The 113898-nt window shown below is 61.7% G+C and carries 110 protein-coding genes, 3 tRNA genes and 1 pseudogene (2 of these 114 only partly in view); 45 read left to right on the forward strand and 69 right to left on the reverse strand.

Annotated elements, in window-relative coordinates; genetic code table 11:
- Together ACZ41T_RS02725 and lexA are read right to left on the reverse strand one after the other, a co-directional pair.
- Positions 1–137, reverse strand: the 5' portion of a protein-coding gene (locus ACZ41T_RS02725; protein WP_464922949.1) for an ABC transporter ATP-binding protein. 595 nt of this gene lie to the left of the window's left edge; only the first 137 of its 732 coding nucleotides appear in the window; the start codon lies at positions 135–137; its stop codon lies off the left edge, out of view.
- Between the two features lie 514 nt (positions 138–651).
- Positions 652–1254: a transcriptional repressor LexA gene (gene lexA / locus ACZ41T_RS02730; RefSeq protein WP_464922950.1), complete on the reverse strand. Its 603-nt coding sequence runs from the start codon at positions 1252–1254 to the stop codon at positions 652–654.
- A 123-nt stretch (positions 1255–1377) separates the two neighbouring features.
- Between lexA and ACZ41T_RS02735 the strand changes: the two genes are divergently transcribed.
- Positions 1378–1632 carry a hypothetical protein gene (locus ACZ41T_RS02735; protein WP_464922951.1) on the forward strand — a complete coding sequence of 85 codons (255 nt, stop codon included), beginning with the start codon at positions 1378–1380 and terminating at the stop codon, positions 1630–1632.
- A gap of 125 nt (positions 1633–1757) precedes the next feature.
- Positions 1758–3668, forward strand: coding sequence for a hypothetical protein (locus ACZ41T_RS02740; protein WP_464922952.1), 1911 nt, complete (start codon positions 1758–1760; stop codon positions 3666–3668).
- A 118-nt stretch (positions 3669–3786) separates the two neighbouring features.
- Here the strand turns inward: ACZ41T_RS02740 and ACZ41T_RS02745 are convergent, their stop codons facing one another.
- The 20 genes from ACZ41T_RS02745 to ACZ41T_RS02840 form a co-directional block, all read right to left on the reverse strand.
- Positions 3787–4527: a hypothetical protein gene (locus ACZ41T_RS02745; protein ID WP_464922953.1), complete on the reverse strand. Its 741-nt coding sequence runs from the start codon at positions 4525–4527 to the stop codon at positions 3787–3789.
- Positions 4528–4614: 87 nt separating this feature from the next.
- Complete coding sequence (locus tag ACZ41T_RS02750; protein ID WP_464922954.1) at positions 4615–5286, reverse strand: small multi-drug export protein; 672 nt, start codon at positions 5284–5286, stop codon at positions 4615–4617.
- 308 nt (positions 5287–5594) lie between these two features.
- A complete protein-coding gene (locus tag ACZ41T_RS02755; RefSeq protein ID WP_464922955.1) occupies positions 5595–6332 on the reverse strand; it encodes a hypothetical protein in 738 nt (245 codons plus the stop codon).
- Positions 6333–6393: 61 nt separating this feature from the next.
- Positions 6394–7266, reverse strand: a complete 873-nt coding sequence (locus tag ACZ41T_RS02760; RefSeq protein ID WP_464922956.1) for a PIN domain-containing protein — start codon at positions 7264–7266, stop codon at positions 6394–6396.
- A 16-nt stretch (positions 7267–7282) separates the two neighbouring features.
- Positions 7283–8803, reverse strand: a complete 1521-nt coding sequence (locus ACZ41T_RS02765) for a class I SAM-dependent DNA methyltransferase (RefSeq protein WP_464922957.1) — start codon at positions 8801–8803, stop codon at positions 7283–7285.
- Complete coding sequence (locus ACZ41T_RS02770; RefSeq protein WP_464922958.1) at positions 8800–9507, reverse strand: nucleotidyl transferase AbiEii/AbiGii toxin family protein; 708 nt, start codon at positions 9505–9507, stop codon at positions 8800–8802. Before ACZ41T_RS02770 ends, ACZ41T_RS02765 begins: the two co-directional genes overlap by 4 nt.
- Entirely contained in the window at positions 9504–10013 is a 510-nt protein-coding gene (locus ACZ41T_RS02775) for an AsnC family protein (RefSeq protein WP_464922959.1), read from the reverse strand. The genes ACZ41T_RS02770 and ACZ41T_RS02775 overlap by 4 nt, the downstream gene beginning before the upstream one ends.
- A gap of 266 nt (positions 10014–10279) precedes the next feature.
- Positions 10280–10786 carry a DUF6933 domain-containing protein gene (locus ACZ41T_RS02780; RefSeq protein WP_464922960.1) on the reverse strand — a complete coding sequence of 169 codons (507 nt, stop codon included), beginning with the start codon at positions 10784–10786 and terminating at the stop codon, positions 10280–10282.
- Positions 10783–11373, reverse strand: a complete 591-nt coding sequence (locus ACZ41T_RS02785) for a type I restriction-modification system subunit M N-terminal domain-containing protein (protein ID WP_464922961.1) — start codon at positions 11371–11373, stop codon at positions 10783–10785. Before ACZ41T_RS02785 ends, ACZ41T_RS02780 begins: the two co-directional genes overlap by 4 nt.
- A 6-nt stretch (positions 11374–11379) precedes the next feature.
- Positions 11380–12300, reverse strand: a complete 921-nt coding sequence (locus ACZ41T_RS02790) for a nucleotidyl transferase AbiEii/AbiGii toxin family protein (RefSeq protein ID WP_464922962.1) — start codon at positions 12298–12300, stop codon at positions 11380–11382.
- Positions 12284–13135: a type IV toxin-antitoxin system AbiEi family antitoxin domain-containing protein gene (locus ACZ41T_RS02795; RefSeq protein ID WP_464922963.1), complete on the reverse strand. Its 852-nt coding sequence runs from the start codon at positions 13133–13135 to the stop codon at positions 12284–12286. Before ACZ41T_RS02795 ends, ACZ41T_RS02790 begins: the two co-directional genes overlap by 17 nt.
- 78 nt (positions 13136–13213) lie before the next feature.
- A complete protein-coding gene (locus ACZ41T_RS02800; RefSeq protein WP_464922964.1) occupies positions 13214–13357 on the reverse strand; it encodes a hypothetical protein in 144 nt (47 codons plus the stop codon).
- A complete protein-coding gene (locus ACZ41T_RS02805; protein WP_464922965.1) occupies positions 13333–13866 on the reverse strand; it encodes a hypothetical protein in 534 nt (177 codons plus the stop codon). The genes ACZ41T_RS02800 and ACZ41T_RS02805 overlap by 25 nt, the downstream gene beginning before the upstream one ends.
- Before the next feature lie 9 nt (positions 13867–13875).
- Complete coding sequence (locus ACZ41T_RS02810) at positions 13876–15135, reverse strand: BAR domain-containing protein (protein ID WP_464922966.1); 1260 nt, start codon at positions 15133–15135, stop codon at positions 13876–13878.
- Positions 15136–15176: 41 nt separating this feature from the next.
- A complete protein-coding gene (locus ACZ41T_RS02815; RefSeq protein WP_464922967.1) occupies positions 15177–16529 on the reverse strand; it encodes a restriction endonuclease subunit S in 1353 nt (450 codons plus the stop codon).
- Positions 16526–19450 (reverse strand): type I restriction endonuclease subunit R, encoded by a 2925-nt coding sequence (locus ACZ41T_RS02820; protein ID WP_464922968.1) that lies wholly within the window; start codon positions 19448–19450, stop codon positions 16526–16528. Before ACZ41T_RS02820 ends, ACZ41T_RS02815 begins: the two co-directional genes overlap by 4 nt.
- Positions 19451–19529: 79 nt before the next feature.
- On the reverse strand, positions 19530–20210 hold the full coding sequence (locus ACZ41T_RS02825; protein ID WP_464922969.1) for an RES family NAD+ phosphorylase: 681 nt from the start codon (positions 20208–20210) through the stop codon (positions 19530–19532).
- An 11-nt stretch (positions 20211–20221) separates the two neighbouring features.
- Entirely contained in the window at positions 20222–20638 is a 417-nt protein-coding gene (locus ACZ41T_RS02830; protein WP_464922970.1) for an MbcA/ParS/Xre antitoxin family protein, read from the reverse strand.
- A 318-nt stretch (positions 20639–20956) separates the two neighbouring features.
- Positions 20957–21394 carry a type II toxin-antitoxin system VapC family toxin gene (locus ACZ41T_RS02835; protein ID WP_464922971.1) on the reverse strand — a complete coding sequence of 146 codons (438 nt, stop codon included), beginning with the start codon at positions 21392–21394 and terminating at the stop codon, positions 20957–20959.
- Positions 21394–21627, reverse strand: coding sequence for a type II toxin-antitoxin system Phd/YefM family antitoxin (locus ACZ41T_RS02840; RefSeq protein ID WP_464922972.1), 234 nt, complete (start codon positions 21625–21627; stop codon positions 21394–21396). Before ACZ41T_RS02840 ends, ACZ41T_RS02835 begins: the two co-directional genes overlap by 1 nt.
- Positions 21628–21824: 197 nt before the next feature.
- Here ACZ41T_RS02840 and ACZ41T_RS02845 point away from each other — a divergent pair, with 197 nt between their 5' ends.
- Complete coding sequence (locus ACZ41T_RS02845) at positions 21825–22508, forward strand: SDR family NAD(P)-dependent oxidoreductase (RefSeq protein ID WP_464922973.1); 684 nt, start codon at positions 21825–21827, stop codon at positions 22506–22508.
- 123 nt (positions 22509–22631) lie between these two features.
- Here ACZ41T_RS02845 and gdhA read toward each other — a convergent pair.
- The 7 genes and pseudogenes from gdhA to ACZ41T_RS02880 form a co-directional block, all read right to left on the reverse strand.
- Positions 22632–23974, reverse strand: a pseudogene (gene gdhA / locus ACZ41T_RS02850) (NADP-specific glutamate dehydrogenase).
- A 277-nt stretch (positions 23975–24251) separates the two neighbouring features.
- A complete protein-coding gene (locus tag ACZ41T_RS02855; protein ID WP_464922974.1) occupies positions 24252–24716 on the reverse strand; it encodes a hypothetical protein in 465 nt (154 codons plus the stop codon).
- Positions 24717–24803: 87 nt separating this feature from the next.
- Positions 24804–26012 carry an ABC transporter permease gene (locus tag ACZ41T_RS02860; RefSeq protein WP_464922975.1) on the reverse strand — a complete coding sequence of 403 codons (1209 nt, stop codon included), beginning with the start codon at positions 26010–26012 and terminating at the stop codon, positions 24804–24806.
- 2 nt (positions 26013–26014) lie between these two features.
- Entirely contained in the window at positions 26015–26794 is a 780-nt protein-coding gene (locus ACZ41T_RS02865; protein WP_464922976.1) for an ABC transporter ATP-binding protein, read from the reverse strand.
- On the reverse strand, positions 26791–28101 hold the full coding sequence (locus ACZ41T_RS02870; protein ID WP_464922977.1) for an efflux RND transporter periplasmic adaptor subunit: 1311 nt from the start codon (positions 28099–28101) through the stop codon (positions 26791–26793). Before ACZ41T_RS02870 ends, ACZ41T_RS02865 begins: the two co-directional genes overlap by 4 nt.
- Positions 28098–29564 (reverse strand): efflux transporter outer membrane subunit, encoded by a 1467-nt coding sequence (locus tag ACZ41T_RS02875; RefSeq protein ID WP_464922978.1) that lies wholly within the window; start codon positions 29562–29564, stop codon positions 28098–28100. Before ACZ41T_RS02875 ends, ACZ41T_RS02870 begins: the two co-directional genes overlap by 4 nt.
- A gap of 199 nt (positions 29565–29763) precedes the next feature.
- A complete protein-coding gene (locus ACZ41T_RS02880; protein ID WP_464922979.1) occupies positions 29764–30036 on the reverse strand; it encodes a hypothetical protein in 273 nt (90 codons plus the stop codon).
- 323 nt (positions 30037–30359) lie between these two features.
- On the opposite strand from ACZ41T_RS02880, the gene ACZ41T_RS02885 reads away from it, so the two are divergent.
- Both ACZ41T_RS02885 and ACZ41T_RS02890 read left to right on the forward strand, forming a co-directional pair.
- A complete protein-coding gene (locus tag ACZ41T_RS02885; RefSeq protein WP_464922980.1) occupies positions 30360–30851 on the forward strand; it encodes a MarR family winged helix-turn-helix transcriptional regulator in 492 nt (163 codons plus the stop codon).
- A gap of 96 nt (positions 30852–30947) precedes the next feature.
- Complete coding sequence (locus ACZ41T_RS02890; RefSeq protein WP_464922981.1) at positions 30948–31832, forward strand: diguanylate cyclase; 885 nt, start codon at positions 30948–30950, stop codon at positions 31830–31832.
- A 112-nt stretch (positions 31833–31944) separates the two neighbouring features.
- Here ACZ41T_RS02890 and ACZ41T_RS02895 read toward each other — a convergent pair whose 3' ends face one another.
- The 3 genes from ACZ41T_RS02895 to ACZ41T_RS02905 all read right to left on the reverse strand — a co-directional run bounded on the left by ACZ41T_RS02895 (position 31945) and on the right by ACZ41T_RS02905 (position 36001).
- Positions 31945–33240 carry an MFS transporter gene (locus ACZ41T_RS02895; RefSeq protein ID WP_464922982.1) on the reverse strand — a complete coding sequence of 432 codons (1296 nt, stop codon included), beginning with the start codon at positions 33238–33240 and terminating at the stop codon, positions 31945–31947.
- Between the two features lie 82 nt (positions 33241–33322).
- A complete protein-coding gene (locus tag ACZ41T_RS02900) occupies positions 33323–33790 on the reverse strand; it encodes a universal stress protein (protein WP_464922983.1) in 468 nt (155 codons plus the stop codon).
- A 411-nt stretch (positions 33791–34201) separates the two neighbouring features.
- Positions 34202–36001 carry an ABCB family ABC transporter ATP-binding protein/permease gene (locus ACZ41T_RS02905; RefSeq protein ID WP_464922984.1) on the reverse strand — a complete coding sequence of 600 codons (1800 nt, stop codon included), beginning with the start codon at positions 35999–36001 and terminating at the stop codon, positions 34202–34204.
- A gap of 79 nt (positions 36002–36080) precedes the next feature.
- On the opposite strand from ACZ41T_RS02905, the gene ACZ41T_RS02910 reads away from it, so the two are divergent.
- From ACZ41T_RS02910 to ACZ41T_RS02925, 4 genes are all read left to right on the forward strand, one after another.
- On the forward strand, positions 36081–36428 hold the full coding sequence (locus ACZ41T_RS02910) for an ArsC family reductase (protein ID WP_464924015.1): 348 nt from the start codon (positions 36081–36083) through the stop codon (positions 36426–36428).
- Between the two features lie 6 nt (positions 36429–36434).
- A complete protein-coding gene (dapE, locus tag ACZ41T_RS02915) occupies positions 36435–37595 on the forward strand; it encodes a succinyl-diaminopimelate desuccinylase (RefSeq protein ID WP_464922985.1) in 1161 nt (386 codons plus the stop codon).
- A gap of 349 nt (positions 37596–37944) precedes the next feature.
- Entirely contained in the window at positions 37945–38865 is a 921-nt protein-coding gene (gene prmB, locus ACZ41T_RS02920) for a 50S ribosomal protein L3 N(5)-glutamine methyltransferase (RefSeq protein ID WP_464922986.1), read from the forward strand.
- Positions 38866–38991: 126 nt separating this feature from the next.
- Entirely contained in the window at positions 38992–39735 is a 744-nt protein-coding gene (locus tag ACZ41T_RS02925; RefSeq protein WP_464922987.1) for a ferredoxin--NADP reductase, read from the forward strand.
- Positions 39736–39917: 182 nt separating this feature from the next.
- Here ACZ41T_RS02925 and fdxA read toward each other — a convergent pair whose 3' ends face one another.
- The 5 genes from fdxA to ACZ41T_RS02950 form a co-directional block, all read right to left on the reverse strand.
- Positions 39918–40241 carry a ferredoxin FdxA gene (gene fdxA, locus ACZ41T_RS02930; RefSeq protein ID WP_464922988.1) on the reverse strand — a complete coding sequence of 108 codons (324 nt, stop codon included), beginning with the start codon at positions 40239–40241 and terminating at the stop codon, positions 39918–39920.
- Positions 40242–40290: 49 nt separating this feature from the next.
- Positions 40291–40851, reverse strand: coding sequence for a DUF488 domain-containing protein (locus tag ACZ41T_RS02935; protein WP_464922989.1), 561 nt, complete (start codon positions 40849–40851; stop codon positions 40291–40293).
- A 3-nt stretch (positions 40852–40854) separates the two neighbouring features.
- Positions 40855–41067, reverse strand: a complete 213-nt coding sequence (locus ACZ41T_RS02940; RefSeq protein WP_464922990.1) for a hypervirulence associated TUDOR domain-containing protein — start codon at positions 41065–41067, stop codon at positions 40855–40857.
- A gap of 60 nt (positions 41068–41127) precedes the next feature.
- Positions 41128–43176, reverse strand: coding sequence for a transketolase (gene tkt / locus ACZ41T_RS02945; RefSeq protein ID WP_464922991.1), 2049 nt, complete (start codon positions 43174–43176; stop codon positions 41128–41130).
- A gap of 77 nt (positions 43177–43253) precedes the next feature.
- The gene (locus ACZ41T_RS02950; protein WP_464922992.1) at positions 43254–43553 is read right to left on the reverse strand and encodes a hypothetical protein; all 300 of its coding nucleotides are present in this window, start codon (positions 43551–43553) and stop codon (positions 43254–43256) included.
- 382 nt (positions 43554–43935) lie between these two features.
- Between ACZ41T_RS02950 and ACZ41T_RS02955 the strand changes: the two genes are divergently transcribed.
- From ACZ41T_RS02955 to ACZ41T_RS02990, 8 genes are all read left to right on the forward strand, one after another.
- Positions 43936–44340, forward strand: a complete 405-nt coding sequence (locus tag ACZ41T_RS02955) for an FKBP-type peptidyl-prolyl cis-trans isomerase (protein WP_464922993.1) — start codon at positions 43936–43938, stop codon at positions 44338–44340.
- 33 nt (positions 44341–44373) lie between these two features.
- On the forward strand, positions 44374–44613 hold the full coding sequence (locus ACZ41T_RS02960; RefSeq protein WP_464922994.1) for a VF530 family protein: 240 nt from the start codon (positions 44374–44376) through the stop codon (positions 44611–44613).
- Between the two features lie 372 nt (positions 44614–44985).
- Positions 44986–46182 (forward strand): formate-dependent phosphoribosylglycinamide formyltransferase, encoded by a 1197-nt coding sequence (gene purT / locus ACZ41T_RS02965; RefSeq protein ID WP_464922995.1) that lies wholly within the window; start codon positions 44986–44988, stop codon positions 46180–46182.
- 145 nt (positions 46183–46327) lie between these two features.
- Entirely contained in the window at positions 46328–47584 is a 1257-nt protein-coding gene (locus ACZ41T_RS02970) for a hypothetical protein (RefSeq protein ID WP_464922996.1), read from the forward strand.
- A 54-nt stretch (positions 47585–47638) separates the two neighbouring features.
- Positions 47639–49471 carry a translational GTPase TypA gene (gene typA / locus ACZ41T_RS02975; protein ID WP_464922997.1) on the forward strand — a complete coding sequence of 611 codons (1833 nt, stop codon included), beginning with the start codon at positions 47639–47641 and terminating at the stop codon, positions 49469–49471.
- Positions 49472–49561: 90 nt separating this feature from the next.
- On the forward strand, positions 49562–50854 hold the full coding sequence (locus tag ACZ41T_RS02980) for a DNA recombination protein RmuC (protein ID WP_464922998.1): 1293 nt from the start codon (positions 49562–49564) through the stop codon (positions 50852–50854).
- 258 nt (positions 50855–51112) lie between these two features.
- Positions 51113–51895 (forward strand): M90 family metallopeptidase, encoded by a 783-nt coding sequence (locus ACZ41T_RS02985; RefSeq protein ID WP_464922999.1) that lies wholly within the window; start codon positions 51113–51115, stop codon positions 51893–51895.
- On the forward strand, positions 51888–53051 hold the full coding sequence (locus ACZ41T_RS02990; protein WP_464923000.1) for a pyridoxal phosphate-dependent aminotransferase: 1164 nt from the start codon (positions 51888–51890) through the stop codon (positions 53049–53051). The genes ACZ41T_RS02985 and ACZ41T_RS02990 overlap by 8 nt, the downstream gene beginning before the upstream one ends.
- A gap of 43 nt (positions 53052–53094) precedes the next feature.
- On the opposite strand, the gene ACZ41T_RS02995 is transcribed toward ACZ41T_RS02990, so the two are convergent.
- The 4 genes from ACZ41T_RS02995 to ACZ41T_RS03010 all read right to left on the reverse strand — a co-directional run bounded on the left by ACZ41T_RS02995 (position 53095) and on the right by ACZ41T_RS03010 (position 57212).
- A complete protein-coding gene (locus tag ACZ41T_RS02995; RefSeq protein WP_464923001.1) occupies positions 53095–53313 on the reverse strand; it encodes a hypothetical protein in 219 nt (72 codons plus the stop codon).
- A gap of 604 nt (positions 53314–53917) precedes the next feature.
- Entirely contained in the window at positions 53918–54769 is an 852-nt protein-coding gene (hslO, locus tag ACZ41T_RS03000) for an Hsp33 family molecular chaperone HslO (protein WP_464923002.1), read from the reverse strand.
- Positions 54770–54922: 153 nt separating this feature from the next.
- On the reverse strand, positions 54923–56179 hold the full coding sequence (locus ACZ41T_RS03005; protein WP_464923003.1) for a vWA domain-containing protein: 1257 nt from the start codon (positions 56177–56179) through the stop codon (positions 54923–54925).
- Positions 56169–57212 (reverse strand): AAA family ATPase, encoded by a 1044-nt coding sequence (locus tag ACZ41T_RS03010; protein ID WP_464923004.1) that lies wholly within the window; start codon positions 57210–57212, stop codon positions 56169–56171. The genes ACZ41T_RS03005 and ACZ41T_RS03010 overlap by 11 nt, the downstream gene beginning before the upstream one ends.
- Before the next feature lie 184 nt (positions 57213–57396).
- Here ACZ41T_RS03010 and ACZ41T_RS03015 point away from each other — a divergent pair, with 184 nt between their 5' ends.
- Entirely contained in the window at positions 57397–57930 is a 534-nt protein-coding gene (locus ACZ41T_RS03015; protein WP_464923005.1) for an NUDIX hydrolase, read from the forward strand.
- Here ACZ41T_RS03015 and ACZ41T_RS03020 read toward each other — a convergent pair.
- A complete protein-coding gene (locus ACZ41T_RS03020) occupies positions 57892–59457 on the reverse strand; it encodes a hypothetical protein (protein WP_464923006.1) in 1566 nt (521 codons plus the stop codon). The genes ACZ41T_RS03015 and ACZ41T_RS03020 overlap by 39 nt on opposite strands.
- Positions 59458–59701: 244 nt before the next feature.
- Here ACZ41T_RS03020 and ACZ41T_RS03025 point away from each other — a divergent pair.
- The 7 genes from ACZ41T_RS03025 to ACZ41T_RS03055 all read left to right on the forward strand — a co-directional run bounded on the left by ACZ41T_RS03025 (position 59702) and on the right by ACZ41T_RS03055 (position 64903).
- Positions 59702–59789, forward strand: a tRNA-Ser gene (locus ACZ41T_RS03025).
- A 307-nt stretch (positions 59790–60096) separates the two neighbouring features.
- Positions 60097–60954, forward strand: a complete 858-nt coding sequence (locus tag ACZ41T_RS03030; RefSeq protein ID WP_464923007.1) for a radical SAM protein — start codon at positions 60097–60099, stop codon at positions 60952–60954.
- On the forward strand, positions 60951–61355 hold the full coding sequence (acpS, locus tag ACZ41T_RS03035; protein ID WP_464923008.1) for a holo-ACP synthase: 405 nt from the start codon (positions 60951–60953) through the stop codon (positions 61353–61355). Before ACZ41T_RS03030 ends, acpS begins: the two co-directional genes overlap by 4 nt.
- The gene (gene nagZ, locus ACZ41T_RS03040) at positions 61352–62431 is read left to right on the forward strand and encodes a beta-N-acetylhexosaminidase (protein WP_464923009.1); all 1080 of its coding nucleotides are present in this window, start codon (positions 61352–61354) and stop codon (positions 62429–62431) included. The genes acpS and nagZ overlap by 4 nt, the downstream gene beginning before the upstream one ends.
- Positions 62418–63353, forward strand: coding sequence for a cation diffusion facilitator family transporter (locus ACZ41T_RS03045; RefSeq protein WP_464923010.1), 936 nt, complete (start codon positions 62418–62420; stop codon positions 63351–63353). The genes nagZ and ACZ41T_RS03045 overlap by 14 nt, the downstream gene beginning before the upstream one ends.
- A gap of 290 nt (positions 63354–63643) precedes the next feature.
- On the forward strand, positions 63644–64591 hold the full coding sequence (locus tag ACZ41T_RS03050; protein WP_464923011.1) for a DnaJ C-terminal domain-containing protein: 948 nt from the start codon (positions 63644–63646) through the stop codon (positions 64589–64591).
- A 3-nt stretch (positions 64592–64594) separates the two neighbouring features.
- A complete protein-coding gene (locus tag ACZ41T_RS03055; RefSeq protein WP_464923012.1) occupies positions 64595–64903 on the forward strand; it encodes a chaperone modulator CbpM in 309 nt (102 codons plus the stop codon).
- Positions 64904–65098: 195 nt separating this feature from the next.
- Here the strand turns inward: ACZ41T_RS03055 and ACZ41T_RS03060 are convergent, their stop codons facing one another.
- Together ACZ41T_RS03060 and ACZ41T_RS03065 are read right to left on the reverse strand one after the other, a co-directional pair.
- The gene (locus ACZ41T_RS03060; protein WP_464923013.1) at positions 65099–66604 is read right to left on the reverse strand and encodes a methyltransferase domain-containing protein; all 1506 of its coding nucleotides are present in this window, start codon (positions 66602–66604) and stop codon (positions 65099–65101) included.
- 175 nt (positions 66605–66779) lie between these two features.
- The gene (locus ACZ41T_RS03065; RefSeq protein ID WP_464923014.1) at positions 66780–68195 is read right to left on the reverse strand and encodes a DEAD/DEAH box helicase; all 1416 of its coding nucleotides are present in this window, start codon (positions 68193–68195) and stop codon (positions 66780–66782) included.
- Positions 68196–68501: 306 nt separating this feature from the next.
- On the opposite strand from ACZ41T_RS03065, the gene ACZ41T_RS03070 reads away from it, so the two are divergent.
- A protein-coding gene (locus tag ACZ41T_RS03070; protein WP_464923015.1) for an IS3 family transposase occupies positions 68502–69586 on the forward strand; the annotation gives its coding sequence in 2 pieces (ribosomal slippage) (positions 68502–68754 and positions 68754–69586; 1086 coding nt in all).
- A gap of 180 nt (positions 69587–69766) precedes the next feature.
- Here ACZ41T_RS03070 and ACZ41T_RS03075 read toward each other — a convergent pair.
- From ACZ41T_RS03075 to ACZ41T_RS03130, 12 genes are all read right to left on the reverse strand, one after another.
- Complete coding sequence (locus ACZ41T_RS03075) at positions 69767–70663, reverse strand: universal stress protein (RefSeq protein WP_464923016.1); 897 nt, start codon at positions 70661–70663, stop codon at positions 69767–69769.
- A gap of 288 nt (positions 70664–70951) precedes the next feature.
- Positions 70952–71182 (reverse strand): thioredoxin family protein, encoded by a 231-nt coding sequence (locus ACZ41T_RS03080; RefSeq protein WP_464923017.1) that lies wholly within the window; start codon positions 71180–71182, stop codon positions 70952–70954.
- Complete coding sequence (locus tag ACZ41T_RS03085; protein ID WP_464923018.1) at positions 71179–72003, reverse strand: arsenite methyltransferase; 825 nt, start codon at positions 72001–72003, stop codon at positions 71179–71181. Before ACZ41T_RS03085 ends, ACZ41T_RS03080 begins: the two co-directional genes overlap by 4 nt.
- Positions 72004–72031: 28 nt before the next feature.
- A complete protein-coding gene (locus tag ACZ41T_RS03090; RefSeq protein ID WP_464923019.1) occupies positions 72032–72343 on the reverse strand; it encodes a hypothetical protein in 312 nt (103 codons plus the stop codon).
- On the reverse strand, positions 72340–73305 hold the full coding sequence (locus tag ACZ41T_RS03095) for a permease (RefSeq protein ID WP_464923020.1): 966 nt from the start codon (positions 73303–73305) through the stop codon (positions 72340–72342). The genes ACZ41T_RS03090 and ACZ41T_RS03095 overlap by 4 nt, the downstream gene beginning before the upstream one ends.
- A 26-nt stretch (positions 73306–73331) precedes the next feature.
- The gene (locus tag ACZ41T_RS03100; protein ID WP_464923021.1) at positions 73332–74252 is read right to left on the reverse strand and encodes a sulfurtransferase; all 921 of its coding nucleotides are present in this window, start codon (positions 74250–74252) and stop codon (positions 73332–73334) included.
- A gap of 31 nt (positions 74253–74283) precedes the next feature.
- Positions 74284–75369 carry an ACR3 family arsenite efflux transporter gene (gene arsB, locus ACZ41T_RS03105; protein WP_464924016.1) on the reverse strand — a complete coding sequence of 362 codons (1086 nt, stop codon included), beginning with the start codon at positions 75367–75369 and terminating at the stop codon, positions 74284–74286.
- Positions 75370–75549: 180 nt separating this feature from the next.
- On the reverse strand, positions 75550–75969 hold the full coding sequence (locus ACZ41T_RS03110) for an arsenate reductase ArsC (RefSeq protein WP_464923022.1): 420 nt from the start codon (positions 75967–75969) through the stop codon (positions 75550–75552).
- 102 nt (positions 75970–76071) lie between these two features.
- On the reverse strand, positions 76072–76410 hold the full coding sequence (locus tag ACZ41T_RS03115; RefSeq protein ID WP_464923023.1) for an ArsR/SmtB family transcription factor: 339 nt from the start codon (positions 76408–76410) through the stop codon (positions 76072–76074).
- Positions 76411–76715: 305 nt separating this feature from the next.
- Entirely contained in the window at positions 76716–78356 is a 1641-nt protein-coding gene (locus tag ACZ41T_RS03120; protein ID WP_464923024.1) for an NAD(P)/FAD-dependent oxidoreductase, read from the reverse strand.
- A gap of 129 nt (positions 78357–78485) precedes the next feature.
- A complete protein-coding gene (locus tag ACZ41T_RS03125) occupies positions 78486–79718 on the reverse strand; it encodes a TIGR03862 family flavoprotein (RefSeq protein WP_464923025.1) in 1233 nt (410 codons plus the stop codon).
- A gap of 135 nt (positions 79719–79853) precedes the next feature.
- Positions 79854–80186 carry an H-NS histone family protein gene (locus ACZ41T_RS03130; protein WP_464923026.1) on the reverse strand — a complete coding sequence of 111 codons (333 nt, stop codon included), beginning with the start codon at positions 80184–80186 and terminating at the stop codon, positions 79854–79856.
- Between the two features lie 587 nt (positions 80187–80773).
- Here ACZ41T_RS03130 and ACZ41T_RS03135 point away from each other — a divergent pair.
- A complete protein-coding gene (locus ACZ41T_RS03135; protein WP_464923027.1) occupies positions 80774–81319 on the forward strand; it encodes a hypothetical protein in 546 nt (181 codons plus the stop codon).
- Between the two features lie 288 nt (positions 81320–81607).
- On the opposite strand, the gene ACZ41T_RS03140 is transcribed toward ACZ41T_RS03135, so the two are convergent.
- Entirely contained in the window at positions 81608–81889 is a 282-nt protein-coding gene (locus ACZ41T_RS03140; RefSeq protein ID WP_464923028.1) for a hypothetical protein, read from the reverse strand.
- Between ACZ41T_RS03140 and ACZ41T_RS03145 the strand changes: the two genes are divergently transcribed.
- The 12 genes from ACZ41T_RS03145 (at position 81861) to ACZ41T_RS03200 (ending at position 94318) form a co-directional block, all read left to right on the forward strand.
- Complete coding sequence (locus tag ACZ41T_RS03145) at positions 81861–83051, forward strand: efflux RND transporter permease subunit (RefSeq protein ID WP_464923029.1); 1191 nt, start codon at positions 81861–81863, stop codon at positions 83049–83051. The genes ACZ41T_RS03140 and ACZ41T_RS03145 overlap by 29 nt on opposite strands.
- Positions 83052–83115: 64 nt before the next feature.
- A complete protein-coding gene (locus ACZ41T_RS03150) occupies positions 83116–84447 on the forward strand; it encodes a chloride channel protein (RefSeq protein WP_464923030.1) in 1332 nt (443 codons plus the stop codon).
- A gap of 404 nt (positions 84448–84851) precedes the next feature.
- Positions 84852–86123 (forward strand): tyrosine-type recombinase/integrase, encoded by a 1272-nt coding sequence (locus ACZ41T_RS03155; RefSeq protein ID WP_464923031.1) that lies wholly within the window; start codon positions 84852–84854, stop codon positions 86121–86123.
- Entirely contained in the window at positions 86120–86752 is a 633-nt protein-coding gene (locus ACZ41T_RS03160) for a hypothetical protein (RefSeq protein WP_464923032.1), read from the forward strand. Before ACZ41T_RS03155 ends, ACZ41T_RS03160 begins: the two co-directional genes overlap by 4 nt.
- 98 nt (positions 86753–86850) lie before the next feature.
- Positions 86851–87105: a helix-turn-helix transcriptional regulator gene (locus tag ACZ41T_RS03165; RefSeq protein ID WP_464923033.1), complete on the forward strand. Its 255-nt coding sequence runs from the start codon at positions 86851–86853 to the stop codon at positions 87103–87105.
- 392 nt (positions 87106–87497) lie between these two features.
- A complete protein-coding gene (locus ACZ41T_RS03170; protein ID WP_464923034.1) occupies positions 87498–88328 on the forward strand; it encodes a toprim domain-containing protein in 831 nt (276 codons plus the stop codon).
- Complete coding sequence (locus ACZ41T_RS03175; RefSeq protein ID WP_464923035.1) at positions 88325–89923, forward strand: YfjI family protein; 1599 nt, start codon at positions 88325–88327, stop codon at positions 89921–89923. Before ACZ41T_RS03170 ends, ACZ41T_RS03175 begins: the two co-directional genes overlap by 4 nt.
- Complete coding sequence (locus tag ACZ41T_RS03180) at positions 89923–90300, forward strand: hypothetical protein (protein ID WP_464923036.1); 378 nt, start codon at positions 89923–89925, stop codon at positions 90298–90300. Before ACZ41T_RS03175 ends, ACZ41T_RS03180 begins: the two co-directional genes overlap by 1 nt.
- Before the next feature lie 167 nt (positions 90301–90467).
- Positions 90468–91046, forward strand: coding sequence for a hypothetical protein (locus ACZ41T_RS03185; protein ID WP_464923037.1), 579 nt, complete (start codon positions 90468–90470; stop codon positions 91044–91046).
- Between the two features lie 61 nt (positions 91047–91107).
- Positions 91108–91662, forward strand: a complete 555-nt coding sequence (locus ACZ41T_RS03190; RefSeq protein WP_464923038.1) for a hypothetical protein — start codon at positions 91108–91110, stop codon at positions 91660–91662.
- Complete coding sequence (locus ACZ41T_RS03195) at positions 91659–93599, forward strand: head maturation protease, ClpP-related (protein ID WP_464923039.1); 1941 nt, start codon at positions 91659–91661, stop codon at positions 93597–93599. The genes ACZ41T_RS03190 and ACZ41T_RS03195 overlap by 4 nt, the downstream gene beginning before the upstream one ends.
- A gap of 440 nt (positions 93600–94039) precedes the next feature.
- The gene (locus ACZ41T_RS03200; RefSeq protein WP_464923040.1) at positions 94040–94318 is read left to right on the forward strand and encodes a hypothetical protein; all 279 of its coding nucleotides are present in this window, start codon (positions 94040–94042) and stop codon (positions 94316–94318) included.
- Between the two features lie 146 nt (positions 94319–94464).
- Here the strand turns inward: ACZ41T_RS03200 and ACZ41T_RS03205 are convergent.
- Positions 94465–94539 (reverse strand) — tRNA-Val (locus tag ACZ41T_RS03205).
- Between the two features lie 111 nt (positions 94540–94650).
- Here ACZ41T_RS03205 and gltX point away from each other — a divergent pair.
- The 3 genes from gltX (at position 94651) to ACZ41T_RS03220 (ending at position 98068) form a co-directional block, all read left to right on the forward strand.
- Positions 94651–96039: a glutamate--tRNA ligase gene (gene gltX / locus ACZ41T_RS03210; RefSeq protein ID WP_464923041.1), complete on the forward strand. Its 1389-nt coding sequence runs from the start codon at positions 94651–94653 to the stop codon at positions 96037–96039.
- A 46-nt stretch (positions 96040–96085) separates the two neighbouring features.
- Positions 96086–96161, forward strand: a tRNA-Thr gene (locus tag ACZ41T_RS03215).
- 536 nt (positions 96162–96697) lie between these two features.
- Complete coding sequence (locus ACZ41T_RS03220; RefSeq protein WP_464921208.1) at positions 96698–98068, forward strand: IS701 family transposase; 1371 nt, start codon at positions 96698–96700, stop codon at positions 98066–98068.
- Positions 98069–98096: 28 nt separating this feature from the next.
- On the opposite strand, the gene ACZ41T_RS03225 is transcribed toward ACZ41T_RS03220, so the two are convergent.
- Positions 98097–99479 carry an undecaprenyl-phosphate glucose phosphotransferase gene (locus ACZ41T_RS03225; protein ID WP_464924017.1) on the reverse strand — a complete coding sequence of 461 codons (1383 nt, stop codon included), beginning with the start codon at positions 99477–99479 and terminating at the stop codon, positions 98097–98099.
- Between the two features lie 6 nt (positions 99480–99485).
- On the opposite strand from ACZ41T_RS03225, the gene ACZ41T_RS03230 reads away from it, so the two are divergent.
- Complete coding sequence (locus ACZ41T_RS03230) at positions 99486–99644, forward strand: hypothetical protein (protein ID WP_464923042.1); 159 nt, start codon at positions 99486–99488, stop codon at positions 99642–99644.
- Between the two features lie 154 nt (positions 99645–99798).
- On the opposite strand, the gene ACZ41T_RS03235 is transcribed toward ACZ41T_RS03230, so the two are convergent.
- The 4 genes from ACZ41T_RS03235 to ltrA (ACZ41T_RS03250) all read right to left on the reverse strand — a co-directional run bounded on the left by ACZ41T_RS03235 (position 99799) and on the right by ltrA (ACZ41T_RS03250) (position 104521).
- The gene (locus ACZ41T_RS03235; RefSeq protein WP_464923043.1) at positions 99799–100215 is read right to left on the reverse strand and encodes a PIN domain-containing protein; all 417 of its coding nucleotides are present in this window, start codon (positions 100213–100215) and stop codon (positions 99799–99801) included.
- A 5-nt stretch (positions 100216–100220) separates the two neighbouring features.
- Complete coding sequence (locus ACZ41T_RS03240) at positions 100221–100460, reverse strand: antitoxin (RefSeq protein WP_464923044.1); 240 nt, start codon at positions 100458–100460, stop codon at positions 100221–100223.
- A gap of 458 nt (positions 100461–100918) precedes the next feature.
- Positions 100919–102235 carry a group II intron reverse transcriptase/maturase gene (gene ltrA / locus ACZ41T_RS03245; protein WP_464923045.1) on the reverse strand — a complete coding sequence of 439 codons (1317 nt, stop codon included), beginning with the start codon at positions 102233–102235 and terminating at the stop codon, positions 100919–100921.
- Between the two features lie 969 nt (positions 102236–103204).
- The gene (gene ltrA, locus ACZ41T_RS03250) at positions 103205–104521 is read right to left on the reverse strand and encodes a group II intron reverse transcriptase/maturase (RefSeq protein ID WP_464923045.1); all 1317 of its coding nucleotides are present in this window, start codon (positions 104519–104521) and stop codon (positions 103205–103207) included.
- Between the two features lie 1026 nt (positions 104522–105547).
- On the opposite strand from ltrA (ACZ41T_RS03250), the gene ACZ41T_RS03255 reads away from it, so the two are divergent.
- A complete protein-coding gene (locus ACZ41T_RS03255) occupies positions 105548–105841 on the forward strand; it encodes a type II toxin-antitoxin system RelE/ParE family toxin (RefSeq protein WP_464923046.1) in 294 nt (97 codons plus the stop codon).
- A 14-nt stretch (positions 105842–105855) separates the two neighbouring features.
- A complete protein-coding gene (locus ACZ41T_RS03260) occupies positions 105856–106167 on the forward strand; it encodes an addiction module antidote protein (RefSeq protein ID WP_464923047.1) in 312 nt (103 codons plus the stop codon).
- A 307-nt stretch (positions 106168–106474) separates the two neighbouring features.
- Here ACZ41T_RS03260 and ACZ41T_RS03265 read toward each other — a convergent pair whose 3' ends face one another.
- From ACZ41T_RS03265 to ACZ41T_RS03290, 6 genes are all read right to left on the reverse strand, one after another.
- Positions 106475–107575: a DUF1972 domain-containing protein gene (locus ACZ41T_RS03265; RefSeq protein ID WP_464923048.1), complete on the reverse strand. Its 1101-nt coding sequence runs from the start codon at positions 107573–107575 to the stop codon at positions 106475–106477.
- Positions 107572–108450: a sulfotransferase family protein gene (locus ACZ41T_RS03270; RefSeq protein WP_464923049.1), complete on the reverse strand. Its 879-nt coding sequence runs from the start codon at positions 108448–108450 to the stop codon at positions 107572–107574. Before ACZ41T_RS03270 ends, ACZ41T_RS03265 begins: the two co-directional genes overlap by 4 nt.
- 126 nt (positions 108451–108576) lie before the next feature.
- Positions 108577–109836 carry a glycosyltransferase family 4 protein gene (locus ACZ41T_RS03275; RefSeq protein WP_464923050.1) on the reverse strand — a complete coding sequence of 420 codons (1260 nt, stop codon included), beginning with the start codon at positions 109834–109836 and terminating at the stop codon, positions 108577–108579.
- Positions 109837–109891: 55 nt separating this feature from the next.
- A complete protein-coding gene (locus ACZ41T_RS03280; RefSeq protein ID WP_464923051.1) occupies positions 109892–110974 on the reverse strand; it encodes a glycosyltransferase family protein in 1083 nt (360 codons plus the stop codon).
- A 10-nt stretch (positions 110975–110984) separates the two neighbouring features.
- On the reverse strand, positions 110985–112091 hold the full coding sequence (locus tag ACZ41T_RS03285; protein WP_464923052.1) for a glycosyltransferase family 4 protein: 1107 nt from the start codon (positions 112089–112091) through the stop codon (positions 110985–110987).
- A gap of 71 nt (positions 112092–112162) precedes the next feature.
- Positions 112163–113898, reverse strand: the 3' portion of a protein-coding gene (locus ACZ41T_RS03290; RefSeq protein WP_464923053.1) for a right-handed parallel beta-helix repeat-containing protein. The gene runs 541 nt beyond the window's last position; 1736 of the gene's 2277 nt are visible here — the last part of the coding sequence; the start codon falls outside the window, past its right edge; it ends in the stop codon at positions 112163–112165.

Here is a 113898-nt window from a genome sequence, read left to right on the forward strand (position 1 = left end):
ACCAGTTCGCCGCGGTTGAGGGTGAGGTCGATACCGCGCAACGCATGCACCTCGACCTCGCCCATGCGGTAGATTTTGGTGAGGCCGCGGGCGACGAATATGGCGTTGGCTTGATCGGGAAGCATGCGGTTCATCATGCCATGGACGTTGACTCTCTGCACCGTCATTACAAGCAAAGCGAAGCACGCCAGTGTGAGTGCCGCGTGCACTTGCTCCGCTCTTCAGCCTTGCGGTACGACGAAGGCTCTGACTCCTGATACGCGTCACCGTGCGCACAGGTCTCCCCGCTTAGCTCACGCACACTTCCCGACGTTCCGCCTCCAACCACGTGGGTGACCCGGATATCGCTTTGCACGCCAATATCGGCGTATCCGATGCGTTTCAGGCTTCGCCATCTCCCGGCCGGCTCGCCGTCATTCCCCGCCGAATCGAGTTCGTCTCCTGCAGACCGCCAGTTCGCTTCCGGTTGCTCTCCACCCCACCTCACGATGACGCAGTTACCTTCAGCTACGGAGTCTTGGCTTACTTCGATACGGACTCGCACTGTGCTGTGTGAGCGCCTTCACGGGCGCCTGCGGGATGCAGGGACTTCATCGGAGGGGGCACGACATAACTTCAACAGCCAACAGTGACATAGCCTTACTTTATAAGTTATAAGGCCTTGCCGTTGCGGATCACGCCGACGGCGATGCCTTCGATGGCCAGCTCCTGACGCGTGAGGTCGACGACGATGGGCTCGAAGTCGGGGTTTTCCGGCAGGAGCTGCACGGTGTGGCCACGCTGCTGGAAGCGCTTCACCGTGACCTCGTCGCCGATCCGCGCCACCACCACCTGCCCGGCCTTGGCCTCGGCGCTGCGATGCACCGCGAGCAGGTCGCCGTCGAGGATGCCCGCATCCTTCATGCTCATGCCGCGCACCGTGAGCAGATAGTCCGCGCGCGGCGAAAACATCGCGGGGTCGAACTGGTAGTGCCGCTCGATGTTCTCCTGCGCCAGGATCGGACTGCCTGCCGCCACCCGGCCTACGAGCGGCACACCGCCACCGCCCTTCAGCCGGATACCGCGCGACGCCCCCGGCACCAGATCCAGCACGCCCTTTTTCGCCAGCACCTTGAGATGCTGCTCGGCCGCGTTCGGCGAACTGAAGCCGAAGTGCTGCGCGATCTCCGCCCGTGTGGGCGGCAGGCCGGTGGTCTCGATCCACTCCCGGATCAGGCTGAAGATTTCTTCCTGGCGACGCGTCAGGTCTCGCATGGGGCTTCCTCCAAGTACTGTATGCATGTACAGTATAAATACTGAATTCGAAAAACGCCAATGCGCGACGTGCATGCCCAGCCAAACGGCCATGCCCATCGCAACGGCAACCAGGAGTAAACCATGATGAAACTCGGAAAAATCAGCCCCTTGGCCTTCAGCCGCATGAAGCAGCGCGGGATTTCCATTGCCGCCCTGCACCAGTTGATTACCCATGGCCAGGTCGAAAAGCAGTTCGACGGCGCGCGGGTGGTGTATCTCGACAGCCCAGCCCCGAGCCCGACTTGGGGTAGCAGCCCGCAGCCCCGGCTCTATGCGGTGATGGATGCGGCAGGCGACGTGCTCACGGTGGAAAAGCGGGTGCGGCTGAGAGGGTAAGCGCCGCAAGCGTCACCGCCCGCCCCTTCGTGATGCGGCGCGGGTCCATCCGGGTTTGCATCATGGGCGGGTACTATTGGCGCTTTGTTTTGCATCCGTGCGCCGCACGCGCAGTCACCGTTTCGATGAACATCCCGGCAAGCAAGCCCCCCAGCAGGTTTCCGCCCGCCCCCGACGCCGAACCTGAGCCCGACGCCCACGTTTCGAAGGAATCGGCCAGCCCCCACCTGCGGGCGTGCATCGCGCGTTATCAGGCCCGAATTCCCGGGCTGGCCGACGTGGCCGCGCAGCTGCAGCGTGCGGCCAGCCTCGATGCCCTCATCGCGCTTTACGAAGCCTGCTACCCCCTGCTGGAACAGGCGATGTGGTCCGGCGCGGCGGACTTCCATCCGCTGCTGGCGAGCTACCAGTCGCTGTTCCGCGAGCAGGAAGCGCTGATCCGCCAGCGCTGCAAAAATACGCAAGTCAGCGACGAACGCCATCACTTCATCCTCGCCATCCCCGTAGCGGACCGGCCGCCCCATCTGCGCGCCTGCCTGGAAAGCCTCTACCAGGTGTGCACGCTGTTCGACTACGGCGGCCACGCCTCCGGCGTGTGGGAGAAGATCCGGGTCATCGTCAGCGAGGACAGCCGCGACGAAGCCAATGTCCGCCGCCACCAGGAACTCGTGGACGAATACCGCAAGAAAGGCCTGCAGGTCGTCTACTTCGGGCTGGCCGAGCAATACGAGTTGCTGCACGCGCTGCCCCCGCAGCAGCGCGAACGCCTGGGCCATCTGCTCACCACCCAGCCGCGCGACGCCTTCTATCTCAAAGGCCAGGCCGCCAACCGCAACCTCAGCTACCTGAAATTCCTGCAGCTGACCGAAGACCGCGAGCGCACCCTGTACTACCCGATCGACAGCGACCAGAGCCTGTGCGTGAACCGGCAGACCGCGGCCGGCGAAGAGGCGGTTTACGCGCTGAACTACTTCCACGCCATCGACCGGATTTTCCGCAGCACCGACACCCTCATGCTCACCGGCAAGATGGTGGGCGACCCGCCCGTGTCGCCGGCGGTGATGGCGGCGAATTTTCTCGACGACGTGACCGCCTTCTTCACCCAACTCGCCGGCCTGCGCAGCGAAGCGGCCTGCCAGTTCCACGGCGCGGGGCCGGTTGCGGGCGACGCTGCGTATCACGACATGGCCAGGCTGTTCGGCTTCGACCACCAGCCGACGACCTATCCCTACCCCTGCCGGCTGCCAGGCGCGCACGACCACGGCGCGTGCCTGGCCGACTTTTCCCAGCGGCTCAACGCCTTCTTCTTCGGCGAGCACCTCACGCGCAAAACCTGGTTTGCCTACGGCAGCGGGTTTACCCAGCTCACCCCGGCGCGGACGATCTACCCCGGCAACTACATCGTCAACTACGCCGGGCTCAAGTACCTCATCCCCTTCGGTCACCTGCGACTGCGCATGTCCGGCCCCACCGCCGGGCGGCTCATCGCCGCCGAGATCGGGCATCGCTTCGCCTCGTTCAACATGCCCAACCTGCACCGGCGTACCACCGAAGCGGGCCTCGCCGACGACTTCCGCCCTGGCGTGGAAGTGGGCGAAGCAAGCGTCGATTTATCCAACGAATTCGAGCGCCAGTTCTTCGGCGACCTGATGCTGTTTTCCACCGAGGAACTGGTGAAGCACGCCGACGTGAACCAGCCCTTCGCGCGCGACGTGGTCAAGGCAGTGATCGCGCAGAAGGAAGCCGAACTGCTGGCGCTGTACCAGCAAAAGCACGACGCTATCGTCGAGAAAAACCGGCAACTCCACGCGCTCGTGTTCGACGCCGGCCATTGGTGGCTGCGCACGCCCGAGCTGACAGACGCCCTGCGCCACGTCGGTGCCTTCATCGACAACATCGACCGTAACTTCGGCGCGCACGCCGCCGCCTGGTGCCAGATCCAGTCCGCCGGGCATCGCGCCGAACGCAAGCGGCAGATCGTCGAAGCCCTGGTGAACTACCGCGCCGAGCGCGATGCGTGGGACAGCCTGTTCTAGGAAACGCGGAACCATTCACGCTTTGTCATTGCGCGGAGCGAAGCGATCCAGGACGCCAGCGGTATCGCCACACGCTGGATCGCCACCGCCCTGCGGGCCTCGCGATGACGGGCGAAAATCAACGCACCAAGGCCGAATCCGCCGCCCTGGAAATGATCTCCTCGCGGCACGCTCGATACGCCGCCTCCGCCGCCCTCAGTGCATCCTCCGGAATCACCACGTGCGCATAATCGCTCCGCACCCGGTCGATCCGTCCGCTTCGAACCCGCTCCGACGTATCCCCCCGGCGCGCCTTCCCCGTGTGGCTGAACACCTCGTAGCACTCGCTCAACGGCGAATCCAGTTCCAGCCATGCCGTCAGCCTGGGCAGCAGCCTCTCCGGCGCGCGAACAAACAGCTCCGCATCGAAGTAGGTGTAGGGCCAATCGGTCATCCGGCAAAAATCGGCCAGCGCCCGCACCCGCTCGACGTAGTAGTTCGCCGCTTCCACCGGCGAGGCATACAGATCCGGATCCGGCTTCTGCCGAAACAGATGCACGATGCTCCGGATCGTGTGCGCCGGCTCCGCCAGCGCAACCAGAATCTTGATGTCCGCCCGCCCCAGCCGCTCGGGCTTCAGCGCATAGTCGTTGTGCAGCAGCTTGTCGAAAAGGTAGCGGCTCCCCGGCTTCAGCACCTCGTCGTGCCGGAACGCCTCCAGCTGCCGGTCCAGCGCAGCGGCCTCCTCGTAGCCGAGATGCATTTCGTAGTAGCCGTTGATCTGCGGATGCGAGCCGAGAATATGCCCCGCCAGGCTGGTGTAGGCGCGCATGTGGCTCAGCAGGAAGATTCTGGCGAAGGCGTCAGAAGAAGCGCTCATTGCTTCAATCCGTTGTGGTTCCATAGTTTCGGTCGTTATGAACAGTACCGAAACTATGGCACAGCGCGTATCCAGTCATGGTCGCTTTCAGCCGTTCGCGCGGTGCCGGCCCACCCACTGTATCGCGGCAGCGATCAGCACGATCGCAAGGAACAACGCGTAGGGCGCGAACTGGTTGACGGCTAACGCCCAGACATTGAGCTCGTTCAGCAGCAGCGCCCAGATGCCAATCGCGATATAGGTCGACACCAGCACCACGGCCAGATTCACCCACGGGCGCAAGCCGATCAGAAATCCGATGATCGCCCCCACCACCGGGCCGGTCATCCAGAACGGGGCAAACACGAAAACGAACAGGCCGGCGATGCCGAACTTGCGCACCACGCCCCCGCCGGACTCCGCCGCGCGGTGAATGCGCATGATGAACGGCTCCAGGGTGCGCAGCTTGATCAGGTGCCGCGTGCTCTGCACGAACAGCGGGTAGATCACCAGCACCTGGATGGTCTCGATCAGGATGTTGAGGGGCACCACCTGGGCATGGCCGAAACCGCTCGCATAGCCGAAGGACATCCCCGCTTCGCGGCCGATGATCAGGTTCAGCCCCGTCATGATCGCGTAGGGAAGAATGCGGTCCGGATACAGGTGCCACCCGATCCCGAACGCCAGCAGCATCAGGCCGGTGAGCGTCAGGCCGACGCCCAGCATCCGGCCTTCGGTGCTGGCGAAAAGCGTTTCATGCATGCGGGTGCTTTGGTTCATCTGGATGTGACCGGGAGCTTTGCTCTAGGTAAATTTGCTCTGATTCCGTTTTTCAGTAGCGCTTCGCTATAGCCTTCAGGTCTTGGCGTCTTGAGACGAATGTAACGAGCAAGCTGATCATTTATAAGGCCTAAAAGTTAACCAAGCGACATACCGCCCCCACCATCAATATGCTTGAACGCCATACTTGAGCAATAGCCGCGGAAGGTAATCATCCAGGTTTTGCACTTCCTTATCGCAAAGCTCGATCAGATTGAACCCGTACTTTTTATAAATTTCGATCTTCTTCTGCTTCCGGGCAAGATACTTCACATCGTTTTCGTATCCCCAGTACTCCACATACACCTTGCCGGTGGGAATATAAAAATCAGAGTACACATCCTCCTCAATCGGCAGCTTCCTTTCATAGGCATGCACGATCTCTGCCATATAGAGCCAGTTATCAATGAGCATTCGGCCTTCGATCTAACGAAGTGGCCGTCTGCCGACCGATGCTTAGCCTCGAACTTTTCCCGGAAGCTTAATTCCTCGATAGATTTCTCGGTTTCCTCGACCTTCTTCTCCGTAACCTTGCCTGTTACGTGCTGCATAGACTCTCGCAGCACTTTTGAGTTGACGATGGTCTCGGGCCAACGCACAAAGGGTATGCCTGATTTTTTGTCCTCGTCCTGCACGCCGCCTTGTTTGGCACCCTGATCGGTTAGCTCCCACCCCTTCAAGCTTTTCTTGATCCAGCCAAGTTCAGAAAGGATGTAATTTGCCTTGGTTGCGCTCAACTCGAAGTGTTTGCCAATAACCGTAGCGGTTATTAGCGCCTCGCTGATGGTCAAATTCAGGTCGACGTTATTTGGCCACGCTATATAAGGCCCGTACTGCTTGCTGTCTTTAACGATGCCGCCTTTATTTTTGCCAGCTTCGGTCAACTCCCAGCCGTTGTCTTTTTGTTGGATTAGTCCAAGCGTTACCAATTGAGCGAAAAGCTCCTTTGGTTGCAAGCAAAGCTGCTTTGCAAGCTGAGTAGTCGATAGGTGCGCCATTTCTTGCATCGTTTTTCTTCCCTTTAGTTTTGCTCAAAGCCCAACTCTGGCCCCCAGATACCCATCGCACCTACTTCTTACGCTTGGGTATCTTGTACTCAATCTTGCTGTCGTTGAATTTGATAACACCTTCATTTTCCAAGCCGGCAACCAGACCCTGCACCGCCTTGGTGGAAACATTGCCGCCGACCAAAGACGTGATGTGGCTTTCCAAAGTTTTACGCTTTGCAGGCCGGTTCTTCGGATGCAGGCGCAGATGCTCGATGACTTTTTCTTTGTCTGCTGGCCCGAGACTCTGTCGGACGGGCGCCAGGGGCTTCTTTGCCTCTGTGTTTCCCGGTTTTGCCTGAACTGATGCAGTTTTCTTTTGGATTGTGGCTGGCTTGACGGGCGGTGCTTTCGTAACAGGTGCTGCCTTCTTGGTTGCTGGCGGTTTGCCAGATGGCTGCAATACCGCCACGGATGTAGGGTTGGTGAGGGTGTGCGACGCGAGGCCGACGCTGTCAACCGCCATCGGTTGCAGGGCAATACCAGTATCTGAAATCGGCTCGTCCAATCCCAAGGCCTGTCGAATGTTCGCAGCCTTCATTGCCCCATAGCCAAGCGACTGCACGTGGCTCATCAATGCATCAAAGCCACCATCTTTTGAAATCACCACAAATCGTGTGTTCTTGCATGCGGGGGAACCATCCGCCTCCAGCTCTTCGATCAAGCGGCCCATGTAAAACGCGATATGGAAGTCGAGTGCATTCTTGCCCTGTTTATCGCTTTTTATATATTGCACCCTGCTGCCATGTGGCTGAAGGGACTCGGCAATGTCAAAGTCCAGCTTGTTCTGGTGCGGACCGCGAAAGATTCTGAGCTGGTAATGATCTCCGCTTAACAGGCCCATGTCCGGCGGCTGAACATTCTCGAAATCGACAAAGATGTATGTCAGTTCCATTTAAATGGGAGGGGCTTCAAGCACCCTGCACTTCTATTGAGGTGCCATCCATATCGGCCAAAATCTCCCGAAACTGTTCCAATGCCGCCTCCAAATCCTCCACAATCTCCGCCGCGATCACTTCCGGCGCGGGTAGATTGTCGGAATCGGATAGCGATTCATCCCTGAGCCAGAAGATATCCAGGCTGGCCTTGTCGCGGTTGATCAGTTCTTCGTAGCCATACTCACGCCAGCGTCCACCAGGATTCTTATCGGACCACGTCGCCTTGCGGTCATGCCGATTCGCCGGGTTATAGCACTGCACGAACTCGTCCAGGTCTTCCCGCTTCAAGGTGTTGGTCTTGAGCGTGAAGTGCATGTTGGTGCGCAGGTCGTAGATCCACAGCTTCCTGGTCCACGGGGTTTCGGCGGCGGGCTTTTTGTCGAAGAACAGCACGTTCGCTTTCACGCCCTGGGCGTAGAACAGGCCGGTGGGCAGGCGCAGCAGGGTGTGGACGTCGCAGTCGTGCAGCAGTTTGCGGCGGATGGTTTCGCCTGCCCCGCCTTCAAACAGCACGTTGTCCGGCAGCACCAGCGCGGCACGGCCGTTCTGCTTGAGCAGCGTTTTCACGTGCTGAACGAAGTTGAGCTGCTTGTTCGAGGTGGTGGCCCAGAAGTCGTCGCGCTCGACGGTGTCGCGCTCCTTGCTGACCTTGCCCTCCTCGCCCACGATGGTGGTGCTGCTCTTCTTGCCGAAGGGCGGGTTGGTCAGCACCACATCGAAGCGTTCGCCGGGGTCGGCGGACAATGAATCGCGCACCTCAATTGGCTCATACTCCTGCGTGCCGATGCCGTGCAGCAGCATGTTCATCGCGCACAGCCGGGCGGTGGCCTGCACCAGCTCCCAGCCCTTGAAATTTTGCCCGCGCAGTTTCTTCTTCTCCGCCGACGTCATGTTGGGGTAGTGCTTCACCACATAGTCGTGCGCCGCCAGCAGAAAGCCGCCGGTGCCGCAGGCCGGGTCGGAGATGGTTTCCTTGGGCGTGGGTGCCATGGCATCGACAATCGCCTGGATCAGCGGGCGCGGCGTGAAGTACTGGCCCGCGCCGGACTTGGTGTCCTGCGCGTTCTTCTCCAGCAGGCCCTCGTAGGCGTCGCCCTTCACGTCGGCGCTCATCGACACCCAGGTTTCCTTGTCGATCAGGTCCACGATCAACCGCCGCAGCTTGGCCGGGTCCTGAAACTTGTTCTGCGACTTGGTGAAGATCAAGCCGAGCAAGCCCTTCTGCTTGCCCAGTTCCTCCAGGGTGTGACGATAGTGGTCGAACAGTTCGTCGCCGTCCTTCTTCACCAGGCTGGGCCAGTCATAGCCGGCGAGCACCGGACTGGGTTGGTTGCCCCCGTTCGGGGATAAATAGGGCGGCCGGCTGCGCTCGTCGGCCATCTTCAGAAACAGCAGATAAGTGAGCTGCTCGACGTAGTCGCCGTAGCTCATGCCGTCGTCGCGCAGGACGTTGCAGTAGTTCCAGAGTTTCTGGACGATGGTGGCGGTGTTCATGCTTGATCCAATTCCTTGATTTGTTCGAGCCGCAGCGCCAGCAGCTTGACCCGCTCGGCAAACGATTCGTCCGGAAACACCATGCCGGGCAAGGCATTCATGAAGCCGGGCCTCGCCAAAAGCGCCCTGCATTGCGCCGCCAGATATTGCCGCAGCTCGGGTGCGGCCGAGGCGACTTCGGAGACCAGTTCCGGCCGCCCATCCACGACATTGACAATATCCTCCAGGTCGTGGCTACCCAGCACATCGCCTTGGCCCCGATCGAGAAACGCCTCGAATTTTGTGGCCATGAAGGCGGGCGCGCTGATCAGGCGAATGGCCAACGCCGCCGACAGCGCAACCTCCTGGGCCGTTTGCACCGCCAATGGATACCATCGGTTGGCAAAACCAAGAACGCTGGAGTCCATCGGCATCAGGTCCACTTCAAGATTGTTGTAACGCCAGCGGCAAATGGGCGCGTCCTCACTCATATCCCGCTTGAAACCGAGCTGGGCAAATTGCTTTTCCAGTGCGTGATACCCGACCAGCGCTTCCACCCTTGCCACCAGATCCACATCGTAAGTTACCCGGGCCGGCGCTGCGGCTGGGTCGGTCAGCAGCAAATCCACCGCACACCCGCCCACAAATACCAACTGCTCCCGCAGTGGCCCGAGCGCATGCGCAACCAATTCAAGCTTGGCCACATTCGGATGTTGCCGCTTCATTGAAAGAATGGTTCCAGCAACTTCTGCGCGGCCTCACGCTCGCGGGCCTGGCCGCTGCGTATCGCGTCGAATAGCGTGAGCACCGCATACAGGCGCTCATTCTTCAGCGCGGCATCGGGCACCGAAGGATATAGCGGCGCCAGGCTCAGCCCGCGCACCGTTCCCTTTGGATGCGGCCACACCGGCACCGGGTCGCCGGACGGCGCAATGACGCTATTCAACGGCGCAGCGCCATAAGCCGTGGGAACCCCGCGCGTAAGCGTGCCCCACACCGGCGCAAACGCATACTTGGCGCCGTGCAACACAAATTCCCGCAACTGCGGCTTCAGCACCACCGGCCGGCGCTCCTCGAACATCGCAAGCCGCGCCACGGCCGCCCGCTTGAGCGCGCCATGCACAGCCGAGATTGCCAGCCCGGTCTGCTCCGCCAGTTCCGTATAGCCTGCGCTGCCGTCGACACGGCTCAGCAATGCCAGCAGCACATAAAGGTCCTGTGGCTTCAGCACGACCTGCCGATTGCTTACTTTAGGCATATTCTTTATTCATGAAATGAGAAAACATATGTAAATAATAGGATAAACAAATAAATTAAGTCAATATTCTTATTTCATGAATAAAGAAAATTGGGGTAGCCTCATAGGCGTGTTGATCTTGCGGCTGCAGGTTTCTCGAATAGCGAACGGACAATAATTGCCCATGGACTGCGTTCGTAATAATTCACCGATACGCTGAAATAGTACGCACGCCATATACCTGCCGCGCCCAACCTAAGCTAAAGCCCAGCCACTGCCTCCCGCATCGCCCTGTCCGGCCACAGCGCCTTGCCGTAAACCGTTGTCGGCCGCTCGTTGAGCCGGCACGACACCACCAGCGGGTCCAGATCCAGCACGTTGCTTACCTCATACACCCACGCCTCCAGATCCTGCTTCGCTACCCGCAGCGAACCCTGCACCGAACGGTCGGTGGCCGTGTCGAAGCGCACTGGCCCGAGTGCCAGCTCCACCTTCCGGATCTGCGCATCCGGGCAACCGGACATGGCGAGCGTCGCCGTGTAGAGCAGGCGAAACCACTTGCTGCCTAGCTCCGCGAACTGCACCTTGCGCAGCCCGGGCATAAAGAGCACATAGCGCGTCGCATCGTGGCAGAACATCACGCACTGCCGCCGGTCGAGGGTGAACAGATGCCCATGCCAGCTGCCTAAAGGACTGGTTTCCGCAAGCGGCGCCGCTGCGACACCAGGCAGTTTCGCCGCGAGTTTCTTGGAACAGTGAAGGATCACGCCGCAGCCTGGATCAGCGGGCGCGGCATGAAGTACTGGCCCGCGCCGGACTTGGTGTCCATGGTTTTAATCAAAGTGGTGTTCTTCTCCAGCAGGCCCTCGTAGGCGTCGCCCTTAACGTCGGCGCTCATCGACACCCAGGTTTCCTTGTAGCTTCGGCCGGCGCTACGCGCCTTAACGTTCGCGCTGCTCACGTTAGCCTGCGCTGAAACTCCGTTTTCGAGCAGGTCCACGATCAGCCGCCGCAGCTTGGCCGGGTCCTGAAACTTGTTCTGCGACTTGTTGAAGATCAGGCCGAGCAGGCCCTTCTGCTTGCCCAGTTCCTCCAGCGTGTGGCGATAGTGGTCGAACAGCTCGTCGCCGTCCTTCTTCACCAGGCTGGGCCAGTCATAGCCAGCAAGCACCGGGCTGGCTTGATTATACGGCGGCCGGCTGCGCTCGTCGGCCATTTTCAGAAACAGCAGATAGGTGAGCTGCTCAGAGCCTGCCCTGAGCAAAGTCGAAGGGTAGTCGCCGTAGCTCATGCCGTCGTCGCGCAGGACGTTGCAGTAGTTCCAGAGTTTCTGGACGATGCTTGATGTGTTCATGTTGTTCTAAATTTTTCCCAATACACGTTCCAGATTGTCGAGTGCTTCGCGATGTTTCGCCGGCGCCATCTGGGCAAGGTTCTGCAGCTTCCAGCGCACCGCCGGCAAATCTTTCGCATGCGCAACGCCAAGCAAATCCCAACTCGGTTCGCCACGCTTGAAGGACATCAGGAAGGCTTTCTCACGTTCGCCTAACCGCTGATGTAGGGCTGCGATCAAATCGGACCGTGCCTGATCCAATTCATCAACCGTCACGGCCTCCACCGTCATTCCCACAAATTGCCTTTTGAACAAATCGTCCAGCGGCTTGCGCGTCGGGTTCAATACGCGTGCGATGGAACCGTCATGACTGATCAAATACACCAGGAAAGCGCGGAACAGCTCGTCGCTGATCCCTTCCCCAGCCAGGAGCAGCTTCACGTCAAACAGGTCGCGCGGGTGCTGGCGATCCAGTGCTGCCACAATCTTGCCCGCATACAGATCAGAAAACGAGACAACGGGCACCTCGGCAAAACCAAATTCTGATTCAGCACGATCCACGATTCGTCTCATCGACTCCGGATACACCGAGCCGCGCAACACGGGAGACACCTCAATCTTGATTTCCGCCGTGCGATCCGACACCAGCAACCCGTAAGCACTGCCATCCTGGCGCTTGCCCACACTCACGCGATAGCCATACGGCCGGCCAGCGAGTGTTTCGCTTATCCGGCCAAGCGCGGCGTCGATCTCTTCCAGCGCCGACGCGCGGTCGCCAATCGGCACAAAGGCAAGATCGATATCCACCGACAAGCGCGGCATGTCGCGCACAAACAGATTGATCGCCGTCCCGCCCTTGAGGGCGAAACAACGCTCCCTGGCGACGATCGGCAGTACGGCCACCAAAAGCCGGACCTGCGCGAAATAAGGACTATTGAGTGTGATCATCAAGGTCTGCCGGCAGCGTGATCAGATATTTCGGATGCAGTTTTCCGCCCGGTGCCAGCATGCGCTTGCCCTTGCCCAGATCCACCTTGGACAAATCAAGATGTGCCAGCCACTGATGCTGATGGCGCTCGGCCAGCGCCAGAAAAAGCCGCTTCACCTTCACGCTCGCACAGGCCTTGAGAAGCGACATCACCCGAGCCGGGCGAACGTTCACCAGGCCTTGCATCAGCACATCGGCCTCATAAACCGATTCCCGCGTCGGAACATCCTGCAGCAACTCGAACATGGCGCGCTCGTCCGTGGAATACAGCAAGCGCCAATCCCATGCCCCCCAGGTCATCTCCTGCAATCCGTAATCGGCCAGTTGTTTCGATTGAAGCGGCGCGTCGTGAAAATCGACCAGCGCCCCCGACTCGTTCCGCCGTGCTCGCAAACCGCCAAACATGGCATCGTTTCGCACTGCAAACCGTTCCTGCAAACCCAGCTTGTTCACCCAGGCCGGCAACACTTCCGGGCCATACAGATAGATTGTTTCCGGCCCACTCATCTGGACGTAGTGCCCCAACCCACGCTGGACCAGCGCCGTTCGCCCGCCGACATGCAGATAGCTCCTCGCCAGCAGTTGCAGACTGGCCACCACGTGCTGCCACTTGAGCGCAGGCCCCGGCCGGCGATACACCCCGCGTGCAGGTGACACAAGCCAACCACTGTCGACATAGCGCGATATCAGCGCGCGCGAATAGCCCTGCTCTTCCAGCCACCCGGTTGGCGCCAGCAAACCTTCCTCCAGCACATCCTGGAGAAGGTTTATCTTTGTTGATTTTTGCTCACCCATAGTTTGCAAAATAGCACCACTCATAAACCAAAGGCAAGTTTAAATTTCATCAATTATGCAAACTTTGGGTGAGCAAATTCAACCGACATCAAACTGAAGACGAGACAACCTGGCTTTCTGGCCATCCTCATCCCAAATCGCCGCCATGATGGCGATCATCATCATGACGGTGGCGGTAGTGATGACCATGACCATGATCACGCCGGGCATGGTGCCGACCATGATGATGACGGGCGCGGCGTGAAGTACTGGCCCGCGCCGGACTGGGTGTCTATGGTTTTAATCAAAGCGGCGTTCTTCTCCAGCAGGCCCTCGTAGGCGTCGCCCTTCACGTCGGCGCTCATCGACACCCAGGTTTCCTTGTCGATCAGGTCCACGATCAGCCGCCGCAGCTTGGCCGGATACTGAAACTTGTTCTGCGACTTGGTGAAGATCAGCCCGAGCAAGCCTTTCTGCTTGCCCAGTTCCTCCAGCGTGTGGCGGTAGTGGTCGAATAGCTCGTCGCCGTTTTTCTTCACCAGGCTGGGCCAGTCATAGCCGGCGAGCACCGGGCTCTTCTGGTTGTAAGGCGGCCGGCTGCGCTCGTCGGCCATCTTCAGAAACAGCAGATAGGTGAGCTGCTCAGAGCCTGCCCTGAGCGAAGCCGAAGGGTAGTCGCCGTAGCTCATGCCGTCGTCGCGCAGGACGTTGCAGTAGTTCCAGAGTTTTTGGATCAGTGCAGGAGTGTTCATCTACTTTATCTATCTTGCCTTTGTCAGGGTCTTAAGCACTTGAGACAACAGGTCAAACAGCTGATGCCGCGTTACCGGTTCATCTTTTTCGAGGGCATCCGGTTGGCCAAAGAACTTCTCCGTAAGCTTTTCCTTGAGTTCATGCTGCTTTGGCTCTGGCAACTTGACAAGGTAGGCATCAATCGACGCCAACTCCACTTGCAGCTTTCGGTTTTGCTGTTCTCGGCGCCGATGTTTTGAAGACTCCTGTGCTGCGTATATTGCCGGAATCGCGATGACGAATATGGTGCCAAGTCGGAACATGAAGACCTTCCAGTCAACATCGGGATGTTCAAAGCTCTGATAAAAGCTAACGCCTCCGACAACGATCATTGCAGCCATGAGGCCAAGTGCAATCCATCTCAGGAGGTTCGCGGCTTTCGCGTCCTCATCAGCTGTCCTTGCAAAATGACCCGATAATGAGGCGGAGCCGATTGCACCAAAAATTGCGTTTACCTCTCCTTGGCGCTCCTTGAAAAATTCCAAGAATTCATCACTCGTCTTCTTGTTCTCTGACAAGAACTCCGCCCATTCATTGCTGCGCTTTTCGGCATCCTCGCTTGCTTCCAATGCAAGTGCCTTCTTTTGCTCCCCGAAATCGGTTGCGAACCGCTGTGACGCCGTAACGAACTCACTTGCTCGGCCTGACTCTGCTTGCGAAAACTGCCTTTGAAACTCGGCGATTGATTGGTCGAGGCGTGCTTTCTGCTGTTCGATAATGTTCCGCAGTGTGTCAACGTCCGCGCCGGCGACTGCCATCCCTGCCGACAAAGATGATAGCTGCGTTTCCGACTCACTCACCTTTCTTCTGAGGGTTTCCAGTTCATCGACGAGTCGTTGCTGGAATGCTGTTGTTGCATCGGTCAGAGCTTTGAACGACTCCGCCTGCATGGGAACATCGACCGGCTTCAGAACGTTAATAAGCTCGTCCACCGTGTTATTTGCATTTTGGAGTTGAGTTACGTTTGCTGTCTGAGAAAAGTCACGTGTATACGTCAGTAGGTTGGCTAACCAAGGGCCCATATTTGCCCACGTGTTTGGGTGAAATAGATCTGGATCGAGCGATGCCATACGCGCATCCAATATCCTGAGCGCCTTCTGCAATCGTGCAAAATTCTCCAAATCCGCCGTGCCAAGCGACGCCGTATTCACCGTATCCAAATGCCCAAGCGACTCCCGTAAACGCTGTGTCGCTTGCAACGGCTCAAAACTCTGCTTCCAAACGGACATAAATTCTCCTTTGTTCTTCAGGCCAGCATCGCTGGATGTAATCAGAACGCTTTGGCCAAAATGGACCGCCGTAAACTTTCGGCACGGTTCAGATTGGCGACAACCTGGGATTCCATTTCACGAACAAGCGAAACGACACGGTCAACTTCCACGACGATTCGGCGTTGTTCAGCATAGGGAGGGATCGGGACAGTCAAATCACGCAATATTTCTTGGCTGATGTTAGGTTGGGCACCACCTTGCCCGAGACAGATCAGTTCGCGGCGCATAGATTCCAAGAGAATCCAGAGGTAACCCGCGTCAATATCGACCAGCGGAAAAATGCCGCAAACAGCTTGATTGGTTGCCGCATCAATTCCGAGCATGCCCAACTTGCCGACCGTTGCGCCGTACAGGGCGATGCAGAGCGTACCCTTTGGAAATATCTTTGCACTTGAACTATCCAACCCCTGCGTTGAAATCGTTTCCTGGGTGGTGGTTACTATGCTGTCGCCAAGCTCTCCAGACTTCACCCACGGTATGCCGCCGCCAAAGTTCGATGCCATATCACGCCGAGGTGTCCCACCGCTTGCTGTCTTCGCGACGGCATTCAGTGTGGCGACCGCCCACCCCTCCGGCAATTCGAGTAAGTCGGTGGTGTCGGGGACGGTGGATTCTTTGTATTTGCCCTTGCCTTTCCACTGGCTGCGACGGGTTTCTAGGACACGTTGCAGGAGTTGCTCGCCGGTTTCGTAGCTGCGGCCTTCGCGGCGGGCGTGTTCGGCTTCGATTTCGACGAGGCGGCCTTCGACGGCGGCTTTGAGGACGGCGGCTTTGTAGCGCTTGAGGTTGGCCTTGACGCGCTTGAGGTTGGCGACGGCTTCGTCGAGGCGGGAGAATTGTTTTTCAATTTCCGCGACGATGCGTTTTTGTTGGTCGGGTGGCAGCAGCGGTATTTTCAGATCGCGCACAATTCCTTGGCTGATATTTGGTTGCGCCCCACCCACAGCTTGCGCAATGAGTTCGCTTCGCTTGAAGCGTAAAAACCAAAACAAGAATTTTGTGTCGATATCAGACGGCGGAAAAATTGCGCAGACAGCCTGGTTGGTCGCTGCTGGCCTTGTGAGAACGCCCAGTTTTCCAACTGTTGCGCCGTAGAGGGCCATGAGCAGAGTGCCTGCTGGAAACAGTTTCGCGCTGGATTGTCGTAGCGCTTCCTCACTGATTGATTCTTCAATTTCAACGACTGGGCCGTCTGGCAGTTCGCCAGACTTCACCCAAGGAATTGGGCCACTGAAGTAGTCCGGGTTTTTACGGCTCGGTGTTCCGCCGCTCGTTGTCTTACAAACTTCACCAAGAGGCACAAGCAAATTGGCCTGCACGGCATAAGGCGCGATTCCTTCTTCGACCCTCACGCTGCCAAACTCTCATTCAATTGCTCAATGAGCGTGTTCAGTTCATCGCCGAAGAGCTGATACACCTTGCCCAAGCCGCCTTCCTGGGCGAAGGGTGCGTATTCGAAGTCGTCCGGCTCGATGCCGAGGTTGGCGGCGATGTGGTCGCGGATCATTTCGAGCCATTTCATTTGTTCGGAGGTAAAGCGTGATGTTGGTCGTTGCCCTTCGACAGGCTCAGGACGAACGGCTGGTTGTTGTGATGCCAGCCATGCCTTGAAGTTGGCGTTGACCCGCTCGGGGAACGGCACAAGTTCGTTGTCCTGATGGATGGCGAATCGCACCAGCGAGACCAGGTCGGTGAGGATGCGGCGGCCGCTAGCGCCTTTGACCTTGCTGGCTTCCAGCGCGGCGTAGGCTTGCCAGAGCTGGGATTCGTTCCACAGATAGGGCGGTTTTTCGATGGCGTCGGCGAGTTCTTTCACTGCCTCGAAGGTGAGGCGCTGTTTGTAGGGCTTGCTGTAGAGGATTTGCAGGGCGGTAATTTCGTCTTTGTTGTCGGCGATGAATTTTTCGAACGACTGCACGAGGCCCTTTGCGCGGTCGTGGGCGGCTTGGCTGAAGGCGGCTTCGATGACTTGGTCTTGGCTGACGTGGTCGATGGTCAGTTCGTTTTTGGCTTTGATGTCGAGGATGAGTTGGCGCAGGGCGGGGTCGCACAACGGCTTGGACGCATTGATGCGGGCTTGGTTGGCTTGGCCTTCGACGGGGCTAACGGTATCAATGGGCAGCCCTTCGACAGGCTCAGGGCGAACGGTGGTTAGGTCACGAATGGCTCCTAGGTCAGGGTCGAGGGACTGAACTAGTTGGTGGGCTAGGTCTTTTAGGCCGAGGCCGCCGCTTATTGATCGAATCCTGGCGTCGTCTTCGGCGCTGATGCGGTGTTCCATTCGGGCCAGGCGGCCGGCAATGCTGGTGATGACGTCGTCTTCGGTGTTGCCGAAGGCGACGGCTTGCAGCAGGCGCTCGAAGCTGACGCTGGGCTTTTTCTCCATGGGGCGGGCGTCGGTTTTGTCCTGCTCGCACACGCCGACGGCGTCGATAATGACGAAGTGGTCCTTGGCCGTGGCGTCGGGGGTGACGGCCTTGAGGTCGTCGGGATTGATGACGCGCACACCGCGGCCTTTCATCTGCTCGAAGAAGCCGCGCGATTTGACGGCGCGCATGAAGAAGACGATTTCCACCGGTTTGATGTCGGTACCGGTGGCGATCATGTCGACGGTGACGGCGACGCGGGGGTGGTAGCTGTTGCGGAAGGCCTTGATGAGTTCCTTGGGCGTGGCGCCGGTGGTGCGGTAGGTGATTTTCTGGGCGAATTCGTTGCCCTTGCCGAATTCCTCGCGCAGGATTTCGACGATGTTTTCGGCGTGGTTGTCGTCCTTGGCGAAGATGAGGGTCTTGGGCACTTCGGTGCGGCCGGGAAAGATTTCGCTGAACAGTTTGTCGCGGAAGGTGCGCACGATGGTGCGGATCTGGTCGGGGGTGACGACATCGCGGTCGAGCTGGTTGGGGTCGTAGGCGAAGTCGTCGTCGAGCTCTTCCCAACGGGTTTTGCGGGTGTCGCGTTCCTGCTTTTCCACGTAGTAGCCGGCTTCGACCTTGGAGCCGCCTTCGGTGATGGCGGTCTTGATGCGGTAGACGTCGTAGTTGACGTTGACGCCGTCGGCCACGGCCATCTCGTGGTTGTATTCCATCACCAGGTTCTGGTGGAAGAAGCCGAAGGTCTGCTTGCCCGGCGTGGCGGTGAGGCCGACGAGGTAGGCGTCGAAGTATTCCAACACCTGCGCCCACAGGTTGTAGATGGAGCGGTGGGCTTCGTCGGTGACGATGATGTCGAACATCTCAATCGGGATGGCGGGGTTGTATTCGATGGGCTCGGGTTCCTTGAACAGCTTGCCGAGCTGGTCAACGGATTCTTCTTCCAGGTCGGCCGGCAGGTCGCGGCCCTTGAGCATGGAGAACATGCGCTGAATGGTGCAGATGCAGACGCGGGCGGTGGTGTCGATCTGGTTGCCCTGCAGGCGCTGGACGATGTATTCCTCGCTGAACTTGAAGTTGTTGTAGGGCGAGACGTATTGCTGGAATTCCTTGAGGGTCTGGTCGGCGAGGTTGCCACGATCGACCAGGAACAGGATGCGCCGCGCGCCGGCGAACTTGATCAGGCGGTAAATGAACGAGATCGAGGTGAAGGTTTTGCCCGAGCCGGTGGCCATCTGGATCAGGGCGCGCGGGCGGTTTTCCTTCAGGGATTGTTCCAGGTTGTGGATGGCCGTGATCTGGGCGGGCCAGAGGCCTTCTTCCTTGAGCGGCGGCATGTGTTGCAGGCGGGCGAGGAAGGTGGCAGGAATTACGCTATAGGTGCCTGGAACCTCGGCGACATTCAAAGGTTCGCCCTGGTGCGCTGAGCGCACCCTACTTTGATCCGTTCGTCCTTCGACAAGCTCAGGGCGAACGGTATTGGTGTCGGCAAGCCAATCAGCCAGCGTTTCGGGTTTGTGGAAGGCGAACACCGGGCGCGAGCGCGGCACAGGGTCGAGGCCGTTGGTGAAGCGGGTTTCGATGCCGGTGGACTGGTAGGCAAACGGCAGCGGGTTGCTCCAGCGCGGCAGCCCGGCGGGCAGGCCCTTAGTGTATTTGTCAGATTGGGTTTCGACGCCGGTGAGGGTTACGCCCTCCTTCTTGGCCTCGATCACCCCGGCAGCTTTGCCATCTACATATAAGAGATAGTCGGCGAAGCCGTAGCCGGGCAGCGGGAATTCACGGATGGCGACGCCACGCGCGGCATGGATGTTGGCAGCGGACGCATCGCAGACGTGCCAGCCTGCCGCCACCAGCAGCCGATCGATATTCCCCCTCGCTTGTTGTTCCGGCTGTGGTGCCAAAACGCCCCCTGTTTTTGTTATCTGCCGAATCTTCGCACATCCGGCTTGATGGGCGAACCTGTTTGCCTCGTCCCACCCCTCACAGCACCTGATTCACCTCGAACACCGCATCGATGGACCGGCCGTTCCAGTTGTATTCGAGATAGGCAGCATGCAGGCAGTTTTTCAACAATGCCGTGCTGAAGGCAGCCAGGCATTCGCCGGAGGGGTGCCGCACCGAGGGGTAAAGAATGCCGTGCACCCCGTCGAACCTGAGTTTTCGCCCGATGCTTTGGGCATGGCCGTAGTCGTCGGGATCGACGATGCGCGGGTCGGCACGGCTTGCCTCACGCAAGTCGGCCACCTCGCCCTTCGCTTTCACTTTGTAGAGCCGCATTTGCAGTCGCATGGGCGGCTCGCGGGTGGCCGCCATGAAAAGGGCCGCGTGATAGCGGGTTTCGGCGATGGCGGTGTCGGGCTTGCGTGCGCAATAGAACACGCCATAGGTGCCGTCGCTGAAGCGGCTGCCCTGCGGGTTCAGATGGGTGAAGGCGGCCATGATGCAGGTGCTGCCGGGGCCGAACAGCCGCTCTTCGGGGGGGACCAGGCTGATCTCGCCGACTTCGTCGCGGATGCGGTCGTTGGTCATGGCCTCCAGCGCATAGAGGGCGTCAAAATCCTCCGGGCTGGCCACGCGCTCGAACAGGCCGATTGAAGGAAAGCGACTGGGGATGACGCGGTAGGCCGGGTTCCAGCTCAGGCGCGTGATGGGAGTGGTCAAGCCAACCGCGCCTAGGCCCAACCACCGCGGCGGGCGTCCAGATACTGGCGGACGGCCACCAGGTCGGCGACGTTGCCGCCAAGCATGCGCTCGAGCGCGCTCTTGCCGCCGAACAGGGGGGCGGTATTGGGCTTTTTCACCCAGGCATCGGCCGCTGCCGTTGAAGGCAGCAGGACCTGCAGCGCCGTGTAGATGCCCAGGAGGTAAGACAAGCGCTCGAGGGTATCGCGCTTGAGGTCGGCGCTTTCGGGGGCGGATTTCCACTTGAAGAAGGTCGAGCGGCCGGGGGTGCCCAGCAGCACCATCTGCTCGTCGGTGTTGAGCCCCCAGTCGCGCGCGATGTTGAAGAACGCGCGCAGGCCTGCGGCGGAAACCTCGCGGCTGGTCGGCTTGTTCTGGGCCTTGACGGCTTGTGCTGTGTTTTGCATTTCAGACTCCATGCCAGTATTGGAATGTACTGATAACGGTAAATTAGTCTATTTATGGACTTTTTGCAATGGAGCGTGAGCCAGATTGAGCGATACGGCTCAAACCCATTCTGAACGTGCATCAACAATTACATGAGCTTGGGATGATCGACACGTCAATGGAATGTGTCGATGAAAATGCATTTCATCGACATATCGTTGGCCTGCCACTTCATTCATGCCCATATTGGGCATGCTCATACCCTAATAGGGTATCCGGCGGGATTCTCGACTGGAAGACCTGCACACCGGCAGAATGACGAACGAAGGCAGTCGCCTTCAGCCAGGTTTGATGCCGCGGCTGGCGTGGACCTTCATCAGCTTGGCCGCATTCAAGAGACCCTCGTCCAGGGTGTAGAGGGTCTTTGCGCCGTTATTGCTGGCGATGGCCAGGTGTAGCGCATCGCCGGCACGAAGCTTGGTAGCGAAGTGCTGGATGTACGCTTTGGCGAGCTCGTAGTCTGCAACGCCTGGCGCCAAAACCTGGAATGACTCGGTCACCATTTCATCGAACTGGGCGATGGCCAGCAGCGCGTCGGACTCCACAAGGCCGCCCATCCTGACTTCGCGGGCGATGAGGCTGACGAACTCGATGCGGGTCCAGTGGCTAACGTACAGCGCCCCCACCGGGAGCTTGGCGACAAAGACCTCGATTTCCGCGCTGGTGGTTTCTTCGAGGATAAGCGGCGCCAGAAAGCTGGTGTCGAAGTACAGCATCAAAGCCCTTCGTCGCGCATCTCGCGCAGAAGCTCGGCGCTGGATTTGCGCCAGCGGGGCATGCGGCTGCGAAATTCGGCGAGGGATTTAACGGCGTGCTTGGGCTTCTCGACCGGCGTGATGCGGGCAATCGGCAGACCACGACGGGTGATGACCACTTCCTCTCCCGCTTCGACCTGATCAAGAAGATGGCTGAGATGGGCTTTGGCTTCTGCTAGCGTAACGGTGCTCATACGTGCCTCCAGTTGGTCATCCTGTTGGTCACATGATAGCCTAACGCCGTTCCGTGGCAAATCCACCAGTCGGCCGTACACGCAGCGCGCGAGACGGCGCATTGCACCCGGTTTTCCCCGCTGGCCGGTTTGGCCGGTCTGCTTCAGGTATGCGGCAGGCGGGCTATGCTGTCCGTTGGATAGCCTTGGAGAACACCATGCAACTGGACAAACTACGCGTTGCAATAACCGGCGGCTTCGGCAGCCTGGGCAAGACCACTGTACAGGCCGCACTCGACGCCGGCGCCCGCGTCGCAGCGATCGGCCGCGGCGACCCGCCGACTGAGGGCATGCTGCGGGCGACATGCATCGGCGGAGTCGACCTGGCCGACGCGCAACAGGCGAAGAAGGCGCTTGCCGCCGCCGCCGAGGCGCTCGGCGGCCTCGACGCGCTGGTCAACATCGCCGGCACGTTCCGCTACGAGACGTTGGCCGGGGGCAGCCTGGATACGTGGGATCTGCTGTACCGGATCAACCTGCGCACCGCGGTGGCGGCCAGTCAGGCCGCACTGGAACACCTGCCAGCAGGGGGGCGCATCATCAACATCGGCGCCGCCTCCGCCCTGAAGGGCGGTGCGGGCGTCGGCGCGTACACCGCGTCCAAGTCCGGCGTGATGCGCTTCACCGAGGCCCTGGCCGAGGAGCTCAAGGATCGCGACATCACTGTCAACGCGCTGCTGCCCAGCATCCTCGACACGCCGCCCAACCGGGCCGACATGCCCAACGCCGACTTCACCCAATGGGTCAAGCCGCAACAGCTCGCCGACGTGATCGTGTTCCTGTTGTCGAAGCATTCCTCGGCGATCACGGGTGCACTGATACCGGTGATGGGGCGCGTCTGACCCGACGACGAAATCCACAAAAACAAAACCCCGCCTTGGTGAAAAGCGGGGTTTGTCAGTCGTCCGAGGCCACCAAAACGGTCTTTTTTAGCCCATGGTGGTCCGCTACGGAGCCGTGTCTGCTCAGATCACGCCCTGCGCCAGCATGGCGTCAGCCACTTTGATGAAGCCGGCCAGGTTGGCGCCGTCGACGTAGTTGATGCTGCCATCTTCGCGCTGCCCATGCTCCAGGCAGGCCTGGTGTATGCCCTGCATGATACCGAGCAGGCGGGCGTCCACTTCTTCGCGCGGCCACGACAGGCGCATGGCATTCTGACTCATCTCCAGGCCCGATGTGGCCACGCCGCCGGCATTGCTGGCCTTGCTGGGGGCATACAGGATGCGGTGCTTGTCGAAGAGTCGGGCGGCATCGGCGGTCGCGGGCATGTTGGCGCCCTCGGCCACGGCAACCAGACCGTTCTTGATCAGAATTGCCGCATCGTCGCCGTTGAGTTCGTTCTGGGTGGCGCAAGGCAGCGCCACCTCCATCGGGACACTCCAGGGGCGCATGCCGGCATGGAATTCGGCGCCGACGTGCGTCGCGTACTCGCCGACGCGGCCGTGGAGGTGGTTCTTGACCTCCATCAATTCGGCGAGCTTGTCCGGGGTGAAGCCGGCGTCGTCCACCACGGTGCCGCTCGAGTCCGATACCGTGACGACCTTCGCGCCCAGGGCCATGGCTTTTTCAATCACGAACTGCGCCACGTTGCCCGCGCCGGAGACGCCGACCCGCAGATTCTCGATCGAACGACCGGCATGCTTGAGCATTTCGTCGGCGAAGTAGACCGCGCCGTACCCCGTGGCTTCCGGGCGAACGAGCGAGCCGCCGTAGCTCAGGCCCTTGCCGGTGAAGACGCAATCGGCGCGGTTGGTCAGTTTCTTCACCATGCCGGCCATGAAACCGACCTCGCGCGCGCCAACACCGATGTCACCGGCCGGCACGTCAGTCTGGGAACCGATGTGGCGATACAGCTCGGTGATGAAGGCCTGGCAAAAACGCATCACCTCGCCGGGGCTCTTGCCTTTGGGGTCGAAATCCGCACCGCCCTTGCCGCCGCCCATGGGCAGCGTGGTCAAGGCGTTCTTCAGGGTCTGTTCGAAGGCCAGGAATTTGAGGATGGACAGGTTGACCGAGGGGGGAAAGCGCAGCCCGCCCTTGTAGGGGCCGATGGCCATGCTGTGCAGGATGCGGTAGCCGCGGTTGACCTGGACTTCGCCGTGGTCGTCGACCCATGAGACCCGGAAGATGAGGATCCGCTCCGGTTCGATCAAGCGGTCCAGCAGGCCGTGCGCGGCGTACTTGGGGTGCTGGGACACGAACGCCACAGGCCTTCGATGACTTCGGCAACGGCCTGCAGATACTCCGGTTGCCCGGGGTTGCGCTCGGTGGCGCGGCGGATGAATTCGTCCGGATGCTGATATTTCATGTTGCGTTGATTCTGTGATTTGGAAAGGGAAAAGCGAGGCTGTATCACCCCTTGCCGGGCGGAGAGCAGCCGCTGCGCACACTGCGCCGCGAGGGAGGCTGGCGGGTGGTTTCAGGGGCGGCTTGCGTCCTGGACGATGCGAACACGATATTCGAAGAAAATGTATCTAACTTTAGACCTGATTTCCAGGGGCTGGCGTGAGTGCCTGACGATCACCAATGGGAAATTTGATGCCGGGCTTGGCGCCAAAAGGGGGCGCGTGGCCCGTGGCAAACCCTCAACGGCCTTTGCCTACGGCGCCTCCAAACAGGCTGAAATTCAGGACCACACTCGCCGCACCGACTTGCGGATCCACTTCCAGTTTTTTTGTTGCATAGACGGTCATGGTCTGGTTTTCTTCGTCGTAGATGGCCATCGGTACACAGCCGGCATCCATGACCTGTTGCGTTATTTTCCTGACTTCCTGGTGCAAGGCTTCGTCATTTTCCGGCATGGCCAATTCTTTCTTGTCCAGCAAGCCCATGTGCAGGAAATCCGGTATGCAATTTTTGAGCTTGACTGCGGCGATGGCCGTTATGCAGCGTTTGGCGCCCCATTCTTCCGGCGTGTCGTAGTAGTGAAAAACTGCATGGGCAAATTTTGTTGCGTCAGCTTCTTCCGGACAGCTTATATAGAAAATGTGCTGCATCTTTTCCGTTGAAAAACCCACTTCATAGGTTTTACTGTTCTGTTCCGTTGTCATTGCGCTCTACCTTTAGCCGTTCGTTGAAATACCCGAACATTTTGATGCTGCTTTCCTGAATCCGCAAAAAAAACCACGGCCACATGCTCATTCGTGCCGCAAGGCGTCGATCGGATTGAGGCCGGCCGCGCGGCGCGCCGGGAAGAAACCAAAGATGACGCCGATGGCTGCCGAGAACATGAAAGACAACAGGTTGATGGTCGGGTCGAACAGGTAGGGGATGCCCATCAGGCTGGACAGGGCGATGGACGCGCCGGTGGCCAGGGCAATGCCGGTCAGCCCGCCCAGGCTGGACAGCATGACGGCTTCGATCAGGAACTGCAGCAACACTTCGCGTTCCAGCGCGCCGATGGCCAGGCGCAGGCCGATCTCGCGCGTGCGCTCGGTCACGCTGACCAGCATGATGTTCATGATGCCGATGCCGCCCACCAGCAGGCTCACTGCGGCCACGGCACCGAGCAGCGTCGTCATTACCTTGGTGGTGCCCGAGAGCGTGTCGGCCAGCTGCTTGGTGTCGAGCACGTTGAAGTTGTCCTCGTCGGTGTCGGCCAGGTTTCGGCGCTCGCGCAGCAGCTGCGTCAGGCTGGCCTTGACGCGCGTGCTGTCGCTGCCGTCGGCCATGGAAACGAGCAAGTCGTTGACCTGGGTGTTGCCGGTGATGCGGCGCTGCAGCGTCTTGATCGGCACGAGGACCAGGTCGTCCTGGTCGTTGCCGAACGATCCCGGACCCTTGGCACCGAGCACGCCGATGACCTCGCAGCTGATCTGCTTGACGCGCAGCGACTCGCCCAGCGCCGGGCTGCTGCCGAAGAGCTCGCGCCGCACGGTCTCGCCGATCATGCAGACTGACGCGCCGGCGCGCAGCTCGGCGTCGGAGAACTCGCGGCCCTGGGCCAGGGTCCAGTTGCCGATGGTGAGCCACGCGTTCGTGCTGCCCGTGATGATGCTGGCCCAGTTGCGGCCGTTGGCCACCAGCGTGCCGCCAGTACGCGATTGCGGTGCGGCGGCCGCGACGCCACCGATCTGGGTGGCGATCGCCTCGGCGTCGCCCTCCTTGAACAGGGGCGCGATGGAACTGCCGCTGCCCGGCCCCATGCGCTGGCCCGGGCGAATCTGCAACAGGTTGGTGCCCAAGCCTGAAATCTGGTTCTGTACCGCCAGGGTGGCGCCATTACCCACCGTGACCATGGTGATGACGGCGCTGACGCCGATCACGATGCCCAGGATGGTGAGGAAGGAACGCATCAGGTTGCGCCGGATCGAGCGCAAGGCGAGCAGGAGGGTGTTGAGCCACATGGTCAGCCTGCGCCCATGGCCGTGGCAACGTGTCCCGCCTGGAGCCCGACCGGGTCCGGGTTGCGCTCGTCGCTGGACACCACGCCGTCGACGAAGTGCACGATGCGCCGCGCGTAGGCAGCCATCTCGGCCTCGTGCGTGACCATCAGCACGGTGATGCCCTGGTCGGCGTTCAGGCGCCACAGCAGGTCCATGATTTCCTTGCTGCGGGCGGTGTCGAGGTTGCCGGTGGGCTCATCCGCCAACAGCACGGCCGGCTCGGTGACGATGGCGCGTGCGATCGCCACGCGCTGCTGCTGGCCGCCCGAGAGCTCGCTTGGTGTGTGGTGTCCCCAGCCCTTGAGGCCAACCTGTTCGAGCGCGCGCGCGGCCATCGCATGGCGCATCGCGGAGGGCTCGCCGCGGTAGATCAGCGGCAGCTCGACGTTTTCCTGCGCCGACGTGCGCGCCAGCAGGTTGAACCCCTGGAACACGAAGCCCAGGTAGCGCCGACGCAAGCGGGCGCGCTCGTCACGGCTGAGCGATTGCACCTGCACGCCCTCGAACTCGTAGGTGCCGGTGGTGGGGGTGTCCAGGCAGCCCAGCATGTTCATGGCAGTGGACTTGCCCGAACCGCTGGGGCCCATGATGGCTACGAAGTCACCCTTCTCGATGTCAAGATTCACGCCTTTTAGCGCCTGGAACGCCGTGCCACCCGTGCCGTAGACCTTGGTGATGCCGCGCAGTCGGATCAGCGGCGCGGGTCCCGATTGCTCCGTGGGGGGAACGGCCGCCGGACTCATGACGCGGCGCCCGCGCTGCGCTGGTCGGTGATGACGGCCATGCCGGGTTCGAGCTTGTCGCCGCTGACCTCGGTCATGCGGCCGTCGCTGATACCTGTCTGCACCTGCATGGCCACCGGCTGGCCTTGCTGCAGCACCCAGATCTGGCGCGTGCCCGGGGCCTTGCTCTCGTCGCCGGCCACTTTGGTGCTGCTGCTGCGCGGCGGGCGCGGCATCATCTTGGACAGGATGCTGCTGCTCCCGGAGGACTTGCTCGCCACGGCTGCTGCGGTGGGCGAGAAGCGCAACGCCGTGTTGGGCACCAGCAGCACGCCATCGCGCTCGGTGGCAATGATGGTAGCCACGGCCGTCATCCCGGGGCGCAGGCTGAGGTCGCTGTTGTCGACGTCGAGCGTGGCCACGTAGGTCACCACGTTGTTGGTGGTGGTCGAGCCATAGGCCACGCGGCGGGTCGTGGCCGGGAAGCTGCGCGAGGGATAGGCGCTGACGGTGAAGCTGGCTTTCTGCCCCACCTTCACGGCGCCCACGTCGGCCTCGTCCACGCTGGCTTCGAGCTGCAGCTGGGCCAGGTTCTCGGCCACGGCGAACAGGGTGACGGCCTGCAGCGAGGCGGCCACCGCGTTGCCCGGGTCCACCGAGCGGCTGAGCACCACGCCGTCGATGGGCGAGCGGATCGAGGCTTTGGAGAGATTGGTTTCATCCGTCGAGAGCGTGGCCTGGGCCACGCCCACGTTGGCGGCAGCGCTCGATTCGGTGGCCACGGCGCGGGCCAGGGCGGCGCGTGCGCTGTCGAGCTCGGTGGCCGAAGGCACCTTGCCGCCCGAGAGCTTGAAGACTTCCTCCAGGCGCGCAAGGCTGGCTCGGGATTCGGTGACGGTGGCCTTGCTCTGCGCGAGTTGGGCCTGGGCGGCGGCGACCGACGCGTGCGAGCGGGTCACCTGGTCGCTGAACTTCGAAGTGTCCAGCTCCACCATCACCTGGCCAGCCTTGACGCGGTCGTTCACGTCTACCAGCACGCGCTTGACCGTGCCCGACAGTTCGCTGCCGATGTTGACCGAGCGCGTGGGCTGCAACGTGCCGTTGGCCGACACGCTGAGCGTGATACTTCCCTTGCGCAGTTCGGTGGTCACGTAGGCGGGCGCGGCCTTGCCGGCGTTTTGCGCCTGCCAGTAATAGACAGCGCCGGCCACGATCAGCAGGGCGACGAGACCGGACCATAACGAGCCGCGCTGCCACCAGCGCGGCGGATGGTCTTCGCCCAGTAGGGTCTGCAGGTCGGCGGGGGGGGCGGTGTTCTTGTCGTTCATGGCGTGTCGGTGTGTTGTGTGGTGGTGATGGGGGCGCCGGATGCGCTGTCGGGCGCCCAGCCGCCGCCCAGCGCCTTGTACAAACGGATGAGCGCCAGCACATCGTCGCCGCGGGTGCTAGCAAGGCTGTCTTCGATGGACAGCACGCTGCGTTCGGTGTCGAGCACCGACTGGAAGTCGATGAGGCCCGAACTATAGCGCTGCTGCGCCATCTGTACCGCGTTACGCGCTGCCTCGGCGGCACGCGTCAGGGCCTGCTCGCGTTCGCGGTTGCGGACAAGCGAGACCAGCGCGTCTTCCACATCCTGCAGCGCGGTGAGGATAGCCTGCTCGTACGCCACCTGCGCCTGCTCGCGCACCGCATCCTGGATCTCCACCTGGGCGCGCAGGCGTCCGGCGTTGAAGATGGGACCGGTGATCCCTGCGAACAGCGATGAAGTAGCGGCGCCGCTGTTGCCGAGCGCATCGATGGTCAGCGCCTCGAGGCCGATCGAGCCGGAGAGATCGAATGACGGGTAGCGCGCCGCCGCGGCCACGCCCACGCGGGCGGTTTCCGCCGCCAGCCTGCGCTCGGCCGCGCGCACATCGGGGCGCTGGCGCAGGGTGTCGGCTGGAATGCCGACGGCGATCCGCTCGGGTATGGCCGGCAGGCCATTGACCGCGGTGAGGCGCCCGTGCAGCGTGCCCGGCGCACGCCCCAGCAGGATGTCGAGACCATGCTCGGATTCGGCAAGGCTGATTTCAAGTGCGGGGATCAGCGCCCGGGTCTGCTCGCGGTTGCTACGCGCCTGCTCGACGTCCTGGCTGCTGACCAGTCCGGCCTGCGCACGCCAGTCGGTGAGCTGCAGCGTCTCCGACTGGCTGGCGAGGTTGCTGCGGGCGATGTCGAGACGGTTCTGCAGGACACGCACATCGACGTAGCTCAGCGCCACCTCTGCCACCAGCGACACCCGTGTGTTTTCCAGGCTTGCCTCGGTCGATGCGAGGTCGGCTTCGGCGGCCTCGACGCTACGGCGCACGCCGCCAAACACATCGAGCTCCCAGCTGGCGTCGAAGCTGGTGCTGAAGAAATTGCGCGTGGCGCCGCTGCCCGCCTCCTCGCTCGACCGGCTGCGGCTGGCGCTGCCCGATGCGGTCACGCTGGGATATTGCCCGGCAGCGGCTACCGTGCGATATGCACGGGCCTCGCGCAATTTCGCCTGCGCGCTGCGCAGGTCGGGGCTGGCCTGCAGGGCTTCATCGATCAACCGGGACAGCAGCGGATCATTCAGGCTTTGCCACCACTGGCCAAGGTCTCCGGACGCCGCGGCATGCATCGCCGGCTGGGCTGCCGGATCAAGCCCGGCCCAGCCTGCGGGCACCTCGGTCGTCGGCGGCACATAATCCGGACCGACCGCGACGCACCCCGAGAGGCCGAGTCCGGCGAGCATAAGCAGCAATTGTGCGTGTTGAGATATTTTCATTTACATGCGCTTCAAAATAACGGGAACCGCTTGTTCACTCTGCCGGCAAGACGCCCTGAACCAGCGCATGGCCGATGAATTGACGCTCGCCCTGGCCGTAAGTTTCCGGGAATCCGGGAATCATACTGGGCGGCCAGGCTTATTGTGATCTTCGGCAAAGCAACATAATCGATTTACGCCCCGGGCGGAGCCGGTCATGTCATTTCGGATCGGTAAACAGCAATCCAAGTATTTGCACCTGCCGGCGTAGATCCGGGCCGGCCAGCTCACTCAGGCTTTGCTCGCCGGACACGGGCTGAAGGCCGGCCTCGGTCAGGCGCTCCCGCAGCGCTTCGGGGCGGAGTTGCGCAACTTCGGCCAGGGTCGCCAGCGGCGCTGCCGACAGGGCGCGAATGAGCGGTGCAAACGGCGGCTCGCTGTTTGCCCCGCCGATTCGCGCTGGATGGTCATCGTCAAATCCTTGGAAAGACACGTTGAAAGATACGTTGACGGGAATGCTATGGGAAAATTATCTTTCCAGCAAGATAAGTTACACTTGGTTACAATCCATGCGGATTTCCAGAAGGCTTTTTCATCGTTATTTATTGGCATTGGCCGGCGCCGTAGGGTGCACTTTGTGCACCGATTGACACACCGAAGGTGCACGGAGTGCACCCTACCCAAAACATCTCGCTCTAATGAACAATCCGGGTTTATTGGTATTGGTCAGCGCCGTGGGAGCGGCTTTAGCCGCATCTACAAGAGCTGGCCACTACCAACAAATAACGATGAAAGAGCCTTCCAGAAGGTCAAGACATGACGCTCTCCAAGAAAATGCCACGCCACAAATGGTCGGAAAGCCACGCCCCGGAGGCGATGCCCTTGATGCTGCATCTGCACCGGGCACAGGGGCTGGCCTTCGCTCGGGCGCGCGCGCTATGGGCTCGTCATGATTTGACGCCAGCGGAATTCGACGTTCTGGCGACGCTGCGCAATGCGCCGCCCCCCCATGAGCTGACGCCGTCGCAGTTGCAGGATTCGGTCATGATCACGTCAGGCGGATTGACCAAGGTCATGCAGCAACTCGAAGCCAGGAATCTGGCAACCCGGTCGCGGCGACAGCTGGATCTGCGCATCAAGCCCATCAAGCTCACACACTCCGGAAAACGACTGGTGGAGCGCGCGATGGCCGAACTGGCGGAAACGTCCGGCGCCTGGGTGCGGGGTGTTCTGGACGCCAAGGAGATTGGCATGCTGACGAAGCTGCTGGGGAAGCTCGCCGAGGCGGGCGACGCTTCGACAGCATGAAGCGGGCACGGACCAAAACGAAGCAGGCATAATCGGGACTTATGCAGCACCCGATTTCCCCAGTGCAACGTCAAAACGACAGGATGCGAACACACATTGCCCGACCTCCCCACTGAAGCCGAAACCTTCATCGCCGAGCTTGATGCTGCGGTCGAGGCGCATATGGAGTGGACCCACCGGATTCTCCGCTGCGCCGTGCTGCGCACGGCGCCCGACAAGGATGTGCTCGACCCGCTGGCGCATAACCTTTGCCGTTTCGGCGTCTGGTTCATGGCGAACCATGGCTATTTCGAGGCACTGGATGCGCCGGCCACACTGCGCGTGGAAGCGGCGCACCGGACCATGCATGACGCCATTCGATCCATTTGTGCCCGTGTCATGAGCGGGCAGCCGGGGCGCAACACCGACCTGGAGGCTTTCGAGCAGTCGCAGTCCGAGCTGATCGGCCTGCTGGCCAACTTCAAGACCCTGATCCTCTTCAGCGCGGTACGAAGCGATCCGCTGACCGGGCTGCCCCTGCGCTACGGTATCGAAAACGATTTCGCCCTGTACCAGAAGGAGGCTCGGCGCAACCGCACCCAGCTGTATGTCGTGATGATCGATGTGGATTGTTTCAAGCGGGTCAACGATACCTATGGGCATCCCGTGGGCGACAAGGTTTTATGTCATCTGGTCGGCACCCTGAAAGGCAGCCTGCGAAGCAATGAGCCGCTGTATCGATTTGGCGGGGAAGAATTTCTCTGGCTGCTGCAATGCAAATCGGCCGACGAGGCCGAACAATCGGCGCGCCGGGTTCTGACCACGATCGGCACGACCCCGGTGCCGATCACCGACAACAAGTCCCTGACGCTAACCGTCACCCTCGGCCTGGCCCGGGTCCACGAGTCGGAGAACCTGGCCAGCGCCATCAGTCGTGCCGATCTTGCACTTTACGAAGGCAAAAAAGGCGGGCGCAACTGTTTCGTCATCGCCCCGTCCTGATGGGGTTTGCGGATGTCCGGGGTGCCCGACTCGGCCCGGATCAGCGCCTGCCCCAGCCGCACGCCGCTTCCCCACGCCCGCTCGACCCCCATGCCGGCTATACCGTCACCAATCAGGCTTCTTCAGCCTGCAGGGTAAAGCGATATGCCGCGCGGCGGCCGCGATCGGCCCGGATTCCGCGCAGCACCCACAGGCCGGCGACGAACCAGACGCCGGTGATCAGCAGCGCCTGGCGATGGTTGCCGGCGGTCAGCCAGCTGGCGACGCCATAGGTCAGCGGCCCGACGATCGAGGCGCACTTCACCGCCAGCCCCCACAGGCCGAAAAACTCGGCCTGGTGCGCGGGCGGCGCCAGCAGGCCGACCATCGCCCGCCCCGCCGATTGCGACGCGCCCATGCACAGCCCGGCGATGTTCGCCGCCAGCCAGAACAGTCCCTCGCCCGGCGCGGCCCAGGCGGTCAGCACCATTACGATCCAGCCGGAAAGCGTCAGGGCGATCGCCCGCACATGGCCGATGCGATCCTGCACATAGCCGAAGGCAAATGCACCGATGGCGGCGGTGATGTTGACTACCAGCACCAGCAGAATGGTCCGCTGCGTATCGAAGTGAAACACCTGGCTGGCATAGATCGCCGCCAGCGTGATGACCGCCTGGATCCCCGCCTGGTACAGCACGGTACAGAGAAGAAAGCGCCTGAGATCGGGCAACTGGCGCAGATGGCCGAGGGTGTAGCGCACCTGCTGCCAGGCGCTGCGCGGCGCGTGGACAGGCTGCGGGACGGCACGCTCGCGCAGCATCAAGAGCGTGGGCAGGCTCGCCAGCGCAAAGATCGCGGCGGTGATCAGCATCGCCACCGGGACGAAATCGGCCGCGCCCTGCCCGTGCCCCTGCGCCCAACCGATGTACGCCAGGCTTGCGCCGAGCGACACCAGCCCGCCAACGTAGCCCAATGACCAGCCCCAGCCCGAGACCCGACCGAGCGCGCGCGGCCGCGCCAGTTCGGGCAGGAACGCAGCGATGAGATTTTCGCCGGTACCGAAAAAATAATTGGACAGCACCAGCGCCGCGGTCGCCAGCCCCAGCGCACCCGGCGCCGCGAAATACAGCGCCGCGGTAAACCCGACGCAGCCGAGCGTAGTCAGCCACAGCAGCTTTTTCTTGCTGGCGTGAGCGTCGGCCCAGGCGCCGACCAGCGGCGCGGTCAGCATGATCAGCGCATAGGAAACAGACAGCGCGAGGGTCCAGGCGAACGTCGCCCACGGCGCATTGCCGGCAACGACGGCAACAAAGTACGCGCCGAACACCGCGGTGATGACGACCGTGGTGTAGCCCGAATTGGCGAAGTCGTACATCGCCCAGGCCCACACCTCGCGACGCCGCACACCGGGTTGAAGCAAGACATTCATTTATCGAGTGGTATCCGGAATTGGGTATTGAAAATCGAGGCCGCAGGCTTCATGGCACTGTAGGGACCACGCTTTCTTCGTATCAGGCCGATGGAGAGACCTTGGGCGAAGGAACGAGCAATACGGGCGCTTGAGATAGCCGGGCCATTTGCTCCGCCACGCTGCCAAGCACAAGATGCTGGAAACCGCGACGGCCGTGGGTCCCCAGCACCACCAGGTCTGCGCCCCAGTGCGAGGCCTCTTCGGCAATCGCTTCCGCAACGCGCTGCAAAGGCGTTTCGGTTTCGATCAGGCCGGATTCTGCCTCGAACCCGGCCTGCCGGACGGCATCGCGAGCAGCCGCGATGATTTTTTCTCCCGCGCCACGCCGCGCCGCACTCAGCGCCCCGGTATCGATTGCAAATTCCGGGCCGATCGGTAGCCAGCTCATGTCGACGACATGAACCATGCGCACGCTGGCCGACAGCTTTTTGGCCAGTTCGATCGCCTGCTGCAGTGCATGCTTGGACGTTTCGCTGCCATCCACTGCCACCAGTATTCTCGAATACATGTCATTTCTCCTTGTTACATCAGCAAAGCGCGCAACGCATCGACAAAGTGCTGGTTATCTTCGGGCAGCGCCGTGGTGATGCGCATGAAACCCGGGGCGAGCGCCGCATCGTTCAATCTAGCAGCCTGTCAAACTTGAAGAATCGAAGCGGAAATTCGGCTGGGCCGAGGACAGATTTTGACGGTTTTGAAGGGTAATAGTCGTTCTATTGCCCGAAAAAACGGCGAAATATGGACCGGCCAGGCGGATTTGCAGCCGATTTACTTCAAGTCCGACAGGCTGCCAGGCTAGAAACCGCAGTTGGACGCGCCCAATGGTGCGTCTGATCGGATGCCTGCCGCGAAGCAACAACGCCGCGGGCCAAGGCCCGCAAGGCGGCACGAGAGCGGAATCGTTGCAGAAAAGTCTGCTTCATTTGTCCTCCTCCTCCTCGGCCTGCTGCTGCAGCGCCCACATGTGGGCGTACACGCCGTCCTTCGCCAGCAGTTCGGGATGGCGGCCGCGTTCGACGATGCGGCCGTTTTCCATCACCAGGATCTCGTCGGCTTCGTCCACGGTCGACAGACGGTGGGCGATGATGAGGGTGGTGCGGTCGCGGGCGATTTCCAGCAGCTCGGCCTGGATCGCTTTTTCGGTCCGGGTGTCGAGTGCTGAAGTGGCCTCGTCCAGTATCAGGATCACCGGGTTTTTCAGCAGGGTGCGCGCGATGGCCACGCGCTGTTTCTCGCCACCCGAGAGTTTGAGTCCGCGCTCGCCCACCACGCTATCCCAGCCCTGCGGCAGGCTTTCGATGAAGTCCAGGATGTGCGCGGCACGGGCAGCTTCGATCACCTCGTCGCGGCCGGCGCCGGGGCGGCCGTAGGCGATGTTGTAGTAGATGCTGTCGTTGAACAGCACGGTGTCCTGCGGCACCACACCGATGGCGGCGCGCAGGCTGTCCTGCGTGACCTGGCGGATGTCCTGGCCGTCGATGGCGATGCTGCCGGCGCCGACGTCGTAGAAGCGGAACAGCAGGCGGGCCAGGGTCGACTTGCCGGCGCCGCTCGACCCCACCACCGCCAGCGTCTTGCCGGCCGGGATGGTGAAGTCGACATCGTTCAGAATCGGACGGTCGGGGTTGTAGGAAAAGCTCACGTGCTCGAATTTCACCGTGCCGGTGGTCACCTCGAGCGCGCGCGCATCCTTCGCATCTGCGACCTCGCGCGGCCGTTTCAGCAGGGCAAACATGCGTTCGACGTCGGTGATCGACTCCTTGATCTGGCGGTACATCACGCCGAGAAAATTCAGCGGCTGGAACATCTGCAGCAGGAAGGCGTTGACCATCACCAGATCGCCCAGGGTCAGCGAGCCATCGACCACGCCGGCGGCGGCGCGCAGCACCATCAGGGTGACGCCGATGGCGATGACGCCAGCCTGGGCGGCATTGAGCATCCCCAGCGAACGCTGCGATTTCAGCGCCATCCGCTCCCACTCGACGAGGCTGTTGTCATAGCGCTCGGCTTCGTATTTCTCATTGCCGAAATATTTGACCGTCTCGTAGTTCAGGAGGCTGTCGATGGCGCGGCCATAGGCTTCGGAATCGAGCGTGTTGGCGCGGCGCACGAACTGGGTGCGCCATTCGGTGATGGTGATGGTGAAGCCGATGTAGGCAGCCAGGGTGATCAGCGTGATCAGCCCGAACACCCAGTCGAGCTTGACGAACAGAATGCCCGCAACCATCAGGATTTCCAGAATGGTCGGCGTGATGCGAAACAGCAAAAAACCGACCAGGCTAGACACCGCTCTGGCGCCGCGCTCGATGTCGCGGGTGATGCCGCCGGTATGGCGCTCCAGATGGAAACGCAGCGACAGCGCGTGCAGATGCTGCAACACTGCCATGCTGATGCGCCGCATCGCGCGTTGCGTGACCTTGGCGAAGATCACGTCGCGCAGGTCGGAAAAAGTGGCGCTGGCAAAACGCAACAGGCCGTAGCCGAGAATAAGCGCCAGCGGCAGCACCAGTTCCGGGCGCGGCCGGTCGAGCGCATCGATGATTTCCTTCAGCACCAGCGGCACCGCCACCGAGGCCAGCTTGGCACCGACCAGCAGTGCCAGCGACAGCAGCACACGGCCGCGGAATTCCCACAGGTAAGGAAACAGATGGCTGATGGAGCGCAGGCTGGGTTCGCCGGGCGGCGGTGGCGCGGAGTGGGAATGAACGGCGTGGGGCATCAGGTCGGTTAGAATCGCGGCTTGTTTTCCTGATTTTACGTCCATGCGCAGCAGATCCAGGCGCGGACGACTGAACGGCATGAAGCTCTACGGCATTCCCAACTGCACCACGGTGAAGAAAGCGCGCGCCTGGCTCGCCGGGCACACGCTTGAAGTCGCCTTCCACGACTTCAAAAAACAGGGCGTCGACGCCGCGTGGCTGCGCAAGGTCGCGGCGCAAACCGGCTGGCAGGCGCTGCTCAACACGCGCGGCACCACCTGGCGCAAGCTGCCGGATGCGGAAAAGGCCGCCGTCACCGACGAAGCCAGCGCGATTGCATTCATGATTTCGCAGCCCAGCGTGATCAAACGGCCGGTGCTGGAGCGCGACGGCCGTTATCATCTCGGCTTTACCGAAGACCATTATCAAGCCATTTTTGGAGTATGACCCGACATGGCCAATAAAACGCCAGAGGACGCAACCCTCGCCAAAGAGACCTTAGCGCTGGCAATCGAGCTGCTCAAGCGCCGCTCGCTAACGCCCGACGATGCCGGTTGCCAGAATCTGATCGCCGCGCGCCTGCAAAAGCTCGGTTTTCACATCGAGCGCCATCGTCACAACGACGTCGACAACCTGTGGGCGCGCAAGGGCACGGCTTCCCCGGCGGTCTGTTTCGCCGGCCACACCGACGTGGTGTCGACTGGCCCGCTCGACCAGTGGCTGTCCGATCCGTTCGAACCGACCCTGCGCGACGGCCAGCTCTATGCGCGCGGCGCCGCCGACATGAAGACCTCGAATGCGGCCTTCATCACTGCCACCGAACACTTCATCGCCGCGCATCCCGATCATCCCGGTTCGATCGCGTTTCTCATCACCTCGGATGAGGAAGGCCCCGCCACCGACGGCACGGTGAAAGTGGTGGAAACCCTGAAGGCGCGCGGCGAGACACTCGACTACTGCATCGTCGGCGAACCCACCAGCGCCGCCGAATTCGGCGATGCCATCAAGAACGGGCGGCGCGGTTCGCTGTCCGGCACCTTACGCGTCAAGGGCGTGCAGGGCCATATCGCCTATCCGCATCTGGCCAAAAACCCGATTCACCTCGCTGCGCCGGCGATTGCCGAGCTCGCCGATACCATGTGGGACGAGGGCAACACCCACTTCCCGCCCACCACCTGGCAGATATCCAATATCCATGGCGGCACCGGCGCCAGCAACGTCATTCCCGACATGGTCGAGATCCAGTTCAACTTCCGTTTTTCCACCGCCAGCACCGCGGAAGGCCTGATGGACGCGATGAACGAAATCCTCGACAGTCACAGCCTCGATTACGAAATCGACTGGCACCTCTCGGGCAAGCCCTTCCTCACCCCGCGCGGCCCTCTGTGCGATACGCTTTCCGAAGCGATCCGCGAAGTCACCGGCCTCACCCCCGAGCTGTCGACCTCCGGCGGCACCTCGGACGGTCGCTTCATCGCCGACATCTGCCGCGAGGTGGTCGAATTCGGCCCGCTCAACACCAGCATCCACAAGATCAACGAACACATCGCGGTGGAGAACATCGGACAGCTGGCGGCGATTTACCGGAAGACGCTGGAAAAGCTGCTGGGCTGAAATCCGACAAATGGTTTTTTTAGGCTCTTTCACCGTTATTTGTTGGTGTTGGCCAGTCCCGTGGAAGCGGCTTCAGTCGCGATGCGCCGCAAGGAGCAAGGAGCAAATGCTCGCCAGGGTCTTGCCGCGCCACCTTTGCGGGCTACCGCCCGCATCGCGGCTGAAGCCGCTCCCACGGGGCCGCCTTCGGGGTGCCGCAGGGTGGAGGCTTGATCAGAGGGGGCAAGACATGACTTCAACAGCCAACAGTGACATAGCCTTAGTGAAACTCGACGCCAGCTTTAGTTTAATGCTGGTTTTCCTTCGCGTATTTTCGCGTCCTTCGCGGATCGATTTTTAGAAAATTTCAATGAAACATTTCGACGACACCGAATCTCTCATCACCGTCCGCGACTGGCTTCGTTTCGCGGTGTCGCGCTTCAACGAGTCCAAGCTGTTTTTCGGCCACGGTTCGGACAACGCCTTCGACGAGGCCGCTTATCTGATCCTGCATACCCTGCATCTACCGCTCGACCGGCTGGAGCCCTTCCTCGACGCCAGCCTGACGCATGGCGAATCGGAGGAGGTTCAGGCGGTAATCGAGCGCCGGGTGCGTGAGCGCCTGCCGGCGGCGTATCTCACGCACGAAGCCTGGCTGGGGGAACACCGGTTCTATGTCGACGAGCGCGTGATCGTGCCGCGCTCCTTCATCGCCGAACTGCTGCACGGGCAGCTGGCGCCGTGGATCGAGAAGCCGGATGAAGTGAGCAGCGTACTCGACCTGTACAGCGGCTCGGGCTGCCTCGCCATCCTGGCTGCGCTGGCCTTCCCCAATTCCCGCATCGATGCAGTCGATTTATCCAGGGATGCGCTGGCTGTCGCCACGCGCAACGTCGCCGATTACGAGCTCGCGGGCCACATCACACTGATCGAGTCCGATCTGTTCGCAGCGCTGGAGGGGCGAACCTACGACGTCATCCTCAGCAATCCCCCCTACGTGAACGCCGCATCGGTCGCCGCACTGCCGCCGGAGTACCAGGCAGAACCGGCGCTGGGTTCGGGTGAGGACGGCCTGGACGCCACGCGGCAGATTCTGGCCCAGGCCAAGGCCCACCTCAATCCCGGTGGCCTGCTGCTGGTCGAAATCGGCCATAACCGCGATGTGCTGAAAGCCGCCTATCCCACGCTGCCCTTCACCTGGATCGATACCGAGAACGGTGACCAGTTCGTGTTCATACTACGGCGGGAAGACCTGCCCGACCGCCAGGCCCCTATCAGCCCGCCTGCTTGAATTCGCTGCCTCTGGCCGCAGATGGCGTAGTGTGGGCTCCGTTCATTGTTCGATCAGGCCCGACAACGTTGCTTGCAGATTGGACTGCGGGCTGTGTAATTCAATCGTTATCAGATTGGGGACGTCATGGCGCAATGGGTACAAGGTCGAGTCGTCGGCAAGACTGTGTGGACAGAGCGGCTCGTTTCGCTGCAGGTCGATGCCGAAATCGCACCGTTCAAAGCCGGTCAGTTCCTCAAGCTCGGGCTGGAGATTGGCGCCGAAACCTTCGGTCGACCCTATTCCCTCGTTAATGCACCGGGTGAACACCCGCTCGAATTCTGTTTTTCCATCGTCCCGGACGGCCCATTAAGCGGGCAACTGGCCGCCCTGAACGCGGGAGACCCTGTGCTTGTCGCACCGCACGCCAGCGGTTTTCTGGTCCTGGACGAGATAACAAGCGGCCGTGACCTCTGGCTACTCGCCACCGGCACCGGCATCGGCCCATTCCTGTCCATTCTGAAAACAGAAGCACCCTGGCGGCGCTTCGAACGAATTGTTCTGGTGCAGGCAGCGCGCCTGACGAGTGAGCTCATGTATCGGGACACGATCGATGAATTCACGAAATCGTATGCGAACCAGTTTAGCTTTGTCCCGCTCGTCAGTCGGGAATCCACCGAATTCGCTCTCCCCGGCCACATTCCCGACGCGATCGAAAATGGACGTCTGGAAGCCCGCGCCGGCACCGAACTCAGCGCCGCTCACAGCCAGATCATGCTGTGCGGCAACCCGCAGATGCTGAAAGAGGTGCAGCACGTGCTGAGCGGGCGCGGCCTTAAGAGAAATCGCCGCAGCGATCCCGGAAACATCAGCGTCGAGAGTTACTGGTAAGCGGAATACGACTGCGTGGCCTAGTGTTGCGAACCGGAAATAGCGGAACAAATGAAATAGATGGATTTTTTCGCTAGGCTAGGCGCAGACCCGCAGCCGTATGGGGTATACGGCAAGGGGCTGCAACGACGCATGGCGGAAAAAGACGCTGTTTCATGTTTCGTTATTTCCGGTTCGTGACACTAGTGCTCCAGCAGATCGAATTTGTCTTTCACCTTGCCCCATTCGTCCGCCTCGGGAAGAGGGTCTTTTTTCTCGACGATCGGCTGCCAGTTTTTTGCCAGCTCCACATTGAGCGCGATGAATCGTGTCTGGTCCTTCGGCACATCATCTTCAGCAAAAATCGCATCCACCGGACATTCCGCGACACACAGCGTGCAGTCGATGCAGTCGTCCGGGTCGATGGCCAGAAAGTTGGGGCCTTCGCGAAACGCGTCGGTCGGGCACACATCGACGCAGTCGGTGTACTTGCACTTGATACAGCTCTCGGTCACCACGTAGGTCATATCGTCCTCCTGCCCCTGCCCGGAATCGCATCCATTCCCGGCAAGCCTATCAAGATGATTGTTCGGATGCCAGCGCATAGGTCAGCCGGCCGTCGACGATGCGGGCCGGCGACGTATACGGATGCACCATGCTGTGCGTGGCATCGATAATGTGGACCACTTCGATCCCCCGCACGCGCAATACGTCGGCGATCAGCGCGCGATGACACCGCCACCATACCGCTTCGGCGCACATCATCGCGGTGCGCCGCTGCCGGGCCAGGGCAAGTAGCGCGTCCAGGCCCTCGGCAAACTCCGCACTCGCAAGATAGTCTGCATAGCCGCGAAACGAAACATTGCGCCAGGCATCGTTCGGCGAATCGGGCTGCACCGGCCGCCGGCCACCGAGCTTGGGCAACCACTGATACGCGATACCGTGCGACAGCAGCGTTTCGCTCAGCGCATCCCGCGCAAAGTGCGGATAACGGCGCGAACCGGGAAAGCGCCGGACATCGGCGACTGCCTCGATGCGGTATTCGACCAGCACGTCGAGAAACGCCGCCAGCGTACGGGTTGAGTGACCGATCGTCCAGATCGTTCCGACATCCGTGACGCCGCGATCGAGCGGCATGGCTCAGGATATCCGGTGCAACACTGCGCCCTTGTGCATGGCGATATGATCGGTCTTGTCGCTCTGGATCGCGTATTGCGGGTCTTCCGGCGTGCAGTGCCGCGTGTATCCTTTATAGACCGTGTCGCGCGTATGCACCTTTATGATCTTGCCGCTCACCAGGCCGGCCTCTGAGTTCCAGCGTACGTGGTCACCGACTTTGAATGGATGGCTCATGGGCATGCTCTCCGTTGATGGCAGAACGTGGGCCGCACCGCCCCGACTATCGACCGTCAATCATCGCGCCAGCAGCGCCCTGGCACGCGTGACCACATTCTCTACCGTGAAGCCGTATTCGCGCAGCAGGACACCGGCCGGGGCCGAGGCACCGAAGCGCTCGACGCCGAGCATGTCGCCATCGGCGCCGACATAGCGGAACCAGCCCTGGGACACCCCCAACTCGACCGCCAGTCGTGCCCTCACGTCCGGCGGCAACACCTGATCGCGATAAGCCTGTGGCTGGGCGTCGAATAATTCCTCGCTCGGCATCGACACACAGCGCACGGCGATATTTTCGCTTTGCAGGCGCTCGGCAGCGGCGAGAATCAGGCTGACCTCGGAACCGCTGGCAATCAGGATCAGCGCCGGCTTGTGATCTTTCGCATCGCTCAACACATACGCGCCACGGCGCAGGCCATCGGCACCGGCATAACGGCCACGGTCGAGCGTGGGGACATTCTGCCGGGTCAGCACCAGCAGCACCGGGCGGCCGCGGGTTTCCACGGCCACCTTCCACGCCACCGCGGTTTCGTTGGCGTCGGCGGGACGGATCACGGTGAGGTTGGGAATCGCGCGCAGGCTGGCCAGCTGCTCCACCGGCTGGTGGGTCGGGCCGTCTTCACCAAGCGCGATGCTGTCGTGGGTGAAAACGTGCACCACGTGCACGCCCATCAACGCGGCGAGGCGGATCGCCGGGCGCATGTAGTCGGAGAAAATCAGGAAGGTGGCGCCGTACGGGATGAAGCCGCCGTGCGCAGCGAGACCGTTGACGATGGCGCCCATCGCATGTTCGCGCACGCCGAAGTGCAGGTTACGCCCGGCATGACTCCAGCCGCCGCCGTCGGATCCTTCAGTGTCCTCGCCGGATGCCATTGCCGGGTTGAAATCGCCCAGCCCCTTCAGTGCGGTATGGGTGGAGGGATCCAGATCGGCCGAACCGCCGAAAAGTGCAGGCAGTTTCGTGGCGAATGCGTTCATGATCTTGCCGCTGGCGACGCGGGTGGCCATGCCCTTGCCATCGGAGGGAAACACCGGGATATCGGCATCCCAACCCGATGGCAGTTCGCCGTGCAGTCGGCCTTGCAGTTCCTTTGCCAGTTCTGGAAATGCCCTGGCATAGGTTTCCATTCGGCCATTCCATTCGGCTTCTGCCCTGGCACCCCGGCCCAGAGCCTCGCGAAAATGTGCCAGCGCCGGCTCCGGCACGAAAAACGGTGGGTCGAGAGGCCAGCCAAGCGTCTCCCTGGTTTTTTTCATATCCTCGGCGCCGAGCGGCGAGCCGTGCGCCCGGTAGCTGTCCTGCTCGGGCGAGCCGAAGCCGATGTGCGTGCGCACCAGAACCAGCGACGGCCGGGAAGTGTCGGCGCGGGCGGCATCCAGCGCGGCGCCGATCGCGGCCACGTCGTTGCCCTCGGCCACGCTGATAGTCTGCCAGCCATAGGCTTCGAAGCGTTTGGCGCGGTCTTCAGAAAATGTGATGTCGGTCCCGCCCGACAGCGTGACGCTGTTGTCGTCGTAGAGGCAGATCAGCTTGCCAAGTTTCAGGTGCCCGGCCAGCGACGCGGCCTCGGAGGCGACGCCTTCCATCAGGTCGCCGTCGCTGACGATGGCCCATGTATGGTGGTCGATCACCGTGTGACCGTCGCGGTTGTAGCGCGCCGCCAGATTCGCTTCGCCGATCGCCATGCCGACCGCATTCGCCAGCCCTTGCCCGAGCGGACCGGTGGTCACTTCGACGCCGGGGGTGTGACCGCGCTCGGGGTGCCCTGGCGTTTTGCTTCCCCATTGGCGAAACTGCCGGATGTCGTCCAGCGACAGGTCGTAGCCAGTCAGATGCAGCAGGCTGTAGAGAAGCGCGGATCCGTGTCCGGGCGACAAGACGAAGCGGTCACGATCAACCCAGTGCGGGTTGGCCGGATGATGCTTGAGCTGGCGCATCCACAACGCGTAAGCCATCGCCGCCGCACCGAGCGGCATGCCGGGATGGCCGCTGTTGGCGCGCTGAATCATGTCCAGTGACAGAAAGCGCAGTGTATTGATGCATAGTTGGTCGCGTTGGTCGGGCATGCAGATTCCTTCATTCAGCCAAGGAGGGCATCGTCGCCGCGACAATACCATTCACTTGTTCAGTGCTTTACAGATTCTCACTTCACGCAAGCGTGCCGCCCGGCTCTGATGAACGTTTGGCTGGATGCGGTTATTCGCGCGATGATCCGGCTCGCTATCCGGATTTCATCCGACTGGCATCCGGCATACAAGGTGGCCCAAAGCGACAGGACAGCGACCCGGGTTCCATCGAAGAACACGAACCAGAAATTAAAAAGGCGCGCGATGGCAGTCGACCATTGAAGTATCCCGAACAAGAGCAGAAGCACGCCCAGCACGATGGTTGTGGTCGAGAACCACCTCATCGCATCGTGGCGGCGCGACCACAGGGCCCGCATGACGGCGGCCACGGATACCATACGCGGCCTTCAGTCAATGTCAGATGTAGCACGAAAAAAAAGATAAACCAGTGCAAGTTCGATAATGGCATTAAGGGCACTTCTATAAATTCTCTGTTCCTGAATGCTTCTCCGTACCGAACCATCTTTCATCCTTATCCTCCCAAGTCCTGGATCATATCGGGGCGACAACTATTCTGACGCGGGGGGTGGCTTTTTTGTGTCCCAGCGGGGCTGTATGGGGGGCGGACCGATATAGGGCCATGGAAGTGCGATATTTGGGGTAAGGAACGTGGCCGGGTGTGTTAAGCGATCCAGGATAGATGGCTGCTGAGCTAACATACAGGGCGTTACCTGACCCCCTATTTATATTGGATTTTCAATGCGCACACTTCAAACTCTCATAGCAATTGCAGCAGTCAGCGTCAGCGCCCAGGGACTGGCCGCGAGTACGGAAACACTGCCTTCTGGTGTAGTGGTGACCCACATCAAGCCAAGTCAGGGTGCTTCGCCCACCGCAGATAGCGCGGTCCGCGTGCATTACCGCGGAACACTGCCAAACGGAACCGAGTTCGACAGCTCGTATAAACGCAACGAGCCCGCTTCCTTCCCGCTACGGGGAGTCATCCCTTGCTGGACCCAGGGTGTGCAGAAAATGAACGTGGGTGGCAGAGCCAGACTCACCTGTCCGGCGGCTACTGCTTATGGCACTCGTGGTGTTCCCGGCGTCATTCCACCCAATACCGAATTGACCTTTGAAATCGAGTTGCTGGGCATCGAGCGTTGAACAGCGTCATCCGTTAGGCCAAGTTTTAGAACCATGCATGAGACTCAGCCCAACAATCCACTCCACGGTGTCACACTTGAACAGTTATTGAACGAACTGGTTTCATTCTATGGCTGGGATGCATTGGGGCGGAAAATCGAGATCCGCTGCTTCATCCATGACCCGAGTATCACGTCGAGCCTCAAGTTTCTTCGCCGGACTCCATGGGCACGGGAGCGTGTGGAATCGCTGTATATCGAAATGGTTCGAGGCATTGGTGCCAGACAACTGTAATCCGCAGGCCCCTAGGGAAGCATTGATTAATTCGATATGGCCGTCATTGCGAGCGCAGCGAAGCAATCCAGCGTATCGATTAAGCGGGCATTTCTGGATTGCCCTAAAGGACTCCGATCCACTATGGGCTGAAGCCCATGTGGAATCGTATGCCACGTCGCTGCGCTCCTCGCAATGAAATTAATCAATGAGCGGCTAAAGATGCCTGCATATTGCGCAAACACCGCCCCTGTTGGGGAAATCGCCGTCGTGCGGAGTTCAAGTCCGACAGGCTGCTAGCCGCCGGGCTACCCCAGGCCACCGATCCGCAGTCCGGCGAAACACTCTCCACCCACGGTAAAATCCCACCCACCTCTTTCAGGACATCCCCCCATGCGTCTAGGCACCCCGCTCTCGCCTTCTGCCACCCGCGTCATGCTGCTGGGCGTGGGCGAGCTCGGCAAGGAAGTCGCCATCGCGCTGCAGCGGCTGGGCGTCGAAGTCATCGCGGTGGATCGCTACGCCAACGCACCCGGTCACCAGGTCGCACACCGCGCACATGTGATCGACATGTGCGACGGCGCAGCCCTGCGCGCATTGATCGAAGAAGAACAGCCGCATCTGGTGGTGCCGGAAATCGAGGCCATCGCCACCGAAACCCTGCTGGAAATCGAGGCCGCCGGGCTTGCCGAAGTCATCCCCACCGCGCGCGCCGCCAATCTGACCATGAACCGCGAGGGCATCCGCCGGCTGGCTGCCGAAACGCTGGGCCTGCCCACCTCGCCCTTTATATTTGCCGACAGCCTGGCCGAAATGACGGCCGCATCCGAAAAACTGGGCTACCCGGTGATCGTCAAGCCGGTGATGTCGTCGTCCGGCAAAGGCCAGTCGCGGGTGGATGACGCCAGCCGGTTGCAGGCGGCGTGGGATGATGCCGCCCGCGGCGGGCGGGTGGACAAGGGACGCGTCATCGTCGAAGGCGTGATCGATTTCGATTACGAAATCACGCTGCTGACCGTGCGCGCGCTGGGCCGCTCAGGCGAAATCGAAACGCATTTCTGCGCGCCCATCGGCCACCTGCAGGTGAAAGGCGATTACGTCGAATCGTGGCAGCCGCAGGCGATGTCGGCCGCAGCGCGGCAACGCGCGCAGGAGATCGCCGCCGCCGTCACCGGCAACCTCGGCGGACGCGGCCTGTTCGGCGTGGAGCTGTTCGTCAAGGGCGACAGCGTGTGGTTTTCCGAAGTCAGCCCGCGCCCGCACGACACCGGCATGGTGACGATGACCACGCAGCGGCAGAACGAGTTCGAGCTGCACGCGCGCGCCATCCTCGGCCTGCCGGTCGACGTGAGCCTGCGCGAACCCGGCGCCTCGGCGGTAATTTACGGCGGCATGGACGCAACCGGCATCGCCTACGATGGCGTCGCTGAAGCCTTGAACACACCCGGCGTCGATCTGCGGCTGTTCGGCAAGCCCGAAGCCTTTCCCCGCCGCCGCATGGGGGTGGCGCTCGCCACCGCCGCCGGCACGGACGAGGCGCGTCAGCGCGCCAAGGCTGCGGCAGCGGCCATCAAACCGGTCAGGGTCTGAGCGATGCGAATCCATTACGAACGCTTTGGCCGTGATGAAGTCATACGTCGGTCAGTCGACCGCTTTTACGGCCTGATGGGCGAAAACTCTCGATGACTACGGCATCCGATGGACCACGGCCAATCACACGGCCAACCGCAACAAGATGAAGCGCTTCATCATTTGGTGCGCGCTGTTCACGATGCTGGCCGGGCTCACCGTGCTGCCCTGGCTGATGCTGGACGATGCGCCGGCGATCGAGCCCCTTGCCGAATTTCGCCGTACCGACCTGGCCTGGGTCAGATCGCAATTCCAGAAGCACGACCCGCGCCGGCAGACGCCCAATGTAATTCAAAGCATCCAGCTCGACGAGGCCGAACTCAACCGCCTGCTCAATTATGCGGTCGAGCTGCGCCAGGTCAGCGGCATCGCCGCCGAGCTCACGCCCGGTCTGGCCACCCTCACCGCCACCATGACGGTTCCGCGCAACCCGTTTGGCCGCTATCTCAATCTCACCGCCGAGGTGGCGGATGTCCCCGGCGGCATCCGCATCCGGAGCCTGCGGCTGGGCAGCCTGCCGCTGCCGGGCGCGCTGGCCGACGGGATCGCGCGCCTGGCACACCGCTGGCTGCGCCGCGACAAAACCTACGCTTCACTGGCCGATGCGTTTTCCCGGGTGAGTTTCGACGAAAACCAGGCCACCCTGGACTACCGCTGGCATCCCATCCTGCTGACCCGGATGGAACGAAAAAGCGCGGAACTCCTGATCGCGCCGGAAGACCAGGCACGCATGCTGGTCTATGCCGAGCTATTGAATACCCTGCTGAAACCTTACCCGCATGGCGGCACCGTATCGCTGGTGCAGATTGTCGCGCCGCTGTTTGCCCACGCGCACGCGCGCGGCGGCAACGCGGACGAGGAAAATAGTGCGGCGCTCACTGCGCTCGCTGCGTATCTGGCCGGCATCAGCCTGCCCAGGCTGCTGGAAGGCGACAGCCAGTCGATCCGGCGGGCGCCGCAGGTGCTGTTATCGCTGTACGGGCGGCGCGACTTTGCCGAACACTTTGCGATTTCAGCCGCGCTCACCGTCAATACCGGCAGCCGGCTGACCAATGCCATCGGCCTGATCAAGGAAGAGGAAGACGCCGACAAGGGATCGGGCTTCAGCTTCACCGATCTGGCCGCCAACCGCGCCGGGGTCAAACTGGGCGAACTCGCCACCGGCGACGGCGCCGCGCGCGTGCAGCAACGGCTGGCCTCCGCCCGCAGCGATAACGACTTGCTGCCGGATTTTCGCGATTTGCCGGAATTCATGTCGCAGGCTGAGTTCGACCGCCGCTTCGGCCCCATCGGCAGCCCCCGCTATCAGAAGATCATCGACCGCATCGACGCCCGGCTGGCCGCGCAGCCGCCTGCACAATAAACAGTCAATAAATCCTGTTATAATGCTGGGTTTCCCGCGTTACGACCCCACATTATGTCCCGCAAGCTCCGCAACATCGCCATCATCGCGCACGTCGACCATGGCAAAACTACGCTGGTCGACCAGCTTCTCAAGCAGTCCGGTACCTTCCGTGACAACCAGGCGGTTGACGAACGGGTGATGGACTCCAACGACATCGAAAAAGAACGCGGGATCACCATCCTGGCGAAGAACACCGCCATCATGTATGGCGACACCCACATCAACATCGTCGACACTCCCGGCCACGCCGACTTCGGTGGCGAAGTCGAACGCGTGCTCGGCATGGTCAACGGCGTGGTGCTGCTGGTCGACGCCGTCGAAGGCCCGATGCCGCAGACGCGCTTCGTCACCAAGAAGGCACTGGCGCTGGGCCTCAAGCCCATCGTCGTGATCAACAAGGTCGACCGCCCCGGCGCGCGTCCGAACTGGGTCGTCGACCAGACTTTCGACCTGTTCGACAAGCTCGGCGCAACCGACGAGCAGCTCGACTTCCCGATCATCTACGCTTCCGGCCTCAACGGCTGGGCGTGCATGGACATGAAGGACGCGCCATCGCATGGTGGAACCGCTGCCGACATGGTGCCGCTGTTCGACACCGTGCTGACCCACGTCCCCACCCCGCCCGGCTCGCCCGACGCGCCGCTGCAACTGCAGATCGCTGCGCTCGATTATTCGACCTACACCGGCCGTCTCGGCGTGGGCCGCGTGCTCAATGGCCGCATCAAACCCGGCATGCCGGTGGTGGTGATGAATCACGAAGAGCAGGTTTCCACCGGTCGCATCAACCAGGTGTTCGGCTTCAAGGGCCTGGACCGGGTGCTGGTGGAAGAAGCCCAGGCCGGCGACATCATCATCATTTCCGGGCTGGACACCATCGGCATCGGCGTCACCATCTGCGACCGCGAAAACCCGGTCGGCCTGCCGGTGCTGCCGGTGGACGAGCCGACGCTGAACATGGACTTCATGGTCAATGCATCGCCGCTGGCCGGCACCGAAGGCAAGTTCGTCACCAGCCGCCAGATCCGCGAGCGTCTGAAGAAAGAACTGCTGGTCAACGTCGCCTTGCGCGTCGACGAGACCGGCGATGCCGACATCTTCCGCGTCTCCGGCCGCGGCGAGCTGCATCTCACCATCCTGCTGGAAAACATGCGCCGCGAAGGCTTCGAGCTGGCCGTCGGCAAGCCGCGCGTGGTGTACAAGGAAATCAACGGCGAGAAATGCGAGCCGTATGAAAACCTCACTATCGATCTGGAAGACGATCACCAGGGCGGCGTAATGGAAGAAATCGGCCGCCGCCGCGGCGAGCTGACCAACATGGAGTCCGACGGCAAGGGCCGCACCCGGCTGGAATACCACATTCCCGCGCGCGGCCTGATCGGCTTCCAGTCCGACTTCATGACGATGACGCGCGGCACCGGCCTGATGAGCCACGTGTTCGACGACTACGGTCCGGTGAAAGCCGACCTGCCCGGCCGCCACAACGGCGTGCTGGTCAGCCAGGACAACGGCGAGGCCGTGGCCTATGCGCTGTGGAAACTGGAAGACCGCGGCCGCATGTTCGTCAGCCCCGGCGACAAGTTGTACGAAGGCATGATCATCGGCATCCACAGCCGCGACAACGACCTGGTGGTCAACCCGATCAAGGGCAAGCAGCTCACCAACGTCCGTTCGTCCGGCACCGATGAAGCGGTGCGCCTGACCACGCCGATCAAGCTGACGCTGGAATCGGCAGTCGAATTCATCGATGACGACGAACTGGTCGAAATCACGCCGAAGTCGATCCGTATCCGCAAGCGCTACCTGCAGGAGCATGAGCGCAAAAAAGCATCGCGCGCAGCGGCGTAAACCCAACCCGGCTTTGTGCCGGGGCTGCGCGACTAAAAGCCCGGCGCGCAGCCGGGCTTTTTTACATGGGCCGCGGGTAAAATCGATGCCATGCGCCCAATAGAAATCAGCCTCCTCGTCGGCCTTGCCGCCCTCATCCTCGTGACTGTTTTCCTGCTGCTACGCATCCATGCGCTGCGACGGGAACAAACCGGGCTGCCCGCATTGCTTACGCAGGACATGGAAGCCCGTCACCGCGCGGTGCTGACCGATCTCCACGCGGGTCTCGCGCAGCAGTCCGACCGCATGCAGGGCCAGCTGCAGGCCCTACAGATCGCGCAGACCGAGCGGCTTGCGGAAACACGGGAAACCGTCACCAGCCAGTTCAGCCAGTTCCAGGCCGCGATGCTGGAAAAGTTGATCGAGCAGGGACGCGTCGAGCAAGGCATGCTGCAGGACACGCTGAAAGGTATGACCGCACAGTTCAACGAGCGCGTACAGCAGCTGTCGCAGACGGTCGACGGTCGGCTCAGTGAAATTTCCGGCAAGGTGGCCGAGCGACTCGATGAAGGCTTCAAGAAAACCAACGAGACCTTCACCTCGGTGATGTCGCGGCTGGCGGTGATCGACGAGGCGCAGAAGAAGATCGAGGGCCTGGCGTCCAACGTCGTGTCGCTACAGGAGATACTGGGCGACAAGCGCTCGCGCGGCGCCTTCGGCGAAGTCCAGCTGGAAGCGCTGGTGCGGAACTGCCTGCCGCCCGACGCCTATGCATTCCAGCACACCCTGAAAAGCGGCGCGCGTGTCGATTGCGTCCTGATCCTGCCCGAGCCGACCGGCACGGTGTGCGTCGATTCCAAGTTCCCGCTGGAAAACTACAGCCGCATGTTCGACGACAGCCTGCCGGCGGCCGAGCGCGATGCAGCCAAGCGGCAGTTCAAGACGGATGTCAAAAAACACGTCGACGACATCGCTGCCAAATACATCGTCGAAGGCGAAACCTCGGACGGCGCGGTGATGTTCCTGCCGGCCGAAGCGGTATTTGCCGAAATCCACGCCTACCATCCGGATCTGGTCGAGCACGCGCAGAAAAAGCGCGTGTGGCTGACCTCTCCGACCACGCTGATGGCGGTGCTGAACACCGCACGGGCAGTGATCCGCGATTCGGAAACCCGGCGCATGGCGCACGTGATCAAGGACGAGCTCTCCAAGCTGGCAAAGGATTTCGCGCGCTTCGACGAGCGCATGAAAAAACTCGCCTCCCACATCGAGCAGGCCAACAAGGATGTGGGCGAGGTGCGCATCTCCAGCGACAAGATCAGCCGCCGCTTCCAGCAGATCGAGCGGGTCGAGCTCGACCACCCGGACGCGGACGCCGCGCGCCTGCTCGACGCCGACGAGTGAGCCGATGAACCAGAGCCTGTACACACTCATTTTGAGCCTGCGTTGCCGCGAGAAAGCAATGGATGCAAGGCGCGGTGCGCAGGCAAGGGCCATCCCTTGCCAAGCGGCGCAACGCCGCAGACGTGCTTTCTCGCGTCAACCCGGAGGGGCGGGCCGATTCGGGCGCATCCCTTTGTCGCAGGTCGCTTGCTGTGCTCGCACAGCGGCGCGTCCCGCTCCGCGGGCTGCATCCCGACTCGGCCTCGCCGCAGGCTCAAAATGAGTGTGTACAGGCTCTTTGGCCGCTGGCGGCGCGCCCGCCTTCTCGAACGACATGCCATCCCGTCCGCTGCCTTCGATACAACGGTCGCCGCCCTGCCGATCCTGCGCGGGTTCGATGCCCCGGAACGAACACGCCTGCGCGAAGCCGCCAGTCTGTTCATCCACGACAAGACGTTTTCCGCCGCCGGCGGGGCAAACGTCGACGATGCCACCCAATACATCATCGCCCTGCAGGCCTGCCTGTTGACGCTCAACCTCGGCGAAGACAGCTACCGCGGCTGGAGCGAAATCATTCTCTATCCCAATGAATTCCTGCGTGACCTTGTGGAAATCGACGAGGCTGGGGTGGTGCATCGCTCGCGCGATATCCTGGCGGGCGAGTCCTGGCACGGCGGGCCGCTGGTGCTGTCGATTGCCGACGTTGAAACCAGCGGCCTGGCCGATGGCGTCAACGTGGTGCTGCACGAGTTCGCGCACAAGCTCGACATGCTGAACGGCTCCGCCAACGGCTTCCCGCCGCTGCATCGCGGCATGGATGCCGCCGCCTGGGCGCGCGACTTCAGCGCGGCCTTTGAGGATTTGTGCGCGCGCGTCGACGCCGGCGAAGACACCGCAATCGACCCCTACGCCACCGTCAGCCCCGCCGAGTTCTTTGCGGTGCTGACCGAGGTGTTCTTCGAGACGCCGCGCCTGCTCGACGCCGAATACCCGGCGATTTACCGGCAGTTGCAGCAGTTCTACCGCCAGCATCCGCTGGCGCGACTGGAAGCCCATGCCTGAGTCCCGCACCGCCGCCCGCATGGCCGGTATCGCGCCGTTCCACGTCATGGACATCCTGGCGCGGGCGCAGGCACTGGAAGCCGCCGGGCATGACATCATTCATCTCGAAATCGGCGAGCCCGACTTCGCCACCCCCGCCCCCATCGTCGAGGCCGGAGTCGCCGCGCTGCGCGCCGGCCACACGCACTACACCGGCGCCCTGGGTCTGCCGGCACTGCGCGAAGCCATTGCCGGATTTTATGCAAGCCGCTGGCAGGCCGCGGTCGACCCCGCGCGCATCGTCGTCACCCCGGGTGCATCGGGTGCGCTGCTGCTGGCGCTGGGCTTGCTGGCCGGCCCCGGCGACGAGGTGCTGATGGCCGATCCCGGTTATCCCTGCAACCGTCATTTCGCCCGCTTTTGCGATGCGCGCGCCGTGACCGTTGCGGTCGATGCCGCCAGCGGCTTTCAGCTCACGCTCGAATCCATCCAGCGTCACGCCACCGCGGCCACCCGCGCCGTGCTGATCGCCAGCCCCTCCAATCCGACCGGCACCGCCATTCCGTCCGGCGAACTCGAACGCATCCACGACTGGTGCGCCGTCCACAGCGTGGCGCTGATCGTCGACGAAATCTATCTGGCGCTGACCTACGACGGCGCCGAGCACAGCGCCGCGCGCTGGGACGACGTCTTCGTCATCAACAGTTTCTCGAAATATTTCCTGATGACCGGCTGGCGGCTCGGCTGGCTGGTGACGCCCGCCTGGGCCATGGCGGCGCTGGAGCGGCTGGCGCAGAACCTGTTCCTGGCGGCCTCCACCCCAGCGCAACATGCTGCACTGGCGGCATTCGACCCCGCCACCCTGGACGAACTCGAAGCCTGCAAGGCCGAACTGCACACGCGCCGCGATTTCATGCTGCCCGCGCTGCTCGAACGCGGCTTTCTCATTCCCACCCAGCCGCAGGGTGCGTTTTATCTGTATGCCGACTGCAGCGGCCATACCGACGACAGCGTCCAGTTTGCGCAAGCCTTGCTGGAACAGGTTGGGGTGGCGGTGACTCCGGGCCTCGACTTTGGCCAGCACCAGCCGCAACGCTTTCTTCGCATCGCCTATACCCAGCCGCTGCCGCGCCTGGTGGAAGCGGCCGCGCGCATCGACAGCTTTTTACGGACGTAAAAAAACCGGCCAAAAGGCCGGCTTTTCGTTCCTTGACCCGGAATTACTGGGCAGCGGGAGCGGGAGCAGCTTCGCCTTCGGCAGGAGCGGCTTCGCCTTCGGCAGGAGCAGCTTCAACAGGAGCAGCTTCAACAGGAGCGGGCGCTTCGGCAGCAGGCGCTTCAACAGCAGGTGCTTCGACAGGCGCAGCAGCTTCTTCTTTTTGGCCGCAAGCGGTCATGGAAACAGCCAGCAGAGCGGCCAGGAGGACGGAATATTTCATTTGATTTCCCTTATATTACAATATATTAAAATCTAAAACCCACACCAGAGATCGGCCCGGGACGTGTAATCCAGCCGACGCGCGGATTCTAACAAATCGGCAAAAGAAAACCACAATCTATTAAATTTCTTCTATTGCAGGAAAAATGTGTTGCCGGATAACAACAAGTCCGGCGAGAAGCGAAGACATGCGAAGATCTCATGGCGCGGACAAGCCGCTGCGCTCGCGCAAAAGCCGGATGACTTCCGGCCTGACTTCCCCTCATTCCAGCGCGTTCCGATAGGGGGATCAACTCATTGGCCCTGCTGTTCGATCATTTCGCCCGGCTGGCTGCCGGGGCGCAGCTTGCCCTGCTAGATAAAGCCAGCGTGGTGACAAGTTCGTTTTCGCCCAGATCCAGACGTGGCCGTCGCGGGTGTCGAGGATGAGGCCCGCTCGCCGCCCTTGCCGCCTTCGGTGCCGGCCGATACGGCCGGCAGGCCCAACAGCATCCATCCTGTCCGCATCATGCATCCTTCATGTAAGCCGAATTACCCACCCGCACCAACCGCGCCTATGCATCTGGCTTCCTGAGTGGGCATTTCAATGGACATCCGGGATCATGTCATTTGAAAAGCGCTGCCACGGCCTCCGCATCCAGCACATATTCGTGATTGCAGACATCGTCGTGCACCCGGATTTCGCCATGCTCGGCGAGGATGGACTCGCATTCCGTGCGTCCCACGCTGCGCAGCATGGAATAGATCTTGGCCGGATCATACGGGCAGTGGTAGCTGACCGGGCGCGGGCCGTACACGCGCACGTCCTCTTCCGGAAACAGCCGCTCGATCAGCTTGATCGAGCCCAGACCGAGCAGCTCCTCCGCCCGCACGGTCCCGGCCAGGATCTGCACCCGGTTCCAGCCGTCGGCGTCGCGCCCATCCGCACCCGGCAATGCCTGCAGGAACAGGCCCGCAGCGGTCTCGTGGCTGCCCGCCAGCCACAGACGGGTAGGCGTCTGCTCGGACTGCGTCAGGTAATGCTCGAACACTGCCGCCACGTTATCACCCTGCAGTGGCACATGGCTCTGGTAGGGCTGGCGCATGCCTGCAGTGTCGAGGGAGAGGGTCAACGCGCCGTCGCCCAGCAGGGCCGGCAGGCTGCCCGCGGAGACTTCCGGCGCGCTGCGTGCCATGCCGCGCAGACGCAGCTGCTCGTCGCAGTCCATCACCAGCAACGACACCGCGCCTTCGCCGCGCAACTGAAAGGTCAGCCGTCCGGCTTGCTTGAGGTTGGCGGTGATCAGCGTGGCCACCGCCGCCAGCTGGCCGAGGAGTTCGACAACGGGTTCGGGATAATCGCGCCCCGCAATCATCTCGCGCCAGGCGGGACCAAGCTGCACCCAAGCGCCGCGGATGTCGAGCTGTTCGAACAGGAAACCGCGCACGCGGCTGGACTGGGCGTCGGCCGGGTTCAAACCAAACCCCTTGCCACAGAGGCACAGAGGCACAGAGAAAACAAAAGAAAAAAGGGCTTGCCGGGGTGAGGCTTCAGCATTCTGCGATCCATTGGTTTTTCTCTGTGCTCTCTGTGTTCTCTATGCCTCTGTGGTTCAAAGCTGTTTTTGGGTTCAATTGAGTTGCACCCGCTCGCCCCAGGGCACCGCACCCTTGCCCTTGACCAGCCAGATGACCGGGTAATTCGGCGGCGTTTTGGGAAAGTCGCCTTCGGCATCGGTGAAATACACCAGCATGTTGGGATTGCGGTTTTCGTGCTCGACCCAGTCGAATACCGGACGAAAATCGGTGCCGCCGCCGCCTTCGATGCCGGCGGGAAGCTGCATGGTGTCCCACGGTTCGAACTCCCACGGCGCGGCTTCGGCGACGTGATTGTCGCACGCCAGCAGGGTGACGTGCGCGCGCACCTGGCCTTTCAGCGCATCGAGCTCGGTGACGAATTCGCGTAGTTCGTCGTCGCCGATAGAACCGCTGGTGTCGATCGCCGCCACCACCTCGATGCCGTCGCTCGACAGGCGCGGCAGCAGCGCATCGCCTTCTCGTCTGGACGGGCGCCGCCATGAATAATCGTCACGCTGGTTGATCGCGAAAAAACGCGCCAGCAGGGCGCGCCACGGCAGGCTGGGCGCCAGCAGGCCGTCGACCCAGCGCATCATCGACTGCGACAGCTTGCCGGCCTGGCGCGCAGCCTGGGCGGCGGCGGTGAGGCGATTCTTCCACTGCTCGGCGAGTTCCTCGCGCTCGGACGGCGACAGTTCATTGGGTTTTTGCGAGGCCTGGCTGCCGCTACCCTCTTTTTCCTCGACTTCGCTCTGGCCTTCCAAACCCCGCCCGCCCGAATCGCCGGCGTCTGGATTGTCCTGGCGCTCGCTCTCGTCGGGACTGGCACCTTGTTCGTTGTCGTTATCGAACATGTGCTGGTCGAAGGACTCTTCCGGCGTGTCCTCGGGAATCAACGGGTAGATTTCCTCCGCCGACAGTGTCATGAAATTCTGGTCAGCGAGGATGCCGTGCAGCGGCGGCTTCAGTCCTTCCTCGATCAGGATGAGGTTGACCGCATGATCGCAGGCGACGTCCCAGCGCCGCTTCATCCGGTGGTTGCGGCGGTGAGGGTGGCCCATCGCGCAGTGCATCGCCTCGTGCGCCAGCACGAACTGAGTCTGCGCGAGATTCAGGTTTTCGATGAACGCGGGATTGAAATAAAAAGCCTGCGCGTCAGTGCCGGTGGTGGTACACCAGTCGCCGCCGGGTTTCAGCGGCAGATGCATCACCAGCGCGCCGAGAAAGGGGCGCTCCATGATGAGACGGGTGCGCGCAGCCGCGAGCTTGGTAAGGATCGGCTGCAGCGTATCGGGCTGCTTAGTGCTCATACAGGACCAGATCGGTGATGCTGTTGGCCCACTCGGCAAACGCCGGTACGGCAAACAGCGGCCGCCCGACGGCACGGTGCAGGTCGGACACCAGCATCACGCCCATTTCGCGCTGCGAAAAGCGCTGTGCGTATTTGAGGATATTGCCGTATACCTCCGCAGCGTTGGCGCTGTCGGCGGCCTGCAGCGCACGGCGCACCAGCGCGGCGGCAACCCCGTACTGCAGGTCGATACCATGGGGTACTTCCGCCTCATCGCCGGCGACGATGGCGTCGATATCCGGCATCTGCGCCATGTTGTCGACAAAGGTTTTCAGCTCCAGCCCGGCCGACTGGCCGACGCATGCCATCAACGCGTCGGCGAGCAAGTCGGTGCGGTCGAATTTCTGCAGCGCGCGGTGAGCAAATTCCCACGAACGTGGACTGGGAAAGGCGATCGGTGTGTGCGCCGGGTCGAAGCTGAACAGCAGATCGGGGCGGAAGCGCAGGAAGGCGATCACGCGTGGATCGATACCCTCGTTGTGCGCCCAGTCCACCCAGTCGTCCAGATTCACCTCGACTTCATAATGGGTGAAGCGGTTGGCCAGCGGCGCCGGCATCGCGTAGGTCACGCCGCGGTCGCCCTGGCGGTTTCCGGCGGCGAAGATCACCCAGCCGTCGGGCACCTGGTATTCGCCCAGCCGGCGGTCGAGAATCAACTGATAGGCCGCGGCCGATACGGTGGGCGGCGCCGAGGTGATTTCATCCAGGAACAGGATGCCTGCCGGGCCGTGGCGCCCGGCATCGGGCAGCACCGAGGGAATCGACCACTCGACCAGCTGGCCGTTGCGGAAGGGAATGCCGCGCAGATCGGTCGGCTCCATCTGGGAGAGGCGGATGTCGATCAGCGGCACACTGTGCCGCAGGGCGATCTTGGCAACGATCTGCGACTTGCCGACACCCGGCGGGCCCCACAGCATCACCGGCGTGTGATAGCCGTCGGCGGCGCTTTCAAATTCGCGGTCGAGGATAGTTTCGATGTGGGAGGGTCGCATGAATAATCAGTACAGCAGTAAATGGTCTTGAATGATAATCGCTCGCGCCACTCACTTCCACCCGTAAAGGGTAGGCCGTGGTTGTAAAGCCGCTAAAGCGTCAACAACCACGCACCAATTTCGCCTTGCTCGATATGGGGGGATTTTGTTACCGTGGCGCGCAACCCGGCAGATTGGAAGCAGTATGAATTTTTGCAGTGAATGTGGCAGTGCCGTGGCGCTGCGCGTGCCAGAAGGCGATCATCTGCCGCGCCATGTGTGTCCCGATTGCGGCACCATCCATTACCAGAACCCCAAGATGGTGGTCGGCTGCATCCCGGAATGGGAAGACAAGGTGCTGCTGTGCCGCCGCGCCATCGAACCCAGGTACGGGCTGTGGACGCTGCCGGCCGGCTTTATGGAGAACGGCGAAACCACGCTCGAGGGCGCGACGCGCGAGACCTGGGAAGAGGCCGGGGCACGCATCGAGGCCGGCGGCCTCTATGCCCTGTACAACCTGCCGCACATCAATCAGGTTTATTTCATATTCCGCGCTCGGCTACTCGATCTGAATTTCCAGCCCGGTGTCGAGTCGCTGGAAACCAGGCTGTTCACCGAAGCCGAAATTCCCTGGGACGAAATCGCCTTCCGCACCGTGCGCGCCACGCTGGAACAGTACTTCGGCGACCGCCGCACAGGCTTATTCGACTTTCATTTCGGCGACATCCGCACGTGCTGAGTTTACGCCCCATGCCACCTCAGGCAGCGACGGCGAATGCTCCCGCCCGACCACATCCATGCTCACACGCAGCCAGTCTTCGTGGGCTTCCTGCACTTCACCCAGCCGCAGGCGATAAACCATGTCGCCGTCGCGCAGCATCAGTGGCGCACCCAGCCGGTAATGCGTCCTGGGGATCAGCAGGTTGCTGGCGCCCTGGTCGAGATGGGTCATCGGCATGAATACGGCCCAGGTCTTGTCCTGCACCCCACCCTGCCCATCCGGCTCGAAATAGATTTCCACCCGCTTGGGGTGGCGTGACAGGCGCTGGGTGCCGACCAAATACTGGCCGTCTTCCTCACGGTTCCAGCGAAGCGCCAGCAATTGCCAGACGTTCTCGGACGGATCCCAACTCACCGCCACCAGGTGGCCATGAGGCAGCGCCGGCGCCTCGGGCAGCGCAAAGCCCATGCCCTCCGTACTCTCGTCACGCAACATCCACGGCTCCAGGGCAGGCTGGGTCCTGGCCGCATCGGGGTGGACCAGGGCTGCCAGGATACTGTCAATTCCCACCGCCACCCATACCCGGCCAAAGCGGTGCGTGCGCTGACGGTTGCGGCGGATGCCGCCGCGTTCGATCAGACTCGCCACCTGCTGGGTGAGCCCGTTATTCCCCTCTACAGCCGGGGTTTGGTCGAGCATTTTCAGATGATCGATCAACGGGCGCAAGGCCAGGTAGCGCAGGCGACGGCCCCGTACCCAGTCATGGTCCAGCATACAGGCGCCGTCGCTTCGCGACAGGTCCACCATGTGCGTGTGCACCTCGCTCTGCGGTACGATTGCCGGCAGGGGCAAGGGCTCGTAGCCCTCAAAAATCTGCGCAACGGACTCGATTTCCTGGGCGCGGTAGCCCAGTGGATGCACCAGCCCCATCAGCACCACCAGCATGTATTCGCGTGCGCAGTGGGTGGGCCGCGCGTCGAACTGCACCGTCTGCGTCGCAAAACCGTCGCGCTCGACCAGGCGATAGATCTTGTGCATGCGGCGCCAGGCCGATGCGGACGGCGTGCGCGCCTGGTGATAGTTCCAGCGCATGACCAGGCCGGCGTAGCGCAGCACACGGGTGGCAATCTCGGCGGCGAAGGGCTTCAGTTCCGCACTGGCCGGTGCACGGTAAGCCTGCTTCAGCATCGTAAGCCAGGCTTCCGCCAGCAGCGACCAGAACACCCACGATTCGCGCCACAAGGCCTGGCGCGCCATCCGGAACGAGGACTGGTTGCGCACATACTGTTCGACGACGCGCCGTTGCAGGGGCAGGCCCGCCTCTTCCAGCCTCATCAATGATTTCATGCGGCTGAGCGAAGCCGCTTCATTTTCCGCATTGAAACGCTCCAGCCCCTCGACCAGCACATGATGCGCGTCGTAATCGGAGCCGGCAGGCAAGGCCTTCAGCCATTTATCGGTGGCCTTCGCGGAAGCAAACGGCGAGCCTTCTCCGACTTTTCTGCGACGGGCGATCGCGCTCAACATATCGAAAAAATCGGTCATGACTGTGTCAGCTTGTTGCGGATGCCTGCTGACAAGCACCATTTATGCCAAACCCATGGCCGTAGCGCATTCATTTCAACGTATTGGTTATGTTCGGGTTTGCAATATTCGCGCGCGACAGCTTTCCGGCGGATTAACGAAAACCCGACACCCGCTGTTGAAGCCGCGTCGATCCGGCCCGACGCGCGGATTGCCATCGGGTTCGCCTCACAAAGCGGGACGAACCCGCTACAATGCGCGCCGGGGAAGCGTGGCAGAGTGGTCGATTGCACCGGTCTTGAAAACCGGCAACGGGCAACCGTTCGTGAGTTCGAATCTCACCGCTTCCGCCAGAATGATTAAACCCAGATTTTTCATTAGGGAAGCGCTGATTAATTCGATATGGCCGTCATTGCGAGCGCAGCGAAGCAATCCAGCGTATCGATCAAGCGGGCATTTCTGGATTGCCGCGTCGCTGCGCGCCTCGCAATGACAAATTAATCAGCGGTTCCTTAGGGCGAGATGTTTTGGGTAGGGTGCACTCCGTGCACCTTCGGGCGTCAATCGGTGCACGAAATGCACCCTACGCACCATAAATCGTCTAATGAACAATCTGGATTAAATTGTTGTGCCGCCCACACTTGATGAGAAAATCTGTGGATGGCACAGCCCTCCCCACTCACCCCTATCAACCACGATCGCGACAGCGCGGGGATGACTTATGTCTATCCCGTCGTCTCGCGCCGCGCGGGCGGGGTGTCGGTGGGCGTCAACCTCAACCCGAACAACGCCTGCAACTGGGCGTGCGTGTATTGCCAGGTGCCGGGTCTGACACGCGGCACGGCGCCCGAGATCGATCTGGCGCAGCTGGAAGCCGAGCTGCGCACGATGCTCGCCGACATCCTCCACGGCGACTTCATGCAAACGCGCGTGCCCGAGGGTGCACGGCGGCTGAACGACATCGCGCTGTCGGGCAACGGCGAGCCGACCAGCGCCAGGGCTTTTCCGCAGGTCATCGAACTGATCGGCCGGGTGATGAATGACTTCGACCTGGTGGGAAAAATAAAACTGGTGCTGATCACGAACGGCAGCCTGGCCGACCGGCCGCGGGTGCAGGAGGGCATCGGGAAAATGGCGGCGCTGAACGGCGAGGTCTGGTTCAAGTTCGACAGCGCGACCGCCGCCGGCATGCGCCACGTCAACCAGACGCGGGTTTCACCCGACAGGCAGTTCGAGCGGCTGGCCATAGCCGCGCGGCTGTGTCCGACCTGGCTGCAAACCTGCGTGTTCGCGCTCGACGGCAAGCCGCTATCGGAAGCGGAACAGGCGGCCTATCTGGCCGCGGTGGCGCGCATCCGGCAGCAATCGATCCCGGTGCGGGGCGTGCTGCTGTATGGCCTGGCACGGCCTTCGATGCAGCCGCAGGCCGGCCGGCTGTCGGCGCTGCCTGCCGGATGGCTCGAAGCCTTCGCCGAAAAAATCCGCGCGGCTGGCTTGCAGGTTCTGGTTTCGCCATGATCCACGGCATCGGTACCGACCTGCTGGACGCCGGGCGGATTCGCAGCGGCCTCGCGCGCTTTGGCGAGCCCTACGCAAACCGCATCCTCGCCCCGGCCGAATATGCAGGGTATGAAGCCAGCCGCGACCCAGCGCGCTTCCTCGCCAAATGCTTCGCCGCCAAGGAGGCGTTCGCCAAGGCTGCGGGAACCGGGCTGCGCGCGCCGGTGTCGCTGCGCAACATCGCCGTGCTGCGCGATCCGCGCGGCAAGCCCTTCCTGCAATGCGCGCCCGAGCTCGCCGCCTGGCTGGCCACGCGCGGCGTCACGGCGCATCATGTTTCGCTGTCGGACGAGAGCGACCTGGTGCTGGCGTTTGTCGTGCTCGAGCAGTCCAATTCTTCTTCGGAGAACGCTACATGACCCTTGGCCCCTTGATGCTCGACGTGGCGGGCACCGAACTCACCGACGACGATCGCCGCCGCCTCGCCCATCCGCTGGTCGGGGGGGTGATCCTGTTTTCCCGCAACTACCGCGATCCGGCGCAGCTGGCCGCGCTGACCGCCGAGATTCACGCGCTCAAGCCCGCGCCGCTGCTGATCGGTGCCGACCAAGAGGGTGGCCGGGTGCAGCGCTTTCGCGAGGGTTTCACCCGCCTGCCGCCGATGCGCGCCTTCGGCGAAATCTGGAACGACCACCCACAACACGCCCGCGAACTGGCGCGCGAAACCGGTTTCGTACTGGCAAGCGAGCTGCGCGCGCACGGCGTCGACTTCAGCTTTGCGCCGGTGCTCGATCTGGATTACGGCGCCTCCTCGGTGATCGGCGACCGTGCCTTCCATGCCGACCCGAACGCCGTGTTCCAACTGGGGCAGGCGGCGATGCTGGGAATGAAGGACGCCGGCATGGCCGCCTGCGGCAAGCACTTTCCCGGTCACGGCTTCGTCAAGGCGGACTCGCACGTGGCGATCCCGGTGGATGAGCGCACCCTGGCCGACATGGCGATTACCGACCTGGTGCCGTTCCGGCTGATGATCGAGGCGGGGCTGGCCGCGGTCATGCCGGCGCATGTGATCTATCCCCAGGTCGACGACCGGCCCGCAGGATTTTCAAAAGTGTGGCTGCAAAAGCTGCTGCGCCGCCAACTCGGTTTCGATGGCGCAATTTTCAGCGACGACCTCTGCATGGAAGGCGCCGCTGTGGCGGGCGGCGTGGTCGAGCGGGTAGCCGCGGCGCTCGACGCCGGCTGCGATATGGCGCTGGTGTGCAACCGGCCCGATCTGGCCGACGAGGTACTGGCCAATCTGAAAGTGGACTGGCCCGCCCCCGCCCGCGCGCGACTGGCGCGCATGCACGGCCACCCCCACCCGCCGACGCTGGTCCAGCTGCGCGAATCGGCACGTTATGCCAATGCGCGGCACCACATCGCCGGACTGGGGCAGGATTCCGCCGACCTCAACCTGCAGACCGATCCAACCGATTACTGTGGCCGCGCATAAACACGACCACGGCGCAGGCCACAGCCACACTCACACGGCGCAAAGCGGCACCCTGATCGTCGCCCTGCTGCTGACGCTGTCGTTCGCCGGGGTCGAGGCTGCGGCGGGCTGGTGGTCGGGCTCGCTCGCGCTGCTGGCCGATGCCGCCCACATGGTCACCGACAGCTCCGCGCTGGGGCTGGCGGCGGCGGCGGCCTGGCTGGCGCAGCGCCCGCCCAGCACGCGGCATTCCTACGGCCTGATGCGCGCCGAAGTGCTGGCGGCGCTGTTCAACAGCCTTTTGATGCTGGTGCTGATCGGTTTCATCGTGCGCGAAGCCCTCGAGCGCATCGGCGCCCCGCGCGACATTGCCGGCGGCACTGTCATCACCGTCGCGGTCATCGGTCTCGCGATCAATCTCGCCGTCGCCTGGGTGCTGAGCCGCGGCGAACACACGCTCAACAGCCGTGCCGCGCTGCTGCATGTGCTGGGTGACGCGCTCGGCTCGGTGGCGGCGATTGCGGCCGGCATCGTCATCGTCGCCACCGGCTGGACCCCGATCGACCCGCTGCTGTCCCTGCTGGTGGCGGCGCTGATTCTGGTTTCGGCGCTGCGCCTGCTGCGCGAGGTCGTGCACGTGCTGATGGAGGGCGTGCCGCTCAATCTCCGGCTCGACACCATCGGCCAGGATCTGGCCAGGCTCGACGGCGTGCTGCGGGTGCATGACCTGCACGTGTGGACCCTTTCGTCCGACACCATCGCACTGTCGGCCCACCTGGAAATCCGCAACCTGGCCGACTGGCCGGGCATCCTCGCCGCCGCACGCCAGCTGATGGACACGCAGCACGGCATTCACCACGTCACGCTGCAACCCGAGGCGCTGGCGGCACAACCGCTCCTGCGCGGGGATTGGCCCCCACGCGCAGACGGCTCGCAAGGCTAAAGCGCAGAACCAGACACGGATCGTTAGCCCGACAGCCGCTTCATCGCGGTAACGGTACCCAAGCAAGCATTCATGGGGAATTCCCGAGGGCGATAAGCGGTCAACTGCGGTTTTCAGGATGATGAGTTGCTGCCTCTGAAAACCATATCACCATAAATCATGCTGCTCTTGGGGTGATGCGGCTGGGCGCCTACAATGGAAACGTTGAAGGCGTGTTTTCAATCTTTTGGTGCGACTCGCGCCAGCCGCCAGCCGATCAAGCAACACGATTCGCACAGTCAGGAAGGTACATGCAGTTCAAGGACTACTACCAGATCCTCGGGGTGCCCCGGGAGGCCACGGCGGACGAGATCAAGAAAGCGTTCCGCAAACTGGCGCGCAAGTACCACCCCGACGTCTCCAAGGAGCCCGAGGCCGAACTGCGCATGCGGGAGGTCAACGAGGCCTACGCGGTGCTCTCCGACGTGGAGAAACGTGCCGCGTACGATCAGCTGGGGCAGGGCTATCAACCGGGCCAGCCGTTCAATCCGCCGCCCGACTGGGATGCCGGCTTCGAGTTCTCCAGCCATGGCGCCCCGCCCCGCGGGGCAGCGGATTTCTCCGACTTTTTCGCCGAAATGTTCGGCGGCATGGGCGGCGCGCGAGGCGACTTTCGCGCGTCGGGCACGGCTTTTCGCGACCAAGGCGAAGACCACCACGCCAAGGTGCTGCTGGACCTGGACGATGCCTTCACCGGTGCCACCCGGCAGATCAGCCTGCGCGTGCCGAAGATGGATGCCCACGGCCGGGTGACACTGGAAACCCGCACCCTGAACGTGAAAATACCCAAGGGCGTGCACGAGGGCCAGATCATCCGGCTGGCCGGCCAAGGGGCGCCGGGCATGGGCGGCGGCCCTGCCGGCGACCTGCTGCTGGCGGTGCACTTCAAGCCCCACCCCCATTTCCGGGTGGATGGGCGCGACCTGCACCTGTCCTTGCCGGTAACGCCATGGGAGGCGGCGCTGGGGGCGGTCATTCCGGTCGACCTGCCGGGTGGGTCGGTGAAGGTGCGCATCCCGCAAGGGACGCAGAGCGGCAGACGGCTTCGGGTGCGCGGCAAGGGCATCCCAGGCGAGCCGCCGGGAGACCTGCTGCTTACCGTGCAGATCGCGGTGCCGCCCGCCGATACCCCGCGGGCGCGGGAAATCTATGAAACCATGGCGCGGGAACTGGCATTCGATCCGCGCGGAGGGCGTTAAGCGATGCGCGACGATGAGGTTTTGACGGGCAGCTTCATGGAAGAGACCTGGCTCACCCTGGAACAGGTGGCTGCCGCCTGTGCCGTCGAGCCGCAATGGCTGCTGGCCCACATCGAGATGGGCCAGTTCTCCCACGCCGCGAGCGTGGCCGGCGTGTGGCGCTTCTCCTCTGCAAGCCTGCTGCGGGCCCGGCGCATGTACCAGATCGAGCGAGATTTCGACGCCGTGCCGGAGCTGGCCGCCCTGGTGGCCGACATGCTGGAAGAAATGGATGCACTGCGCGCACGGCTGCGCCGTGCCGGCGATGTTTGAAGTCACAAAACATTTTCACGGCATCCTGCTTTGATTGGTTCGCTGAGCCGTCTCAATAGAGCGCTGTTCTTAATGCTTATTGATTCGGCCTTCCTCGCTATCGCACACAGCCCGAGCAAGCTGAACCTTAACGTCACTTCAAACTTCATCTGGCCGAATCAATAACTCCAGTGCCCCATCGCCGGCACTCCTGATTTACGCCAGCAGCAGGCCCTGGCGCGCAAACAGCCACAGTTGCTGCCGCGTCAGTTCGCCGACGGTTTCCAGCGGCAGCGCCAACCCCTGTGCGGCCAGCGTCTGCCGCATGGCGACCGCGAGTTCATCGACGGTGCGGCGGCCGTCCAGCATGCCGAGCAGGATGCGCCCCGGCGCGTCCAGTTCCATCGCCACCTGGCGCGCGCCGCTCACCACCCAGTTCGGTGCGTTCGCCTGCTGCCGCGCCAGCGCATGCGCGCAGGGACGCTCGCCCGGCGCGTTCGCATACGTAACGGCCGTCACGGTGGGCATCACGCAGTGGGCCATGACCAGCGGGAACAGGGCGTCGCGGAAGGCAGCCTCATCGACCTCCCCGCCCACCCCGTATTCGGCCAGCATCTGCCTGGCGGCTGCCAGCACGTCCGAATACGCGAGCGAGCCGGGATAGGCGGCCGACAGGGCCACGGCGGCAGCCTTCATCACGGGTTGCGCGATGGGAAAGGCGTTGCCCGCGGGGCTGATGAAGCGCTGCTCGCCCGCTGTTTCCAGATCGATTTCCTCGTCGCAGCGCAGGTCGGCATAAAACGCCAGCGCGCTCAGGGCATCGGCCTGCGGCGGCTGCGCGCAGGGGGTGTCGGCGCGCGCAATCAGTGCGCGGCGGAAGCGGACGGCGAGCGCGTCGTCGAGTGCCGCTTCGGCATCCAGCCAGCGCCCGGCCATGCCTTCCGAAACCAGGCCCCAGGCATCTTCGAGCTCGACTACGGCGCTGCGCGGGCCGGCCTCGCCGACGTAGCGCAGACCGTGCGCACCCAGCTGCGCGGCAAATTCGCCGAAGCGCATCGGCGCGTTGAATTCGGCGAGGTATTCGTGGAACAGGTAGGACGGCGCGGCGGATTTGAGATAGGCGATTTCCTTCAGCAGGACCGGATCGCTCCATTCGGCTTGCAGTTCGTCCAGCACGCGCAATGCCTGCTTAAAGCGCGCCGGCGCCGGCAGCCCGGCCGCGGTGCGCCCGGTCAGTGCAGCGCGCAGCGGCTGGAGTTTTTCCCAGCCGGCCGTGACGTTGAAGCTGACGTAGGCGATGCCGTGCGGCGACAAATGGCGCCGGCAGACATCGAGCAGCGCCTGTTGCACCGATGGCGGCACCCAGGAAAACACGCCGTGCGCGACGATGGTGTCGAACTCGCCCAGATCCTGCGGCAGCGCGGCAAGGTCGCCGTGCAGGACGCGAACGTTGGGCAGCCCCAGCGCCTCGACGAAAGCGGCGCCCGCCTCCGCCTGCATGCGCGACAATTCCACCCCCACCCAGTCGGCCCCGGGCCAGCGCCACGCCAGCGGAATCAGGTTGCCGCCCTGCGCGCAGCCGAGTTCGAGGATGCGCGAACGGCTGGGCTCGGGCGCACCGAAGCCGTGCAGCCTGGCCACCGCCGCCAGAAAATCCGGCTGGGTTTCGGGCAGCGGCAGGCTGTCGTAGGGGAGTTCGTCGTAGCTTGCGAGGGTGTTCATGGTGGCAATTGTATCGCCGCCATGAAGGGCAAATAGTGGAAGATTAGTGCCCGCTGTGGATCACGTCTCGCCTCGTCATTGCGAGGCGAAGCCGAAGCAATCCAGCCTGCGGGCACACGCTATGGATTGCTTCGCGTTGCTCGCAATAACAGCGAGGGGGCGGGATACAGCGGGATCAGTGCCCGCGCGAACCCGGCTTGCCCGCAAACAAGGCGGCCGGCGGACGCGGCTTGCGCGCCTGGGTCGACTGACCCGGTGCGCCGCTGCGGCCACCTGCCGGCTTGGCACCGGCACTAGCGGGTTTGGCCTGCGACGAACGGCCGGAGCCACTGCGACCACCGGGTTGCCCGCCACGTCCCGCGCCCTGCCCCTGGCGCGGGCCGCCACGGCCTTGCGGCGGGCGCGGTGGGCGCTCGTCGGACATCAGATCGGACTTGGCCGGCGGCACGAAGCCGGGTTCGATTTCGACCCGCACGATCGCGCGCTTGATCAGCTTCTCGATGTCGCGCAGATAGCTCATCTCCTCGTCGTCCACCAGCGACAGCGCCGAGCCGGTAGTGCCGGCGCGGCCGGTGCGGCCGATGCGGTGCACGTAGTCTTCCGGCACGTTGGGCAGTTCGAAGTTGACCACCTGCGGCAACTGGTCGATGTCGATACCGCGCGCGGCGATGTCGGTGGCCACCAGCACGCGCACGCTGCCGTCCTTGAAGCTGGCCAGCGCCTTGGTGCGCGCCGGCTGGCTCTTGTTGCCGTGGATCGCGGCGGCCGTGATGCCGTCCTTGATGAGCTTTTCGGTCAGTTTGTTGGCGCCGTGCTTGGTGCGGGTGAACACCAGCACCTGCTGCCAGTCGTGGTGCTTGATCAGATGCGCCAGCAGATCGCGCTTGTGAGCCTGCGGCACCCGGTGCATCGACTGCTCGATGACTTCCACCGTGGTGTTGCGGCGCGCGACTTCGACGCTCTTCGGGTTGTGCAGGAGGCCGTTGGCCAGGGCGCGGATCTCGTCGGAAAAGGTCGCCGAGAACAGCAGAGTCTGGCGCTGCTTCGGCACCACGGCGAGCACTTTCTTGATGTCGCGGATGAAACCCATGTCGAGCATGCGGTCGGCTTCGTCAAGCACCAGGATTTCGACGCCGGACAGGTCCACCGTCTTCTGCCCCATGTGGTCGAGCAGGCGGCCCGGCGTCGCCACCAGGATGTCGACGCGCGACTTCAGCGCCTTGAACTGCGGGTTGATGTTGACGCCGCCGAACATCACCATCGAGGTGAGCGACAGGTGCTTGCCGTAGGTCTTGACCGATTCCTCGACCTGCGCGGCGAGTTCGCGCGTCGGCACCAGGATCAGGCAGCGCGGGCGGCCCGGCTTGGGCGCCTGCGCGGCGCGCGTCGACAGGTGGTGCAGGATCGGCAGGACGAAGCCGGCGGTCTTGCCGGTACCGGTCTGCGCCGCGGCGAGCAGGTCGCCGCCTGCCAGCACCTGCGGAATCGCCTGCGCCTGGATCGGGGTGGGCGTGGTGTAGCCGGCATCGGCAATCGCACGCATGATGGGTTCGGCCAGCGCAAGGCTGGCAAAGGTGGTTTCAGTAGTCATGTAGGTTTTCCTGCGACGGCCTGTTGCGCTTGTGGCAACACCAATCGAGGCAGACGAATAGGGGATCGCGAGATCGGGGTAAGAGAACCACGCACCGATTGGCAGGGTGCGGGAGGCCGCACTATACCGGCTGCGGCCTGACGCGGCAATGCTTGCTTTTTGCCCCAAATTCCGCGATTGAAATCTCCGCATTCCGAATTTTGCGGATTTTTGAGTCATTCTGCGATGCAAACCGGAATGACCTTCCCCCGAAATTTCGTCTTCCAGGGGTGACGTAGTATTGACGTTAATTTGGGAAGAGGGAAGATGAAGAAGATACCGAAACAAGAGTACACCGCCGAGTTCAAAGCGCTGGCGGTCAAGCGGGTAAAAGACGGGTTGACAGTAGGCGCTGCAGCTCGTGAATTGGGGTTGATTGACCAGACCTTGCGTAACCGGGTCAAGGCCACTGACGCGGGCAAGCTCAACGGGGCGGGCACCAAGCCGGTCACGCCTGAACAGATGGAGTTGACCCGTGCGCGTGCCGAGGTCATCCGGCTCCGGCGCGAGGTCGAAATCTTAAAAAAAGCGACGGCATACTTTGCAAAGGATGCGCTGTGAAGTATGCCTGGATCGACACCCGGCGCCCGTACTACGCCTTGACTGAAATGTGCCCCGTGCTGGCGGTCAGCGTCAGCGGCTACCGTGCCTGGAAACGCGGCGGCAAGGCTGATCGGTGTCGTCTGACCGACGCCCAGATGCTGGCGCTGATCCGCGCCATCCACGACGAACTCAAGGGGGCTTATGGCAGCCCCAGAATGGTCCTGGAACTGCGCGCACGCGGCTTCTCTGCCAGCAAGGGCCGCGTCGAGCGGCTGATGCGCGAGCACGGCATCCGGGCGCGTCACAAACGCAAATTCAAGGTAACGACGGACTCGAAACATAAGCTGCCGATTGCGCCCAACCTGCCGGATCGCAACTTCGCACCGGCTGCGCCGAATCAGGTTTGGACATCCGACATCACCTATCCGTGGACGGACGAAGGCTGGCTGTATCTGGCGGTTGTTCTTGATCTGTTCAACCGCGAGGGGGTGGGCTGGTCGCTGAAACCGCGCATGACGGCGGACATCGTGACGGATGTGCTGACGATGGCGTGGTTCAGGAGGAAGCCAGCGCCGGGTGTGCTTCACCACTCCGACCGGGGCAGCCAGGGCGGATTCAACAGCTTCAAGAACGAGCGGGTGCATGGCTGGCGCTTCGCGACGCGCGAGGGCATGACGGCCACGGCCTTCGGGTACATCGAGGTGTTTTACAATCGGAAGCGGCTGCATTCGACGCTCGGTTACAAATCTCCGACACTGTTCTTGCAGGACTGGCTGACCGCTCAGCAGATGGAAAAACGGGTAGCATGAACACCGCTCGTTGGAAGACGAAAAACCGAGGGAAGGTCAATCCAGAAATGCCTGGTTGATCGATACGCTGGATTGCTTCGCTGCGCTCGCAATGACGGTCATATCAAATTAATCAGCGCTTCCTTAGAGCGGGTTGACGATCACCACCACCATGTTGGCGCGCAGGGCGCCGAAATCCCGCTACCGCCCGCCCATTCCGATCAGCAGCACGTCGCACGTCGCGGCAAAGGCCACGTCCTTGCTTACGCTGCCCAGCAGCCAGTCCTGCAAGCCGCCGCCATAGCCGTGCCGTCCCAGAACGACCAGATCGACCTGGCCGTCTTCGATGCACTGGCAGATGACTGCGGGGGGAAATCCCGGCTGGACCAGACGCCTGGCTGCCGCGCCCTTTTCGACCGGCGCCAGCAGGGCATCAAGCTGCTCCTCGGCATCCGCGCGCTGGCGCGTGAGCCAGTCGGTGAGGTCCAGCCGGACGAACTTCGCCTTGCGCAAACGCTGTTCGACCTCGCTGCCCAGCACGTGCAGCGTTTCCACCCGCGCGCCGTCGGCGAGGTCGAAAGCATGGCCCAGCACCGCCGCCGACACCGGCGAGAAGTCCATCGCCGCCAGCACCTTGCGGTAGGGTTCATCTACCGGTTTCTTGACGATGAGCACCGGGCACTCGGCCACCCTCAGTAAACGCGACGCGGTGGACCCGAGGAACAAATCCTTCAGCGTGCTCTCGCCGCGCGCCCCGGCCGCCACCAGGTCGGCCGCCACCTCCTGCGCGTAGCCGGCGATTTCGGTATGCGCCCGGCCGATGCGGGTGACGGGGAGGACGCGAATCCCGAACTGACCGGACAGTGCCGTCGCCATGGCCTCCACCCGGGTCTGCTCCGCTTGCTGCAACTCCTGGTCGCTATGGCCGAATTCGTCCGGAGTCTGCGTCAGGCTGGGGTAGAGATCGAGCGGGCGCACTACATGCAGTAGATGCAGCTGGGCATTATGCTGTTGGGCAATGCGCGCGGCGCGGCGCACGGCACGTTCCGAAAATTCGGAAAAATCGGTGGCGGCAACGATACAGCGGATGCTGGGCATGATGGGTTCCTGGGAAAACGCGTAACACTATTATTCATAGCCCACGCGCGAGCATCCCGGGTATTGCTCAGGTGCCGCATTCGGCGCGGCCCCTGTGGGAGGGGCTTTAGCCCCGATGGCCCCCCTGATCGCGGGTAAACCCGCTCCCACAAAACGCCCGCCGCCGTTACATGGCGGGGCGTCCTCGCCGCGATTTTCGGGCGGGGCGGAACACCGCGCATTCGGGCCGGGGGCGGCCTCCCACACACCCCGCGGGCTCTGCGGGAGCCTCCGCAAATAAATGGCAGGTCAGAGCCAGCTTTCCACTTTCTTGCGATCCGGCACGCCGCCGGCGTGCACCACCTTGCCGTCGATCACCACGCCGGGCGTGGACATGACGCCGTAGCCGAGGATAGCCGCCATGTCGTCGACCTTTTCCAGATCGACCGTCACGCCGCGCGCCTGCGCAACCTCTTCGATCAGCTTCAACGTGGTCTTGCAGTTGGCACAGCCGCTGCCGAGTACTTTGATGTTCTTCATCCTGCGTTCTCCATTGAATTTTTCGGCTTGATGGCCTCGATGCTGGCCGAGGCGATGAAATCCTCGACCCCGCGGCCGGGCGCCCAGTGGCGGATGAACTCGCGGCTGGCGTCCTTGGGGGCAATGCGGATGTCGGCGAAGCCCGCCGCCGCGAGCATGGCCGTGAGCGCATCGACGCTGGCCGCGCCGGCCACACAACCAGTGTAGAGCGCAACTTCCTGCTGCATGGCCGCCGGCAACGGGGAGGTGGTGACGATGTCGGAAATGGCGAGACGGCCGCCGGGTTTCAGCACCCGCCAGGTCTCGCGGAACACCTGCGCCTTGTCCGGCGACAGGTTGATGACGCAGTTGGAGATGATGGCGTCGACCGTGGCGTCGGCCAGTGGCAGATGCTCGATCTCGCCGAGGCGGAAGTCCACGTTGGCGTAGCCGCCCTTGACCGCGTTGGCGCGGGCCTTGGAAACCATGTCGGAGGTCATGTCGACGCCGATGACAGCGCCACCCGCGCCTACCTGGCGCGCGGCCAGGAAGGCGTCGAAGCCGGCGCCGCTACCGAGGTCGAGCACGGTTTCACCCGACTTCAGCGCGGCAATGGCCTGCGGGTTGCCGCAGCCGAGGCCGAGGTTGGCGCCTTGCGGCACTGCGGCCGTCTCCTCGGCGCTGTAGCCGATGCCGCGCGACAGTAGTTCGGCGACGTCCTGGTCCGACGGTGCACAACACCCGGTGCTCGGCGCGCAGCAGCCGCCGGATTCGGCGCGCGCCACCGCGCCGTAGGCGGCGCGCACCTGCTGGCGGATCTGGTCGTGTTCGTGGATGGTCATGATCGGTCTCTCCTAAAAATATCGGGCTTCAGCAGCAGGATTTGCCGGAGGGCGTCGGGGTGCAGCAGGCCGCGTCCGACTCCACCACGGCGATCTTGGCAAACGGGTCGGCGGGTTTGGCGCTGGCGGCGTAGGCTTCGTCGAAGCTGGTATCGAGGCTTTGCGCGGCCTCGTCGCGAATATGCCGGGCGATTTCGATCACCGCGTCGATCTGCTCGCGGGACACGCCGTAGCCCTTCAGCCGGTCGACCTGGCACAAGCCCTGTTTGGGATGGTTGGCGGCAATGTTGGCCGCCAGCGAAACCAGGGCGACGATGGACGGATGCAGTTCGGTACTCATGCGATGACACTCCTCAAGGCGTTGAACAGGATGCCGACCAGGACGAAGGCGGCGGCGAGATAAGCGGCGAAGATGCCGAGCAGCGGCCATTTGACGACCTTGCGCAAGATCAGCATCTCCGGCAGCGACAGCGCGATCACCGCCATCATGAAGGCCAGCACGGTGCCGAGCGGCACGCCCTTGCCGAGCAGCGCCTCCGCCACCGGGATGATGCCGACCGCGTCGGAATACATCGGCACGCCAGCCAGCACCGCGACGACTACCGACAGCACGCTGCCGTCGCCGGCGATTTTCGCCACGAAATCCGCCGGCACATAGCCGTGGATGAAGGCGCCGATGCCGACACCGACGATCACGTATTTCCAGATGCGGCCGACGATCTGCCGCACCTCGTTCCAGGCGTAGTCATGGCGGGCGCGCAGGCCAGTGTCCCGTTCCTCCTGCAGCGCCGCCTCGCCCATGTGAATCTTCCAGACGTAGTCCTCGACCCAGCGTTCCAGTTTGAAGGCCTGCAGCACGTAGCCGCCGACGAAGGCGACGGTGAGGCCGGTCGCTACATAGATCAGCGTCATCTGCCAGCCGATGACGCCGGCCAGCACCACCACCGCGACCTGGTTGACCATCGGGCTGGCGATCAAAAACGACAGCGTCACGCCGAGCGGGATGCCGGCCTCGACGAAGCCGATGAACAGCGGAATCGACGAGCACGAGCAGAACGGCGTCACCGCGCCCAGACCCACCGCCAGCAGGCGTGCGCCGGGTCCGGAGCGGCCGCGCATCATCGCCCGCACCCGCTCCGGAGTGAGCAGCGCGCGCAGCCAGCCCATCAGGTAGATCACCGAGGTCAGCAGCACCAGGATCTTCGCCACATCCATGACGAAGAAGTGCAGCGCCGCGCCCAGCGGCGTGTCCTGCAGGCCCAGCCATTGGTAGGCGACCAGATTGCCCAATGCGTCAAACATTCGATCCGCTCCGGCGATGGCGCGACTTACAGCGCAAACTCATCGTCATACGGCGCGTCCCCCTGCACCACCGGCAGGGTGAAGGCGCGGTCCCAGACGCCCCAGCCGCCGTCCAGCACGCGCACGTCCTTGTAGCCCAGCGATTTCATCTGCAGCCAGCCGAGGCTCATGCGGAAACCGTCGTGGCAATACACGTACACGGTCTTGTCCTTGGGCACGTCCTTGTAGAATGCGGCCAATTCTTCCTCGCCGAACCACTTCTGGCTGTTGCCGTCGGTGGCGTCCAGGCTCACCACATTGAGCGCGCCGGGAATATGGCCGCCCTGCACCGCATGGCGGACGACCTTGCCCGTGTACATGTCCGCAGGGCGCGCATCGACCAGCACCACGTTCGGATCGCGCCGCGACAGCACATCCTCGTAGACCTGCGGCCACTCGACAAACATGCTGGCATCGGCGGGCTTGAGCGTGACCTTCCCGTGTTTGACCTGCGGCACTTCGCGAGTCAGTTCGTTGAAGCCCATCCATTCCTGCGTGCCGCCGTCGAGAATCTTGACCCGGCTCATGTCGAACCCGTAAAGCGCCAGCAGATAGGCCACGCGGGCGGTCAGCGCCGAGCGCGAATCGTCATACAGAACGATGGTGGAGTCATTGTTTATCCCCCATTTGCGCAGCGTCGCCTGAAACGTGTCCCTGTCCGGAAACAGCATGATGGAACGCCCGTTGTTGTCGCCCAGATCCTTGAAGCGCTGCACCTGGACTGCGCCGGGGATATGCCCGACCGTGTGATAGCGATGCGGGTGATAGCGCACTTCCAGCACCACCAGTTTGGGATTTCTCATCTCGGCGGCAAGCCAGTCGGCATCCACCATGAAAGCGCGGTCGGCGAATGCCGGCGCGGACAGGACCGCCAGCCAGACAAGAACGGCACGAAACAGATTCAACATCGATATTCTCCAAGTTATCCAGATTTCAATTTCAATTGTGCGCGGGCAACGCGCCCTTCTCGTACCAGCCCTTGCTGCGGTTGACGATCTTCACCACCCCCAGCATCACCGGCACCTCGATCAGCACGCCGACCACGGTGGCGAGCGCCGCGCCCGACTGGAAGCCGAACAGCGCGATCGCCGCCGCCACCGCCAGCTCGAAAAAGTTGGACGCGCCGATCAGCGCCGACGGGCCGGCCACGCTGTGTGTCTCGCCCACCTTGCGGTTGAGCCAGTAGGCGAGACCCGAGTTGAAGAACACCTGGATCAGGATCGGCACGGCCAATAGCGCAATGATCAGCGGCTGCGCGACGATCGCCTCGCCCTGGAAGGCGAACAGCAGCACCAGGGTGACGAGCAGTGCCAGGATGGAGGCGTGGCCGAGCCGCGCCATCGCCGCATCGAACGCCGCCTGCCCGCGTTTCAGCAGCAGCGTGCGCCAGACCTGCGCCAGGATTATCGGGATGACGATGTACAGCACCACCGAGGTGAACAGCGTGTCCCACGGCACCACGATCGCCGACAGCCCGAGCAGCAGGCCAACGATGGGCGCGAAGGCGAAAACCATGATGGCATCGTTGAGCGCCACCTGGGTGAGCGTGAAATAGGGATCGCCGCCGGTCAGCCGGCTCCACACGAACACCATCGCGGTGCAGGGTGCAGCGGCCAGCAGGATAAGGCCGGCGACGTAGCTGTCGAGCTGCTCCGCCGGCAGGTAGGGCGCGAACCAGTGACGGATGAAGAGCCACGCCAGCAGCGCCATCGAAAACGGCTTCACCGCCCAGTTGACGAACAGGGTGACGCCGATTCCCTTCCAGTGCGACTTCACCTGGTGCAGCGCGGAAAAGTCGATCTTCATCAGCATGGGGATGATCATCACCCAGATCAGCAGGCCGACCGGAATGTTCACCTGCGCGACTTCCATCCGCCCCAGCGCGTGGAACGGTGCCGGAAACAGCTGGCCCAACAGCACGCCGACGACGATGCACAGCGCCACCCACAAGGTGAGCCAGCGCTCGAACACGCTCAACTGCACGCCGGCGGCGCGCCTGGCGGTGACTTCGCACTGCACGCTCATCGGGCGCGTTCCATTAAATTCGGCGCGCGCATAGCGCACTCCCGGTCGAGACATTCATCACGGATGATCCATTCGCCGATTTAAAGCTTGTAGGGTGCGCCGTGCGCACCATGGAGAGCATGGATCGGTGCGCATGGCGCACCCTACTGAACACCTCGCATGCCCAATGGACAATCGGGTTCATGCCAGTTGCAAAGCCTGCTTCACAGCGGCCACCAGGCGGGTGCGGATATCGTCGCGCACCGCGATGAAGCGCTCCAGCGGCTCGCCGTGCGGGTCGTGGAACGGCAGGTGGATGGCCGGGATCGGGCGCGGGAAGATCGGGCAGGCCTCCTTCGCGTTGTCGCATACCGTCACCACCAGATCGATGTCCTCGTTCATCACCGCGTCGATGTCTTTCGGGTGCAGGCCGTCGGTATTCAGGCCTGCCTCCTTCAGCGCCGCGATCGCGCCGTCGGCCACCTTCGGCTGCGGCCGGGTGCCGGCGGACAGCGCGCGTACCCGGCCGGCGAGATCATGATTCAACAGCACCTCGGCCATCTGCGAGCGACAGGAATTGCCGGTGCACAGCACCAGCACGGTGTAGGTTTTTTCAGCCACGATGGATCCTTGAATAAGCGTGAACGGATAAAGGGGAGAACTTTTTTACGATGCACCCCGAATATGGGAACGCTGTCGAGCGTGCGGGAGCTTCCAGGCGTTTCATGCTGACGCCTTCGAGGGAGAACAGGCCGGCGAACAGACCGGCGAGCAGGGATTGCCGCCGCAGCAGTTTTCGGTGAGGAAGGCGAGCAGGTTATTCATCGCCTCGAACTCCGCACGGTAAATGACAAAACGCCCCGCCTGCTGCGACGAAGCCAGGCCGGCGTGAGACAGCTCTTTCAGGTGGAAGGACAGCGAAGACGGCGGAATGCCGGTGAGTTCGCTGATTCTCCCCGCCGCCAGACCGGCCGGACCGGCCTGGACCAGCGCACGGAAAACCGCCAGACGGGAATCCTGGGCAAGAGCAGCAAGGGCGGTGACGGCAGCTTTCGTTTCCATGTTTCAATGATAATCGAACTATTGGATTCGAAGCAAATGAAATCTTGATGGATTCGGAGGAGTCCAATTTCGGGCCGGGGGCGACCCTCCCACACACCCCACCTGTAGAGGCGGGCTTGCTGGCGGTAGGCCGCGGTTCGCGACGACATGTTATCGGGCAAGCCCGCTCCTACGGGGGTTGCGACAGCACGGGCTTGCATCCACCTGTGGAGCACCCGCAAGGAGTAGATCGGTCGCCGGGTGGGTGGCGCTTGGCGCGCTGGCCTTGCATCCACCTGTGGAGCACCCGCAAGGAGTAGATCCTCCTACGAACCCCGCTCTCCGTTCACATCTGCCGCCAGCATCTGCTTCGCCACCGCCTCGGCCACCCGGATGCCGTCCACCCCCGCCGACAGAATCCCGCCTGCGTAGCCCGCACCCTCGCCCGCCGGATACAGGCCCTTGACGTTCACGCTCTGGCAATCGTCGTCGCGGGCGATGCGCAGCGGCGACGAGGTGCGCGTCTCGACGCCGGTCAACACTGCATCCTTCATCGCGAAGCCCTTGATCTGCCGGTCGAACGCGGGCAGCGCCTCGCGGATCGCCTCGATCGCGTAGTCCGGCAGGCAGGACGCGAGGTCGGTGAGATGCACGCCGGGCTGGTACGAGGGTTCGACGCTGCCGAGCCGGGTGGACGGCTTGCCCTCGATAAAATCGCCGACCAGTTGAGCCGGCGCATCGTAATTGCCGCCGCCGAGTTCGAACGCGTGCGCTTCCAGCCGGCGTTGCAGCGCGATGCCGGCGAGCGGATCGTCTCCGGGAAAATCCTCGGGCGTGACGCCTACCACGATGCCGGCGTTGGCGTTGCGCTCGTTGCGCGAATACTGGCTCATGCCGTTGGTCACCACGCACCCCGGCTCGGAGGCGGCCGCCACCACCGTGCCGCCGGGACACATGCAGAAGCTGTAGACCGTGCGGCCGTTCTTCGCATGGTGCACCAGCTTGTAGTCCGCCGCGCCCAACTGCGGGTTGCCGGCGTTCGGCCCCAGCCTTGCCTTGTCGATCAGCGACTGCGGATGCTCGATGCGGAAGCCGACGGAAAACGGTTTCGCTTCCATATACACGCCGCGCGCGTGCAGCATCTCGAAAGTGTCGCGCGCGCTGTGCCCGAGCGCGAAGATGACGTGCCGGCTCTTCAATGTTTCACCGCTGGCCAGTATCACCCCGCCGATCCGTTTGCCATCAGGCCCGTCCTCGATCAGCACGTCGGTAACGCGCTGCTGGAAGCGGATCTCGCCGCCCAGCGACTCGATCTCGTGGCGCATCGCCTCGACCATTCCGATCAGGCGAAAGGTGCCGATATGCGGTTTCGACACGTACAAAATCTCCTCCGGCGCGCCTGCCTTGACGAATTCGGTCAGCACCTTGCGGCCCAGATACTTTGGGTCCTTGATCTGACTGTAGAGCTTGCCGTCGGAAAACGTACCCGCCCCGCCCTCGCCGAACTGCACGTTGGATTCCGGATTCAGTACATTCTTGCGCCACAGCCCCCAGGTATCCTGCGTGCGTTCGCGCACCGCCTTGCCACGCTCCAGCACGATGGGTTTGAAGCCCATCTGCGCCAGCACTAGCGCGGCGAAGATGCCACAGGGGCCGAAGCCGACCACGAGCGGACGTTCCACCAGGTTCTCCGGCGCGCGGCCGACGAACCGGTAGGCCATGTCCGGCGTCGGCGCAAGGTGGCGGTCGTCGCGGAATTTCTTCAGCAGCGCCGCCTCGTTCCTGACCTCGACGTCGACCGCATAGACCATCAGCAGCGCATGTTTTTTGCGTGCATCGTAGCTGCGCTTGAAAATACTGAAGCCGACGAGGTCGTCGTCGGCCAGTTCCAGACGCTGCAGGATCGCCGCGCGCAGGGCCTCGGGCGGATGGTCGAGCGGGAGTTTGAGTTCAGTCAGTCGCAGCATATTTGATATTTAAGACGCTTCGTCATTGCGGGGTTCGCAGAGCCATCGCGATCCAGCGCCTGTCGATACAGCATGATTCTGGATTGCTTCCCGCCGCGCTTCGCTCGCGGTCGCAATGACGGAAGACCGTCATTCATTGGTGTTCAGGTAATTCAATGCGCCCCGCCCCGCGGCGCGCCCGCTGGCGAAGCTGGCCGTCAGCAGATAACCGCCGGTGGGCGCTTCCCAGTCGAGCATTTCGCCGGCGCAGAACACGCCGGGCAGGTCGCGCAGCATCAGGTTTTCGTCCAGCGCCTCGAAGCGCACACCGCCGGCGCTGCTGATCGCCTCGTCGAGCGGGCGCGGGGCGACAAGCGTGAGCGGCAGCGATTTTATCGCGTTGGCGAGCTTCAGCGGATCGTTCAATCGATCGGGCGACAGGATTTCGCGCAGCAGCGCCATTTTCACGCCCCTGATTCCGGCGCGGCTTTGCAGGTGGCTGGACAGCGAGCGAGCACCGCGCGGATGGACGACCTCGGCAATGACCCGCTCCAGTGTCTTGTCGGGCGCCAGGTCGAGTTGCAGCGTCACCGCCCCCAGCGCCGCAATGGTGTCGCGCAGCAGCGCCGACAGGGCATACACCAGGCTGCCCTCGATGCCGCTGTCGGACAGCATCAACTCGCCACGGCGCGCGTGCAAATTTCCGGTGGCATCGGTGAAGCGCAGCGCCACGGTTTTCAGCGGCTGCCCGGCAAAGCGGCTCTTCAGATGCTCGCTCCAGCCGCCCGCTACGTCGAAGCCGCAGTTCGACGGCAGCAAGGGCGCGACCCCGATCCCGCGCTGCGCCAGCAGCGGCACCCACGCGCCGTCCGACCCCAGCTTCGCCCAGCTGCCGCCGCCGAGCGACAGCACCGCGGCGTCGACTTTCACCGCCAATTCACCCCCCGGCGCGGTAAAGCGCAGCGCACCCGCTGCGTCCCACCCCAGCCAGCGATGCCGCACATGAAATCGCACCCCGGCTTCGCGCAGCCGATGCAGCCACGCGCGCAGCAGCGGCGCCGCCTTCATCTCCCTGGGAAATACCCGCCCCGACGAGCCGGTGAAAGTCTCGACCCCCAGCCCGTGAATCCACGCCCGCAGCGCATCAGGGGGGAAGGCTTCGAGCAGCGGCTTGATTGCAGCAGTGCGCGCGCCGTAGCGCGACAGAAAAATATCGAACGGCTCGGAATGGGTGATGTTCATGCCGCCCACGCCGGCGAGCAGGAACTTGCGTCCCGGCGACGACATGGCGTCATAAAGATCAACCTGAACACCGCCCTGCGCCAGCACCTCGGCAGCCATCAGACCTGCAGGACCGCCTCCGATTACAGCAACTGTACGCATGGGCAAGTAGAGGGAATGGGCAGCGCATAATATGTCTACACTCACGCACCGGCGCCATCGCCGCGATTTTCGGGTGCAAACACCACGGCATCGGGCCGGGGGCGACCCTCCCTCAGATATCCGCTCTCTGCCCCCTCACCCAATCAAAAACTCATCCTTCGTCCGCCCCTTGGCCAACGCATCCGCCAGCCACCTGGGCGCACGACCGCGGCCCGACCATGACTCGCCGGTGGCCGGATTGCGGTACTTGGCCGCCACCGCCCCACGTGCCTTGGCCTTTTTCGTCCCGCCCTTCAGGTCTGCCAGGGTGATCCCAAATTCCTTCATCCTCGCCTGAATATCCGCCACCACCGCGGCGATTTCAGCGCGACGCGCTGTCTCGGCCTGTTGCAACAATGCTTCCGCCTGGGCCTTCAATTCCTTGTATGTCGCCATCGTATTTCTCCTATCAAGTGAGTAAATCAACATCAGCAATAATCCAGATTAATCTGAATACACCATAAAAACCCATTACCTTCGCGAAGGCCAGGATAACAAACCACGAAGCCATTGAAGATAAAGGGTGCGGTTAATCGCCGCCATCGCCAACCCCGGGCGCGGCGGGCGCGGGCAGAGAGATATTTCTCGGGGATGAATTATGACTGAAACAGCGCGCGGACAGAGAAGGGCAAGCATCAGCCGATCCCTCGTCGGGTGCCCAAGACGCTGGCTCTTTGGCTACCCTGGCATCAAACGGTCCAGCTTTAAGTTCAAGAAGCACCGAATCCTTAACCAAGGCAACGATTATGTACCAAGTTCCGGAGGGAAGGTCAATGCCGATACTAGGGAACCGCTGATTAATTTGTTCATTGCGAGGCGCGCAGCGACGCGGCAATCCAGAAATTCCCGCTTAATCGATACGCTGGATTGCTTCGCTGCGCTCGCAATAACGGCCATATCGAATTAATCAGTGCTTCCTTAGCGAATTGCCTCAAGATAAAAGTTTCCGAACGTAGTCATTTGAAGGAATCGTTGCCTCAAGTTAAAGGTTACCGAAAGACCAAAAGTAATCTGCCATGGGCACACAAGAGCGACGCGCTTATCTGGAAGCGATACAGACACGCTACCGGCGTGCCCGGAAAACCGGCAAGACAATCTTTCTGGACGAGTTTTGCGCAGTCTGCGGCTATCCGCAAATATGCGCTGCGCGTGCTGCGCATCGCAGGCTGCCGCAGCAAATCGGCCATACCCAAGCCCGGCCCGACCTCACCGAGCTGGTTGAAGCCCTGCGCACGATCTGGGGGGCCTCAGACCAGTTATGCAGCAAACGCCTCAAGGCGGCGCTGCCGTTATGGCTGCGGCACTACGAGACGGGCTTCGAGCCGCTGTCCGCTGAAACACGTGCCTTGCTGGACGCCATCTCGGCGGCAACTATCGACCGTTTGCTCAAGCCGGTTCGTGCTCAGCCGGGACGGCGAGGCTTGTCCGGCACCAAGCCTGGCACCTTGCTGAAGAAGCACATTTCCATCCAGACCGGTATATGGAATGTGACCCAGCCCGGCTTCATCGAGGCCGACACAGTGGCGCATTACGGCGACAGCCTGGCGGGAGATTTCGTGTGAAGCCTGACCATGGCCGACCTCTGCACCGGCGGGACGGAGTGCCGGGCGACCTGGAACAAGGATTCAGCGGGGGGGATGACGCAAATCAAGGCGATCCAGCAAGCCTTGCCTTTCCAGATCAGGGGATTCGATTGTGACAACGGCTCTGAATTCCTCAACTGGCATCTGCTGCGGTATTTCCAGAACCCGTCACAGCCCGTCAAATTCACGCGCTCACGGCTTTATCACTCGAACGATAATGCTCATATCGAGCAAAAGAACCAAAAGAACTGGTCGTGCGTGCGGCAGTTATTCGGCTATGAGCGCTTGGGGCAGGCCACGATGGTGGCGCCGATGAATGACTTGTATGCCAACGAATTCAGCGCGCGAACCGACGTGGCGCGGGGGCGGGTCGGACTGGCCGAGGCCGGGATGCAGGTGGTGCGCCAGAGCGTGCTGCGGCAAACCGCGCAGACGTGGATCCAGCGCCATGCCGCCGAGGCGCAACTGCGGCACATCGCCGCGCTCTACGATGAAAACCGCCTGTTCGACGCTGGTGCCGGTGCTGGCCAACATCTGGGTGCCGCTCATCCGCAACCGCATCGACATGCTCGCCACCGGCATCAAGAGCCCGATCGGGGTGAAAATCGCCAGCGCCAGACTGGCCGACATCGACCGCGTCGCGCAGCAGGTCGAACGCATCGCCAGAACGGTGCCCGGGGTGTCGTCCGCGCTCGCCGAGCGCCTCACCGGCGGACGCTACGTCGACATCGACCGCGCCGCCGCCGCGCGCTACGGCCTCAACGTCGCCGACGTGCAATCGGTGGTGGCGAGCCTGATCGGCGGCGAAAACATCGGCGAGACCGTCGAGGGGCTGGCGCGCTACCCGATCAACGTGCGCTATCCGCGCGAATGGCGCGACACCCCGGAAAAGCTCACCGCGCTGCCCATCCTCACTCCCGGCGGCAGCCAGATCACCCTCGGCATGGTGGCCACGGTCAGGCTCAGCGAGGGGCCGCCGATGCTGAAAAGCGAGAATGCGCGGCTGTCGGGCTGGGTCTATGTCGATGTGCGCGGGCGCGATCTTGCGTCCACCGTGGCCGATCTGCAGCAGGCCGTGGCCGCCGGGGTCAAGCTCGAACCCGGCATGAGCATCGCCTACGCCGGCCAGTTCGAATTCATGCAGCGCGCCAACGCGCGGCTGAAAGCCGTGGTGCCGGCCACCCTGGCGATCATCTTCGTACTGCTCTATCTAACCTTCCGCCGCTTCGACGAGGCGCTGCTCATCATGGCCACCCTGCCGTTCGCGCTGACCGGCGGCGTGTGGTTCCTCTACGCGATGGGCTATAACCTGTCGATCGCGACCGGGGTCGGTTTCATCGCGCTGGCCGGCGTCGCCGCCGAATTCGGCGTCATCATGCTGCTGTATCTGAAGAACGCCTGGACCGCGCAGCAGGCCGCCGGGCAGGCCGGCGAAGCGGGCCTGCAGGACGCCATCCGCGAAGGCGCGGTGCAGCGCGTGCGGCCAAAAGCCATGACCGTGGCGGTGATCGTCGCCGGCCTGCTGCCGATCATGGTTGGCAGCGGCACCGGCAGCGAGGTGATGAGCCGCATCGCCGCCCCGATGATCGGCGGCATGGTGAGCGCGCCGCTGCTGTCGCTGTTCGTCGTCCCGGCGGCCTACTGGCTGATGCGCCGGCGCGCCGCGCGCGCGGTCCTCAACGGCAAGGCAGCCGTCGGCCAGACCGAATGACGCGCAGACGCCATGCACGACGATCGGGACAAGACACGGAGCGTACGGTTAACATCGGGCCATCATGAAATGGCCCCGCCCCCGCATCCCCTACATCCAAAAGCGCCATCGCGTCAGCCTGCTCACAGGCCGACTGTGGCTGCGCCACATGCTGTTCTGGAGTGGTGCAGTCGCCGTGGGGCTGGCCGCCACGGTCTTTGCACTGAGCAGCAACCAAGCCCAAGCGCTGTTCCGCAAACTGCTTGTGATCTCCCCATGGCTGCCCCTGCTGGTCACGCCGCTGACCCTCGCCGGCGTGGCCGCCCTGACGCAACGTTATTTCAAGGGCGCGGAAGGCAGCGGCATCCCCCAGACGATCGCTGCCATCCGCATGCCGGAAGGCAGCGATCGCGACGCCGTGCTGTCCCTGCGCGTGGCAGTGGCCAAGATGCTGCTGACCTGCATCGGCCTGGCGGGTGGCGCCAGTGTGGGGCGTGAGGGTCCTACCGTGCAGGTCGGCGCGGCGCTGCTCTACAATCTGCGCTGGCTGATCCGCTTTCCCCGCCATCTCATGGAGCGGGGCCTGATCATTGCCGGCGGCGGCGCCGGGGTGGCAGCGGCGTTCAACACACCGCTCGCAGGCATCGTGTTCGCCATCGAAGAAATGGCGCGCTCCTTCGAGGAACGCTCCAGCGGCACCCTGCTGACGGCCGTGATCATCGCGGGTCTGGCCGCAATCTACGTGCAGGGCGATTACGCCTATTTCGGCGCCACCGACGCTGCCCTCAGCGGTGCGTCGGGCTGGTTGGGCGTGCTGTTGTGCGGTTTGGCGGGCGGCCTGCTGGGCGGCGGCTTCAGCCGCTTGCTGCTGGCGTTTTCGGCGCGCGGCCTGCCCGCTCGGGCGGGCGCCTTCAGGCGCACCTACCCAGTGTACTTCGCCGCAGTATGCGGCCTGCTGCTGGCCCTGATCGGCCTGGCCTCGGGGAGCGCCGTCTACGGCAGCGGCTACGACGAGGCCAAACACCTGCTCGAGGGCTCCGGCGAGGTATCGGCGGCCTACGGTTTGTGGAAGATACTGGCGACCTTCGTGTCCTTCATCAGCGGCATCCCCGGCGGGCTATTCGCCCCCAGCCTGTCGGCCGGTGCCGGCATCGGTCAGGCGGTGGCCAGCCTGCTGAACCAGGGGGATGGCAGCGCCCTCATCATAATCGGCATGGCCGCCTATTTCGCCGGCGTGGTGCAGGCCCCCATCACCGCCTTCGTCATCGTCATGGAAATGACCGCCAACCACGACATGGTGGTGCCATTGATGCTGGCCACGCTCCTGGCCACCGCCGTATCCCGCGTGATCTGCCCGAAGCCGCTATACAAGGCGCTGGCGAACGCCTACCTGGCTCGCGTGCGGCCTTCGGCCTGAGCAGACAGGGCGAAACGGGAATTGCAAAATGGGTTTTCCGGCGATGGCCTGTCACATTTGCCGTGAACCGGCACACCCTGGGGCGGCAATGCCAGGGGAAATGAAAAAGGACCGGCGCATGCCGATCCTTTTCCGATGTTCGGGCTGGTGGGCAGTACAGGGCTTGAACCTGTGACCCCCGCCGTGTGAATGCAAAAAGCGGGGTATTTCCCTTGCTTACTGATTTTTACCAAAACGCGCTTTTCCCTTGATACGCCTTCGTTTCCGGCTTACTATTAGTGCAGTGGTCAAACTGTTTTTGACTGTTTTTTACTGCTTACTGCTTACTATGTGTTTACTTTTTTGACCGCTGCACTTCAAAAAACGGCACCAGAAAAAGTAAGCAGGCCGAAAAAGGATCCGTCATGCCGAAGGTCAACAAGTCATTCGTGGAGTCTGTCAGCACGCCTGAAAAAGATGCGTTTTTCTGGGATGACGAAATCAAGGGTTTCGGCCTGAAGGTTTCCCCTTCCGGGTCAAAGGCGTTTGTTTTCCAGTACCGGACAAAGCAGGGCCGAAGCCGTCGATTCACCATCGGGCGCTATAGCGATACGCTCACCGCCGACCAGGCCAGAAAACGTGCGAAGGATTTACGCCGCGCCGTCGAGGATGGCGGCGACCCGATGGATGAAAAGCAGGTCAATCGGCAGGCCGAGACATTGGAGGAAGTGTTCGACCGTTATCTGGCGTCTGCCAAGTTTGCCGAAAAAGCAGACAGCACAAAGGCGACTGACCGAGGCCGAATCAATCGCCACCTTAAGAAAACCATCGGGCGCTTGTACGCCGACGATTTAACAGCGGAGGACGTGCGCAAGGCTTTCAACCATATCCGCGACGGCAAGACCGCCACGAATCAGAAAACGGGCTTCAGGGGCCGCGCAATCGTTCGGGGCGGCGAAGGTGCGGCCCGTATGTCAGTAAGGCTGCTACGGGCTGTTCTGACGTGGGAGGGATACACCGGCGAGAGGAACCCGGCCAACAATGTGAACGTCGGCAGCGATGGCGAACGCGACACCGTTCTGGAAACCGGCGAGGAATACGCCCGCCTGTTTGAAACCCTGACCACGATGGAGAACGAGAAACGAATCAGGCCAGCCCATGCCGACGCCATCCGCATCATTGCACTGACCGGGGCTAGGCGCGGAGAAATTGCGTCATTGCAATGGCGGCACGTCGATCAAAAGAAGGCACTGATTACCCTGCCACCAAGCCAGCACAAGACCGGCAAAAAGACCGGCAAGCCGCGCATTATTGGTCTGCCCACGGCTGCCGTTGAAATCATCGCCCGACAACCTGCCGGCGATCCTGACGACTTCGTTTTTATTCCGAGCAAGGGCAGCGGCGGGGCCGTCACCCTATCGGCCACGTGGCGCAAGGTGCGCGTAGAAGCCAAATTACCCGACGGCATAGGCTTGCACGGTCTGAGGCATTCACTTGCCAGCCACATGGCGATCAATGGCGCGCAAGCTGCCGAGATCATGACCGCACTGGGACACCGGCAGTTATCGACCGCACAGAGATACATTCACTGGGCTGAGGATGCGCGCAAAGGCTTGGCTGAACGGTCTGCCGCGCATATCACCACCGCCATGAACACGGCACCGAAGGCCAAGCCCAAGCTGGAGGTGGTGAAATGATGACCCGCGACGAAGCCGAACAGGATCGCATCGCCCGCATCGATGCCGAAAACGAAGCTGCCATCCGGGCATGGCGCGCCGAACGCGAGGCCCTTAGGTCTGTTGAATATTCCACCAATGACGAGTACGCGCGCATCGATGATGAATTCGATATGGCGCACGACACGGTTAACGCGTTTTTAACCAATATCGAAATGGCGGGCGAAGTGGTCGAAATGACGGACGAAGTAGAGGAGGCCGCCGACAAGATGTTCGATATTGCGATTCGGCTTGGCGACCGCCTCATGCTGGCATTCTGCTTCGCCCGCTACGATGACTTCGTAAAGGCGCGCCGTGCGCCACCCTGGGCGATGCTTGAGCATATCGGTGACGCATTCACGCGTTATCGTTCGCACGGCAGCACTACGCTGGATGCCGCGTTCGGCCTGGCAAAAATCGGCAAAGGCCGGCCGCCTAGCTGGAGTGAACGCCTTTCGAATAGGACGGCTTCGAGCTTCATTGCACACCTGGTGATGGAAAAAAAAGTCCCGAGCGAAAGCAAGGCCATTGCACAGGCTGAAGACTTTTTCAAACGGGGCGACCTGCGCGACGTGTGGAAAAAGTTTAGACGAATTGTCAAGGGTGAATAATGCGATTTTCGTCTGCTGACTGACGCACGACCGGCGAATAAATTGCCACTCCATACCGCAAGCCACTTCGGCAAGCGGTGTTTATATGGAGAGGTAAAATGGATTCCACACGCTTTCTTGACCGCATCGAAGCAGCCGAATATCTGACCGCAAAAGGCTTGCGTGTCAGCAAGAACACCCTTCAAAAATTGGTAACAGTCGGAGGCGGCCCGCTGTATCGCCGCTTCGGGCACCGCGCCGTTTATCTGGCATCCGATCTTGACGCCTGGGCAGAGCGCAAGATGGGCGCACCAGCGATGACCTACGCCCGGCCCGCCAAGTTCGACCGCGATGATTGCGAGGTCGCGCAATGAACGCGCCCATAAAAAAAGCCCGCTGGCAGGCGGGCTTGGTACAACACTTCGATTCACATATTACACGTCTTGCCGGTTTGCTGGTAGTGGCCAGCGCCACGTCTGGCGCCGCCGTTGCGATGGTCTGTCTGCTGGCCTTGCGTCTACTCGGAGGTGCATCGTGAGCTGCCCAAACGATGCCCCTCAAGCCCGCATTGCGATTCTGTGCCCTTGCTGTTCTGCCGAGGTAACTCATCGGAGGTACGGCTTCGACGTCATCGCCTGTGCGCCGCACTTGACCCTGACAACGTGGTTCGTGTGTGACACCTGCGAGACCGCCCTGACCGGCGACGATGCCGCCGCACGGGACGCGACTGTTCGTGCGTTCGAAGCCCACTTGGAGGGCAGCGAACATGACACACGCCATTGAACACCGCTTCCTCGATTTCATGCGCGCGACCGGCCTGGCGCCACTGAAGGACACCCCGACCGCCGATGGGCGCTTGCACCGCTACCGCGTCGACGGTGACAAGCCGGGCAGCATGAACGGATGGTATGCACTACACCTCGACCCGATCCCGCACGGCGCTGTAGGTTCGTGGAAAACCGGAGATACGCACCCCTGGCGCGATGCCGAAGCCGGCAAGATCAACCGGCAGGAATGGCAGGAATTGCAGCGCCGCATGGCCAAGGTTAAAGCGGATCGTTTTGAGGAACAGAAAGAGGTTTGGCGGGAAGCCCGAGAGCGTGCGGCGAAGATGTGGGCGGCGTCGCGGCCTGCCGATGCGCAGCACGCCTACCTGCAGCGCAAGCAAGTAAAGGCCTGGGGAATACGGCAGTTGCGCGACAACCTGCTGATCCCGGTGCGGCGCGACGGAGTGACGCACTCACTGCAGCTTGTCAGCCCGGACGGTGTGAAAAAATTCCTGACAGGCGGCATGGTGCGCGAATGCTACTTCTCCATTGGCGTGCCAGCGGGCACGATCTGTATTGCCGAGGGCTACGCCACCGCCGCCAGCGTCTACGAGGCAACCGGGCACGCCACCGCTGTGGCATTTAATGCCGGCAACCTGACGCCGGTTGCACGCAAACTTCGTCGCATCTTTCCGTTCGAGAAGATCATCGTAGTAGCCGATGACGATGCGGCCACCCCCGGCAACCCCGGCCTGACCGCCGCCACCCGCGCCGCCGCGTCGGTGTGCGGGCTGGTCGCACGCCCTGACTTCAGCGAGGTGCAATCATGACCGCGGCCTTGACGGACATGAACGACCTGGCCATCGCTGCCGGCCCCGAGGCGGTGCGCAAGTCGCTGGAGGCGGCGACACCGACCGCGCCTTTACCTGCGGACGATGGCGGACGCTGGAATGAGTACCTTCCGTTCAACCGGATCGAGACCCCGGAGCTTTCCGCCGATCTTCTGCCTGGCATTTTTGGCGAGTATGCGCAGGCGCTGTCGGATGGGCTTCAGACGCCCCCGACGATGGCGACGCTGCTCACCGTGTCGGTGCTGTCCCTGGCGCTGCAGCGCAAGTTCAAGGTATCGCCGTTCGGTGATGACTACAGCGAGCCTGTATGTGTGTGGACGGCGATCCTGGCCGACTCCGGCGAGCGCAAGTCGGCAGTGTTTATACGGCTGCTCAAGCCAGTGCTGTTGATGGAAGCGAAGCTGGCCGACCGGATGCGCACCGAAATTATCGAGCGCGACACCCTGCGCAAAATTAGCCGGCTCCGGGCGGAAAAGCTGCAAGGGGATGCGGCGAAGGCGGACAGCGCGGTGCGGCGCGGCGAGATCGTGCGCGAGATTACCGAACTGTCCGAGCAAACTCTGGACGAATTGCGGCCACCGCGATTCTTTACCGGCGACGTGACGCCGGAACGGCTGCAGGCGATGCTGGCGGAACACGACGGCCGCATGGCGGTGATGAGTGACGAAGGCGGCATATTCGCCGTGCTGGCTGGCCTGTACTCTGGCGGCGAGGCCGTGGTGGACGTGGCGCTGCAGGCCTACAGCGGCTCATCCGTGCGCGTTGACCGTGGCAGCCGAACGGCGATTATCAACCGGCCGACACTGACCTTCGGACTCGGGATACAGCCCGGACTGCTGCAGGACATGGCCCCGGCCGCCAAACGCAAGTTTCGCAGCTCGGGCATGTTCGCCCGATTCTTTTTCGGACTACCGGCAACCCGCATCGGCAAGCGCGACATGGGCCGGCGCGTCACCATCCCGGTCGATCTTGAAGCGAGGTATCGCGGCGAGGTGCTGCGCCTGCTGGAACTGGAGGCGCGCACCGATGTGGCAGCCGGTGAAGACGACGAGCATGTACTGCTGCTGTCCGATGCCGCGCGTGAATTGTGGGTGAAGTTCGCGCAGAAGATCGAGAACGAACAGGCCGAAGGCGGGCCGCTAGAATCCATGCGCGACTGGTGCGCAAAGCTGCCAGGCGGCGCGCTGCGGGTGGCTGGCCTGTTCCACGTCGCAGGGGGCGGCAAGGCGGCGGAAACAATCAGCGAGGAAACCATGAAGCGGGCTGTTGGGCTGTGCTTGCGGCTGATCCGCCACGCGCAGGCGGTGTTCGACCTGATTGGTGCCGATGCCACTACAGACGATGCGCGGTTGTGCTGGCGGTGGATTGAGCGGCATGGTGAGGCTGAGTTCCTGCGCTCCGAACTGCACCGCGCCCACCACACCCGGTTCGACAAGATCGACCGCCTGATCGCCGCGCTGGAAGCACTCAAGACGCGGAACCTGATCGCCGGCCCATACAAGGGAACGGGCACGGGCGGGCGCCCACCGATCTATTACGCGGTCAACCCCCTTGCCATGAAAGGGGGTGTGTGATGCCGACTTTCGCACCTTTTTTAGCTGATTCCCTAGAAGGTTTTAATAAGGTTTTTCTTTCTTTCCTTGTGAATAAAGGCCTTCAAGACCAGTGGCACACCAAGGCAGTAATAAAGGGCGGAAAGGTGCGAAAGCCACTTTCAGCACTTTTAACCCTTTATTCCTGTCAGGTGTGCGGATGGGGGATTGCGGGCCTGACCCGTGCCACCACTGCCGAGTCCACGTCCACCACCGCCTGCGTCATGGGTAGTATCGACCCGACACCTCAAAGGTTCTCTGGAGCTTCAACTCAGGCGGGTGATTCGACGCTGGTTTTATTTCTAGGGTGTGAATTGTGGACAAAGGCAACACCGTTGCCCAAGGGGGTGACGCTGTGACCACCACGCCGAATCCCCCCGATCTGCTGCCCGGAAACGCTCAGCAGTCACTCTGCGGCCTTCCCGATGCGCCAGAATTGTTGAAGGTGCGGATACAGCCGGCGCAGTTCGCACGTGCCCTGGGCTGTTCTAAACAGTCTGTCAGTCGTTGGGTGCGCGACGGTTGGGTGTCCCTGGGTGCTGACGGCCGATTAGATCCCACCGTCGCCATCGGCCAGCTACTGCGCCGCTGTGACCCTGGCCGCCTGCGCGCCCGCTGGCTGAGGCAAGCCGTTGGTGAAGTCCAGGACTTGCGCGAGGTGGCGGCACGCGCAGAGGATCGCGCCGATGCCGCCGCCGCCAAACTGGTCGAGGCTGAAAAACAGATTGCCCACCTCGAGCGATGGGCGGCCGATGGTGATGCTCATGCCGACGCCTTCCGCGCGCTGCTGATCGAACACGCTGATGCGTTGCGCGCAGCCCCACCCGAGGCATGGGAAGAAATCTTTGCTGGCCTGTCGGATCGCGCATGGGACACCGTAGACCCGGACTCCGTCGACGCGCCGGCCGATCTGGATATGTCCGTCGACCTGTCCGCCGAACTGGCCTCGCTGGAAGCCGAGCTGTCCACCCCGGACGATCTGGATATTGATGCCGCCGACGTCGCCGAACTGGCCTCGCTGGAAGCCGATCTGGATACGCTGGATGCCGAGGCGGCAACGGCTTGGCGCGAATTGTCGAGCACGGACGGGGAGCGGGGCGAATGACCGCGCCGATCCTGATGGCCGAGCGCCGCGCCGCCGGTCTGCCTGCCGGGAGGGTGCATTGATGGACGCCGATCTCTTGCATGACCAGATACCGCCGACGCCAGTTGCACGGCTCGCCAGCCTGTTGGACAGTCTGTTCCGTAGCCAGCCCATTACTCCGGACACGAAGGAATGGATGGTGAATGCACTCCTACACTATCTCAGCCATGGCGGCGAATACCCGCTAGACCGCTTCCTTGGACTCGCCCCGATAGAGGCAGGCCGAAGCAGCTTATCGACTCGCCTGGGCTTGCTCAAGCGCAACCTGCACTTGACGGATGCGCTGCAGCAAATTGGCTTGAACGAGTCGGTTTCCCGCTGGGGCCGATGCCAGAGACTCGCTCGGGAAAACAGCAAGTTTGAAGGCCGGACGTGGAAACTCTACCGGCATCTGAAAGACCCGCCCGCAAGCTGGCCTGATTGGCAGCAATCGCTGTTCTTGGCGCACAAAACTGGCGTGCCGGTTCCACAAACAGAGCACGGGCTGTACGGCATTCTTAAGCAAGTTGACGGGGTTTCATTTAACGCACCAGGCGTCAGACTACTTGCAACACTCACCCGGATTAAAAACTCATGAAAAAATCGTGGTACGACATCAAGGCGCGGGCCGACAACGGCGCGGCCATTTCGATATTTGATGAAATCGGCGCTTTCGGCGTGAGCGCCAAGACGTTTATTCAAGACATTGCAGCCCTGGGCGGCACTCAGAATTTGACGATCCAAATCAACTCACCGGGCGGTAGCGTACAAGACGGAACCGCCATTCACAACGCGATTAAAAAACACCCCGGCCACGTCACAGTTGAAATCAATGGATGGGCGCTTTCTATCGCCTCATACATCGCGATGGCTGGCAACACCATCCGCATGGCCAGCAACGGGCTGTTGATGATCCATAACCCCTGGGTGAATACATCGGGCGATGCCGACGAGCTGCGCAAGGCCGCTGATGTTCTGGACAAGACCCGCGAAGCCCTTATTGCCGGATATGCACGTTCCGGAAACAGCCGCGCAAAAATTATCGCCTGGCTTGACAGCGAGACTTGGTTCACCGCCGCCGAAGCTTTGGCCGCCGGATTTATTGACGAAGTGCAACAAAATGATTTACCCATCGCTGCCAGCTTTGACAGCACAAAATTCACCATCCCCGCACGTTTTTTACATAAAGGAAATGACGCCATGAGCACGAAAACCGAACCCCTGAACGTTGATGAAATTCGCTCTGCAGCAGTTGCCGCCGAGCGCCAGCGCTGCAGCGACATCCGCGCAGAATTCAAACACTTCAAGAATCATGACGGCATGGATGAAGTCCTCGCTGCCTGCCTGAATGACGGCGACTGCACCGCCCGCGATGCCGGTCAGCGTATTCTCGCGAGAATGGGGAGGGACGCCTTCCCCGTCGGCGCCACCCATATTGAATCCGTGGTTGGCACTTCACAAGACAGCCGTGGGAAAGACTTCCAGGAAGCCTGCTCGCAATCGCTGCTTATCCGTGCTGGCGTTCGCGTGTCGAACCCCTCCCCGATGGTTCGCGATGTTGAACGACTCAATATTACCGCGATGGCGGAAAACATCCTGAGCATGAATGGCAAACGCACCCACGGCTTCGGGCGTGCCGACATCATCAAGGCGGCCATGGGCACCAGCGATTTCCCGGCGCTGCTGGCAAACACCGCGGGCAAGGCGCTACAGCAGGGCTACGAAAACGAACCCACCACCCACCAAATCTGGACGGGCGAAAAAGAAGTTGCCGACTTCAAGGAGCAATCTTTTGCCGCGCTGAGTGAAGCGCCTGGCCTGCTCGAAGTGGCTGAGCTGGGCGAGTACATTCACGGCATCTTTGGCGAAGGCGTGGAAAAATTCTCAATCAAAACCTTTGGCCGGGTGCTGCAAATTTCCCGTCAGGCACTGATAAATGACGACTTGCAAGCGTTTACTGCCATGCCTGCAGCATTCGGATCATCCGCCCGCCGCAAGGAAGCCGATATTGTTTACGCGAAGCTGACGGGCGCACCGGTCATGGCTGACGGCGATACACTGTTCCACGCCAACCACGGCAACCTTGCCTCAGTGGGCGCTGCGCTGAGCTTGAGTTCACTGGGCGAAGCCCGTGCCGCCATGCGCCGTCAAAAGGGCATCGCTGGAACCAGCCACATCGATCCGCAACCGCGCTTCCTGATTGTGCCTGTCGCACTGGAAAGCACGGCTGAGGCGATGCTGAACAGCTTGGTGCTGTACGGAGCCACGAACGACACCAACAACCTGCAGTGGATTCGCAACCTGACTTTGGTGGCTGATCCTCGTCTGGACGATGTGAGCGAAACCGCTTGGTATTTGGCGGCAAGCCCTAACCAGATTGACACCATCGTTCGCGCCTATCTGGCAGGACAAGCCCGGCCATACTACGAAGAAAATCTTGAGTTCCTCGTGGATGCCATGTCGATCAAATCCCGGCTCGACTTTGGCTGTGGCGTGATTGATTTCCGTGGTCTTTACAAGAACACCGGCGCTTAACGCGCCAGCGTGACAAGAACACCGGCGCTTAGCGCCAGCGTGATACCACTCGGGCGAGAGAGTCGAGCCCATACCCCGAGTGGTAAGTAGCCTCCTCAATGTCATGGGAACGGCAGGTCATGCTCGGCTGAGCATGAGAGGTGCATCCGCCCCGCGTGAAAAACGGGCCAACTGCACACCACACCCGAGACCCGCCACGGCGGGTTTTTTTATGCGCGGATAGGCGCGAGGATATAGGCCGGCCCGAGAAAACGCCGTGGCGGCGATTCTGGCGGGTCTTGACTGTCAACGTGCGCCAGCGGGGGGGCGCGAACGTTGCAATTGGCGAAAAAATAGGCGTATGCTGGAGATGTCCAACACCCTGTTGGATAAAAAGCGGGGCGACCAAGCGTTGAAGCGCGAGGCCACCCCTACCACAACCGTTTACAAAGGAAACGATCATGGGTGCATCAATTATCCCTCAATCCCCGGCACTTCGATTCACGGCGACGCTTGGCGTCTATCAGTTCGCGCCGGCCGTTACCGTGCTCGAGCTGGAGGACCAGTTAAGCGCGAAGCAGTCGCAGCTAAATGCGATGCTATCCGTCGCGGGTGAGTCCAGGCTGGACTGTGTCTCTGACTCCCTGGCAAATTACTTTTGGGCCTGCAAGGCAACTGCTGAAGAAATCGCCGACCTGACGGCGGAATTGCTCCGCCGGAATAGTCCGCAGCAGTCCTGAAAACACGCGCCCACCAAAAACAGCCCGGCACGAAGGCCGGGCTTTTTGTTGGCCCGCTGCTTACTATCTGTTTACTTTTTTCTGGACACAAAAAATCCAGCACTAGGCTGGACTCTTGTAAGTGATTGATTTCACTATGTTCGGGCTGGTGGGCAGTACAGGGCTTGAACCTGTGACCCCCGCCGTGTGAAGGCGATGCTCTACCGCTGAGCTAACTGCCCCGAAGCGGCGCGAATTAAACCACATCCGACCCGACGCGGTCAATTTCGGTACGGCCGGCCGGATTAAACACAGCCGGGTAAAATGGCCCCTTTTTCCCGCCCGGCCCTGCCATGATCCGCACCCGCTTCGCCCCCTCCCCCACCGGCTACCTTCATATCGGCGGTGCGCGCACCGCGCTGTTCTCGTGGGCGTTCGCGCGTCATCACGGCGGCCAGTTCATCCTGCGCATCGAGGACACCGACATCGCGCGCTCAACCCCCGAGGCGGTGCAGGGGATCCTCGACGGCATGGCGTGGCTGGTTCTGAACCACGACGAAGGCCCGTTCTACCAGACCAAGCGCCTGTACCGCTACAAGGAAGTGATCGAGCAGATGCTGGCCAGCGGCCAGGCCTACCACTGCTATTGCAGCACCGAGGAGCTCGACGAAATGCGCGAGGCGCAGCGCGCGCGGGGCGAGAAGCCGCGCTACGATGGCCGCTGGCGCCCCGAGCCCGGCAAGACACTACCGGTGCCGCCTTCCGGCGTACAGCCAGTGGTGCGCTTCAGGAATCCAGCCGACGGCACGGTGGCATGGAAGGACCTGGTCAAGGGCATCATCGAGTTTTCCAATGCCGAGCTCGACGACCTCATTATCGCGCGCGGCGATGGCACACCCACCTACAACTTCTGCGTGGTGGTGGACGACTGGGACATGCAGATCAGCCACGTCATCCGCGGCGACGACCACGTCAACAACACGCCGCGCCAGATCAATATCCTGAAGGCGCTGGGCGCGACGGTGCCGCAGTACGCGCATCTGTCGATGATCCTCGGCGACGACGGCACCAAGCTGTCCAAGCGCCACGGCGCGGTGTCGGTAATGCAGTATTTCGAGGAAGGCTACCTGCCGGAAGCGGTCATCAACTACCTGGCGCGGCTCGGCTGGTCGCACGGCGACGCCGAAATCTTTAGCCGCGAGCAGTTCGTGCAGTGGTTCGACCTCGACCACATCACGCCGTCGGCAGCGCAGTTCAACACCGAAAAGCTGCGCTGGCTCAACCAGCAGTACATCAAGGCGGCCGACGACGCGCGACTGGCTGGGCTCGTGCGTCCCTTCCTGGTGCGCAACGGCGGCAATCCGGACGATGGCCCCGACCTCGCCGCGGTGTGCGCGCTGGTGAAGGAACGCGCCGCCACCATCGTCGAACTGGCCGACGCCGCCACCCTGTTCTACCGCACCCTGCACCCCACGCCCGAACTCCTGGCGCAGCATGTCACGCCCGAGGTGCTGCCGGCGCTGGCCGACCTCGCCGCGCGACTCGAAACGTTGACCTGGGAGCGCAGCGCCATCAGCGCCGCATTCAAGGAAACCCTCGCCGCGCACGGCCTCAAGATGCCCAAGCTGGCGATGCCGGTGCGCGTGCTGGTGACCGGCGAAGCGCAGACCCCGGCGATCGACGCCACGCTGGAACTGATCGGCCGCGACAGGGTGGTCAGCCGCCTCAAAGCCGCACTGTAGGCGGCCACACGCACGAGCGAATCCGCTATAATGCGCGCTGTTTTTCGCCGGCGTAGCTCAGTTGGTAGAGCAGCGCATTCGTAATGCGAAGGTCGCCAGTTCGATTCCGGCCGCCGGCACCAGTTGTAAAAAAAACGCCGCTCATTGAGCGGCGTTTTTGTTGGGCGCGGAGCAATACCAACCTACGGCTATCAGCCATCACCGGCAGCGCAGGGAAATGCGTTACTGAGCGGCAAAGGCCAGTAAGCGGCCAGTCGATAAATTCGGCGCACACTTCCCCCCCGCGTCAGAATAATTGTCGCCCCGATATGCGCACCAGGAGCGGGCTTCCCCGCTCCTGCGGGGGACGTCGCGTGAAATCGTGGGCAGGCCGTGCGGGAATGAAGTTGCGGGGGAGGGTTGGGCTTGGTAACCGACGCGGGGATACGTCGGCAAGGGGGTGCGGCTTATTTAACCTGGGAACCGCTGATTAATTTGTCATTGCGGGGCGCGCAGCGACGCGGCAATCCAGAAATTCCCGCTTAATCGATACGCTGGATTGCTTCGCTGCGCAATGACGGCCATATCGAATTAATCAGCGGTTCCCTAGTCTGACTGTGTCACTAAATTCTGAAACTTGCCTATATTTCAGAACATCTTCCTTACTGAGGGCGATGTCATGGAAGTCGAAGACGAACTGGAACGGTATCTTGATCGCCTGGCGGGTGTGCTTGGCCATGCGGATCGAAGGACGGGGTTGATGGACTACTGTCGGGGATTGATGTTGCCGATCAAACGCAAGAGCGTGGAGCCGCTGGCAGCGCATGTCGATCCGCTGCACGTTCAGGCCAAGCACCAGTCGCTGCACCACTTTGTGGCCAAGTCGGCGTGGTCGGACGAAGCGGTGTTGAGGGAAGTGCGAGCCGTTGTGGAACCGGCGCTGAATTTCGATCGCGGTTGCTACTGGATCATTGACGACACAGGCATCCCGAAGCAGGGCACTCACTCGGTCGGCGTCACCCGGCAATACTGTGGTCAACTGGGCAAGACCGAGAACTGCCAGGTTGCTGTCAGTTTGTCGCTGGCCAGCGACACGGGCAGTTTGCCCATCCAGTGGCGCCTGTATCTGCCCAAGGAATGGACGGGTGACCTGCCGCGCTGCCATGCAGCGGGTGTTCCGGAGGACATCAAGTTCTCGACCAAGATTGACATTGCCTTGGCCCAAGTGAAGCAAGCTCAAGACGATGGAGTGCCTGCCGGAATTGTTCTGGCTGACCCGGCGTATGGCGATAGCGCCTCGTTTCGCGACAAACTGGCCGCGATGGGTTTGCGCTACGCGGTCGGCATCAGATCGGCTACCAGCGTGTGGGCGCCAGGCGTGGCGCCCTTGCCGCCCGAGCCCACGGCAGGCCGGGGACGCCCCAGCAAGAACCTGCGCCGTGCGCCCGGCCACACGCCGGTGTCGGTCAAGGCGCTGGCGCTGGCCTTGCCGGGCGAAGCCTACCAAACTGTGGCCTGGCGCGAAGGCACGAACGAAACACTAAGCTCGCGTTTTGCCGCAGTGCGCATCCGTACCGCCTACCGCGACTATTGGCAAAGCACCCAGCGTCCCGAGGAGTGGTTGCCGATCGAGTGGCCGGAAGGCGATGCGGAACCGCTGAAGTACTTCCTCTCGACCTTGTCTGCGGATACGCAGATTGAGCAACTGGTGTTCGTTACCAAGATGCGCTGGCGCATCGAGCGTGACTATCGGGAATTGAAGCAGGAGTTTGGCCTGGGCCAGTATGAAGGGCGAAATTGGCGAGGGCTGCATCATCACGCCACCCTGTGCATTGCTGCCTACGCCTTCTTGCTGCATCAGCGCCTCGCGCTGGGCAGTAAAAAAAACGCTGCTCGACCAAAAGCGCCTACCCTACCCAAAAATTACCAGCCTCGCGGCAGCGGGGCGAGCACAACGACACGTACCCGATTCGATCGCCACGCTTCGCTTTCTCATCGCCGCTCGTATCGTACTTTGCCTGCAGCGATGTCCGTGTTGCGGATCGGTTAAACGCAATTTGTGACACAGTAAAACTAGGCTAATAGGCGTTCTGGTCACGCCAGACGACGACCAGGGTTTTGGCGATGATTATGAGGTCGAAGGCGAGCGACCAGTTGCGCATGTAATCGATGTCGTACTGGACGCGGGCGCGCATTTTGTCGAGAGTTTCGGTTTCGCCGCGCAGGCCGTTGACCTGCGCCAAACCGGTGATGCCGGGCTTGACCTTGTGGCGCAGCATGTAGCCTTTGATGAGCTTGCGGTATTGCTCGTTGTGGGCAACGGTGTGGGGGCGCGGGCCAACGACGCTCATGTGGCCCTGCAGGACATTGATGAACTGGGGCAGTTCGTCAAGCGAGGTGCGGCGGATGAATGCACCGAAGCGGGTGATGCGGGGGTCGCAGCGGACGGCCTGTTTGACGGTGGCACCGTCTTCGCAGACGCTCATGGAGCGGAATTTGTAGACGAGGATTTCGTTACCGTCGAGGCCGTAGCGGCGCTGTTTGAAAATGGCAGGGCCGGGGGACGACAGTTTGACGCCGGCGGCCAGCACCAGCAGCAACGGCCAGATCAGCAACAGGATGAGGCTGGCGATGACGAGGTCGCTGATGCGCTTGCCGATACCGCTGACGCCAAGGGTGGGCGATTCGGTCAGCGCCACGACGGGCATGCCGTGGATGTGATCGACCCGCGCCTGGATCAGGTCGGAGACGAAGATGTCCGGCACGATATAGACCGAGACGGTAGTGTCGCGCAGGGCGTCGAGCAGAGCCAGGGTGCGCGGCTGCGAGGCCATGGGCAGGGTGATGTAGACGAGGTCGATGCTGTTTTGGTTAACGTATTCGGGAATTTCAGTCATCCGCCCAAGCAGCTTTTGCGGGTCGGTGAGTTCGGTGCGGTCAAGGGCGCGATCATCAAAAAATCCGGCTACGTCCACCCCCAGCGCGCTGTCATTGACAAAGCGCCCGCACAATTCGGTGCCCAGATGCCCGGCGCCGACGATGACGGCACGGCGGCGCCCGCCTTCGAGCAGCAGCAGACGCGGCAGCAGCTTGCGGACGGCGCGGTGCGCCAGCCACATGGGGACGGGGGTGATGAGCATCCACGCCATGACCAGATGGGGCGGGAAAAAGTCGAGGTAGCCGGTGAAATAGCCGAACAGCAGGATCAGCCCGGAGAGGAAGAACCAGGGCATGGCGACCTCGTTCCAGAAGGCGCGCAGGCTGACTTCGGGCCACTTGCCGGGAAAGGTGAGGGTGAATACGATGAGGGCGAGAATAGGATACGGCCCGCGGAAGGGCTCGTCGAAATACAGCGTGCAACCGATCAGCACCAGGACCGCCACTAAGGGGTCGAGCAGGTTCTTGGTCAGGGATATGACGGAAAGCGGCTGCCGAAACAGCCACTGATTGTGGTTTATCATCACGCCATGAGCATTGTGTCGATGCGGGTTTCCTGGTGGCCTGTGGCAGGCGCGTTATCGATCGATCAAATCCGGCAGCCTGCTCCCATACGCCGGAACATTATCCAACAAAAGGACCAGATTGAGATTGCCAGGATAAAGATTGAATTCACCCAGAACCCGTAAGCGCCCCGCCGCGCCTTGATCTTCGATAGAGTGCCGTTATCGTTATTGATACGCTCACCTATTTGGAGAGAAAGGAAGGCAGGGCGATGGGGGCTTTGACATGCGGACACAGGCGCTCACTGTCGTAAAAACGGCAATTGCTGATTATGCCGGTTCATCCTCCTGGAAGGGATTCAAACCAGTTTTCAACCCTAAGCCTGGGTACCCGGGAAAACTCACTCGTATTTGCCGTCACCAGAGTGGATTCAGTGGCCAGGGCGTGCGCGGCAATCAGCATATCGTTCGGCCCAATCGGCGTACCGGCTTGTTCCAGGTGAAGACGCAGCTTCGCGTATTCGTGATCTGCAGGGGTATCGAACGAGCAGACGTCCATCACGGCAAGGATTGTTTCGACCTGTGCGGTGAGCTTGAAGGCATTTCGTTTGGCTGCCCCGAAGCGCAATTCGCTTGCCACGATCATGGACGTGCAAACGGCCGCCTCCCCCACTTGCGCGATACATGCTGCAATCCTGCCCTGCGGGTGGCACACCAGATCCGACAGGATATTGGTGTCAAGCAAATATCGGGGCATTCGGGTCAAAACTTGACGTCGTCCAATGGCGGCATTCCCTTGTCGATATCAGGAAAGTCCTCATCCAGGGCACACAGCGTAGCGAGCGTAGCCAGCAGCCCCTTTTTCCGGATCGGCTCGATCACCAGACGATCGTCTTCCCGGCGAATGATCGCCTCTTCCGCATCCAGCTCGAACTCGCGCGGAATGCGGATCGCCTGATTCCGCCCATTGCGAAAAAAACGGACAAGTCTCTCTGCATTCATGGATGGCCCCTTTAGACATGGCATATGTCGCAGCCTATGCCATGCATGTCGATGCGTCAATCTTGTCACACGCAACAACAGCGATGTATTGGCTTCACTTCATTCAGTCCAGCCCACGAACGCTATCTATCTAGACCTGACCCCTGAGTCTGTGCGCTATCTATCTAGACCTGACCCCTGAGTCTGTGAGTCTGGACCCCTGAGTCTGGACCCCTGAGTCTGGACCCCTGAGTCTGGACCCCTGAGTCTGGACCCCTGGGTCTGGACCCCTGAGTCTGGACCCCGGAGTCTGGACCCCGGAGTCTGGACCCCGGAGTTCCTTCCCGGAGTTCCGTTGAAACCGTAGACAGGTCACAAGGGGATGAAGTTGATAGGGGTAGAGAAAGGCTCTCGCCCTCCCCTCCCTCCGAACCGTGCGTGCGGTTCTCCCGCACACGGCTCTCCAGTCAGTGGTTTCCTCATCGGGATTGGCTCGCCGACATTCGGGCTTCTGTCATGGTGAATAGCCCCAATGCAGCGAAGTAGGCATTTGGCCAGCGCTGGTGATCGGCGTGACATTTCCCAAATCCGGGGCGCTTTTCCTGTTTGCGCAGGATCGCCCGAAGTCTTCGACGGATGAATCCATCCAGCCGGGGAAACTCCCAGTGGCAGGCGTGCTTGAAGTAGCCATACCAACCCCTGATCATCGGGCTGAGGTCGGCAATGATCCGCGTCAGGCTGTCGCCTCGGGTGCGACGTGTCTTTTCCCGTATCTTGTCCTTGAACCCTTGCAGGCTCTTTTTCCTCACCCAGCGCTTGCCCGCTTCAAACCGGTAGCCAAGAAACTCGAAGCCTTGTCCCTCTATCCGGCAATCCCCAATGTGGGTCTTGTCGGGGTGCAGGGTCAGGCCGTTTTCTACGACCCACGCTTTGACTTCTTCCAATGCTGCGTGCGCTTGTTCCGCGCTCCGGCACAGGATGACGAAGTCGTCGGCGTAGCGCACCATGCGATAGCCAAGCTTTGACATTCTTTCGTCCAGGGGGTGCAGGTAGAGGTTCGCCAGCAAGGGGCTGATGACCGCCCCTTGCGGGGTGCCCCCCGTCGGCGTCCATCGCTCCAGTCCTTTGACGATGTCCTGTCGCAGCCAACCCGCCAGGAGTTCAAGCAGACGCCCATCGCTGATGCGTTCTTCGATTCTTGCCTTGAGCAGGCGGTGCGGGATGCTGTCGAAGTAGCCTTTGAGGTCGGCATCAACCACGTGGGTGTGGCCTTCTCTGAGGTATCCATCAACTTCCCGCAGCGCGTCTTTGCAGCCTTTTCCCGGTCGGAATCCATAACTCATGGGCAGAAATTCTTTCTCGAAGATGGGCTCGATCACCCGCTTTACCGCTGTCTGGACGATTCTGTCCTTGACGGTGGGGATGCCCAGGGGGCGCGTCTTGCCGCCCGCTTTGGGGATTTCCACGCGGCGTACGGCTTGGGGCTGATACCGCCCTTGTTCGAGGTCTTCCGCCAGTTCGTTCAGGTGTCGTTCGGCGTTGGCCGCAAATCCTTCGATGCTTTGCCGGTCTATCCCCGCTGCCCCCCGGTTGGCCTTGACTTGTTCCCAGGCCATCCGCAGGGTGCTCGGCCGATAGACTTTGTCAATCAGGCTGAACCATTTGTTTCCTTTGACGCCGTTGCCCAGCGCCGCCAACATGCGTTCCGTCCAGACGGTGCGATCTACCCAGTCCCAGTGGGTTGGGGCAGTTTCGGCTTGTATAGCCATTGCGGGCACTTCCGCCGATTCGCTCATGCTCTCGCTCCTTCTGTCTTTCTCGCTTCCACTTTCCTGCCTCCCTTCCCTCGGCGCGACTTTGCTTTCCGCGCTTTTCCGGCTGCCTCTGCGGAGTTTAGGCTCCAGGGTGCGCCCCCCAGCCCGACGCCGGTTTCCCGGCTGTTTGGCCTTGTTCCGCTCTTCAGCCTTGCGGTACTACGAAGGCTCTGACTCCTGACACGCGTCACCACGCGCGCAGGTCTCCCCGCTTATCTCACACACACTTCCCAGCGTTCCGCCTCCAACCACGTGGGTGACCCGGATATCGCTTTGCACGCCAATGTCAGCGTATCCGATGCGTTTCAGGCTTCGCCATCTCCTAGCCGGCTCGCCGTCACTCCCCGCCGAATCGAGTTCGTCTCCTGCGGACCGCCAGTTCGCTTCCGGTTGCTCTCCACCCCATCTCACGATGACGCAGTTACCTTCAGCTACGGAGTCTTGGCTTACTCCGACACGGACTCGCACCGTGCTGTGTGCGCGCCTTCACGGGCGCACTGGGAGCGGGTTTACCCGCGAATGCCGGCGCGGCGTAATTACCGGCATTTGGGCCGGGGGCGGCCGTGCGTGTTTGTTGCCGACTTGTCGGCTTTTAACCCACGGCCTACCCCCCTGCAGGTACTCACACAGTGCATAGGTTGGGCTGCAAAGCCCAACAAAACAGGCTGCGTTCCGTGCCGGAAATGAGTGACATGCGTGCGTGTTGGGCTTCATTTCATTCAGCCCAAGCTACGAACGCTATCTATCTAGACCTGACCCCGGAGTTCGTAGACCTGACCCCGGAGTTCCGGAGTTCACGAACTATCGGAGTTGACCCCGGAGTTCCGTTGAAACCGTAGACAGGTCACAAGGGGATGAAGTTGATAGGGGTAGAGAAAGGCTCTCGCCCTCCCCTCCCTCCGAACCGTGCGTGCGGTTCTCCCGCACACGGCTCTCCAGTCAGTGGTTTCCTCATCGGGATTGGCTCGCCGACATTCGGGCTTCTGTCATGGTGAATAGCCCCAATGCAGCGAAGTAGGCATTTGGCCAGCGCTGGTGATCGGCGTGACATTTCCCAAATCCGGGGCGCTTTTCCTGTTTGCGCAGGATCGCCCGAAGTCTTCGACGGATGAATCCATCCAGCCGGGGAAACTCCCAGTGGCAGGCGTGCTTGAAGTAGCCATACCAACCCCTGATCATCGGGCTGAGGTCGGCAATGATCCGCGTCAGGCTGTCGCCTCGGGTGCGACGTGTCTTTTCCCGTATCTTGTCCTTGAACCCTTGCAGGCTCTTTTTCCTCACCCAGCGCTTGCCCGCTTCAAACCGGTAGCCAAGAAACTCGAAGCCTTGTCCCTCTATCCGGCAATCCCCAATGTGGGTCTTGTCGGGGTGCAGGGTCAGGCCGTTTTCTACGACCCACGCTTTGACTTCTTCCAATGCTGCGTGCGCTTGTTCCGCGCTCCGGCACAGGATGACGAAGTCGTCGGCGTAGCGCACCATGCGATAGCCAAGCTTTGACATTCTTTCGTCCAGGGGGTGCAGGTAGAGGTTCGCCAGCAAGGGGCTGATGACCGCCCCTTGCGGGGTGCCCCCCGTCGGCGTCCATCGCTCCAGTCCTTTGACGATGTCCTGTCGCAGCCAACCCGCCAGGAGTTCAAGCAGACGCCCATCGCTGATGCGTTCTTCGATTCTTGCCTTGAGCAGGCGGTGCGGGATGCTGTCGAAGTAGCCTTTGAGGTCGGCATCAACCACGTGGGTGTGGCCTTCTCTGAGGTATCCATCAACTTCCCGCAGCGCGTCTTTGCAGCCTTTTCCCGGTCGGAATCCATAACTCATGGGCAGAAATTCTTTCTCGAAGATGGGCTCGATCACCCGCTTTACCGCTGTCTGGACGATTCTGTCCTTGACGGTGGGGATGCCCAGGGGGCGCGTCTTGCCGCCCGCTTTGGGGATTTCCACGCGGCGTACGGCCTGGGGCTGATACCGCCCTTGTTCGAGGTCTTCCGCCAGTTCGTTCAGGTGTCGTTCGGCGTTGGCCGCAAATCCTTCGATGCTTTGCCGGTCTATCCCCGCTGCCCCCCGGTTGGCCTTGACTTGTTCCCAGGCCATCCGCAGGGTGCTCGGCCGATAGACTTTGTCAATCAGACTGAACCATTTGTTTCCTTTGACGCCGTTGCCCAGCGCCGCCAACATGCGTTCCGTCCAGACGGTGCGATCTACCCAGTCCCAGTGGGTTGGGGCAGTTTCGGCTTGTATAGCCATTGCGGGCACTTCCGCCGATTCGCTCATGCTCTCGCTCCTTCTGTCTTTCTCGCTTCCACTTTCCTGCCTCCCTTCCCTCGGCGCGACTTTGCTTTCCGCGCTTTTCCGGCTGCCTCTGCGGAGTTTAGGCTCCAGGGTGCGCCCCCCAGCCCGACGCCGGTTTCCCGGCTGTTTGGCCTTGTTCCGCTCTTCAGCCTTGCGGTACTACGAAGGCTCTGACTCCTGACACGCGTCACCACGCGCGCAGGTCTCCCCGCTTATCTCACACACACTTCCCAGCGTTCCGCCTCCAACCACGTGGGTGACCCGGATATCGCTTTGCACGCCAATGTCAGCGTATCCGATGCGTTTCAGGCTTCGCCATCTCCTAGCCGGCTCGCCGTCACTCCCCGCCGAATCGAGTTCGTCTCCTGCGGACCGCCAGTTCGCTTCCGGTTGCTCTCCACCCCATCTCACGATGACGCAGTTACCTTCAGCTACGGAGTCTTGGCTTACTCCGACACGGACTCGCACCGTGCTGTGTGCGCGCCTTCACGGGCGCACTGGGAGCGGGTTTACCCGCGAATGCCGGCGCGGCGTAATTACCGGCATTTGGGCCGGGGGCGGCCGTGCGTGTTTGTTGCCGACTTGTCGGCTTTTAACCCACGGCCTACCCCCCTGCAGGTACTCACACAGTGCATATAGGTTGGGCTGCAAAGCCCAACAAAACAGGCTGCGTTCCGTGCCGGAAATGAGTGACATGCGTGCGTGTTGGGCTTCATTTCATTCAGCCCAAGCTACGAACGCTATCTATCTAGACCTGACCCCGGAGTCTGCTATATCTAGACCTGACCCCGGAGTCTGCTATGACCCCGGAGTCTGACCCTAGACCTGACCCCAGAGTCCGTGTGACCCTGGAGTCCGGAGTTTGTGGACCTGACCCCGGAGTTCCTCGTAGACCTGACCTGACCCCGGAGTTCCTCGTAGACCTGACCTGACCCCGGAGTTCCTCGTAGACCTGACCCCGGAGTTCCCTCGCTTGACGCACAGTAATCGTTCGATTACATTTCACTCATGTTCTTGATCAAACCACTGCCCGAATTCACTACCTGGCTCGATGACCTTGTCGATGCACAGGTGCGCGGCGTGGTTGTGGCCAGGATCAAGCGATTAGAGCGTGGACTCATGGGTGACGTTGAGCCGGTTGGCGAAAACCTTTCGGAGCTGCGCATACACGTTGGCTCAGGCTGGCGCGTGTACTTCACACAGCGCGGCGGGCAGCTCATTGTGTTGCTTGCCGGGGGCTCCAAGCGAACGCAGAAGAGCGACATAAAACGCGCCAAAGCGCTGGCTGCATTGCTGGATTGACAGGAGAAACCAACATGAATAAACGTATTAAAGTAGCCGATCTTCCCGAGTTCGACGCGGCACCTTACCTCGACAGTGAGACATCCATCGCCGCCTACTTGACCGACATTCTGGAAGCAAACGATGCGGGCTTACTGGCGGCAGCACTGGGCGACATTGCCCGCGCTCGCGGGATGACCGAGATAGCCAAATCGGCCGGGATCACTCGCGAAGCCCTCTACAAAGCATTACGCCCCGGTAGTGCCCCGCGCTTTGACACAGTTAGCCGTGTATGTGCAGCACTCGGCGTGCGTCTGGTAGCGCAGCCCGTGCATAGTGCGCAATAAGCGACGCTGTGCGTGGTTGTTGCCGATGCATCGGCTTTAGTGCATGAATGTTGCTGCTTTAGCTGCTTTAGCAGCTTTACATTCACGGCCTCCTCCTTGCGGGGACAACCACGGCCTCCCCCTTGCGGGGACAAACCACGCTCTACCCCCTGCGGGTAACTCCCACTGGGGTTGGAGCCAGCTTGCTGGAGATGGGACGGTGGCGTGCGGGGGTGCGTTTCGCGGGCAAGCCCGCTCCCACAACGACAACGCGGTTTTGCGGGCAATAACCTTATGAATTTACTGGCCGACTTACTGGACCACAGCGTTACGCCCAACCCAGCAACAACTTCTCATAATCCCCCAACACCTTCTCCCAGGTGAACCCCACCGCATGGCGCGCCCAGCTGGCGGCCTGGAGTTGCGCCAGTTGGGCGGCATCTCCCAGTAGCATTTCAATCTGCTGCGCACAGCCATTCTCATCACGGAAATACACCCCACCATCTCCCGCCACCCAGCGGTTGTAGGGATTATCGTGCGCCAACACTGCGTTCCCCGCGCCCAGCGCCTCCACCAGTGAAGGGTTCGTCCCGCCCACCTGATGCCCATGCACATAAAATCGGGCATGAAACCGCAGAGCCTGCACCACCGCCTTATCGTAAATCGCACCAGGAAAAACCACTTCGTCGGACGCAGCTTCTTTAACCGCGCGCCGATAGGCATGATCCGGCTCGTATTTCCCCAGCACCACCAACTTGCAGCCGCGCGGCTTGCGCGACCACGCCCGCACCACTTCCAGAATCGAATTCTCCGGCTCGGCCCGCGCAATCAAAATGGCGTAAGCACCTGACTCCAGTCCGTAAGGTTCGATCAACCCGGCATCTGCGTCATCCACCCGGTCCGAACCATAGGGAATCATGGTGATCTTGCTTTGTGACACTCGCGTCGCCAGATGCTTCTTGATCTCCGGATGGTCGGCAACCAGATGATTGCCCAACAAGCAGCCCGCCCAGTCGTTCAGCCAAAACCAGGTCTTCGCCACCTTGCCCCACTTCTGCCGCCGCCACTCCACGCCATCCATGTTGATGACGTTCTTCAGCCCACGCAGGCGATACAGCACACAGAACACCGCCGTGCTGTAACCTAGCGTCAGTACCAGACCCTTTTCGCCCGCCGCATGCAGCGCCGATTTCCAGTCGAACACAACCGTCCCCGCCGCACCGCCCGTTTCCACCGGCATACGCACCCGCCGCACCCCGCGCCACTCATCCTCGAACACCGGGCCGGTGCCGTCTTCCTGGCAATACACCGTCACCCGCCAGCCGCGTTCCACCAGATAGGGGGCCAGATGCTCGGCAAAAGTCTCGAAGCCGCCATGCGCGGCGGGCACCCCGCGGGTGCCGAGAATGCGGATATGTCTTGTCGTCACGGCGTGTCGTACCCAAGTCTTGCCATCGTGTCGCGGAACAATGCATCCACTGCTGGATGCAGTTCCGGCCAGCCCTTGGCTGGATTGTCGTAAAGTCGCTTTTTCGCGTAGTCTGCCACCGCCGGGTCCGGCTCCAGTCCACATTGCTGCTGCAATCGCACCAACTCACCTACCGGATCAGCAAGCAAGGTTTCGTAGGCAATTCTAATCACTGCATCCGGGTAATGCAGTTCCTGCGCCAAGCCCTCGCGCATGGTCACGATCCACTCCAGCGCCGCCCGGTTAATGTCATCCAGATCAGCGTTTGCCACAGACCACACCGACTCATAAGCTGGATTCTGCAAAATCAGTTGCTCACGCAGGTAATGCCATTTCTGATCGTTCTGGCCCCACCAATCCTTGTTATGCGCACCCGACTGGCTGCCAAAACGCTCAGACCACTTCACCACGGAAATCACTGCATCCGACCCGCCACGCGTGATGAAAATAAACTTTGCATCAGGGAAAATAGCACGCAGATAACCCACGCGAAAAACCATCTCAGGATATTTGTCCACGACCCGGCTTGCCGCGGCACACCTCAGGTAACGTGCATAAAGCCGCCGTGCACGTAGCGCGATATCTGGCGTCACATCCTCGGCATCCAGCCTGAAACGTGCCCCCGTCGTGGAGTAGTTCGTATTGATATCCTGGCGCGGATCAATGACATGCCAAAGCGCTTTGGGCTCACTCAAATGCCCCACATTTCTGTGCAATGAAAGTAGAACACCCAGAATGGTTGTTCCGGACCGCCCCAATCCAGTAATAAAGATGGGTGCATTTACCTGTGGATCTCCAGGCAAATTTGCCAGAGATTTAAGCCAGGCAAAGATCATGGGATTAAGCCAGCGCGCCCTCGCTGTAATAGAGCGGCCTTCAAAAAGGAAATAGCTTTCCCAACGCCGAAGCACTGGGCCTGGACCATGCCGCATATATTCAAGATCAATCGACCCAATCACATCTCAAACTCCTTTATTGATTTTTCTGGACTCACTTGCTATTTGTACGCCAAGACTGGCATACAGCCCCAACATCTCCCTCAGGTAACGATCAGCCGTAAAGGTGCTCGCCACGTATCTCCGTGCCGCTTCGCCCATGGCAGATACTTGCGCATCCGGCATAACGGAGAAGCGTGTTAGCAAAGCGGTCAGTTCCTCCACATTGCCACTCTCGAACAACGCCCCCGTCTCCCCTTCCCTCACCATTTCCGGAATCCCACCAATACGCGCTCCGATCACCGGCTTACCGCAAGCGTAAGCCTCCAGCACACTCATTGGTGCGTTCTCGTACCACTCTGACGGCAACACGATCGCGCGTGCCTCACGCACCCATGTCCACAACGGATCGCCACTCACAAAGCCAAGAAACTCGATGTCGCCACCCATCTCAGCCGCAAGTGCTTTCAGCGCATCGCCTTCCGGTCCGATGCCTGCAATGCGCAGCTTCACGCCCGCCTGTGCTGCCGCACGGATTAAGGTGGCCACCCCTTTTTCCATCGCCAGACGGCCAAAATAGAAAAAGTAATCGCCTGACTCGTAGCGGGGCGCGTAGGCAGTGGCATCCACATAGTTTGGGATGTAGGCCAGTTGCTGTTCCGGCCAGCCCCATTCCATCAGCTTCTGCTTGTAGAAGAGACTTGGCGCCACCACCCGGTCCAGATTGCGCCGGTAAAGTCCTAGCGACTTGTGCACGGCGGACTCCAACATGATCAATGCACTCACTGTCAGCGAATCACGGATGCAGCGGTTGGCAATCAAATGCAGCAAATTACCGGAGCGGCATTTCTCGCACACGCCCCCCCAGTTCAGCATCTTGTAGGCCGGGCAGGCCAGCTTCAGATCATGTGCCGTCATCACCGTGGGAATGCCGCGCTGCTTCAGCTCGTCCAACACCGAGGGCGAAAGGTGATGGTAGATGCAGTGGGCATGCGCTACATCAGTGGGGAATTTATCGAGCAATGCGGAAATCTTGCGCTTGGCTTCGCCGGAATAAATCACCTTGCCCGCCATCGCCAGTTTGTCCAACGCCCCGTACTTATGGCCGAACTCAATCTCGTCAGCAAAGAACTGGCTCCATGGCGAAGGATCATTTTTCGGATGATGCATGGCCATCACCGCCGTATCCCAACCTTGGGCACGGAACATGGCATCGTGTTCAAGGAACACCACATCCGAACCACCACGGCGGTAATTGTAGGTATTGAGAGAAAGCAAGCGAGCCATATTCAAAGACCTGCTTGCGACTTCACGAAATTGCTTCCCGGATCGATTGTCATGTTCATACGTTTTTCGCTGACAAAGGTGGGCTGCCTTCACCATTCATCAAAACAATGCGCAACTGCTCCGCGAAAGAACGGTAGATCGTCTTTTCGTCATTGTGCTCAAGAAAAAATTTGCGCGCCCGCTCCCCGCTTGCAGCCAGTTCAGCATCGGTAATCGTACGGAGAATATGTGTCAACTGTTCCAGGCTCTCATACTCGTACAGGAAGCCAGCGGCCCGATCCCTCCCCACCCAATCATCGATAAAATCGTTACGGGTGATGAATACCGCTTTGCCTGCCTGCATTGCTGCCAACACGACCATCTGACCTGAAGTAACCATCGGGTCAGCCAAAGGAATAATTACCGCTCTCGACCTTAAAACCAGATCTTCAAACGCATCGCCATACACATCGATATGCAGTTTTACATTTGGCGGGCATGGTTTGAAAACGCTGTGTACCGCAGGAAGGCCTGCCACACTGAATTGGCTGTCCGGCATCAACTCGGCCAACTGCCTGATCTGGGAATAATTCCGATTGCTGGCGCCACCGGAAAAATAGAATTGACCAACTGTGCCAATGAGAGCTGAGTTACGTTCGATGTAATCCGAATTGAAGGGACAATAAACCAGCAACTTCCTCTTGCTCGGATCGGTTTCCTCGTAGAGATAGTCACTGCGTGACATGAAATAAACCACCGCCATATGCCGGGAATTGACCATCGCGCGCATGACTTGGTGTTTGGCCCAGTTCACCAGTTTATTCGAGGATTTTTTGTAAATAATGTAGTAGAGAATGATGGGCGTTGATCTCGCACCTGGGATCAAAGTTCTCAACAAGCAGTAATACAGCGCCACGAATTGCTGCCATATCAAGATGCCATCAAATTGCTTGCGATGCCTAACCGCAAAGAGCGCGAGCCGGAAATACCCGAGGTGGCGCCCGAGCACCCCGAGACTCAGAGACAGAGGGTGAACGTGCGGTATGACCCGCATATCGTCATCGACAAGGCATTCTGCCAAGGCAGCAGGCTCCCCGCCATCACCGATGAACAGAACTTTTTTCCCCACTTTTGATAATTTTTGATTGCGCACCCCCACACCGGCCCCCCTATACCAACGATCTAGCCGGGTTAAGAAAGGATGCGTATTTCGAACTTATTTCTTTCCAGCCGAAACGCTCTCTTGCCGCATTGCACGCAGTCTCGTAGTTCGGCAGATTGCGGCGCACCTCCCGCACTGCCTCTACGAAATCCGCGGCCGAACAGCCGGAGGGCAGAAGCACTCCCACACCTGCCCGCAAGGTCTCGCCAACATCCCCCACATCGGTAGCGATAACAGGCTTGCCGAAGGCCAGGGCTAGTTTCAATACCCCGCTGGTGGTTCCTTCCTGATAAGGCATGACCACTACATCGGCCAAAGCAAAGTAATCCTGAATTTCAGCGAAAGGAATGTTGTAGTCATGAACAATGCAATCCTCTGCATTCCGTGCTTCATCCAGGCGCCTGATCAGTTCAGTCTGCTCAGGAGGAAGTCCTTTCCTCCCAGCAACAACAAAACGGCAACCCTCGGCCGCCAGCGCGTGACGCAAATCCAAAAAAGCGCCAATACCTTTCCGAACATCAATTTTGCCAAAAAAGAGCAGCACAAAATGCTCGTCTGAAAACGGGGTCAACCGTCGTCGTGCCGCTTCGCGCTGCGGTTGACGCGTGATGAAAATATCGTAAACCCCATGTGGAACAACCAGCACTGGACGCTTTACCCCCAGAGCAAGCAGATCACGGCGGCTGCGCTCACTGTGGACGATCAAGCGATTAAAGGAGCGATACAAAAACACATGGGTCCATCTGCTCCAGGGCTTGGGGTAGTGGGGCAACACATCATGGATTGTCATGGCCGTCTGGATGCCCAATAAGCGGATGAGCCGAACCAATATTGCCTCCACACCGGCCGACTTGAGTACCGACTGAAACAACACGGTGGCTGGACGTTGGGTGGCGATAAGCCAGAACAGTTTCACGACGTCCAGCGGATACCAACGGCTGCGCCGGAACATGGGCACAACATGGAAATTTTCCGGAGGGTAGTCCTGATCGTGATAAATGCGTGCGGTCACAAATGTCACATCAGCCGATGCGGCCAGCTCCCGCGCCAGGGAGATCGAATAATGGGTGATCCCGGAGTCCCCGGTAAAACACACAATGAAAATTTTGCGCATATCAGGCATTGGGATGGCCGATCAGCTGTTCGTTTTGTGTCATGTACATAATTCCAACAAGGGGCAGCCAACTAGCGGCAGCGTAAGCTGGCCCGGCCCAGCTGCACCGGACGCCCGTCCGTGGCCTTCAACTCGATCTGGCTGTGGCCTTGCCAATCCTTGCTGGTGGTAAATCTGAAAATCAGGTCATTCCAGACATTCGTGACCATTGACTGGGCAAACAATCCGGCCGACGAGAAGGGCGGCTTGTTGCGACGCAGGCGAACCTGAACCGGGTTGTCCACGGCATCCGTCCTCGCCCTGATGCGGAGCTCGCAACGCCTGCCAGGCCCGGTTTGAACCCGTTTGCCGATCGCCAGCAAGACACCGGATTTCGGATCCATTTCCAGGCAGCCCTGTTGGGTGCCGGGGCAGGCTGGACGCCAAAGGAGCGTGCCCGCCCCGTCCGGTGACCAGGCGTTCCAGCCCTGGACGTCGTGGCTGAAATCCGAATCAAGCAGGGTCGCCGGATACGCTGCGCTGCTTGTGTCTTGCAGGGCCGTAAACGCACCGTGCATTTCCTGCTGCCTTTCGCTACGCCATCTCTCCAGACTGTAAATCCTGGGCAACTGCTTGCTCTCCCCCCCCGGTCGCGGCGCTTCGAACGCGATCCCGCGCGAACCCTTGGCCATATAGCGGTTGTTGTCGAACTCGGCGTGGCGCACCCCCGGATAGTCGGTCTGAGTCTGCACCCCGATACTGATGGCATCAAACTGGAAGGTATTCTCCGAGAACCTGTTGTTCGTGAGCCGCTCCCCCGGGACGCGGATATGCCCCATGCTCAGGTAGACTTGGTTGCGGCGATTGTTCTTGAGTGCGTTGGATTCCACATCCAGGTTGAAGCCATTGTGTATGTGCACCCCGCTATCGGCGTTGGTCACGGTATTGCCCGTAACCTTCACGCCGTTAGTCAGGTCGTCCAGATAGATGCCGGAGGAATAGGACGGATAAGGTGTATCGGCATCGCTGGGGCGCGTCCCGTCGACCAGATTGCCCACCACCTCGCTCATCAGGTCCGGGACGGGATCATCGTCGGCCCACACATAAATCGCTCCGCAATCGTCCAATACCTGGCAGCTGTCAACAATGGTGTTGTTCAATATCTTTGCCCTGCGTTTGAAACGAATACCGATATAACCCGAGTTCCGGATCGTATTGGCCTCCACCAGAACCCAGCTTGCCAGGCCCATGTTGATCGCTGCCGGGCTGGGTGAGGGCGAACCCACCATGCTGCTGTCCACAACGGTATTGCCTCTGATAGTGATGCCGGTGGATCTCACCGCCACAATGCCATTCCACTGGCTGCGCCCAATCGCGCTGTCCAACACCCTTGTGGCCTGGCTACCCTCGATACTGATGCCGTTTTGCCCGGAATCGAGCACGCTTAATCCCCGAAGGTTTATTTCATGGCTGTTCTCAACCAGCACCCCCGACAGTCTGGAATGACGCAGCCGCAGGTTTTCCACATTGACGTACTCTGCGCCCGCAATCGTCAAACCGTGGCTGTATCGCGGCGCCTCAACCAAATGCCCGCCTGGCGAGCTGCTATCCGGCAGCCATACCAGCACTTCGCCAGCGCTTGCGTCATACACCCACGCCCCCGGATAGGACAGCATCCAGGGCAGCCCTAAAAGGTAATAGCCTGCGCCTGGCCGGACAGGAAATTCCGCCGCCTTGACCAGTTCGAGCCTTCCACCATCCTCCAGCCTGGCAACCAGGCGCTCTTCGATGAGCCAGTCCACACTGCGCACACGCAGCTTCCCGCCCG

It is taken from the genome of Thiobacillus thiophilus (assembly GCF_055378705.1).

Coding starts and splice junctions, on each gene's coding strand:
- ACZ41T_RS03065 (WP_464923014.1), bottom strand. CDS start 68,195: ATGACTACTGAAACCACCTTTGCCAGCCTTGCGCTGGCCGAACCCATC.
- purT (WP_464922995.1), top strand. CDS start 44,986: ATGCGTCTAGGCACCCCGCTCTCGCCTTCTGCCACCCGCGTCATGCTG.
- ACZ41T_RS02835 (WP_464922971.1), bottom strand. CDS start 21,394: ATGCTGTACTTCGACACCAGCTTTCTGGCGCCGCTTATCCTCGAAGAA.
- ACZ41T_RS03140 (WP_464923028.1), bottom strand. CDS start 81,889: ATGAGCGGCACCCAGATGTTGGCCAGCACCGGCACCAGCGTCGAACAG.
- ACZ41T_RS02910 (WP_464924015.1), top strand. CDS start 36,081: ATGAAGCTCTACGGCATTCCCAACTGCACCACGGTGAAGAAAGCGCGC.
- ACZ41T_RS03020 (WP_464923006.1), bottom strand. CDS start 59,457: ATGACCGATTTTTTCGATATGTTGAGCGCGATCGCCCGTCGCAGAAAA.
- ACZ41T_RS02855 (WP_464922974.1), bottom strand. CDS start 24,716: ATGACAACGGAACAGAACAGTAAAACCTATGAAGTGGGTTTTTCAACG.
- ACZ41T_RS02935 (WP_464922989.1), bottom strand. CDS start 40,851: ATGCCGCTCGATCGCGGCGTCACGGATGTCGGAACGATCTGGACGATC.
- ACZ41T_RS02795 (WP_464922963.1), bottom strand. CDS start 13,135: ATGGGTGAGCAAAAATCAACAAAGATAAACCTTCTCCAGGATGTGCTG.
- ACZ41T_RS02740 (WP_464922952.1), top strand. CDS start 1,758: ATGAACATCCCGGCAAGCAAGCCCCCCAGCAGGTTTCCGCCCGCCCCC.
- ACZ41T_RS02980 (WP_464922998.1), top strand. CDS start 49,562: ATGCGCCCAATAGAAATCAGCCTCCTCGTCGGCCTTGCCGCCCTCATC.
- arsB (WP_464924016.1), bottom strand. CDS start 75,369: ATGAGCGTGCAGTGCGAAGTCACCGCCAGGCGCGCCGCCGGCGTGCAG.
- ACZ41T_RS02995 (WP_464923001.1), bottom strand. CDS start 53,313: ATGAAATATTCCGTCCTCCTGGCCGCTCTGCTGGCTGTTTCCATGACC.
- ACZ41T_RS02865 (WP_464922976.1), bottom strand. CDS start 26,794: ATGAGTCCGGCGGCCGTTCCCCCCACGGAGCAATCGGGACCCGCGCCG.
- ACZ41T_RS03190 (WP_464923038.1), top strand. CDS start 91,108: ATGGACGCCGATCTCTTGCATGACCAGATACCGCCGACGCCAGTTGCA.
- lexA (WP_464922950.1), bottom strand. CDS start 1,254: ATGCGAGACCTGACGCGTCGCCAGGAAGAAATCTTCAGCCTGATCCGG.
- ACZ41T_RS03100 (WP_464923021.1), bottom strand. CDS start 74,252: ATGTTGAATCTGTTTCGTGCCGTTCTTGTCTGGCTGGCGGTCCTGTCC.
- ACZ41T_RS02790 (WP_464922962.1), bottom strand. CDS start 12,300: ATGATCACACTCAATAGTCCTTATTTCGCGCAGGTCCGGCTTTTGGTG.
- ACZ41T_RS02950 (WP_464922992.1), bottom strand. CDS start 43,553: ATGCGGGCCCTGTGGTCGCGCCGCCACGATGCGATGAGGTGGTTCTCG.
- ACZ41T_RS03005 (WP_464923003.1), bottom strand. CDS start 56,179: ATGAGCACTAAGCAGCCCGATACGCTGCAGCCGATCCTTACCAAGCTC.
- fdxA (WP_464922988.1), bottom strand. CDS start 40,241: ATGACCTACGTGGTGACCGAGAGCTGTATCAAGTGCAAGTACACCGAC.
- ACZ41T_RS03085 (WP_464923018.1), bottom strand. CDS start 72,003: ATGACCATCCACGAACACGACCAGATCCGCCAGCAGGTGCGCGCCGCC.
- ACZ41T_RS02840 (WP_464922972.1), bottom strand. CDS start 21,627: ATGAGCACCGTTACGCTAGCAGAAGCCAAAGCCCATCTCAGCCATCTT.
- ACZ41T_RS02770 (WP_464922958.1), bottom strand. CDS start 9,507: ATGAAGCGGCAACATCCGAATGTGGCCAAGCTTGAATTGGTTGCGCAT.
- ACZ41T_RS02800 (WP_464922964.1), bottom strand. CDS start 13,357: ATGGTCGGCACCATGCCCGGCGTGATCATGGTCATGGTCATCACTACC.
- ACZ41T_RS03175 (WP_464923035.1), top strand. CDS start 88,325: ATGACCGCGGCCTTGACGGACATGAACGACCTGGCCATCGCTGCCGGC.
- ACZ41T_RS03180 (WP_464923036.1), top strand. CDS start 89,923: ATGCCGACTTTCGCACCTTTTTTAGCTGATTCCCTAGAAGGTTTTAAT.
- ACZ41T_RS02830 (WP_464922970.1), bottom strand. CDS start 20,638: ATGCAAAACACAGCACAAGCCGTCAAGGCCCAGAACAAGCCGACCAGC.
- prmB (WP_464922986.1), top strand. CDS start 37,945: ATGAAACATTTCGACGACACCGAATCTCTCATCACCGTCCGCGACTGG.
- ACZ41T_RS02810 (WP_464922966.1), bottom strand. CDS start 15,135: ATGTCCGTTTGGAAGCAGAGTTTTGAGCCGTTGCAAGCGACACAGCGT.
- ltrA (WP_464923045.1), bottom strand. CDS start 102,235: ATGAGCGAATCGGCGGAAGTGCCCGCAATGGCTATACAAGCCGAAACT.
- ACZ41T_RS02735 (WP_464922951.1), top strand. CDS start 1,378: ATGATGAAACTCGGAAAAATCAGCCCCTTGGCCTTCAGCCGCATGAAG.
- ACZ41T_RS03170 (WP_464923034.1), top strand. CDS start 87,498: ATGACACACGCCATTGAACACCGCTTCCTCGATTTCATGCGCGCGACC.
- tkt (WP_464922991.1), bottom strand. CDS start 43,176: ATGCCCGACCAACGCGACCAACTATGCATCAATACACTGCGCTTTCTG.
- ACZ41T_RS02745 (WP_464922953.1), bottom strand. CDS start 4,527: ATGAGCGCTTCTTCTGACGCCTTCGCCAGAATCTTCCTGCTGAGCCAC.
- ACZ41T_RS02785 (WP_464922961.1), bottom strand. CDS start 11,373: ATGAACACATCAAGCATCGTCCAGAAACTCTGGAACTACTGCAACGTC.
- ACZ41T_RS02750 (WP_464922954.1), bottom strand. CDS start 5,286: ATGAACCAAAGCACCCGCATGCATGAAACGCTTTTCGCCAGCACCGAA.
- ACZ41T_RS03195 (WP_464923039.1), top strand. CDS start 91,659: ATGAAAAAATCGTGGTACGACATCAAGGCGCGGGCCGACAACGGCGCG.
- ACZ41T_RS02760 (WP_464922956.1), bottom strand. CDS start 7,266: ATGGAACTGACATACATCTTTGTCGATTTCGAGAATGTTCAGCCGCCG.
- ACZ41T_RS03285 (WP_464923052.1), bottom strand. CDS start 112,091: ATGCGCAAAATTTTCATTGTGTGTTTTACCGGGGACTCCGGGATCACC.
- ACZ41T_RS02940 (WP_464922990.1), bottom strand. CDS start 41,067: ATGAGCCATCCATTCAAAGTCGGTGACCACGTACGCTGGAACTCAGAG.
- ACZ41T_RS03115 (WP_464923023.1), bottom strand. CDS start 76,410: ATGGAAACGAAAGCTGCCGTCACCGCCCTTGCTGCTCTTGCCCAGGAT.
- ACZ41T_RS03200 (WP_464923040.1), top strand. CDS start 94,040: ATGGGTGCATCAATTATCCCTCAATCCCCGGCACTTCGATTCACGGCG.
- ACZ41T_RS03235 (WP_464923043.1), bottom strand. CDS start 100,215: ATGCCCCGATATTTGCTTGACACCAATATCCTGTCGGATCTGGTGTGC.
- ACZ41T_RS03090 (WP_464923019.1), bottom strand. CDS start 72,343: ATGAGTACCGAACTGCATCCGTCCATCGTCGCCCTGGTTTCGCTGGCG.
- ACZ41T_RS03130 (WP_464923026.1), bottom strand. CDS start 80,186: ATGTTGATTTACTCACTTGATAGGAGAAATACGATGGCGACATACAAG.
- ACZ41T_RS03230 (WP_464923042.1), top strand. CDS start 99,486: ATGAGCATTGTGTCGATGCGGGTTTCCTGGTGGCCTGTGGCAGGCGCG.
- ACZ41T_RS02970 (WP_464922996.1), top strand. CDS start 46,328: ATGAAGCGCTTCATCATTTGGTGCGCGCTGTTCACGATGCTGGCCGGG.
- nagZ (WP_464923009.1), top strand. CDS start 61,352: ATGACCCTTGGCCCCTTGATGCTCGACGTGGCGGGCACCGAACTCACC.
- ACZ41T_RS03095 (WP_464923020.1), bottom strand. CDS start 73,305: ATGTTTGACGCATTGGGCAATCTGGTCGCCTACCAATGGCTGGGCCTG.
- ACZ41T_RS03275 (WP_464923050.1), bottom strand. CDS start 109,836: ATGGCTCGCTTGCTTTCTCTCAATACCTACAATTACCGCCGTGGTGGT.
- ACZ41T_RS02955 (WP_464922993.1), top strand. CDS start 43,936: ATGCGCACACTTCAAACTCTCATAGCAATTGCAGCAGTCAGCGTCAGC.
- ACZ41T_RS03015 (WP_464923005.1), top strand. CDS start 57,397: ATGAATTTTTGCAGTGAATGTGGCAGTGCCGTGGCGCTGCGCGTGCCA.
- ACZ41T_RS02960 (WP_464922994.1), top strand. CDS start 44,374: ATGCATGAGACTCAGCCCAACAATCCACTCCACGGTGTCACACTTGAA.
- ACZ41T_RS03125 (WP_464923025.1), bottom strand. CDS start 79,718: ATGCGTACAGTTGCTGTAATCGGAGGCGGTCCTGCAGGTCTGATGGCT.
- ACZ41T_RS02905 (WP_464922984.1), bottom strand. CDS start 36,001: ATGCCCCACGCCGTTCATTCCCACTCCGCGCCACCGCCGCCCGGCGAA.
- ACZ41T_RS02755 (WP_464922955.1), bottom strand. CDS start 6,332: ATGCAAGAAATGGCGCACCTATCGACTACTCAGCTTGCAAAGCAGCTT.
- ACZ41T_RS03160 (WP_464923032.1), top strand. CDS start 86,120: ATGATGACCCGCGACGAAGCCGAACAGGATCGCATCGCCCGCATCGAT.
- dapE (WP_464922985.1), top strand. CDS start 36,435: ATGGCCAATAAAACGCCAGAGGACGCAACCCTCGCCAAAGAGACCTTA.
- ACZ41T_RS03010 (WP_464923004.1), bottom strand. CDS start 57,212: ATGCGACCCTCCCACATCGAAACTATCCTCGACCGCGAATTTGAAAGC.
- ACZ41T_RS02875 (WP_464922978.1), bottom strand. CDS start 29,564: ATGAAAATATCTCAACACGCACAATTGCTGCTTATGCTCGCCGGACTC.
- ACZ41T_RS02990 (WP_464923000.1), top strand. CDS start 51,888: ATGCCTGAGTCCCGCACCGCCGCCCGCATGGCCGGTATCGCGCCGTTC.
- ACZ41T_RS03260 (WP_464923047.1), top strand. CDS start 105,856: ATGAATAAACGTATTAAAGTAGCCGATCTTCCCGAGTTCGACGCGGCA.
- ACZ41T_RS03270 (WP_464923049.1), bottom strand. CDS start 108,450: ATGATCTTTGCCTGGCTTAAATCTCTGGCAAATTTGCCTGGAGATCCA.
- ACZ41T_RS03225 (WP_464924017.1), bottom strand. CDS start 99,479: ATGATAAACCACAATCAGTGGCTGTTTCGGCAGCCGCTTTCCGTCATA.
- ACZ41T_RS03080 (WP_464923017.1), bottom strand. CDS start 71,182: ATGAAGAACATCAAAGTACTCGGCAGCGGCTGTGCCAACTGCAAGACC.
- ACZ41T_RS02885 (WP_464922980.1), top strand. CDS start 30,360: ATGACGCTCTCCAAGAAAATGCCACGCCACAAATGGTCGGAAAGCCAC.
- ACZ41T_RS03255 (WP_464923046.1), top strand. CDS start 105,548: ATGTTCTTGATCAAACCACTGCCCGAATTCACTACCTGGCTCGATGAC.
- ACZ41T_RS02900 (WP_464922983.1), bottom strand. CDS start 33,790: ATGTATTCGAGAATACTGGTGGCAGTGGATGGCAGCGAAACGTCCAAG.
- ACZ41T_RS03240 (WP_464923044.1), bottom strand. CDS start 100,460: ATGAATGCAGAGAGACTTGTCCGTTTTTTTCGCAATGGGCGGAATCAG.
- ACZ41T_RS02765 (WP_464922957.1), bottom strand. CDS start 8,803: ATGAACACCGCCACCATCGTCCAGAAACTCTGGAACTACTGCAACGTC.
- ACZ41T_RS03050 (WP_464923011.1), top strand. CDS start 63,644: ATGCAGTTCAAGGACTACTACCAGATCCTCGGGGTGCCCCGGGAGGCC.
- ACZ41T_RS03120 (WP_464923024.1), bottom strand. CDS start 78,356: ATGCTGCGACTGACTGAACTCAAACTCCCGCTCGACCATCCGCCCGAG.
- ACZ41T_RS02985 (WP_464922999.1), top strand. CDS start 51,113: ATGAGTGTGTACAGGCTCTTTGGCCGCTGGCGGCGCGCCCGCCTTCTC.
- ACZ41T_RS02870 (WP_464922977.1), bottom strand. CDS start 28,101: ATGAACGACAAGAACACCGCCCCCCCCGCCGACCTGCAGACCCTACTG.
- ACZ41T_RS03155 (WP_464923031.1), top strand. CDS start 84,852: ATGCCGAAGGTCAACAAGTCATTCGTGGAGTCTGTCAGCACGCCTGAA.
- ACZ41T_RS03150 (WP_464923030.1), top strand. CDS start 83,116: ATGAAATGGCCCCGCCCCCGCATCCCCTACATCCAAAAGCGCCATCGC.
- ACZ41T_RS02925 (WP_464922987.1), top strand. CDS start 38,992: ATGGCGCAATGGGTACAAGGTCGAGTCGTCGGCAAGACTGTGTGGACA.
- ACZ41T_RS03135 (WP_464923027.1), top strand. CDS start 80,774: ATGGGCACACAAGAGCGACGCGCTTATCTGGAAGCGATACAGACACGC.
- ltrA (WP_464923045.1), bottom strand. CDS start 104,521: ATGAGCGAATCGGCGGAAGTGCCCGCAATGGCTATACAAGCCGAAACT.
- ACZ41T_RS03075 (WP_464923016.1), bottom strand. CDS start 70,663: ATGCCCAGCATCCGCTGTATCGTTGCCGCCACCGATTTTTCCGAATTT.
- gltX (WP_464923041.1), top strand. CDS start 94,651: ATGATCCGCACCCGCTTCGCCCCCTCCCCCACCGGCTACCTTCATATC.
- ACZ41T_RS03220 (WP_464921208.1), top strand. CDS start 96,698: ATGGAAGTCGAAGACGAACTGGAACGGTATCTTGATCGCCTGGCGGGT.
- ACZ41T_RS02895 (WP_464922982.1), bottom strand. CDS start 33,240: ATGAATGTCTTGCTTCAACCCGGTGTGCGGCGTCGCGAGGTGTGGGCC.
- ACZ41T_RS02845 (WP_464922973.1), top strand. CDS start 21,825: ATGCAACTGGACAAACTACGCGTTGCAATAACCGGCGGCTTCGGCAGC.
- ACZ41T_RS03060 (WP_464923013.1), bottom strand. CDS start 66,604: ATGAACACCCTCGCAAGCTACGACGAACTCCCCTACGACAGCCTGCCG.
- acpS (WP_464923008.1), top strand. CDS start 60,951: ATGATCCACGGCATCGGTACCGACCTGCTGGACGCCGGGCGGATTCGC.
- ACZ41T_RS02805 (WP_464922965.1), bottom strand. CDS start 13,866: ATGAACACTCCTGCACTGATCCAAAAACTCTGGAACTACTGCAACGTC.
- typA (WP_464922997.1), top strand. CDS start 47,639: ATGTCCCGCAAGCTCCGCAACATCGCCATCATCGCGCACGTCGACCAT.
- ACZ41T_RS02860 (WP_464922975.1), bottom strand. CDS start 26,012: ATGTGGCTCAACACCCTCCTGCTCGCCTTGCGCTCGATCCGGCGCAAC.
- ACZ41T_RS03055 (WP_464923012.1), top strand. CDS start 64,595: ATGCGCGACGATGAGGTTTTGACGGGCAGCTTCATGGAAGAGACCTGG.
- ACZ41T_RS03030 (WP_464923007.1), top strand. CDS start 60,097: ATGGCACAGCCCTCCCCACTCACCCCTATCAACCACGATCGCGACAGC.
- ACZ41T_RS03165 (WP_464923033.1), top strand. CDS start 86,851: ATGGATTCCACACGCTTTCTTGACCGCATCGAAGCAGCCGAATATCTG.